Source organism: Actinocatenispora sera (assembly GCF_018324685.1).
GTDB lineage: Bacteria > Actinomycetota > Actinomycetes > Mycobacteriales > Micromonosporaceae > Actinocatenispora > Actinocatenispora sera.
Map to the genome: position 1 here is coordinate 5,233,649 of NZ_AP023354.1, position 115,343 is coordinate 5,348,991.

A 115,343-nucleotide genomic window follows, 5' to 3' on the forward strand; every position below is an offset into this window, starting at 1 on the left:
GTCGCCTCGGTCAACCGCCACGGCGCGTCCTCCTCAGTCAGCCAGCTGCGCAACGAGCTTCCCCAGATCGGTCCGCGTCTGCCCCGGCAGCCAGAGCGCCTCGAGTTGCACGCCCTCCGCCGCAAGCTCCCGCCAGATCGCGATCTCCTCGCCGGTGGCGTGCACCTCCTTGGTCAGCCGCCGACGCCCCGGACCGGTGTGCACGTTGCCGACGTTGACCTCGGTCATCGGCACACCCGCCCGCTTGAGGGTCTGGAGTTCACGGGGACCCTTGACCAGAACCATGGTAGGGATGCGCGAGGTCGACGCTGCGATCACCTTCGCCGCGTCGTCGATCGACAGCACATCGGCGACCACCCCGGTCGGTACGGCAAGCAACAACAGATCGCGTTGGGTCGGATTGGCGGCGGTGGCATCGTCGGCCACCAGAATCTGTTCGATGCCCAACGCCTGCGTCCAGCCGAAGACGACCTGACCGTGGATGAGACGGTCGTCGACCCGGATCACGGTGATGTCCATGTGACTAGCTCTCCTCACGCCGCACGACCCCGTGCAGAATCGTCGTTTCGATGTCGAGTGTCTCGGTGAGCACCAGCAGGTCGGCCCACTGGCCGGGGGCGATCCGGCCACGGTCGGTCAGCCCGAGCGAGTCGGCGGGGACGTGCGAACCGGCCGCGAGCGCCACCTCGACCGGCACCCCTTGATCGACCGCCAGCCGGACGCCGTCGAGCACGGTGCCGGTGCCGCCCGCCACGGCGCCGGCCAGCGTCGTCGCGGCTCCGCCCCTGATCACCACCGGGGTACCCTCCCACCGCCGGTGCGGGCCGTCCGCAAGCCCTGCCACGTCCGTACCGTCGGAGACGAACATGACCCGGCCGCGCAGGTCCGGTGCCCGCAGCAGGACGCCGACCAGCTCCGGCGCGACGTGTACCCCATCCGCGACCAGCTCCACCCGTACCCGCGGATCGGCGAGCAGCGCCGGCACCGGCCCCGGCTTGCGGTGGTGGACCGGGGGCATCCCGTTGAACAGGTGAGTGGCCCGCGTGACCCCCTCCGCCACCGCCTCGGCGGTGCGCGCGTAGCTCGCGTCGGTGTGCCCCGCCGCCACTCGTACCCCGGCGGCGACCAGCCGCTTGATCGCCTCGCTCGCCCCGTCCAGCTCCGGGGCGAGCGTACAGATGCGCAGGGCGGCACCGGCCGCCTCGAGCAGCGCATCCAGCCGCTCCGGTGTCGGCGCGACCAGATGCTCCAGCGGATGGACCCCGCGGCGCACCGGGCTCAGGAACGGGCCTTCGAGGTGGATGCCCAGCAGTTCCGCACCGGCCTTGACCGGGCCGACGAGCCCGGCGAGACCGGTGACCGCGCCGAGCAGCCGCCCGTACTCGACGGTGGCGGTTGCGGCGACGAACGACGTGGTGCCGTGCGCGAGCAGGGCGCGGCCGATCACGTCGACGGACCCTCGCGTCGCGCTCATGACGTGGTGGCCGAGCCGGCCGTGCACGTGCGTGTCGATCATCCCGGGTGCCACGATCCGCCCGGCAAGGTCGTACCGGATCCGGCCCGCCGTCGCCTCGGCGCCCTCGACGACCCGGGCGATCCGGCCGTCCTCGATCTCGATCGACGCGGGTTCGAGCCGGCCGTCGGAGCGCAGCACGCGCGCGCCGACCAGCACCACGCCATCCAGGTTCTGCACCGTCACCTCCCTTTCCCTACGCCTCAACCGAGCACGCCGAAGTAGCCCAGGACCAGGCCGACCACGAGCGTGCCGAGCAGCACCCAGACCGGGGAGACCCGGCGGCGCAGCAGGACGAACACGAGGAGGGTGACGGCCAGCGGCAGCATCGCCGGCAGTACCGCATCGAGCTGGTCCTGCAGCTTGATCTTCTGGTGACCGTTGGTGTAGGTCCACGGCGTCTGCACCTTGAGCAGCGTTGCCACCAGCCCACCCGCCACCGCCAACCCGACCATCGTCGCGCCGCGCCGGATCCGGTCGATCGTCTCCGGCGAGATCCGGTCGAAGAACCGCACCCCGGTGTGGTAGCCGGCGGACGTGGTCCAGAACCGGATGCCGAACTGGATGGCCAGCAGCCCGAAGAAGAAGATCAGGGCGCCGGCGACGTTGCCGGTGACGGCCATCGCCGCGCACACCGCGCCCAGGATCGGGCGCAGGGTGCCGAACACCAGCGAGTCGCCGATGCCGGCCAGCGGGGCCATCAGGCCGATCTTGACCGAACTGATCGTCTCGTCGTCGATGTTCTCCGCGCGGTTGGCGCGCTGCCTTTCCATCACGGCGGTCACGCCCGCGATCGGGCCGATCAGCCACGGGTGGGTGTTGAAGTAGACCAGGTGTCGCTGGTATGCGGCGGCCCGCTCCGCCTTGCCCGGGTACAGCTTGTCCAGCAGCGGGCGCATCATCCACCAGAAGCCGAGGTTCTGGTACCGCTCGTAGTTGAAGCCGGCCTGCACCAGCAGGCCACGGAAGGTGAGCCGGCGGATTTCCCGCCTGGTCTCGGCGGTGTCCGGCTCCGACGCCGGGGGGGCCTTGGTGTCGCTCATGGTTTCCTACCCTCCGCTCAGACGAGCCGTGTGGTGACCGGGGCCGGGGCACTGTCTGCGTCCTTCTCGGCCGGCGCGGCCGGCACGGCCGGTGCCGGTGGCGGTGCGGCGGCCGACGAGGAGAAACGGCGCATGATGACGGCGACCAGCGCCGTCGCGAGCATCGCGATGCCGATGACGCTGAAGTCGGTGTAGGCGGCGACCGCGAAGCCGACGAAGAACAGCGGGAAGAGCATCTTGTTGTAGAGCACCGAGAGCAGGATCGCGAAGCCCACCGCCGGCAGCAGCGCCGCCGCGGTGTTGAGTGCGGCCTGGACGTGCTCGTTCAGGCCGGACAGCAGCGACTGGATCGCGCTCCCACCGAACCGCAGCACCAGGAACGTCGGGATCGCGTACGCGAGGAAGTGCACCGCGTTTCCGGCCCAGACGACGGCCATGATCGATCTTCCGCGTGCCTCCGCAGCGGCCCGGTCGGCGCGGTGCACCAGGAACGAGCAGACCGTCTTCGCGAACAGTTCGAAGAACGTACCCACCACGGCGGCCGGGATGGCCGCCACCAGCGCCGCCTGCACTCCGTGCCCGCTGCCCACCGCGAGGGCGGTCCCGATCGCCGCGCCGATGGCGACGTTCGGCGGGACGGATCCGCCGATCGGCGACGCGCCGATGAAGACGAGTTCGAGCGAGCCGCCGACGATGATCCCGGTCTGCAGATCACCCAGGATCAGGCCGACGATCGGGCCCAGGACGATGGGACGTTCGAGGCCTGGATCGCCACCGATCCGGCGCGCGAGATAGGCCAGGGCGACCACGACTGCGATCAACGCGGCTTGGGCCAAGCTCATGCGGGCACACCTCCTTCACGAATCTGCGAACCCAGGTTCCGGATCCCGGCCTGGGCTGACACGACTACTCGGCGGGCGAGTTCGGCGGCCGGCGTGGTCTCGGCGCCGAACAGCGCATCGATCAGCATCGGCAGGTTGGCCCCGGTGACGACCTCGGCCCGGCCGGCCAGCGCCTCGCCGAGCGCGACGCGGGCCGGGGAACCGCCGGCGACATCCGCCAGCACCAGCACGCGCTCCGGGTCGGCGCCCGCGCCGCCCGCGGCGACGAGCGTGTCGAGGGCCGCGGACACCTGCGCGGTCAGTTCGTCGACGCCGGTACCGACGGGGAACGGTACGGCGACTGCTCGGCCGGCGGTACCGGTGAGCATCCTTGCGGTCTCTACGAGGGTCGTCGCGAAGTCGCCGTGCCCGACGACGAGGATCTGCGTCATGCGAAACGGTATACAGTATGCTGTCGACCACCACAAGCCCTGACCTTCGGTCCGGGCGGCGGATCCAACCCTGTTCGAGGAGGGAAATGCCCACCCAGCGCGCCGTAGTCCAGTCCCCCGACGGCCTGCACGCCCGGCCGGCCGCCGCGCTCGCGCAGCGCGTCGCCGCCGCCGGTTTCCCGGTATCTCTTGCCCGCGCCGGCGACGACGGCATGCCGGTCGACGCCGCCTCGATGCTCGCGATGATGGGGCTCGGGCTCAGCCGCGGCGACGTGGTCGTCCTCAGCAGCGACGCACCGGACAGCGCCGCACTGCTCGCCGAGCTCGGCGCCCTGATCGAGGCCACCGAATGAGCCCGACCCAGCACGACACCGCGGCGCCGCTGCGCGGCCTCGGGGTCGTGCCCGGTCTGGTGTCGGGGCAGGCGATCCGGATGAGCCCCGCGGTGTCCGAACCGCCCCGAACGCAGCTGCCGCCGGACACGTCGACCGACCCGGCAGCGGGCCGCATCGCCGAGGCCGCGGCCGAGGTGGGGCGCGAGCTGTCGGCGGCCGCCGACCGCACCAGCGGTACCAGCGCCGAGCTGTTGCGCACCACGGCGGTGATGGCGGCTGACCCCGCACTGGTCGCCGCCGCACAGGCGCTGGTCCGCAACGAGCGGCTGACCCCGGAGTCCGCCGTGTGGTCCGCCGGCACCGCGCTGGCCGACCAGCTCGCCGGGCTCGGCGGGGTACTCGCCGAACGCGCCCGCGACGTGCGCGACGTGCGGGACCGCATCGTCGCCGTCCTGCTCGGCCGGCCGGCGCCCGGGATCCCCGAACCCGATCACCCGTTCGTCCTCGTCGCGCACGACCTCGCCCCCGCCGACACCGCCCGGCTCGACGCCGGGCGGGTCCTCGCGCTGGTGCTCAGCGGCGGCGGCGCGACCTCGCACACCGCGATCCTCGCCCGGGCACTGGGCATCCCGACCGTGCTGGGCGTGGCCGGCGCCGACGACATTCCGACCGGCACCGCGCTGGTCGTCGACGCCGGCGCGGGCGCGGTGCACCTCGATCCGGGCCCCGAACTCGTGGCCCGGGCCGGGTCCGTGACGCGGCGGCGGCGTACGTTCTCGGGCCGGTGCACCACGCGCGACGGGCGGCCGGTCCCGTTGCTGGCCAACGTCGGCGCGCCGGGCGACGCCGCCGCCGCCGCGCAGGCGGGCGCCGAGGGCGTGGGCCTGTTCCGTACCGAGTTCTGCTTCCTCGACCGGACCGAGGCGCCCCGCCGCTCCGAACAGGTCGCGAGCTACCGCGAGGTGTTCGCCGCGTTCCCGGATCGCAAGGTCGTCGTGCGCACCCTGGATGCGGGCGCCGACAAGCCGCTGCCGTTCCTCGGCGTGCCGGACGAGCCGAACCCCGCGCTGGGCGTGCGCGGGCTGCGGGTCGCCACGTACGCGCCCGAGATCCTCGACGAGCAGCTCGCGGCGATCGCCGAGGCGGCCGCGGCGGAGCGGGCCGAGGTGTGGGTGATGGCGCCGATGGTGTCGACCGCCGCGGAGGCCGACACGTTCGTCGACCGCTGCGGCCGGTACGGGCTGACCTCGGCCGGGGTGATGATCGAGGTGCCGTCGGCGGCCATCCTCAGCCGGCACCTGCTGCGCACGGCCACGTTCGCGAGCATCGGCACCAACGACCTGACGCAGTACGCGATGGCGGCGGATCGGATGCTGCCGCAGCTCGCGTCGCTCGGCACCGCCTGGCAGCCCGCCGTACTGGCGCTCGTCGCGCAGACCTGCCAGGGCGCCGCGCCGCGGGGCCGCCCGGTCGGCGTGTGCGGGGAGGCGGCCGCTGATCCGGCGCTCGCGGCGGTGCTGGTCGGGCTCGGTGTCTCGTCGCTGTCGATGAGCGCGTCCGCGCTGGCCGACGTCGAGGCGGTACTCGCCCGCGTCGACCACGACGACTGTGTCCGGCTCGCCCAGCAGGCCCTGGACTCCGACGGCGCCGACCAGGCACGACAGGTCGTTCGGCGCAACCTGCCCGCGCTGTCCGAGCTCGGGCTCTAGGGCGTGTCTTCATGGCTCCGCCCGTGCGAGCCGGAGTCCGTTTGTTCGCTCGCAAGGCGGAGGTGCGGGTGCATACCGGTGTTGTATGCGCCCGTGCCGACAACGCGGCGAGCGGGCGAACGGGCCCGGCGCAGCCGGGTGGCCGGCTATGAAGACGCGCCCTAGCGTGGGCTCGTCGATACCCGCGGCGCCCGGTCGCGTTGCGGGCGGGCCACCGCCCGGCGTCCGGCGAGCCGCCGGTACCCGATCGCGGCCGCGGCGATCGCGACCGGCAACAGCACCAGCCACCCGGTGGCGAGAAGCACCACGGTGGTACCGGCCGCGCCGGCCGCGGCGCCCCGGCGCACCGCCGAGCGGCGCGGTAGCAGTACCACCGCGGCGGCGAGACCGGCGACGACCACCGCGGCGAGGCAGCTGCTGGTGGCCCGCAGCAACAGTTCCAGCGGCAGCCCGGCGACGGCGACGACCGCCAGCAGGGCCCCGGTCGGTACGGCGACCAGGGTCAGCGATCGCCGCGGTGTGCGAGCGAGCGCGCCCGGCAGCACGCGGCTCTCGGCGAGGGCGGTGCCGAGCCGCCCGGCGCTCGCAAGGTACGTGTTGATCGCGCCGAACGACAGCAGCACCGCGACCGCCGCGGTGACCGGTCCGGCAACGCTGCCCAGCCCCCGGGCCAGCAGATCGGCCAGCGGTACGGCGCTGCGGCCGCCGGCGGAGCCGAGCACCGCGACGGTGGCCGCCGCCACGCCCAGGTAGAGCGCGGAGACCACGATCAGCGTCACACCGGTGACCCGGGGCAGCGCCCGGCGCGGCTGCGCGAAGTCGGCGGACAGGTGGGTGCCCGCCTCCCACCCGGCGAAGCCGAAGTAGAGCGTGCTGGTGGCGGCGAGCACCGAGCCCGGGCCGTGCGGGGCGAACGGGACGAACCGCGCCGGGTGCGCCTGCGGTGCGGCGGCGACGATTCCGGCGACCAGCAACGCCACCAGCAGCCCGACCAGCGCCAGCTGGATGCGGCCGGTGGCGCGCAGCCCGGCGTGGTTCGCGGTCAACGCGGCGACAAGCAGCAGCGCGGCGACCGGTACCGTGCCGGCGCCGCCGGCCACGTAGCGGGCCCCGGCGAGCGCCCCGGCGACCACCCCGACGGGTACGGCGAGGTAGAACCACCAGCCGACCACGGCCCGAGCTGCGGACCCGATCGCGAGGCCCACGAAGCTCGCCACCCCGCCCCGTCCCGGGTGCCGCGCGCCGAGCGCCGCGAAGGCGGCCGCGACCGGTACCGACATCGCGCACAGCAACGCCCAGGACAGGACCGACGCCGGCCCGGCGGTACGGACGGCGAGCGCCGGCAGCGCCAGTACGCCGGGGCCGAGCACCGCGCCCACATACAGCGCTACGCCGGTACCGATACCGAGTCGTCGCTCGGGCATGGCCGCCTCCCAAATCCGAAAGTCGGACCGAACGCTAGCCAGATGCCCGGAACGAAAAGCCTCTCACCGAACTTCGTTCGGAAACGAGGGGATACTGAGCGACATGGACGAACTTGATTCGGCGCTGGTGCAGCTGGTGCAGCGCGATGCCCGGCAGACCAACCGCGAGCTGGCCCGCCAGCTCGGCATCGCACCGTCGACCTGCCTGGAGCGGGTTCGCTCGCTGGAGCGCCGCGGCGTGATCCGCGGCTACCACGCCGAGATCGACAACGCCGCGCTCAACCGGGGCGTGCAGGCGTTCGTCGCGGTACAGATCCGGCCGCTGAGCCGGACGGTCATCGACAGCTTCACCGAGTTCGTCGCCGGCCTGCCGCAGGTGGTGTCGGTTTTCGTCGTCGCGGGCGGGGACGACTTCCTCATCCACGTAACGGTGCAGGACCTCGATCACCTGCACGCGTTCCTGGTCGACCGGCTCAGCCGGCGCCGGGAGATCATCAGCTACCGCAGTTCGGTGATCTACCAGCAGACCCACAACACCGTGCTGGCCGCCCTCGACCGGCCGTGACGAGCCGAGCCGGAGCCGCCGCCGGAACCTTCGAACCCGCCACGGTTCAGCGGGGCAGGGCGAGCGGCTGGGTGGTGGCGTCGACCGGTGCCGGCAGGTCGCCGGGGACACCGAGGTAGCGGTGGATCGCCGCGGCGGCGGCCCGGCCCTCGGCGATCGCCCACACGATCAGCGCGGCGCCGCGGTGCGCGTCGCCGGCGGTGAACACGCCCTCGGCGTCGGTCTGCCAGTCGTCGCCGCAGTCCAGCGTGCCGCGCGGGGAGCGGGTCAGCCCGAGCCTGGACAGCAGCGGCGACGGTTCGGTGCCGGCGAAGCCGATCGCCAGCAGCACCAGGTCGGCGGGCAGTTCGCGCTCGCTGCCGGGTACCGGCGTGACGACCCGCCGGCCGTCCACCCGCGCCACGTCGACCTGGTGGATCCGGATGGCCCGGACCGTGCCGGTCCCGTCGTCGACGAACTCGTACGCGCCGGCGGCGAACTCGCGCGCGCCGCCCTCCTCGTGGGCCGGGTACATCCGCAGGATCGTCGGCCAGGTCGGCCACGGGTCGAGGGCACCGTCCCGGGCGGCCGGCGGCTGCGGGTACAGGTCGAGCTGGGTGACGCTCGCCGCGCCCTGCCGGTGTGCGACGCCCAGGCAGTCGGCCGCGGTGTCGCCGCCGCCGATGATCACCACGTGCTTGCCGGCCGCGGACAGTGTCGAGGTCCGCCCGCTGTGGACAGCGCGGTTGGCGGCGACCAGGTGCTCCATCGCCAGGTGCACGCCGCGCAGCTCGCGCCCGGGGGTGTCCACGTCGCGGCTGGCGAGCGCGCCGGTGGCGAGCAGCACCGCGTCGTACTCGGCGCGCAGGTCGGCGGCGCTCACGTCGACGCCCACCTCGCAGCCGGTCACGAACCGGACGCCTTCGGCCGTCAGCTGAGCCAGGCGCCGGTCGATGTGCTTCTTCTCCAGCTTGAAGTCGGGGATGCCGAAGCGCAGCAGGCCGCCGACGCGCTCGTCCCGCTCGTACACGACGACCTCGTGGCCGGCGCGGGCCAGCTGCTGCGCGGCGGCCAGCCCGGCCGGGCCGGAGCCGACGATCGCCACCCGCTTGCCGGACGGTTCCGGCGCCGGCTGCGGCGTCACCAGGCCCGTGTCGTACGCGCGGTCGATGATCTGGACCTCGATCTGCTTGATCGTGACCGGATCGTCGGCGATGCCGAGCACGCAGGCGGCCTCGCAGGGCGCGGGGCACAGCCTCCCGGTGAACTCGGGAAAGTTGTTCGTCGCGTGCAGCTGCTCGATCGCGGTGGCGTCGGCGCCGGTGCGGGTCGCCTCGTTCCACTCCGGGATCCGGTTGCCCAGCGGGCATCCGTTGTGGCAGAAGGGTACGCCGCAGTCCATGCACCGGGTCGCCTGGTCGCGAAGCGCGGCCGGGTCGTGGTTGGTGTACACCTCGTGCCAGTCGGCGATGCGCACCGGCACCGGCCGCTTGGCCGGCAGCGACCGGCCGTGCGCCAGGAATCCCCTCGGGTCAGGCATCGGACCTCCCTCCACCGGCGGCTGCTGGGACCGGCTTGCCGGCCACCGCCATCACCGCGGCGTCGACGTCGGCGCCGGACGCCTGCGCCTCCGCCATGATCCGGCGCACCCGCGCGAAGTCGCGGGGCAGCACCGTGGTGAACTGCTCGACCGCGCTGGGCCAGTCGGCGAGCAGCTCGGCGGCCCGGGCCGAGCCGGTCTGCGCGTGGTGCGCCTCGACCAGTTCGCGCAGCCGCTGCCGGTCCTCGGGCGCGAGCGGGCCGAGGTCGACCAGTTCCCGGTTGACCAGCCCGGCGTCCAGCCGGTACACGTACGCGGTGCCGCCGGACATGCCGGCGGCGAAGTTGCGCCCGGTGGGCCCGAGCACGGCGACGGTGCCGCCGGTCATGTACTCGCAGCCGTGGTCGCCGCAGCCGTCGACCACGGCGAGGGCACCGGAGTTGCGCACCGCGAACCGCTCCCCCACGATGCCGTCGGCGTACAGCTCGCCACCGGTCGCCCCGTACAGCACGGTGTTGCCGGCGATGATGTTGTCGGCGGCGGGGAACCTCGCGTGCTCGTCGGGCCGGATCACCAGCCGCCCGCCGGACAGCCCCTTGCCGACGTAGTCGTTCGCGTCGCCGTGCAACCGCAGGGTGATGCCCCGCGGCAGGAACGCGCCGAACGACTGGCCGGCGGTACCGGTGAAGGTGAAGCTGATGGAGTCGTCGGCGAGGCCCTGGCGGTGCCGGCGGGTCAGCTCGGAGCCGAGCATGGTGCCGACCGCGCGGTCGGTGTTGCGGATCGGCAGCGACGCGGTGACCGGCTCGCCGGTGTCCAGAGTGGACCGGGCCAGCTCGATCAGCTTGACGTCGAGCACCGACTCCAGGCCGTGCTCCTGGTCCCGGACGGCGCGGCGGGCGCCGGTGTCGGGGCCCGGCACGGTCAGGATCGGCGACAGGTCCAGCCCGGCCGCCTTCCAGTGCTCGACCGCCGGCGCGACATCCAGCAGCTCGACCTGCCCGATCGCCTCGTCGAGGGTGCGGAACCCCAACTGCGCCAGGTACTCGCGGACCTGTTCGGCGAGGAACCGGAAGAACGTCTCGACGAACTCCGGCTTGCCGGTGTAGCGGGCCCGCAGCGCCGGGTTCTGGGTGGCGATGCCGACCGGGCAGGTGTCGAGGTGGCAGACCCGCATCATCACGCAGCCCTGCACGATCAGCGGCGCGGTCGCGAAGCCGAACTCCTCGGCGCCCAGCAGCGCCGCGATCACCACGTCCCGGCCGGTCTTGAGCTGCCCGTCGACCTGCACCCGCACCCGGTCGCGCAAACCGTTGGCCAGCAGCGTCTGCTGCGCCTCGGCCAACCCCAGCTCCCAGGGCGCGCCGGCGTGCTTGAGCGAGTTGAGCGGCGAGGCGCCCGTCCCGCCGTCGTGGCCGGAGATCAGCACCACGTCGGCGTGCGCCTTCGCGACGCCGGCGGCGACGGTACCGACGCCGACCTCGCTGACCAGCTTGACGTGGACGCGGGCGGCCGGGTTGGCGTTCTTCAGATCGAAGATCAGCTGGGCCAGGTCCTCGATGGAGTAGATGTCGTGGTGCGGCGGCGGCGAGATCAGCCCGACGCCGGGCGTGGAGTGCCGGGTGCGGGCGACCCACGGGTACACCTTGTTGCCGGGCAGCTGGCCGCCCTCGCCGGGCTTCGCGCCCTGCGCCATCTTGATCTGGATGTCGTCGGCGTTGACCAGATACTCGCTGGTGACGCCGAACCGGCCGGACGCCACCTGCTTGACCGCGCTGCGCCGGGCCGGGTCGTACAGCCGGTCGACGTCCTCGCCGCCCTCGCCGGTGTTGGACCGGCCGCCGAGCCGGTTCATCGCGATGGCAAGGTCGGTGTGCGATTCGGCGGAGATCGAGCCGTAGCTCATCGCGCCGGTCGCGAACCGCTTGACGATCGCCTCGACGGGCTCCACTTCGGACAGTGGCACCGGGGTGCGGTCCTCGGTGCGCAGCCGGAACAGCCCGCGCAGCGAGCCCGACTCCGCGCTCAGTGCGTCCACAGTGGACGTGTACCGGCCGAAGATGTCGTACTGCCGCGACCGGGTCGAGTGCTGCAGCAGGAACACCGTCTCCGGGTTGAACAGGTGCACCTCGCCCTCGCGCCGCCACTGGTACTCGCCGCCCACGTCCAGCACCCGGTGCGTCGCCTCGGCCGGGTTCTTCGGGTACGCGCGGGCGTGCCTGTCGGCGACCTCGGCGGCGATCTGGGCCAGCCCGATGCCGCCGATCCGCGAGGTGGTACCGGTGAAGTAGCGGGCGACCAGCTCGTCGGACAGCCCGATCGCCTCGAACACCTGCGCACCGGTGTAGGAGGCGACCGTGGAGATGCCCATCTTCGACATGATCTTCAGGACACCCTTGCCGAGCGCCTTGGCGTACCGGCCGACCGCCTCGCGCGGCGCCAGGCCGGTGATGGTGCCGGCGGCGATCAGGTCCTCGACCGTCTCGAACGCCAGGTACGGGTTGACCGCGGCGGCGCCGTAGCCCAGCAGCAGCGCCACGTGGTGCACCTCCCGGCAGTCACCGGACTCCACGATCAGCGACACCTGGGTACGGGTCTGCTCGCGCACCAGGTGCTGGTGCACCGCGGCGGTCAGCAGCAGCGACGGGATCGGCGCGAGATCGGCGGTGGTGTCCCGGTCGGACAGCACCAGGATGCGCACCCCGTCCTCGATCGCCTCGGACACGTGCCGGCAGATCTGGGTGATCCGGGCCTTGATGCCCTCGCCGCCGTCGGCGACCCGGTACAGGCCGGAGACCCGGACCGCCTTGAAGCCCGGCATGTCGCCGTCCTCGTCGACCGACAGGATCTTCGCCAGCTCGTCGTTGTCGAGGACCGGGTGCGGCAGCACGATCTGCCGGCAGCTCGCGGGCGAGGCCTCCAGCAGGTTGTGCTCCGGGCCGATCGTGGTGGCGACGCTGGTGACCAGCTCCTCCCGGATCGCGTCCAGCGGCGGGTTCGTCACCTGCGCGAACAGCTGGGTGAAGTAGTCGTACAGCAGGCGGGAGCGCTTCGACAGCACGGCGATCGGGGTGTCGGTACCCATCGACCCGAGCGGCTCGGCGCCGGCCGTGGCCATCGGCCCGAGCAGGATCTTCAGCTCCTCGGCGGTGTAGCCGAACGTCTGCTGCCGGCGGGCCACGCTGTCGTGGGTGTAGACGATGTGCTCGCGGGCCGGCAGGTCGGCGAGCTGGATCAGCCCGGCGGCCAGCCACTCGTCGTAGGGGGCGGCGGCGGCCAGCTCGTCCTTGATCTCGTCGTCGTCGACGATCCGCCCGGCCTGCGTGTCGACCAGGAACATCCGGCCGGGCTTCAGCCGGCCCTTTGCCACCACGCTCGCCGGGTCCAGGTCCACCACGCCGGCCTCGGAGGCGAACACGACCGTACCGTCGTCGATGCGCCACCAGCGGGCCGGCCGCAGCCCGTTGCGGTCCAGTACCGCGCCGATCCGGGTGCCGTCGGTGAACGCCACGCACGCCGGGCCGTCCCACGGCTCCATCAGGCAGGCGTGGAACTGGTAGAACGCCCGGTGCGCCGGGTCCATCCGCGGGTCGTTCTCCCACGCCTCCGGAATCATCATCAGCACCGAGTGCGGCAGGCTGCGGCCGGTCAGCGCGAGCAGCTCCAGCACCTCGTCGAAACTCGCCGAGTCGGAGGCGCCCGGGGTGCACACCGGGAACAGCCGCCTGATCCTCCCGGGCAGCAGCGGTGCGGACAGCAGCGCCTCGCGCGCCGCCATCCAGTTCCGGTTGCCGCGGATGGTGTTGATCTCGCCGTTGTGGGCTACCAGCCGGAACGGCTGCGCCAGCGGCCAGGACGGGAAGGTGTTGGTGGAGAACCGGCTGTGCACCAGCGCGATCGCCGAGGTCATCCGCTCGTCGGACAGATCGGGGTAGAACGCGCCCAGCTGGCGCGGGGTCAGCATGCCCTTGTAGACCAGGGTGCGCGCGGACAGCGACGGGAAGTACGCGGCGATACCCCGCTCCCGGGTCTCCCGCTCGGTCTGGCGCCGCACGCAGTACGCGACCCGCTCCAGCGCCAGCCCGGACAGCGGGGCGGCGTCGGCGAGGTCGTGCGCGGCGAGGAAGACCTGCCGGATGCGCGGCATCGCGGCCCGCGCCGTCGCGCCCAGCCCGGCCGGGTCGGTCGGCACGTCCCGCCAGCCGAGCACCTCGGCGCCCTCGGCCAGCGCGTACTTGGCGAGGATTCGCTCGGCCTGCGCCGCGTGCGCCGCCTCGGCCGGCAGGAACACCAGGCCGGTGGCGTAGCGCGGGCTGCCGTCCGGGGCCGGCGCCGGCAGGTCCACCGGCGCCACCGCGCGGCAGAACTCGTCCGGTACGCCGATCAGCAGGCCGGCGCCGTCACCGGTGTTCGGTTCCGCCCCGGCCGCGCCCCGATGCTCCATCCGGATCAGCGCGGACAGCCCGCGCTCGATCGTGCGGTGCGAACGCCGGCCGTGCGCGTCGACGACGAACGCGACACCGCAGGCGTCGTGCTCGTACGCCGGGTCGTACAGCCCGGCGGAGGAGCGGTCCGGACCCGGGCCGATCGCGGGGACACCGGTGGCGGGCAGCGTCATCGGGCCTCCATGCTGGTAAGGACGCCGGCGCGATCTGCCGCCCGGCGGAAATGTGCATAAGGGGCGGGACGCCATCGGCCCGATGCTGACATTGGAGTGTACGAGACCACCGGCGTTGCGCCCGGGTCACCTCGTCGTGAACGACCTCACCACTCCGTCGTTTCCGACGGTATCAACCCGGCCGGTCGGACGAACGGTCGGCGGGCATATTTCACACGCGTTCGGCGTGCTCGCCCGTCAACTGGCCAGGCCCGGGATCTCCCCCGTAGTGTCGGCTCCCGTGACCGATTCCGACGCCCTGTTCGGCGCGCTCGAGACGTTCTGTGACGCGGTACCGCGGGACCGCTGCCGGGTCGAGCGTATCGCCGGTTTCGACCTGTTCGTCCGGGAAGGTGTCCCGGGGCACCCGTTCTACGCGCGACCGGCGCTCGGCGCGCCCGCCGGTACCGCCGCGGACATCGCCGCGGTGCGGGCCCGGCAGCGCGAGCTGGGCCTGCCGGAGGCGTTCGAGTGGGTGGACGAGACCACTCCGGGGCTGATCGAGCCGGCCCGCGCCGCCGGCCTCGCCGTGCAGCTGGCGCCGCTGATGGTGCTGACCACCGACGCTCCCCCGCCGGTACGGATACCGGTCGGCGCGACGCTGCGGCTGCTGGACCCCGACGACGAGACCTTCGCCGCCGACCTGGCCGCGAGCGCCGCGGTGGCCGACCTGGCGTTCGCCGACGGCGGAACCGCGGTCGGCGCCGCCGGGCCGGCCGAGCGCGACGAGACGACCGGCACCCTCGACGCCGACCGGGTCGCCGCCGAGGCCGAGCTGATCCGTACCGGCCGGCACGTCCGGGCGCTGGCGGAGAGCCCGCAGGGGTTGGAGGGCGCCGAGGCGCTGCGGGGCGTGGTCGCCGCCGGCAGCGCGGGCCGGGTCGGCCCGGTCGCCGAGGTCGTCGGCGTCGGCACGCTGCCGGTCGCCCGCCGTCGCGGGCTGGGTCTCGCGGTCACCGCGACCGTGGTGCGCGCGGTGCTCGCCGCCGGCGTGCGGGTGGTGTTCCTGTCCGCCGACAACGAGGACGTCGCCGCGCTGTACGCCCGGCTCGGCTTCACCCGGATCGGCACCTCCTGCATCGCCGAACCGGCCTGAGACCGCGCGCCGGGGCGGGCGTCGCCCGGCCCGGCCCGCGATCGGGTCGACACCGCGCCGGCCGCGCGCCTGCCAGCGCACCGTCGCGTATCGCGCAACGCCCTTCCCGCCGCCGGTCGGCCCGACCAGGCTGTGGCCGCACCAGGCTGGGCCGCCACGCCTCGTGGCGGCCGGGAAGGAGAAACCCAGATGCGACCACGGGTGAGAGCCCTGTTGACGGTGCCGCTGCTGGTGGCGGCGTTGGTGGCGGGCGGAACGGCACCGGCCGCCGCGCAGCCGCCGGCGGCCACCGGGTACGTGCCGACCACCGGCGCCGTGTTCAACGACCCGCTGGGTACCGCGGCACAGCAGAACGCCATCAAGGACCGCATCATCGCCACCATCGACGCCACCGCGCCCGGCGCGACGATCCGCTCGTCGATGTACGCGCTGACCGACCAGGACTACACCGACGCGCTGGTCGCCGCGCACGACCGGGGCGTGACGGTCCGCGTGGTGCTGGACGCGAAGTACACCAGCTCGGCGCCCAGCCAGAACCTGATCGCCGCGCTCGGCGACTACCCGTCCCCCGGCTCCTGGGTACGGGTCTGCATGACCGGCGGCGCCTGCATCGCGCACGACGGCGTCAACCCGATCAACCACAACAAGTTCTTCACGTTCTCCTCGGTGGGGCGGGTGCCGTACGTGGTGATCCAGGCGTCCGCCAACCAGACCGCGCTCAACGTGGAGAAGTACTTCAACAACGCCTACACGATCGTGCACAACAAGCCGCTGTACGACGCCTACAACCGCTACTTCGCGGATCTGGCCGCGATGGTGCAGGACAACAACTACTTCACCACCGGGCGGGCCGGCACGGAACGCTACTGGTTCCTGCCGCAGGAGACCGGTGACGTCGTGGTCGACATCCTGGATCGGGTGCGCTGCACCGGAAACCAGCACCGCGGTACGCCCGGCGACCACCGGTCGATCATCCGTGTGTCGGCGTTCGCGCTGCACCGGGCCGAGGTGGCAGACGCGCTGACCGGCCTCGCCGACGCCGGCTGCCGGGTCGACATCGTCTACACCGACAGCAACCAGGTGGCCAACCTGACCGGGCACGCCAACCTGACGTTGCGCCGGCTCAAGAACGCCGACGGCTACCTGGTGCACTCCAAGTACTTCCTGATCGAGGGCAACTACGACGGGCGGCCCGACCGGACGCTGACCTTCGCCGGGTCGGCGAACCTCGACTTCTCCTCGCTGCGGGAGAACGACGAGACGATCCTGGAGATCGACGGCGCGTCCGCGCACGACGCGTACCGGGGCAACTTCGACCGGCTCTGGCAGGTGTCGACCCCGACCGCCTGAGGCTCCACGCGGGCTGCCCGGTCGGTGCACCAGGCCGGGCAGCCCGGTCAGCGCACCCGGCCGGGCGGTTCGGTCAGTTCACCTGGTCGGGCAGCTCGGTGAGGATGCGTTCGAACAGCTTCTCGTCCAGCGCGAACGGCGAGTCGGGCACCGGCCAGTGCACCACGATCTCGTCGACGCCGAGCTGCGCGGCCGCGCCGGCCAGCTCGACCGCCTGGTCGAACGAACCGAGCGGCTCGCCGGGCAGAAAGCCGGTCAGCAGCACCCGGTGCAGCGTCGCCGGGTCGCGGCCGACCGCGGCGCAGGCGTCGGCCAGCCGGCGCAGCTGATCGCCGACCGCAACCATCGCCGCGGCCAGGTCGGCGGCCGGCCGCCCGGCCGGACCGGTGGTGATCCACCCGTCGCCGAGCTCGGCCGCGAGTCGAAGCCCCCGCGGACCGGTGCCGGCGAGGTAGCAGGGCAGCCGCGGCCGCTGCACACAGCCCGGGATCATCTTCGCCGCGTGCGCCGAGTAGTACCGCCCGGTCGAGGTGGTGTCCGGATTGCGCAGCAGGGTGTCGAGCAGCCGAACGAACTCCGCGTACCGGTCGGCGCGCTCGCCCGCCGACCAGGCCGGCCCGCCCAACACGGTCGCGTCGAACCCGGTCGCCGAGCCGGCACCGATGCCGGCGGTGATCCGGCCGGCGGACAGCTCGTCCAGCGTCATCAGATCCTTGGCCAGCGGGACCGGATCGCGGAAGTTCGGCGAGGTGACCATCGTGCCCAGCCGCAGCCGGTCGGTCACCAGCGCCGCGGCGGACAGCATCGGGACCGTCCCGTACCAGGGGCCGCCGGCGAACGAGCGCCAGGACAGGTGGTCGTAGCTGTAGCCGGCGTGCGCGCCGAGCCGCTCGGCACGCTGCCAGATCTCGCGTGCTTCGGGCCAGCGGTAGATGGGCAGGATCACGGTGCTCACCAACATGCCCGTACGGTACGCGGCGGCACCGACAACCCGAGCCATCGCCGGTACCTTCCGTGTCCACTGTGGAACGGTGCGTTGTCGGCGCGCTGGAGGTCGGACCGTACCCTGCACCGAGGGGCCCATGACGTCAAGGAGAAGTTGCATGCGCATCAGGTACGTTGCCGTGTCCGCCGCCGCCGTCGCGGTGCTGGGGCTCGCCGCGGGCTGCAACCCGGGTGGCTCGTCCGCCGCCGGCGACCGCGAGCACGCCGCCGCATCCCGTTCACCCAGCGCCACCGGCGCGACCGGCACCGGCACGGACCTGAAGATCGCGGTGCAGCAGGCGTACGGCAAGACCACCGACGCGAAGACCGCGAAGATCTCCGCCACCACCAAGATCACCGGCGGCTCGGCCGCCGGCACCACGACCATGTCCGGAGTGGTGCGGTTCGACCCGCCGGCCGAGCAGGTCACTGTGCAGACCGGCGGCCGGCAGATCGAGGCGATCATGGTCGACGGGTACGAGTACCTCAAGACCGGCTCGTCCTGGCGCAAGATCGACATCTCGTCGCTGACCGACGGCGCGCCGATGGACCCGACCCAGGCGTTGACCTACCTGCAGGGCGCGTCGTCCTCGGTGACCAAGCTCGGCACCAGGACCATCCGCGGCACCAAGGTCACCGGCTACAAGGCCACCGTCGATCTGAAGAAGGCGGCGGCGAAGCAGGGCGCCAAGGCGCAGGAGGCGCTGACGAAGCTGTCCGAGCACGGCGTCGACAGCATCCCGGTCGAGGTCTGGCTCGACCCCGCCGGCCGGGTGGTGCGCGAGCACAGCACCCTCACCATGACCGGCGTCGGCGACGGGTCGATGACGGTGGACAGCACCACCGACCTGTCCGACTACGGCACGCCGGTACACATCAGCGCGCCGGCGGGCGTCTGACCGCTGCGGCAAGCCCGGGGCCACCCGCGGCGACTACTTCCCGGAGTCGGACTTCTCGGCCGCGGCCTCCGCGTCAGGCTGCTCGGCCGCAGCCTCGGCGTCGGGGTGCTCGGTCGCCGGGTCGGCTTCGGACTGCTCGGTCGCCGGGTCGGCGTCGGACTGCTCGGCGGACGCGTCCGCGTCCGGCTGCTCGACGGCCGGGTCGGCGTCGGCCCGCTCGGTGGCCGGGGCCCCGGCACCGGCATCCGGATCCTCGGTGTCGGTGCCGCCCGGGTCCGGTGCCTTCGGTTCGGACCCGGCAGCGTCCGCATCGGCGTCCGCGGTGCCGGGTGCCGCGGTCCGGGCCGCAGCGCCGTCGCCGGTCGCGGACACCAGGGTCTCGGCGCCGGCGGCGGCGCCCTCCGGCACCACGGTGAGCTTGCCGTCGGCATCGGCCAGCACGTTGAGCCGCGGCCCGCGCACCAGCAGCACGTACAGCACGGCGGCGACGAAGACCAGGATGCTGACCCAGTCGTTGAGCCGCAGCCCGAAGAACGTGTTGGCATGGTCGATGCGCAGCGACTCCACCCAGAACCGCCCGAACACGTACAGCGCCACGTACAGTGCGAACGCCCGGCCCCGGCCGAACCGGAACTTGCGGTCCAGCAGCCACACGGCGAGCGCGACGAGCAGGTCCCAGATGCACTCGTACAGGAAGGTCGGGTGGTAGGTGGCGTACTGCTCGTAGCCGATGATCCGGTGCTCCGGGTCGATCTGCACCGCCCAGGGCAGGTTCGACGGGCGGCCGAACAGCTCCTGGTTGAACCAGTTGCCCCAGCGGCCGACCGCCTGCGCCACCGGCAGCCCGGGGGCCAGCGCGTCGGCCACGACCGACAACGGCAGGCCGCGGCGCCGGCAGGCGATCCAGGCGCCGAGCGCGCCACCGGCCACCGCGCCCCAGATGCCCAGGCCGCCGTCCCAGATCTTGAACGCGCCGACCCAGTCCTTGCCGGCCGCGAAGTACAGCTCGGGGTCGGTGATGACGTGGTAGACCCGGGCTCCGACGATGCCGAACGGCACCGCCCAGACCGCGATGTCCAGCACCGTCCACACCGGGGCGCCCCGCGCCCGCAGCCGGCGTTCGGTGATCACGCAGGCCAGCACGATGCCCACGACGATGCACAAGGCGTACGCCCGAAGCGGCAGCGGACCGAGATGCACCACCGACTGGGACGGGCTCGGAATGGAGGCAAGGTTCACAGTTGGCCAACGTACCGGGCGTGCGCAGCCCCGTCAGCACAGCCCTCCGCGCGGGCGATCACGTACCGGAACCGAGCGGTGACTGTGCATCGAAACTGGCCTACGATCGGCGAAATGGACTCCCTTACCTACGCGGTCGCGGCGGTCGTCACCGACCCGAACGGCCGCGTCCTGCTTTGCCAGCAGAGCCAGGGCCACCGGCTCTGGGGCCTGCCGCACGGACGCATCGAGCACTGTGAACACCCGGCGCACGCCGCCGTCCGCGACATCCGTACCCAGACCGGCCTGGAGATCGCCGTCGACGAGCTGATCGGGCTGTACCGGCTGACCGGCCCGGCCGATGCCGCCGAGCCGCTGCCGGACCTGCTGGTCCACGCCTTCCGGGCACATCCCGTCGGTGGTGAACCGTGCGTCAACGCGCCGGCGATGATCTGCCGCCTCGGCTGGTACGCGCCGAACGACGTGCCGACGCCGCACACCGCCACCGCCACCGCGGTACTGGCCGACCTCGCCGCCGGACGCCGGGGCGTGGTCACCGACGTGCACCGCAGCGTGCCGGCCGCCGGTACCGCCGTGCCGCTACCGGCCTGAACCGACGCCGGACAACCCGAAACCTGCCGGGAAGGACGCCGCCCAGGTCAGCGCTTGCGCACGCCCGCGGCGAGTTCGGTGGTCAGGGCGCCGAGCCGTCGACGGGCCGCGGCCGGGTCCGCTTCGTCCAGCAGGCAGCGCACCAGCGCACTGCCCACGATCACGCCGTCCGCGTACCCGGCGACCTCCGCCGCCTGCGCGCCGGTGCTGACGCCCAGGCCGACCCCGACCGGCACCGTGGTGGCCCGCCGTACCCGCTCCACCAGTGCCGGCGCTGCCTGGCCGGTCTGTTCGCGGGCCCCGGTCACGCCCATCACGCTGGCCGCGTAGACGAAGCCGCGGCACGCCGCCGTGGTGGTCGCGATCCGCTGCGCGGTCGAGCTCGGCGCCACCAGGAACACCCGGTCCAGGTCGTGCTCCTCGGCGGCGGCGACCCACTCGCCCGCCTCCTCCGGGATCAGGTCCGGGGTGATCAGCCCGGCGCCGCCGGCGGCGGCGAGGTCGCGCGCGAACGCCGGCACGCCGTACCGCTCGACCGGGTTCCAGTAGGTCATCACCAGCGCGGGTGCCCCGGCCGCGGCGACCGCCTCGACGGTGCGGAACACGTCCGCGACCCGGAACCCGCCGGCCAGCGCCCGCTCCGCGGCCCGCTGGATGACCGGCCCGTCCATCACCGGATCCGAGTAGGGCAGGCCGATCTCGATCACGTCGACACCCGAGTCGACCAGCACCCGGCAGCCCTCGATCGCCTCGGCCACCGTCGGGAACCCGGCCGGCAGGTAACCGACCAGCGCGGCCCGGCCCTGCTCGCGGGCCGAATCGAACGCCGACCCGGCACGCCGACCGACCACCGGCTCGGCCATCCGCGGCTCGCTCACGACCGGACCTCCGCCCCGTCCAACAGGCCGAACCAGGTGCCGGCCGTCTCCATGTCCTTGTCGCCGCGACCGGACAGGTTGACCAGGATCGTCGGCTCCCGGCCGAGCTCGGCGGCCAGCTGCGGAGCCACCCGCAGCGCACCGGCCAGCGCGTGCGCGCTCTCGATCGCCGGGATGATCCCCTCGGTACGGCACAGCAGCTGGAAGGCGGCCATCGCCTCGGCGTCGGTCACCGGCTGGTAGCTCGCCCGGCCGGTCTCCGCCAGCCACGCGTGCTCCGGCCCGACCGCCGGGTAGTCCAGGCCCGCCGAGATCGAGTGCGACTCCACCGTCTGCCCGTCGGCGTCCTGCAGCAGGAACGTCCGGGCACCGTGCAGCACCCCGACCGCGCCGCCGGTGATCGACGCCGCGTGCCGGCCGGTCTCGACACCGTCACCGCCGGCCTCGAACCCGTACAGCGCGACGTCGGTGTCCGGGACGAACGCGTGGAAGGCGCCGATCGCGTTCGAGCCGCCGCCGACGCAGGCGGCGACCGCATCCGGCAAGGTACCGGTCAGCTCCAGGGTCTGCGCCCGCGCCTCGTCACCGATGCCGCGGACGAACTCGCGTACCAGCACCGGGAACGGGTGCGGCCCGGCGGCCGTGCCGAGCAGGTAGTGGGTGGTGTCGACGTTGGCCACCCAGTCGCGCAGCGCCTCGTTGATCGCGTCCTTGAGCGTGCGGCTGCCGGTTTCGACCGGAACGACCTCGGCGCCGAGCATCCGCATCCGGGCCACGTTCAGCGCCTGCCGGCGGGTGTCCTCGGCGCCCATGTAGACCACGCAGTCGAGGTCGAGGTAGGCGCACGCGGTCGCGGTCGCGACCCCGTGCTGGCCGGCCCCGGTCTCCGCGATCACCCGCCGCTTGCCCATCCGCTTGACCAGCAACGCCTGGCCCAGCACGTTACGGATCTTGTGCGCGCCGGTGTGGTTGAGATCCTCGCGCTTGAGCAGGATCCGGGCACCGGCCTGCGCCGAGAGCCGGCGCGCGGCGTACAGCGGGCTGGGCAGGTTCGCGTACTCACGCAGCATCCGGTCGAACTCGGCGACGAACGAGGGATCGTCCATCGCCTTGGCGAGCTCGGCGCCCAGCTCGTCCAGCGCGGCGGTCAAGGCCTCCGGCATGAACCGGCCGCCGAACCGGCCGAAGTGCCCCGCGGCGTCCGGACCGTCGTGCGGGTCGTCCGCATGCCCGGACGCGCCGGGCGGGGACGTGTTCGGGTGGTGACCGGACTCGCCCGGTCCGTGCTGCGGTGCCATGGTCGCCACCGTCTCCTTTGCGATGCGCTACGAGCTCAGCGCGCCGGGCGCGGCGTCGCCGGGTGCGAACCGGCGGTGACCAGCTCGGCGACCGCGTCCCGCGGACTCTTCTGGGTGACCAGCCCCTCGCCGACCAGGACCGCGTCGGCGCCGGCCGAGGCGTACCGGATCAGGTCGTGGGTGCCGCGCACCCCGGACTCCGCCACCTTGACCACCGTCGACGGCAGCCCCGGCGCGATCCGCTCGAACACCGACGGATCGACCTCCAGGGTGCGCAGGTCGCGGGCGTTGACGCCGATCACCTTCGCGCCGGCCTCCAGCGCGCGGTCGGCCTCGGCCTCGTTGTGCACCTCGACCAGCGCGGTCATGCCCAGCGACTCGGTCCGCTCCAGCAGTCCGACCAGCGCGTTCTGCTCCAGTGCGGCGACGATCAGCAGGATCAGGTCGGCGCCGTGTGCCCGCGCCTCGTGCACCTGGTAGCTGGACACCACGAAGTCCTTGCGCAGGATCGGTACCTGGATCGCGGCCCGCACCGCGATCAGGTCCTCGATGCTGCCGCCGAAGAACCGCTTCTCGGTCAGCACGCTCACGCACCGGGCGCCGCCCGCCGCGTACTCCCCCGCCAGTTCGGCCGGGTCGGGGATCTCGGCGAGCTGCCCGCGAGACGGCGAGGACCGCTTCACCTCGGCGATCACCCCGACGCCCGGCGCGCGCAGCGAGGCGAACGCGTCCAGGGCCGGCGGGGCCGCGGCGGCGAGCTCTCTCACCTGCGCCAACGGGGTCTGCTGTTCACGCTCGGCGACGTCGGCGCGGACCGCGGCGAGGATCTCGGCCAGCACGTCGCCGGAGGGCGACGGGCCCGATGTCTGCGGCCGGCTCGCGTCTGCGTTCACCGCGGACTCCCCTCGTCGGCTGTAGTGCGGCATCCGCCCTGACCTGCCGCACCCAGCGGGACGGCGGGTACACCCGGCGGATCCTGGGCCGATGTTATGCGCCGCCATCGATGCTGGCCCAGCCGGGGTGTCAGCGGGTTCACACAGCGGTACGACCAGCGGGGACGCACGCGTACGCCCGGGTCGGCCGGCCGCCGGCGACGGGGCCCCGGGTCAGCGCACCGTCGGGTCGTGCCCGTCGTCGATCGCGTCCCAGATCTTCGCGGCGTCGTCGTCGGCGCCGACCCGGGCGGTCCGGCCGGCCGTCCGCTCGTACCGGGAGCCCATCGTGGGCCAGCCACGACCGCGCAGCACCGTGCCGAAGCCGACGGCGGCGACCAGCAGCCCGCCGACCAGCGCGGTGATCGCCCAGCCGGGGGTCACGGTGCCCGGGTCGTGCGCGGCGGCCGACAGCCCGTACCCGGCACCGGCGGCCACCCCGAACCCGGTCAGGATCAGGAGCACCCCGACCAGCAGCCGCCCGATCCGCCGGGTGGCGACGAGGGCACCCGCCCCGGCCAGCGAGATCAGCGCGAGAGTCGGGACGACCGGGGTGATCTCCGTGCCGGTCCGGCCGGTCTGCTGCAGGTGCAGCGGGCCCAGCGGCCGGCCGGCCTGCACCGACCAGTTCTTGGACGCCGCGTACAGCGCGATGCCGGCGCCGAGGGTGCAGGCGACGACGGCGAGCACCAGCTGCCCGCGGGTCGACGGACGCCGCGCCGCCGGCCGGGCCGGGCCCCCGGGCGTCGCGGCGCGACGGCCGGGTCCCCCGTCCGGTGCCGGGCGCTCCCGGCCGAGCACCGGACCGGCGACCTCCGGCACGCCGTCCGGATCATCCGGGACGTCCGTACCGGGCGTCACCGGCGCCCCGACGCCCTCGGCGTCTCCTGCGGACTTGGCGGTCTCAGCGCCCGCGTCGCCTTCTGCGGCCTTGGCGGTCTCGTCGCCCTCCGCGGCCTTGGCGGTCTGCGCGGCTCCTGGGTTCTGCGAGGTCTCGGCGGTCTCGGGGTGGGCGTCGTCGGGGTGGACGTCCGGGCGGCGGTCGGGCATCAGCGGGCCTGCCGCAGCGTCTCGGCGGAGGCGATCGCGGCCAGCACCGCCGCGGACTTGTTGCGGGTCTCGGTGTCCTCCGCGTCCGGATCGGAGTCGGCCACGATGCCGCCGCCGGCCTGCACGTACGCGTGGCCGTCCCGGATCAGCGCGGTGCGGATGGCGATCGCCATGTCCAGATCGCCGGCGAAGTCCAGATAGCCGACCGTCCCGCCGTACAGCCCGCGTCGCACCGGCTCCAGCTCCTCGATGATCTCCATCGCCCGTACCTTCGGTGCACCCGACAGCGTGCCGGCCGGGAACGTGGCCCGCAGCGCGTCGAACGCGGTACGGCCCTCGGCCAGCTCGCCGACCACGGTGGACACGATGTGCATGACGTGGCTGTACCGCTCGATGGTGAAGAACTCGGGCACCTCGACCGTGCCCGGCACGCACACCCGGCCGAGGTCGTTGCGGGCCAGGTCGACCAGCATCACGTGCTCGGCCCGTTCCTTCGGGTCGGTGAGCAGGTCCTCGGCCAGCCTCCGCTCCTCCTCCGGGGTGGCGCCACGCGGGCGGGTGCCGGCGATCGGGTGCATCAGGGCCCGGCGCCCGGTCACCTTGACGTGCACCTCGGGGCTCGAGCCGACGATGTCGAACGCCTCGTGCCCGCCGGCGCCGTCCACCCCACCGAACCGCAGCAGGTACATGTACGGCGACGGGTTGGTGGCCCGCAGGACCCGGTACACGTCGAGCGGGTCGGCGTTCGTGTCGGCCTCGAAGCGCTGCGACGGGACGATCTGGAAGCACTCGCCGGCCCGGATCGCCTCCTTCGCCGCCTCGACCGCCTTCTGGTACCCACCGGCCGGGGTGCGGCCCGCCAGGTGCACCGGCGGCACCTTCTCGACCGTCGAGACCATCGGTGGCGTGGGCCGGCTCAGCGCGGTGGTCATCGCGTCCAGCCGGCCGACCGCCTGGTGGTACTGCGCGGTCAGCTCGGCCGGCCCGGCGTCGGGCGGCAGCACCGCGTTCGCGATCAGCAGCACCGACCCGTCCACGTGGTCGAGCACGGCCAGGTCGGTGGCGAGCAGGAAGCCGAGGTCGGGGAAGCCGAGCTCGTCGGCGGCCAGTTCGGGCAGCTTCTCGAACCGGCGCACCACGTCGTAGCCGAAGAAACCGACCAGCCCGCCGGTCAGCGGCGGCAGCGCCGGCTCGCCGCCCACCGGCGGCGAGGACAGCGCGGCGACGGTGGCGGTCAGCGCCTCGATCGGGTCGCCGTCGGTCGGCACCCCGGCCGGCGGCTCACCCAGCCAGTGCGCCCGGCCGTTCCGGACGGTCAGCGCGGCGGCGCTGCGCACCCCGACGAACGAGTACCGCGACCAGGTGCCGGCCGCCTCCGCCGACTCCAGCAGGAACGTGCCGGGGCCGCCGGCGAGCTTGCGGTACACCCCGATCGGCGTCTCGCAGTCGGCCAGTAGCCGGCGGGTCACCGGGACCACCCGGCGCTGCGCGGCCAACTCGGCGAACGTGGCCTCGTCCGGGCTCACGGCTCCGGTCGTCACCGGATGCTCCCTTCCGCGGGATCGGTGTGCGTCCCGGCCTCGGCCGGCGACGCGGATTCGGACACTACGACATCGGACGGCACGACATCGGACGGCACGGCGTTGGCGGTCAGCGGCAGGTCGCGGCCGTCGAAGCAGGTACGGCTCCCGGTGTGGCAGGCGGCGCCGACCTGGTCGACCCGGACCAGCAGCGTGTCACCGTCGCAGTCCAGGGCGACCGACCGGACGTGCTGGACATTCCCGGAGGTGTCGCCCTTGACCCAGTATTCGCCCCGGCTGCGCGACCAGTAGGTCGCCCGGCCGGTGGTCAGGGTGCGATGCAGCGCCTCGTCGTCCATCCAGGCGAGCATCAGCACCTCACCGGTGTCGTACTGCTGGGCGACGGCCGGCACCAGGCCGTCCGGGCCGCGCTTGAGCCGGGCCGCGATCGCGGGGTCGAGACTGCTCACAGTCACCGATTGTCGCGCGCCGCGCCGCGGTAGCGCCGGGCGCCCCAGCGGGCCCGGTACGGCCGGACCCCGCTGGCCGGGTGCCACCCCGGCCGGCCGAGCAGATCCCGGCTGGCCCGGCGCAGCGTCTCGGCGGCGCCACGGCCGGCCAGCCCGGGCGCGCACCGCAGCTCGAAGCGGGTCTCGCCGGCGTCCACCCGCAGCCACCGGGCCCGGCCGTACGGGTCAGCGAACACGGTCACCGAGCGGATCCGGTCCAGCGGCGCCCGGCGGACCCGCCAGCGGCCGTCGGCGTCCAGGAAGCGCAGCTCGACCTCGTCGTCGGACAGCCGCAGCGCGACGTCGCGCATCCACCGGGCCCGCAGCATCCCGGCCGGCACCAGGACCACCACCACGGCGGCGATCAGCGCCACCAGCGGGGCACCCACGAACTCCCGGCGCAGCACCACGAACGCCACCAGCACCAGCACCCCGAGCAGGCCGCCGGCGGCACCGAGGCCGGCGGCGAGCCCGGCCACCGAGGCGCCGGGCAGCAGCACGGTGCGCAGCCGGTACTCGCGGGCGACGGCCGGCGCGTTGCGGGGCAGCCCGGTACCGCGCAGGCCGCGCCGGCGCAGCCGGTCGAACAGCCAGCCGGCGGTGTGCGCCAGCAGGTAGCCGAGCACCGCACCGGCGACCATCGGCACCGGCTGCGGCCCGTACGCAACGGGGTAGCCGGCCGCGCCGCCGGCGAGCAGCAGCGCCACCGTGGTCACCAGCCGGATCGGGGCGCTCGCCGCCGGCCGACCCCGTACGGCGAGCAGCAGCCATCCGGCCAGACACACCGCGGCGATCCCGACCGCAATCCCGACGCTTGCTGCTGGCATGGTCCGGGATGGTACGGGCAACGGCGCCGCGCCCGCCTCCCACCCGCGGCTCGAACCCGTACCGCCGCCGTCCGTCGCCGCCCGCCGGGGGTGCGGCGTCACTAGAGTGAGCGGGGTGACGGCATACGCGCACGGTGAGCGGCTGCAACTGGTGTCGCTGCTGCGGCAGGTCGGCCCGGACGCGCCCACCCTGTGCGCGGGGTGGGACGCCCGGGATCTGGTCGGGCACTTGCTGGCCCGCGAGCGGCGCCCCGACTCCGGCATCGGCCTGCTGATCCGGCCGCTCGCCGGCTGGTCCGAGCGGGTGCGCCGCGGCTACGCCGAACAGGACTGGGACGTCCTGCTCGAGCTCCTCGCCGCGCCGCCGTGGTGGAGCCCGGTGTCCAACCCGCTCACCGACGAGCTGGCCAACACGATGGAGCTGTTCCTGCACCACGAGGACGTTCGCCGGGCCCAGCCGGAATGGCAGCCACGCGACCTGCCGGTCGAGCTGAACGAGCTCCTCTGGCGCCGGCTGTCGATGCTCACCACCGTGTCCATGCGGCGGCTGCCGGTCCGGGTCACGCTGGCCGCGCCGGACTACGGCGAGCGCACCGTCGGCTCCGGCCCGCACGTGCGGCTGACCGGCCCACCCGGTGAGCTGCTGGTGTTCGCGTCCGGTCGGCAGGAGGCGGCCCGGCTGGCGACCGAGGGCCCGACCGAGTCGGTTCGGGCGCTGCGCGAGGCGCGCTTCGCCGTGTGAGCCCGCGCCGGGCCTCCCCGTCGCGGTGGCGCACCGCCGGGCCCCGGGTGGCGCGGGCGATCAGCGGGTCTGCTCCAGCCAGGAGGCGTGCAGCCGCGCGTACACCGAGCCGGGCACGGCGACCAGCTGCTCGTGCGGGCCGCGCTGCACGATCCGGCCGGCGTCGAACACCAGTACCTCGTCCGCGGCCTCGGCGGTGGACAGCCGGTGCGCGATCGTCACCGTCGTCCGCCCGCGGGTCACCGCGTCCAGCGCGCGCTGCAGCCGTACCTCGGTCGCCGGGTCCACCGCGCTGGTCGCCTCGTCCAGGATCAGCAGGTCGGGATCGGCCACGTACGCCCGGACCAGGGCGACCAGCTGCCGCTCCCCCACCGACAGGTGCTCGCCGCGCTCGCCGACCGGGGTGTCCAGGCCGGCCGGCAGCCCGGCCAGCCAGTCGGCCAGCCCCAGCTCGGCGAACGCCGCCGTCAGCTGCGCGGCCGACAGGTCGGGCCGCACGAACGTCGCGTTGCGAGCGACGGTGGTGTCGAACAGGAACCCGTCCTGCGGCACCATCACCACCCGCCGGCGCAGGTCGGCGAAGCCGACCCGGTCCAGCGCCACCCCGGACAGCAGGAGCCGGCCGCGGGTCGGGTCCATCAGCCGGGTCAGCAGCTTCGCGAAGGTCGTCTTGCCGCTGCCGGTCTCGCCGACCACCGCGACCGCCGTACCCGGGGTGATCGTGACGTCGACGTCCGACAGCGCCTCCGGGCCGCCGCCCGGGTAGGCGTACCCGACGTCGGCGAACCGCACCGCGAGCGGGCCGGCCGGCAGCGGCCGGGCCTGCTGACCCGGGTCGACGACCTCCGGCTCGGCGTCCAGGATGTCGAGCACCCGGCGCCAGCCGGCGACCGCGTTCTGCGCCTCGGTCAGCGTCTCGGTGAACATCTGGATCGGCTGCACGAACAGGCCGGCGAGGAACACGAAAGCGGTCAGCTCGCCGACGCTGAACCCGGCCCCGAGCCGGTGCGCGAGACCGGCACCGAGCACCACGCCACCGACCACGACCAGGGTGTTGGTCAGCCCCGACGCGCCCTCGCTCAGCGCCGACATCACCACGCTGCGCCGCTGCGCGCCGTACTGCGCGGACCGGTACCGCTCGATCGCGCCGGACAACCGGCCGGCGGTGCGGCCGGACACCCCGTAGGCGCGGATCACCGGCGCGCCGACGACGCTCTCCGCGACCGCCGCGTACAGCACCCCGACGCGCTCCCGCACCGCCCGGTAGGCCGTCTGCTGCCAGCGCTGCAGCCGCGGCATCACCAGCGCCAGCGGGACGAACACCACGAGCACCGCGACCGTCAGCGGCCAGGAGTACACGACCATCACGACGGTCGCGACCACCACCTGGCCGGCGTTGACCACCAGGCTCACGCCGCTGAACTGCAGGAACCGGGAGATCTGGTCGATGTCGGAGGTGACCCGGCTGACCAGCGCGCCGCGCCGCTCGTCCTGCTGGTGCAGCACCGACAGCGCGTGCACGTGCCCGAAAGTACGGATCCGCAGCCCGGACAGCGCGGTCTCGGTGCTGCGGTAGAGCCGGTAGTTCATCAGGTAGGCCGAACCGACCGCGAGCACCAGCAACGCCACCGTGAGCGCACCGACGACCCCGACGTAGCCGAGATTCGGACCGCCGTCGGCCCGGATGCCGTGGTCGAGGCCCTGCTGCACGGCGATCGGCACCGCGACCTTGCCCAGCGTCGAGGCCAACGCCAGGGCCAGGGTGCCGGGCAACCCGGCGCGCAGCTCCGGCGACAGCGACAGGCCGCGGCGCAGCGTGGCAAGGGTACCGTCGGGCGTCGCCGCTGCCCGCCGGTGCGGCGCGACCTCCACCCGCACGTCCGTGCTCATCCGGCCACCTCCTCCGCCATCTCGTCGCCGGCGTCCTCGTACGCGGTGACCAGTTCGGCGTAGCCCGGGACCGTGGCGAGCAGCTCGCGGTGCGGGCCGCGGGCGGCGACCCGGCCGTCGGCGAGGTACACCACCTCGTCGGCGAGCGCGATCGTGGCCCGCCGGTACGCGACGACCAGCACCGTGGTGTCGGTGCCGGTGGTGCGCAGGCCGGCGAGGATCGCCTGCTCGACGCGGGGATCGACGGCGCTGGTGGCGTCGTCGAGGATCAGCAGCCGGGGCCGGCCGGCCAGCCCGCGGGCCAGCGTGACGCGCTGCCGCTGACCGCCGGACAGGCTGGCGCCACGCTCCCCGACAGGGGTGTCCGCACTGTCCGGTAGGGCGGCGACGAACCGGTCGGCCTGCGCCAGCCGCAGCGCCGCAGCGGCGTCGTCGGCGCCGACGCCCGGACGGTCCAGCGCGACGTTGCCGTGCACCGTGTCGTCGAACACGAACGGCACCTGCGGCACCAGCGCGACCGTCGAGGCCAGCGCGGCGGCGGACAGATCGCGCACGTCCCGGCCGGCGAGCCGGACCGTACCGTCGGCCGGGTCGACCAGCCGGGCGGCGAGCTGCGTCAGCGTGGACTTGCCGGCGCCGGTGGCGCCGACCAGCGCGACGGTGCGCCCGGCCGGCACGGTGAAGCTCACGTCGGTCAGCACGTCGGCGCCGTCGCCGTAGCCGAACCGGACCCGGTCGAACTCCAGCTCCACCGCGCCGGTGCCGGGCAGCTCCGCCGTGCCGTGCGCCATCTCTCCCTCGGCCGCCAGGACACCGTCGACGCGATCGGCGCCGGCCACCGCGCGCGGCAGGTCGCCGAGCACCCAGCCGATCGCCCGCACCGGGAACGCCAGCACGCTGAACAGGAACGCCGCCGACACCAGCTGCGGCACGGTCAGGTCGCCGGCGGCCAGCCGGACCGACCCGACCACCAGCACCGCGAGCGTGCCGACGTTGGGCAGCGCGTCCATCAGCGGGTCGAACAGGCCGCGAATCCGGCCGGCCGCGATCGAGGCGTCCCGCAGCTGGTCGGAGACCACGGCGAACCGGGCGGTCTCGGCCGCCTCCCGGCCGGCGGTCTTGACCACCAGCGCGCCGTCGAAGCTCTCGTGCGCGACCGCGGCGACCTCGCCGCGCAGCCGCTGCGCCGCCGCCTGCAGCGGGGCGGACCGGCGCGAGTACACCACGTTGATCACGAACACGGTCGGGAACACCGCGACGCCGACCAGCGCCAGCACCCAGTCGGTGACCAGCAGCGCGACGATCGCGGTGACCAGCATCGTGACCGTACCCACGGCGAACGGAAACGGCGCGATCGGCATGAACGCGCTCTCCACGTCGTTGTTGGCGTTCGACAGCAGGGTGCCGGTCGGATGCCGCTGGTGCCAGGACATCGGCAGGTCGAGATAGCGCTGGGTGACGGCCCGGCGGTACCGCGCCTGCAGGCGGTACTGCATCGCGCCGGCGCCGAGCCGCCGCCCGAGGATCCCGACGATCTTGAGCACGCTGACGCCGAGGATCGCCGCGCCGCCGAGCGCCAGCGCGCCGGCCGGCACCCGCCCCGCTTCGATCGCCGGCACCGCGACGTCACCGACCACGGCCCCGATCACGTACGCGCTGGCCACGGTCATCACCGCGAACAGCACGCTGCCGAGGGCGCCGATCGCGAACGTCGCCGGCTCGTCCCGGATGGATCGGCCCAGCAGCCTGAGCCCGCGCAGCACGACCCCGCGGTCGTACCCGGTGTTGTATCCGGACACCGCCACACCCACCCCTTACCTTTCTCCGGGTACGACGATGCCGCATGGTGCCGACATTTCGGGGTGGGAGGCGATCTAGCTCACGTTCGGCCGGCCGGCGAGCACGCGGCCCGGTTCGCACCGCCGCGGGGAGGCGGTGCCGGAGTCAGGCGACGACGGCGGGGGTGGCCGGCCGGCCGGACGGCAGCGCGTCCAGGTCACCCCGGGCCGCCGCGATCCGGCGTACCGCCTCGACCAGCTCGTTCGCCGGCCGCGCGAACGGCAGCCGCAGGTAGCGCTCGAACGTGCCCTCGGTGCCGAACCGCGGGCCCGGCGCGAGCCGCACCCCGTACGCCTCGGCCGCGTTGGCCAGCGCGCTTGCCACCGGCTCGTCCAGCTCCACCCACAGGCACAGGCCGCCGTCCGGTACCCGGAAGCGGGCGCCGGGCAGGTGCTCGCGCACCGCGCCGACGAGCGCATCGCGCTGGGTGCGCAGCAGCTCCCGCCGGGCCGGCAGGGTCGTCGCGGCGCGGGCCAGCAGCGCCCGCGCGACGAGCTGGTCGAGCACCGCGCCGCCCATGTCGACCCCGGCGCGGACCGCGGCGAGCCGCTGGATCAGCGCCGGCGTGGCGCGGATCCAGCCGACCCGCAGCCCACCCCAGTACGACTTGGACATGCCGCCGACGGTGATCACCCGGCGGTGCCGGTCCAGCGCCGCCATCGGCGGCGGCGCCGGCCGGTCGGTGAGCGACAGCTCCGCGAACGTCTCGTCCGCGACCAGCAACCCGCCGCCCCGGTACGCCGCGGCGATCAGTGCGGCGCGCTGCGGCTCGGGCAGGACCGCACCGGTCGGGTTGTGGAAATCCGGAATCAGGTACGTCACCCGGTACCGGCCGGCCGCGATCGCCGGCAGGACCGGCTCCACGTCCCAGCCCTCGTCGGTGACCGCGACAGGATCGGCCCGCAGCCGCGCGGCGGCCAGCGCGGTCAGCGCGTTCGGATAGCTCGGCGACTCGACGAGGATCCGCTCTCCCGGCGCGGTCAGCAGCCGCAGCACCAGGTCGAGCCCCTGCTGAGCGCCGCTGGTGACGAGGATCTCGGCGGGTCCGGTCGGCACCCCGCGGGCGGTGAACCGGTCCGCGATCGCGGACCGCAGCTCGGGCAGCCCGGCCGGGTAGTAGCCGTGGCTGGTGGCGTATCCGGCCAGCTCGTCGGCCGCCTGCCGGGCGGCGGCGGTCAGCTCGGCCGGCGGCGGTGGGGCGGCGCAGCCCAGGTCGATCAGCGCCTCGTCATCCGGCGCCCACAGCCCGCTGGTGGACAGCCGCTGGCCCTCCGGCAGGGCCGTGTCGCTGCCCGCGCCGCGCCGGGATCGCAGGTACCCCTGGTCGCGCAGCAGCCGGTAGGCCGCGGTCACGGTGGTACGGCTGATCGCGAGCTCGGCCGCGAGCAGGCGTTCGGCGGGCAGCCGGACGCCGAGCGCGAGCCGCCCGTCCCGGATCAGGCCACGCACGGCCGCCGCGAGCGCCACGTAGTCGCTGCCGCCGGTGCGACGCCAGTCACCGAGCCGGCGGGCCAGCGCCGGCGCACCCACCCGGGCCACCGCTTCCATGCCACCACCTCAGCACGAGCAGGCCAGTTCCGCAAGATTGGCTCTACCTGCACCGGCAACTGGCCTGCATGGTGGGTAGCGTGCCCACCTCTGCCAGCCGCCCGCCCGGCGTTGACCGCCCGAACCACGCCGGCCCCGCCACGCCGGCCCGCCGGGTCGCCGCCCGCCTCACCGGCATCCGGCTGCCGCGCCGGCTGGTCCAGCTGTACGCGGGCCTGCTCTGCTACGGCGCCAGCTCGGCGCTAATGGTGCGGGCCCGGCTCGGCCTGGACCCGTGGGACGTGTTCCACCAGGGCCTCGCCCGCCGCCTCGGGCTGCCGATCGGGTGGCTCGTGATCGGCGTCGGCGTCCTCGTCCTGCTGCTGTGGATCCCGCTGCGGCAGAAACCCGGCCTCGGCACGATCAGCAACGCGGTCCTGATCGGGCTGGCGCTGGACGCCACCCTGCAGGTGGTACCGGCGCCCGACGCGCTCTGGCTGCGCTGGGTGCTGCTGCTGGCCGGCATCGCGCTCAACGGCGTGGCGACCGGAATGTACATCGGTGCCCGGTTCGGACCCGGTCCGCGGGACGGGCTGATGACCGGTCTCGCCGCCCGCGGCCACTCGGTCCGGGTGGTGCGCACCGCGATCGAACTCACGGTGCTCGCCGGCGGGTTCCTGCTCGGCGGGCAGGTCGGGTTCGGCACCCTGATCTACGCCGTGTCGATCGGCCCGCTGGCACACGTGATGATCCCGCTGTGGACCGTCCCGGCCCGAGACGCGAACCCGCCCGTCGGTACGGGCGTCGCCGCGATGGCGGACGGCCGCACCGCCGGATGACCCGTCGCCGGGCGGTCAGCGCACCGGCTGGCCGGCGGCGGCCAGCGCCCGTTCGACCTGGGCGATGTGGTCAGCGCACCGGCTGGCCGGCGGCGGCCAGCTCCCGTTTGACCTGGGCGATGCTGACCTCGCCGAAGTGGAAGATGCTCGCCGCGAGCACCGCGTCCGCGCCCGCCGCCACCGCCGGCGGGAAGTGCTCGACCGCACCGGCGCCGCCGCTCGCGACCACCGGAACGTCGACCACCGCCCGTACCGCGGTGATCATCTCCAGGTCGAAGCCGGTCTTGGTGCCGTCCGCGTCCATCGAGTTGAGCAGGATCTCGCCAGCGCCCAGATCGGCCGCCCGGACCGCCCAGTCGACCGCGTCCAGGTTGGTGCCGCGCCGGCCGCCGTGCGTGGTCACCTCGTACCCGCTCGGCGTCAGCCGGCTGCGCCGGGCGTCGACCGACAGCACCAGCACCTGCCGGCCGAACTGCTCGGTCACCTCACCGATGAGCTCCGGCCGGGCCACCGCGGCGGTGTTCACCCCGACCTTGTCCGCGCCGGCGCGCAGCAGCGCGTCCACGTCCTCCACCGAGCGCACCCCGCCACCGACCGTCAGCGGGATGAACACGCTCTCCGCGGTCCGCCGGACCACCTCGAACATCGTCGAGCGGTCCTCCACCGAGGCGGTCACGTCGAGGAACGTGATCTCGTCGGCACCCGCCGCGTCGTAGGCGGCGGCCAGCTCGACCGGGTCGCCGGCATCCCGCAGGTTGGCGAAGTTGACGCCCTTCACCACCCGGCCGTCCGCGACGTCCAGACAGGGGATCACCCGTACCGCGATGGTCACGTCAGCCCTCCTCGCCCAACCAGGCCTCCAGCTCGATCTCGACCAGCAGGTCGGGATCGATCAACCGGGCCACCTGCACCATGGTCGCCGCCGGCGGCGCGGCGCCGAACGCCGCGGCGTGGGCGGTGCCGACCGCGTCCGCGTGCGCATCGATGTCCACCACGTACATCCGGGTCCGGATCACCGACTCCGGACCGGCACCGAGCTTCGCCAGCGCGTCCAGCCCGATGGCGATCGCCGTCGCGGTCTGCGCGTACGGGTCGCCCCGGTGCGCCACTGCACCGTCCACTGTGGAGGTACAGCCGGCGGTGACGATCCGGTCGCCGGTGCGCACCGCCCGGCAGTAACCGTACCGCTGCTCCCACGGGCCGCCGGAGGAGACGCGGGTGGCGCTCACCGCGCCGCCTCGCGCAACACGGCGAGCGCCTCGGTGACCGTGAACGCCCCGGTGTAGAGCGCGGTACCGGCGATCGCACCCTCCACGCCGTCGCCGGCCAGCGCCGCCAGCGCGCGCAGATCGTCCAGTGTGGACACCCCGCCGGACGCGATCACCGGCGCGGTGGCGTGCGCGCAGACGTCGCGCAGCAGCTCCAGGTTCGGGCCGCGCAGCATGCCGTCGGAGTTGACGTCGGTGACCACGTAGCGGGAGCAGCCGGCCGCCTCCAGCCGGGCCAGCACGTCGTACAGCTCGCCACCGTCACGGGTCCAGCCGCGCGCGGCGAGCTTGGTCCCCCGCACGTCCAGACCGATCGCGACCCGGTCGCCGTACTCGCCGACCACCCGGTCGCACCAGTCCGGGTCCTCCAGCGCGGCCGTACCGATGTTCACCCGCGCCGCGCCGGTCGACAGCGCCCGGCGCAGCGACTCGTCGTCCCGGATCCCGCCGGACAGCTCGACCTGCACGTCCAGCGAGCCGATCACCCCGGCCAGCAGCTCGGCGTTGGAGCCCCGGCCGAACGCCGCGTCCAGGTCGACCAGATGGATCCAGCTCGCCCCCTGCTGCTGCCAGCGCAGCGCGGCCGCCCGCGGCTCCCCGAACACCCGCTCCGAACCCGCCTTGCCCTGGACCAGCTGGACGGCCCGGCCGTCCGCCACGTCCACCGCCGGCAGCAGCGTCAACATCGTGCAGCGTTTCCCCTCGTCAGATCCGTCCACAGTGGACGGCGTCACAGCCCGGACACCCAGTTCGCCAGCACCCTCGCACCGACGTCACCGGACTTCTCCGGATGGAACTGGGTCGCCGACAGCGCGCCGAGCGACACCGCGGCGACGAACACCTCGCCGTGCACGCTGGTCGCGATCCGCGCCCCGGCGGCCCGCAGCGACCGCGACGGCCGCGCCGCGTACGAGTGCACGAAGTAGCAGCGCGAGTCGGGGCCCAGGCCGGCGAACAGCGGGTCACCGGGCTGCCAGGTCACCGTGTTCCAGCCCATGTGCGGTACCCGCGGGGCCAGCAGCCGGGTCACCTCGCCGGGCAGCAGGCCCAGACCCTTGGTCAGGATGCCGTGCTCGCGGCCGGCGTCGAACAGGATCTGCAGCCCGACGCAGATGCCGAGCACCGGCCGGCCGGCGGCGACCCGGTCGGCCACCACCGCACGGCCACCGATGGCATCCAGCTGGTTCACGCAGTGCGTGTACGCCCCGACGCCCGGCACCACCAGGCCGTCGGCGTCGATGCCCTCGGCCGGATCGGTCGCGACCGTCACCTCGGCGCCCACCCGTTGCAGCGCACGGTGCACCGAGTGGATGTTGCCCGAGCCGTAGTCGAGGACCACCACCCGACGCGTCATTGGCTCCCTCTCTTCCGACCGGTGCGGCGCTTCAGAACGTGCCCTTGGGCAGCAGCCAGACGACCCCACCCAGCACCGCCACCGCCGCCAGCACCACGAAGCCCACCATGACCACCTTGGAGGCGCCCTGCTGCTTCATCGACCACGCGCCGCCGAGCAGGACCCCGCCCAGTGCGAACAGCGCGATGGGCAGAATGCTCTGCACTGCTGTCCCTCCCGCCCGCTCGTCGCGGGCCCCCTCGGCCCTTCGTGTTCCCGCCGCGCGGCCCGCGCCGCCGGCCGGATGACGTCCCGCCTGTATAGCAGGCCATGCATCTCGCCGGTGGTCCGGCCGCCGCGCGCCCGCGCACGGTGTGGCGGGCGCCACGTGCCGGAGCCCCCGCACACCGCCGCCTACAGCAGCCCCTTGGTGCTGGGCACGCCGCCGCCGCGCGGATCCGCGGTGACCGCCTGCCGCAGCGCCCGAGCCACCGCCTTGAACTGCGCCTCCACCACGTGGTGCGCGTCCGGCCGCTGTCCCGGCCGGGCCCCGCGCAGCACGTTGACGTGCAGCGTCATCTTCGCGTTGTTGCCGAACGACTCCCAGATGTGCCGGGTCATGCTGGTCGGGTACTGCGGCCCGATCATCGGCGCCAGGTCCACCGGCTCGTCGTGCACCACGTAGGCCCGGCCGGACAGGTCGACCACCGCCTGCACCAGCGCCTCGTCCAGCGGTACCACCGCGTCGCCGAACCGCTGGATGCCGGCCTTGTCGCCCAGCGCCGCCGCGAACGCCTGACCCAACGCGATCGCGGTGTCCTCCAGCGTATGGTGCGCGTCGATGTCCAGGTCGCCGACCGTGTGCACGACCAGCCCGAAGCCGCCGTGCTTGGCCAGCTGGTTGAGCATGTGGTCGAAGAACCCGACGCCGGTCGCGACGTCGGCGCCACCGGTGCCGTCCAGGTCGATCTCGACCAGCACCTTGGTCTCGCCGGTGGTGCGTTCCACCCGGGCGGTCCTCGTCATGCGCAGCTCCGCGGGTTCGCGTTCGGATCGGGAGTCGGGGTCGGCACGCCGGTCAGCCGCTCGGCGCGGCGGCACCCGCCGGATGCACCGAACGTAACGCAGCGAGAAAGGCGTCGGTCTCGGCGGGGGTGCCGGCGCTGACCCGCAACCAGCCAGCCAGCCGGACGTCGCGGACCAGCACCCCGTCGTCCAGCAGGGCGCGCCAGACGCGCCGCTGGTCGTCGTCGACGAAGCCGCCGAACAGGACGAAGTTCGCGTCGCTCGCCGCAACCCGGAACCCCATCGCGGCCAGCTCCGCCACGATCCGGTCCCGCTGGGTCTTCAGCGCGTCGACCGTGGCCAGCAGCGCGTCCGCGTGCGCCAGCGCCGCCCGGGCGACCGCCTGGGTCAGCGCCGACAGGTGGTACGGCAGCCGGACCAGTTGCAGCGCGTCCACCACCGCCGGCGCCGCGGCGAGATAACCCACCCGGGCACCGGCCAGCGCGAACGCCTTGCTCATGGTGCGCGTCACCACCAGCCGGGGGTACGCGTCCAGCAGCTCCAGCGCCGTCGGCGTGCCGGGCCGGGCGAACTCCGCGTACGCCTCGTCCACGATCACCATGCCCGGCGCCGCCGCGGCGATCGCGGCCAGCGCCTCCAGCGACACCGCGGTACCGGTCGGGTTGTTCGGCGAGCAGACGAACACCACCTCCGGCCGGCGCGCCTCGATCAGCGCGACCGCCGCGTCGGCGTCGATGGTGAAGTCGGCCGCGCGCGGCCCATCCAGCCAGGTGGTGCCGGTGGCGAGCGCGATCAGCGGGTGCATCGAGTACGCCGGGGTGAAACCCAGCGCGGTGCGCCCGGCGCCGCCGAACGCCTGCAACAGCTGCTGCAGCACCTCGTTGGAGCCGTTCGCCGCCCACACCTGGGCCGGCCCGACCTGCCGGCCGTGCCGGGCGCTCAGGTACGCCGCGAGGTCGGTGCGCAGCGCGACCGCGTCCCGGTCCGGGTACCGGTTGAGGTCGCGCAGCTGCGCGCCGATCGCCGCGGACATCGCCGCGACGACGTCGTCCGGTACCGGGTAGGAGTTCTCGTTGGTGTTGAGCCGGACCGGCACGTCCAGCTGCGGCGCCCCGTACGGCTCGAGGCCGCGCAGGTCGTCGCGCAGCGGCAGATCGGCCAGCGCGATCCCGGCCGCCGCACCGGTAGCGGGCACCTTGCCGTCGATCACACCACACCGCCGAACCGGGCGGTGACCGCCTGACCGTGCGCCGGCAGGTCCTCCGCCGCCGACAGCGCCACCACGTGCGGCGCCACCTCGCGCAACGCCTGCTGCGAGTAGTCGATCACGTGGATGCCGCGCAGGAACGTCTGCACCGACAGCCCGGACGAGTGCCGCGCGCAGCCGCCGGTGGGCAGCACGTGGTTGGAGCCGGCCGCGTAGTCGCCGAGCGAGACCGGAGAGTACGCCCCGACGAAGATCGCGCCGGCGCTGCGCACCCGAGCCGCGACCCGCGCCGCGTCCACGGTCTGGATCTCCAGGTGCTCGGCCGCGTAGGCGTCCACCACCCGCAGTCCGTGGTCCAGGTCGTCCACCAGCACCACACCGGACTGCTTGCCGGACAGCGCGGTCGCCACCCGCTCGTGGTGCCGGGTCGCCGGCACCTGCACCGCGAGCTGCTCCTCCACCGCCGCCAGCAGCGACTCGCTCGGGGTGACCAGCACGCTCGCCGCGGCCGGATCGTGCTCGGCCTGGCTGATCAGGTCGGCCGCCACGTGCACCGGGTCGGCGCTGTCGTCGGCGAGGATCGCAATCTCGGTGGTACCGGCCTCGGAGTCGATGCCGACCACGCCGCGCAGCATCCGCTTCGCCGCGGTGACGAAGATGTTGCCCGGCCCCGTCACCAGATCGACCGGCTCCAGCAGCCATCCGCTCGCCGGACCGGCATCCGGCTCCGCCGGGTCGACGGCGGTCTCGGCGCGCAGCCCGTACGCGAACGCGGCGACCGCCTGGGCGCCGCCCATCGCGTACACCTCGTCGACGCCGAGCAGGGCACAGGCGGCGAGGATGCCCGGGTGCGGCAGGCCGGTGTCGCGCTGCGGCGGTGAGGCCAGCGCGATCGAGCCGACGCCGGCCAGCTGCGCCGGCACCACGTTCATCACCACGCTGGACAGCAGCGGCGCGAGGCCACCCGGCACGTACAGCCCGACCCGGGACACCGGCACCCAGCGCTCGGTGACCGTGCCACCCGGAACGACCTGGGTGGTGACGTCGGTACGGCACTGGTCGGCGTGCACCGCGCGGGCCCGGTCGATCGAGGTCTGCAGGGCGGCACGGACCGCGTCGTCGAGCGTGTCGGCAGCCGCGGCGATGGCCTCGGTCGGGACCCGCAGCCGGCGCGGCCGGACCCGGTCGAACCGCTCCGTGGCCGCCAGCACCGCCGACGCGCCATGCTGATGCACCGCCTCGACGGTCGGCCGGATCTGTTCGATCGCGGCCGCCACGTCGAGCTGGGCGCGGGGCAGCACGTCGCGCGGGTCGGTGGTGGTACCGCGCAGGTCGACACGAGTCAGCACACCTCAAGTCTAGGCGTCCCGACCTGCGGGAACCGGTGGTGTAGGGCACCACGACCGGGGCCGGGCCGGGACGAGCACACCGCACCGCACCGCACCGGCATTCCGGCGTATCCGGGCCGGAAACCGGCCAGGAACGCAGCACGGGGTCATTCGGTTCGGGGGCCGGCAGCCCGTAGGCTCGGTACTGTGACCGACGCCATTCCGCTGTTCCCGCTGGGGACCGTGCTGTTCCCCGGGGTCGTGCTGCCGTTGCACATCTTCGAGCCGCGCTACCGGGCGCTGGTGGCGCACCTGATGCGGCGGGCCGGCGAGGACGACCGCGAGTTCGGCGTGGTGGCCATCCGGCGCGGCACCGAGACCGGCGACCACGACGACAGCACCCTCTACGAGATCGGCTGCAGCGCCCAGCTGCGTCAGGTCACCCGCCACCCCGACGGACGGTACGACGTGGTCGCGGTCGGCCGCCGCCGGTTCAGCCTGCTGGACGTCGACACCGAGTCCGCGCCGTACCTGCAGGCCTCGGTCGACTGGCTGCCGGAGCAGACCGATCCGGCGGACCTGCGCCGGGCCGAGGCGCTGGTGCCGAGCGTGCTTGCCGCGTTCCGCCGGTACCTGCGCGAGCTCGCCGACGTGGCCGGCCCGGACGCGGTGTCACCCGAGGCGGCCCAGGACCAGCTGCCGGACGACCCGGCCGTGCTGTCGCACCTGGTCGCGGCGAGCGCCTCGCTGACCGTGGCCGACCGGCAGGAGCTGCTCGCCGAGCCGGACGCGGCACACCGACTCCGCGGCGAGCTCGGGCTGCTGCGCCGGGAGACCAGCCTGGTCGCGGCCCTGTCGGCGGTGCCGGCCGCCCTCACCGACTTCCAGGTACCGGCCGGCGTCAACTGACCGGCCCACCCGATCGGCCGGCCCAGCGTCTCGGGGCGGCTGCGCTCAGGAGCGGCGGGGCGCGTCCGGCCAGTCGATCGGCGCCGACGGCGGAGGCTCCGCGGGTGCCGGCGGGAACGCGTCGGCCGGGCCACTGGGCGCGAACGGATCGGCCGGCCAGCCCGAACCGGCGGGCCCGGCCGGACCCGGAGGTTGCGCGATGCCGGACGATCGAGCCGGACCGGAGCCCGGCGGACCGCCGCTCGACGCCGGGCCGGCGGACGATGCCGGGCCGGCGGACGATGCCGGGCCGGCCGGCGGCGGCGGGACTGCGGGCGGCGGCGGGACTGCGGGCGGCGGCGAGCCGGCGGGCGGCGCGGGTGCACCGAACGCCGGCCGGCTCTCGCCGCCCGAGGACCCGGGCGCACCGAACGTGGGCCGGGCTTCGCCGCCTGGCGGCGCCGCAGCCGCACCGAATGTCGACGGGCCCCCACCACCCGAAGACCCGGGCGCACCGAGCGTCGGCGGGGTCTCGCCACCCGGGGGCGGCACCGGCAGGCCGGCCGGTGGTGCCGGCCAGCTGACGCCGGGCACGGTGTCGTCGGGTCGGGCCGGCGGGCCGGCCACCGATCCACCGGCGGGTGCGGCACCGCCGCCTGGCGCCGCACCGGCGCCCGGGCTGCTGGCGGGAGCACCGGAACCGACCCCGCCCGGCGTCGCGTCACCGGCCGGAGCGGACGGGTCGGCCGGCGGCGGACCCGGCTGGCCCTCGGGGCCGGGGGCCGGAGCGGAATCGGCCGGATCGGTGAGGCGGCGGGCCGGGATCAACGGCAGCCGGACCGGGTCGACCAGCTCCGGGACGGCCGGGGCGGCGGCGCGCCGGGCCCGCAACGCCGGGTACCGGGAGAATCCGGCCAGCACCGTGTAGGTGAGCACGGCGAACAGCGGGGCGAGCACGACGGCGCCGCGCGCGCCCAGCCGCAGCGGGTACGGGAACCGCCAGCCGGGCTGGGCGGCGCCGAGCAGTGCGTTGAAGTCGGCCAGCCCGACCCGGCTGCCGACCCAGGCGGTCAGCAGTGCACCGCCGGCGCCGCCGACCGCGAGCACGGCCAGCAGCAGCGGACCGCGGTAGCGGCGCAGCACCACCCAGCAGGCCACCGCGGCAACCAGGCCCGCGGCCGCGGTCAGCACCGCAAGCCAGCCGTCGGCGGCGGCGAACGTCTCGGTCTCCAGGTTGTACATCCCGCCCTGGTCGGTCATCACGACCTCGGCGCGCGGGGACAGCACCCACCAGAGCAGCCCGAGCGGCGCGCCGGCCGCCGCGACGCACACCGCCGCAACCACCAGTACGAGTGCCTCGGCCCACCGCGGCACGCCGGCTCGGCGCGGCATCGTCGTCTTCATCGCGGCGATTCTCCCAACCTCGAGCAAGTCGGCGGATCCGGGCCCGGCGCGGCCGGCTATTCAAGGCAGCCGGCGCCGAGCAGGCTCTTCAGCTCAGAGGTGAGGCCGGGACCGGGTGTGACCCGCAGCGTGTCGTCGAGGGCGAGCAGGTGGTTGCGCTCCCGGCCGACCAGCTTGACCCGCACCGCGGTCTCTCCCCGGTTGTTCAGCAGGGTCCGCTTGAGCTCACCGACCAAATCGGGGTCGACCCGCTCGGCCTGGATGGCGACCGTGACCGCCGGCTCGGCGGCCAGGTCGGCGTCGGTGATCTCCAGCGTGCGCAGGTCCATCGCGACGACGCTGATCTCCTGGTCGCGCCGGTTGACCCGGCCCTTCACCGCGATCGTCAGATCGGGTGCCAGGTACTGCCCGACCAGCTCGTAGGTCTTGGGGAAGAACAGCACCTCGATGCCGGCGTCGAGGTCCTCGACGGTCGCCTTCGCCCACGCGTTGCCCTGCTTGGTGACCCGGCGCTCCAGCGCGGAGATGATCCCGGCGATGGTCACCGACGTGCCGTCGGCGACGTCACCGGAAACCAGGTCGGCGATGCGCTGCTCGCTGTTCTTGCGCAGCACCCGTTCGGCGCCGTCGAGCGGGTGACCCGACACGTACAGCCCGAGCATCTCGCGCTCGAACTCCAGCGCGGTCTTGCGCGGCCAGTCTTCGCCGGTGAGGTCGACGTCCATGCCCACGACGGTGTCCGGGGCGGTGTCGGTCATCCCGCCGAACAGGTCGAACTGGCCCTCCGCCTCGCGCCGCTTGACCCCGGTCATCGCCTCGACCATGGTCTCGTGCTGCTCCAGCATCGGCCGCCGCGGATGTCCCAGCGAGTCGAACGCACCCGCCTTGATCAGCGACTCGATCACCCGCTTGTTGCAGACCGGCAGCTCGATCTTGGACATGAAGTCGGTGAACGAGGTGTAGGCACCCTTCTGCTTGCGGGTGTTGATGATGCTGGTGACGACGTTCGCGCCGACGTTGCGCACCGCGCCCAGGCCGAACCGGATGTCGGCGCCGACCGCAGTGAAGTTCAGGTCGGAGTCGTTGACGTCCGGCGGCAGCACCTTGATGCCCATCTTGCGGCACTCGGCGAGGTAGACCGCCATCTTGTCCTTCGAGTCGCCGACCGAGGTCAGCAGCGCCGCCATGTACTCGGCGGGATAGTTCGCCTTCAGGTATGCGGTCCAGAACGAGACGATCCCGTAGCCCGCGGTGTGTGACTTGTTGAATGCGTACCCAGCAAACGGCAGCAGAATGTCCCACAAGGTCTGAATCGCGTCGTCGGAGTAGCCCTGGTCGCGCATGCCCGCCTGGAACCCGACGAACTCCTTGTCCAGGATCTCCTTCTTCTTTTTGCCCATCGCCCGGCGGAGCAGGTCCGCCTTGCCCAGCGAGTACCCGGCGACCTTCCGGGCGATCGCCATGACCTGCTCCTGGTAAACGATCAAGCCGTAGGTCTCGTCCAGGATCTCGGCCAGATCGTCGGCCAGTTCGGGGTGGATCGGCACGACCGGCTTGCGGTTGTTCTTACGGTCGGCGTAGTCGATGTGGGCGTTCGCCGCCATCGGACCCGGCCGGTACAGCGCCAGCACGGCCGCGATGTCCTCGAACTTGGTCGGTGCCATCGCCTTGAGCAACGAGCGCATGGGGCCGCCATCGAGCTGGAACACCCCGAGCGTGTCGCCTCGCGCCAACAACTCGAATGTTCTGTCGTCGGCCAGCTCGAGGCTGGCGACGTCGATGTCGATGCTGCGGTTCGCCTTGATGTTGGCGATCGCGTCCCCGATGACCGTCAGGTTGCGCAGGCCCAGGAAGTCCATTTTCAACAGGCCCATCGCTTCACACGACGGGTAGTCGAAGCCGGTGATGATCGCGCCGTCCTGCGGACGCGCCCACACCGGGATCACGTCCATGACCGGGGTGGACGACATGATGACCGCGCAGGCGTGCACACCGGCCTGCCGAATCAGACCCTCCAGACCACGCGCGGTCTCGAAGATCTTGCCGACCTGCGGGTCGGTCTCGATCAGCGTCCGGACCTCGGACGCCTCGGCGTAGCGCTCGTGTTTCGGGTCGACGATGCCGGACAACGGAATGTCCTTCGCCATGATCGGCGGCGGCAACGCCTTGGAGATCTTGTCGGCGATTGAGAACCCGGGCTGTCCGAAATGGATTCGCGCCGCGTCTTTGATCGCCGCCTTAGTCTTGATCGTCCCGAAGGTGATGACCTGACAGACGTTGTCGGTGCCGTACTTGGCGGTGGCGTAGTCGAGCATCTCACCGCGCCGCCGGTCATCGAAGTCAAGATCGATGTCGGGCATCGAGATGCGCTCGATGTTGAGGAAACGCTCGAACAGCAGGCTGTGCTCGATCGGGTCGAGTTCGGTGATCCCGGTTGCCCAGGCGACGATCGATCCTGTCGCGGAACCACGCCCCGGCCCGACGATGATCCCGGACTCCTTGGCATGCCGCACCAGGTCGGCCACCACGAGGAAGTATGCCGGGAAGCCCATCTGGTTGATGACGCCGAGCTCCATCTCGGCCCGGGCCCGATAGTGGTCCGGGATCCCGCCCGGGAGCCGCTTCGCCAAGCCCTCGAACACGTCATGACGCAGCCAGGACTCCTGGGTCTCGCCGGCCGGCACGTCGAACACCGGCATCCGGTCGTGGTGGGCGAAGACCTCGTCGTACGAGCCGACGCGCTCGGCGATCAGCAGCGTGTTGTCGCAGGCGCCGGGCAGCTGGGAGTCCCACAGCTCGCGCATCTGCGCCGGCGACTTGATGTAGTAGCCGCCGCCGTCGAGCTTGAACCGGTTCGGGTCGTCCAGGGTGCTGCCGGACTGCACGCACAGCAGCGCCTCGTGCGCCTTCGCGTCCTCGGCGGCCACGTAGTGCGAGTCGTTGGTGATCACCGGCCGCAGGTCGAACCGCTTGCCGATGTCGAGCAGCCCGGTGCGGACCCGCTTCTCGATGTCGAGCCCGTGGTCCATCAGCTCCAGGAAGAAGTTCTCCCGGCCGAACAGCTCCAGGTAGCGCTCGGCCGCCGCGTACGCCTCCTGCTCCTGGCCCAGCCGCAGCCGGGTCTGGATCTCCCCGGACGGGCAGCCGGTGGTGGCGATGATGCCCTCGGTGTGCCCCGAGATCAGCTCGGTGTCCATCCGCGGCTTGTAGTAGTAACCCTCGATCGAGGCCCTGCTGGACAGCGTGAACAGGTTGCGCAGCCCGGTGGCGTTCTCCGCCCACATCGTCATGTGCGTGTACGCACCACCGCCGGAGACGTCGTCACCGCGCTGGTCCGGCCGGCCCCACCGGACCGGCTGCTTGTACGCCCGGTCGCCGGGCGCCAGGTAGGCCTCGATGCCGAGGATCGGCTTGACGCCGGTCTTCTTCGCCTCCTGGTAGAACGCGTACGCCCCGTACATGTTGCCGTGGTCGGTCATCGCGATCGAGTCCATGCCCTGCCGCTGGACCTCGGCCAACAACGGCTTCAGGCGGGCCGCGCCATCCAACATCGAGTATTCGGTGTGCACGTGCAGATGCGCGAACCCGGACGCCGACATGGCGCGCCTCGCCCCCCTCGTATTCACCTGGACAGCCACGCGCGGAGCACCGGGTGACGGTGACCGCGACCGCGCCGGGAGATGTTGGCCGCACCCCCGGCATCCCACCACGCTAGGGGTGGGGTCTGACAGAAAACCTATCGCTCCGCCGGCGGACCGCGCCGGCCGGCACGCCCGGGTACCGCCGGGCGTGGCCGGCGCCACCCGCGGTCACCGATCCGGCCCGAAACCCTCGCTGATCGCGACCCCGGCGTACAGCCAGGCCATCCGGGTGGCCGGGGCCAGCTTCGAGTACTCGATGGTCGAGCCCGGCTCCAGCGACACGTCGTAGGGCACGACGATCGAGGTGCGGGTGCGCGAGCCGAAGTGCTTGAGCAGGTCGGCGGTGAGCGGCAGCGGGTTCGGCGTCGGGCAGCTGATCACCGTGGTCGCCTGCGCCACCAACTCGCCCATCCCCTGCTCCTCCAGCAGGTCGAGCATCCAGTCGGCGGTGAACGCCGCGTCCTCGCGCGGCACCGTGGTCACCACCAGCTGGTCGGCGGCGCGCAGCACCGTCTGCCAGTTCGGCGACTCGACGTTGTTGCCGGTGTCCACGCAGATCACGTCGTGGGTGCCGGCGAGCAGGGTGAGCACCCGGCGCACCGTGGCCGGGTCCAGCCGGCGGGCGATGCGCGGGTCCTCGTCGCCGGCCAGCACGTCGAACGAGCCGTCCTTGGTGTGCCGCAGGTAGTCGTCCAGCACCTCGGCGAGAATCCCCGGGCCGGTCTCGATCCGGTCCAGGTCGTCGACCAAATGCCGGATGGTGCGGGCGTGCCGGGCGGTGCCGGCGCGCAGCCCGAGCGTGCCGCGCAGTTCGTTGTCGTCCCAGGCCAGAACGCCGCCGTTGCGGGCGCTGCCCAGCGTCGCCGCGGTCAGCACGGTCGCCGTGGTCTTGTGCACGCCGCCCTTCGGATTGACGAACGCCACCACCCGGGACCGCCCGAAGTTGCGCCGCAGCGCCGTGAGCAGGCCGTCCACCGAGCCCGTCGCGTACGCCTCCGGGCGGTGCCCGCCGACCTGGACGGGCACCGGTGCGGCGCGCCGGCCGGCTCGCGTGTCGGGCGCCGGCGAAGGCCGCGGGACCAGCGGTGGGGCGGCACCGACCCGGGCCCGACCGACGCCGGCCTGCCCGCGACCCGACTGCTCCGGTACGGCGTCCACACCGATCTCTCCGTCCCGCGGTCGGCCGCGGCCCAGCAGGTTACGCCACCGCGACCCCGAGTCACCGGAGCGGTACGCTCCGGCTCCGGACTGATCCACGCTCGCCTCCCGCCCGACGCCTCACCCACCAACAGGCTACGGAGCCGCCCGAAGATTGCCAGCCCCGCGACCGGCATCGATCTGTTCAACGAACGAGACCGTGTCATCGCGGGCGCCGACGTCACCCTTCGCCGCGCAGCACCGCCAGAGCGTGCGCGAGATCCTCCGGGTACTCGCTGACGAACCGCACCCGGTCACCCGAGCCGGGATGGTCGAACGCCAGCTCACGAGCGTGCAGCCACTGCCGGGACAGGCCGAGCCGCTTCGCCAGGGACGGGTCCGCCCCGTAAGTCAGATCACCGGCGCACGGATGCCGCAGTGCCGAGAAGTGCACCCGGATCTGGTGCGTGCGGCCGGTCTCCAGCCGGACGTCGACCAGGCTCGCCGCCGGAAAAGCCTCCAGCGTGTCGTAGTGCGTCACGCTCGGCTTGCCACCGGACACCACGGCGAACCTGTAGTCGTGGTGCGGGTGCCGGTCGATCGGCGCGTCCACCGTGCCGCGCAGCGGGTCGAGCTGACCCTGCACCACCGCGTGGTAGCGCTTCTCCACCGTGCGCACCTTGAACGCCCGCTTCAGGATCCGGTACGCCCGCTCGCTCTTGGCCACCACCATCAGCCCGGAGGTACCCACGTCGAGCCGGTGCACGATGCCCTGCCGCTCGGCCGCGCCGCTGGTGGCGACGGTCTGGCCCATCGCCGCGAGGCCGCCGAGCACGGTGGGACCGGTCCAGCCGGGGCTGCCGTGGGCGGCCACCCCGACCGGCTTGTCCACCACCACGATGTCGTCGTCGGAGTGCACGATGCGCAGCCCGTCGACCGGGCGCGCCACGATGCTCGGCGCCCCCTCCGGCGCCGGCAGCGTCACCTCCAGGTACGCACCCGCAGCGACCCGGTCCGATTTGGCCGGTGCGGCCCCGTCGAGGACCACGTCACCGGCCGCCACCAGGTCCGCGGCCACGGTGCGGGACAGCCCGAACAGCCGGGCCAGCGCCTGGTCGACCCGCATCCCCGCCAGCCCGTCCGGTACCGGCAGGGCGCGATGCTCCCCGGCCGGCGCCACCGGAGTGGCGTCGTCGAAACGCGCACCCGTCATGACGACCGGTCCGTCCGGCCCGCGGGCTCGGTGTCGGCCGGCACGATGCCGGCCTGCTTGGTGTCGGCCGGCACGATGCCGGTCTGCTCGGTGCCAGCCCGATCGGTGCCGGCCTTGTCCGTGGTGGCCTGATCGTTGCCGGGCTGGTCCGTGGTGGCCTGATCGGTGCCGCCGGTCTGCACGTCGTCGACCGCCTTGGCGTCGTCGGTACCGCGACCCGCGCGCGTACCGTCCATCCGGCGGCCGGTCAGTTCGAGCAGCACGGCGATGATCACGCCCACCACGAGGCACGAGTCGGCCGCGTTGAAGATCGGCCAGGGGTGCCCGTCCGGGCTGAAGACGCTGATGAAGTCGACCACGCCACCGCGCAGCGGGCCGGGCGCCCGGAACAGCCGATCGGTCAGGTTGCCCGCCGCGCCGCCGAGCACCAGCCCGAGCGCCACTGCCCACTGCCACGATCGCAGTCGCCGGGCGAATCGGATGATCACGATGATGACCACCACCGCGACCGCCGCGAGGATCGCGGTGTAGCCGGTGCCGCCGATGTTGAAGGCGGCACCCTGGTTTCTGGTCAGCGACAGGTAGACCGCGCCGCCGAGCAGCCGGACCGGATCGCCGGGGCGCAGGTTCGCCACGACGACGACCTTGGTGATGATGTCGACCACCAGCGCCGCCACCGCGATTGCGGCCAGCAACCCGACGACCCGCCGGGAGGCGGAACCGTGCGACGGCCGCGCGTGATCATCGCCGGACGAGATCCGGTCGGTGCTGTCCTCGCTCAGCGCCGTTCCTCCAACTGCTTGCATGCCACGCAGAGCGTCGCCGACGGGAACGCGGCGAGTCGCCCGGCGGGAATCGGGTTCCCGCACCGCTCACAGTATCCGTAGTGGCCGTCGTCGAGCCGCTCCAGGGCACGCTCGACCTGTGTCACCCGGTCGCGGATGCCGTTGGCCAGCGAGATCTCCTGCTCGCGTTCGAACGTCTTCGTCCCGGTGTCGGCCTGGTCGTCGCCGGCCGAGTCGGTCAACCGGTCGCGCTGAAGGTCGGTCAGCTGCGCCATGGTCTTCTCGTACTCGGTGTGCAGTTCGATGAGCCGCTCGTTGAGCGCCACCCGAATCGTCTCGGTTTCCGCCGCGCTGCGGGTCTTGCGCGCCGCGCGCTTGGCGGCGGGCTTGGCCGTGTCGGCGGCAGATGCCGACGACCTGCGGGCGGCCGGCTTCTTCGCCGCGGTCGACCGACTCGACCCGTTCTTGGCCGAACCGCTGGTGACCGAGCCGTCCTGGGAACCGGCGGGGGCCGCGGCGGCCCGGCCGGACCCGGTGCGACCGCCGCTCGCGCGCTTCGGGTCGGTAGCGGAAGATGTGGTCGTCCGGCGTGCCGTGCCCGTGCTCTTGGTGCCCGACTTGGTGGTCATCGTCGCCCCCTTGGCCGCGCTCTCGCGGCGGTCGTGGTGATGTCACCGACCTCGCCGACGCAGCGGCGCCGGGCGTCGAGACAGATGACTGACCGGCCGGTGGCCGGTCTCGGTGTGGAAGACGAACGGCACCGGGCCTGCCCGGCGGATCGCCACCGGTCGGTGGCCCGATTCGGTCAGCCTGAAGTCGCCTCGGTCACCGACCGGAACACGACGTCGCCTGGCCATTTCGGCTCCCACATGCAAAACGGGCGCGGCACGTCGGGCCCTCGGCCCAACGCGACGCGCGTGGAACCACCAAGGATACGGAGTAGTTGGGCGTCCGACAAACATCCGCGAATATCCGACTGTCAGCGAATGATTGCCCTCAGTGAGCGTTATGCTGGCCCGTTTCGCCGGCGCGCCTGCGCCGCGGAGAGTGGCGCCGGGTGCGATAGCCGGAGGCTCGCCCGCCTGCGCGCCCTGTCCGCGCGGCTGGCGGTCGGTGCGAGCAGCCGCCGGATCGGCGCGGACCGGGTCAGGGCAGGTCGGGCGTGCCGCCCAGCAGCACGGTGTCCGGCTGGCACCAGCCGCACGGCCCGAAGCCGAGCTCGACGGCCTCCGCCACCGGCAGCGGTTCCGCCTCCTTGTCCAGCAGATGCGGACACCCGGTGACGTGGTAGCGGGGCCTGCCGTCCACCACGAGCACCTCGGCCGGCAACCGAGCGATCAGCTCCGCATCCGACCGCGGTGTGCGCTGTTCCGGCGGCTCGTCCAGCGGATCGTCTGCCGGCTTGTCGGCCTCGTCGCGCGGCCAGGCGTCGCCGCGAGGCGCCGCCGCGTCCTCCCGGTCCGGTCCCTGTACCGGTGCGGCCACGGGGCGCTCCAGCGGCCAGGGCGGCCGGTCGTCGCCGGCCCCGGCCGAGGCCGGCTCGTGCCGTCGCGGCAGGTCCAGCCGGTCGGTAGGCGCGGCACCCGAGTGGGCGACCACCGACGGGCGGTCGGCGGCCGGCTGCCGCTCGTCGTCCTCGTCCGCCGGCGCCGGGCCATCATCCTCGGCGCGGTCCGCGTGCGTGCGCCGGGCACCCAGGTACAGCGCCACGGCCGCGAGCAGGCTGACCGCGATCGACACCACCAGCAGCAGGTCGAGGCCACGGAGCAACCCGAGCACCAGCAGCACCGCTGCAATCAGGATCAGCAGCAAGCTGGCAATGATCACGGGTCACCTCGGCCGCGTGGTATCCGGTTCGGGAGGAACAGGATCCTACCGGCTGTTGCCGTCGGCGTTGGGCAGACCCAGCCCGTTCCGGCCGGAGTTGTACGAACCGCCCAGGCTCGCCGCGGCCAGACCGGAACCGTTGGTGGACACCTGGCGGTTGTTGCCGCTGGCGCCGCCCTCGCCACGACTCAGCTCGTCCTCGATGCCCTGACCGCGTGCGCCCAGGTCGCGCAGCTGGCTCTCCAGGTATGCCTTGAGCCGGGTGCGGTACTGCCGCTCGAAGGCCTTCAGCTCCTCGATGTGCTTCTGCAGCGCGGCCCGCTTGACCTCGAGGCCGCCCATGGCCTCCTGGTGCCGCTGCCGCGCGTCGCGCTCCAACGACTCGGCCTTGGTGCGGGCCTTCTGCGTGACGTCCTCGGCCTTCGCCCGGGCGTCGGACAGCAGCTTGTCGGCCTCCCGACGCGCGTCCGAGACGTGGTCGTCGGCGGTGCGCTGGGCCATCATCAGCACCCGCAGCGCCTGCTGCTCGCCGCCGTCGCCGCCGGCCGCCGCGGCCTGGACCGCCGGCACGGCGCCGCCCTGGGCGTGCATCGCCTCGAGCTCGGCCTGCGCGTTGCGGACCGCCTGCTCGGCGTTCGCCTTCTCCGCCTCCAGCTGCTCCAGCTGGCCCTTCAGGTCCGCGTTCTCCGCCACGAGGTGCTCGGGCGCGCCACCAGCGACGACCGGCGCAGGCGCGGCACCGTGCTGCAGCCGCTCGACCTGGGCACGGAGCTCGTTGTTGTCTTCCACGAGGCGGACGAGTTCACGCTCGACCTCGTCGAGGAAGGCATCCACCTCGTCCTCGTCGTACCCCCGTTTGCCGATGGGGGGCTTTTTGAACGCGACGTTGTGCACGTCGGCCGGGGTCAGCGGCATCGAAACTCCTCGGTTCAGCTTGCGACCGCGTGGCTCGCTGTCGATAGGACCGGGACCGGGCCGTCTCGATCCGGCCGATCGCTCGACCGTGCCAGGCGCCGCCGGACCGCGGGACGATCAGCCCGGCGGGCTAACCACGAAACAACCACGGCAGCACGACTCTCAACAGCACGTACACGATAACCAGCAGTATCAGGAAAGCCAGGTCCAGGCTCACGGTACCAATCCGGAGCGGCGGAATGACCCTCCTTAGGGCTTTCAGGGGAGGATCAGTGACGCTCCACACGACCTCCATCGCGGCGGCCGCACCCCTCCGAGGTTGCCATCTGCGCGCAAACTGCATCACGAAGCTGAGCACGAGCCGCGCCATCAGAAACAGCAGGAAAAAGTAAACGACCAGGTAGAGGACCTGGAAGAGGACCGACACGAGCGATGGACTCCCGGTTCAGCTCTGGTTGAAGAACCCGCCCTCGGCGATCTTGGCCTTGTCCTCGGCGGTGACCGTGACGTTGGCCGGTGAGAGCAGGAACACGCGATTGGTCACCCGTTCGATCGTACCGCGCAACCCGAAGATCAAACCGGCGGCGAAATCGACGAGGCGCATGGCATCCGCTTCGTCCATTTCCGACAGATTCATGATCACCGGAGTGTTGTCCCGGAAATGCTCACCGATGGTGCGGGCCTCACTGTAGGTAGTGGGATGCACCGTGGTGATCCGGTAGCTGTCGGCGCTGTCGTCGGACACCACCGCACGCTCCCGCAGTTGTACCTGCGGCGCCAGCGCCAGGTTGTCCTGAGTGAGCGGGGTCACCGAACCGCGGCCGATGGTGCGCACTCCGGGCCGCTCCGCCAGCCGCTCGGAGGTCGTCGTCGCCAGCCGCGGCCGGGCGGGCTCGGGCTCGAACTCCTCCTCGGCGAAGTCGGCGTCGTCGAAGTCCCGGTCGTCCACCTCGCGACCGGTGTCGCGGGTCGGTCGGCGGCTCTCGTAGCGACCGGTGTCGTAGCGCGCGGCGCTCTCCTGGCGGCCGGTCGACTGGTAGCCGTCGGAGCCGTCGTAGCGGTCGTCGTCGGCCTCGTAGCTGTCGTCGTCGTCCTCGACCAGGCCGAGCCAGACGCCGGCCTTGCGCAACCTACCCATCGGGCACCTCCTCCCGTGACACCGTCCTGCCACGTCGCACGCCCCACCCATCGGGACGTTCCCCCGCGATGCGCCGCCTGCGAAACGGACGAGATCGGTGAGCGTGAATAACAGCGATGTAGTTCTGCTCGAACTCAGGCTAACCCAGCTTGGCGCGTCGGCCGAGCAATCCGCTGCCGACACGCACATGTGTCGCTCCGTGCCGGATCGCCGCCTCCAGGTCACCGGTCATGCCGGCGGACAGCATCGACGCGTCCGGGTCGCGCTCCCGTAGCCACGCCGCACGCTCGGCGAGTCGGCCGAACGCCACGTCCGGGTCGCCGCCGAGCGGCGCGACCGCCATCAGCCCCCGCAACCGCAACCGCGGGGCCGCCCCCAGCACCGCGTCGACCAGCGCCGGCAGCGCGGCGGGGGACACCCCGCCGCGCCCTGGCGCATCGTCCAGCGACACCTGGATCAGTACGTCCAGCGGGCGGTCCCGGTGCGCCGCGACCGCCGCGGCGAGCGCGGTCACCAGCGCCGGCCGGTCGACCGACTGGACCACGTCGGCGTACCGCACGACCGAGCGTGCCTTGTTGCGCTGCAGCTGGCCGACGAAGTGCCAGCGCACGTCGACCCCGGCGGCGGCGAGTTCGGCGGCCTTGGCGGCAGCCTCGCCGTCCCGGTTCTCCGCCACCACGCGCTGCCCCAGCTCGGCCAGCAGCCGGACGTCGGAGGCCGGGAACGTCTTGGTGACCGCGATCAGCGACACCTCACGCGGTGACCGGCCCGCGGCCAGGCACGCGTCGGCGATACGCCGACGCACCGAGGCGAGGTTTCCGACCAGCTCGGTGCGTCGGTCGATCGGCTCCGACGACGGGTTCACGCGCCGTTCTTGAGGAAGTCCGGCACGTCGACGTCGTCGAACAGTACCTTGCGCGGCGGCCGCTCGGCCGGGGTTGGCTGCTGCGGCGGCCGGGTGCCGGTGCTTCCTCCGGTGGTCACCGGCGAGGTCGGCGCCGGGGTGCTGGTCGCCGGCGGCACCTCGGCGGTGGGCGGCTTGCGGCCGACCTCCGCCTGCGGCTTGTACGCCGGTGAGCCACCGTCGAAGCCCGCCGCGATCACCGTGATGCGCACCTCGTCGCCCAGCGCGTCGTCGATGACCGCACCGAAGATGATGTTCGCGTCCGGATGTGCCGCGTCCGTGACCAGCTGCGCCGCGTCGTTGATCTCGAACAGGCCCAGATCGGAACCGCCGGCGATGGACAGCAGCACGCCGCGGGCACCGTCCATGCTCTGCTCCAGCAGCGGGCTCGAGATCGCGCCCTGTGCCGCCTCGACGGCCCGGTCGTCGCCGCGCGCGCTGCCGATGCCCATCAGCGCCGAGCCGGCGTTGGACATCACGCTCTTGACGTCGGCGAAGTCGAGGTTGATCAGGCCCGGCGTGGTGATCAGGTCAGTGATGCCCTGGACACCGGACAGCAGCACCTGGTCGGCCTGGCGGAACGCGTCCATCATGCTCATCGTCCGGTCGCCGAGCTGCAGCAGCCGGTCGTTCGGGATGACGATCAGGGTGTCGCACTCGTTGCGCAGCTCGTCGATGCCGGTCTCGGCCTGCACCTGCCGCCGCTTGCCTTCGAACGAGAACGGGCGGGTGACCACGCCGATGGTCAGCGCACCGAGCTTGCGCGCGATGTTCGCGACCACGGGGGACGCGCCGGTTCCCGTACCGCCGCCCTCACCGCAGGTCACGAAGACCATGTCGGCGCCCTTGAGCACCTCTTCGATCTCGTCCCGGTGGTCCTCGGCGGCCTTGCGGCCCACGTCGGGGTTGGCGCCGGCGCCGAGGCCGCGGGTCAGCTCCCGACCCACGTCCAGCTTGACGTCCGCGTCGGACATCAGCAGCGCCTGGGCGTCGGTGTTGATCGCGATGAACTCGACGCCCTTGAGTCCGACCTCGATCATTCGGTTGACGGCGTTGACGCCGCCGCCACCGCAGCCGACGACCTTGATGACCGCCAGGTAGTTGTGCGGAGGTGTCATCGGTCCGCCTTCCCTTCGCTGTGCTGCTCCCCGCCATGGGCCGGGTCAACCCTCACCCTCAACTAGAGGGTTATAGTTATGTCAACCTCGACCCTGTTCCGGAACGTACGGGCCGGTTGGGCGATCTCCAAGTATCCAGCACGGCGTGTCGGCCACGTTTGCCGGTTCGGCGACCGACCCGACCCGGTCAGCCGGCGAACATCGACCTGGCCGAAAGTCCATAGTGGACAACGTCAGGCCCCGGTGCTGCCGTCCAGCAGTTCCCGCACGACGTCCAGGTGGCCGTTGTGACGGGCGGTCTCCTCGATCTGGTGCAGGTAGATCCAGCGCAGTGTCATCGGCCGGCCACCGGGCTCGACCTGGCGCCGGGCCACGAACGACAGGTCCAGCCCCGCCGCCAGCTCCCGCGAGCGGGCGCACTGCGCGTCGTACCGGTCGAGCAGGTCGGCGAGCGACATGCCCTCCGGGACGACCCAGTCGGCGTCCGGATCGTCGTCGTCGGCGGCGATCCGCGGCCCGTCGTGCAACACCGCCTCGAACCAGTACTGCTCGTTGTCGGTGAGGTGCGCGACCAGCCCGGCCGGCGACAGCAGCGGCGAGGTGCGCACCGGCGCCTGCCGGGCGAACATCTCGTCCAGGCCGGCGCACTTGAGCCGCACCGTGGCGCGGTGGTAGTCGAGCCACTGCTCCAGCGCCGACCGGTCACCGGCATCGGTCACCGGATCTGCTCGCTCCATTGTGGACACCTCCGGAACACAGACGCTACCAGTCGCAACCGGTGCGGCCCAGCGAGATACCGGCGCGGCACCGTCAGCGGACGACCACCAGGTCCGGGGCGCTGACGTCGATGACGGTGCCGTCCTTGCCCAGCAGCGCGGTCGCCGCGGCCGCCTTGCGGGCGCCGCTGGACGAGTCACCCCACACGACCGTACGGCCGTGCGCGAGCACCAGCCGGATCCGGGTCGGCCGCGGCACCTCCACCCGGACCAGCTGGGCGCGCAGCCGCGGGGTGAGCTGGCGCAGCACCTGCAGGCCGGCCAGCGTCGGCACGTCGTGCGGGCCGGGGTGCGACACCACCAGCGTGGGCAGCCGGCCGGGTGCCGCCGGCACCGTCCGGAACACCACGCCGGAGCCGTCGACCAGCCGGACCGAGGACCCGTCCGGTACCGCGGCGGCGGGGGTGCGTTCGGTGACCGTCACCACAACGGTGTGCGGCCAGTCCCGGGTCACCTCGACCTTCGCCACCGGCGCGAGCCGGCGCACCCGGGCCCCGACCGCGGCGAGATCGACGCCGGGCAACGGAACACCGGACGGAACCGCCGCGGTGCGGGCCACCGTCCGTGCCGGCACGACGTGCGCACCGCGGACGGTCACGTCCCGGACCGCGAACGTCTGGGTGTGGTAGACGACGACGTAGCCGGCCACCACCACGGCGACCGCGGCACCGGCCACCGACAGGGTCAGCGCGGTGCGACGCCGGTTGCGCCGGGACCGGGCGACCAGCCGGCGCAGCAACGCCGACAGCGCCTGCCGGCGGGCCTGCACCAGCCGCCACCGGCCCGGGGCCCGGGTGTCGCGCGCCGCGCCCGCCATCAGCCCGCGGCGTCCGCCGAGCCGGACCGCTCCGCCAGCGCCGCGAGCAACTCGTCGCCCATCATCGAGATCGGCGGGGCGCCCATCGTCACCACCAGATCGCCCGGCCGCGACCGGCGCAGCACCTCGGCCGCGACGTCCGACCAGGACGGCACGAACACCTTGTGCCCGTCGGGCAGCGGTACCGCGTCGGTCAGCGGCCGGCCGCCCTCGCCGGGGCCGCGGGTCTCCCCCGGCCCGAACACCTCCATCACGATCGCCTCGTCGGCGATCGCCAGGGCCTGCGCGATCTCGGCCTGCAGCTCGCGGGTGCGGTACAGCCGCAGCGGCTGGAACACCACGACCAGCCGGCCGTCGCCGGTGACCTCGCGCAGCGTGGACAGCGCGGCGGTCATCGACACCGGGTGGTACGCGTACTCGTCGTAGACCCGGACGCCGTCGGCGGTGCCCTTGTGCTCGAACCGGCGGCGTACCCCCGGGAACGCGGCCAGCGCCTCGGCGACCGCGGCGAACTCGACGTCCAGCTTGACCGCGGTCAGCAGCGCGGCCGCGCTGTTGAGCCCCAGGTGTCGACCGGGCGTCGGCAGGGTGACCTCGCCGAGCTCGACGCCGTCGAGTACCGCGGTGTAGCGCACGCCGCCGATCGCGGAGGTCAGGTCGGCCAGGCGCAGGTCGGCGTCCGCGGACTCGCCGTAGGTGTAGACGGTGCGACCCTCGCCGCGCATCCGGTCGGCCAGCTGCCGGCTGCCCTCGTCGTCCGCGCAGGCGACCAGGAACCCGTCCGGGGTGATGCCGCGGCAGAACTCGGCGAACCCGTCCTGCAGCCCGGCCAGGTCGCCGTAGGTGTTGAGGTGGTCGCCGCGCACGTTCGTGACGATCGCCGCGTGCGGCCGGTACCGCAGTAAGGAGCGGTCCGACTCGTCGGCCTCGATGACGAAGAACTCGCCGGAGCCGTGGTGCGCGTTCGAACCGGCCTCGGAGATCTCGCCGCCGATCACGAACGAGGGATCCAACCCGCAGTGCTGCAGCACCAGGGTCACCATCGAGGTGGTCGTCGTCTTGCCCTGGGTGCCGGCTACCGCGATGCCCGTGCGCCCCACCATCGCGGCGGCCAGCGCCTCGGAACGGTGCAGTACCCGCAGGCCGCGGCGGCGCGCCTCGGCCAGCTCGACGTGGTCGGCCGGGATGGCGGTGGAATAGACGACGGTGTCGATGCCGTCCAGGTTCGCCTCGCTGTGCGTGTCGTGGATGACGCCGCCGAGCGCGCGCAGCCCGGCGAGCGTCGGCCACTCGCGCAGCTCGCTACCGGTGGTCGGGATGCCGCGGGACAGCAGCAGCCGGGCCAGCCCGCTCATGCCCACCCCACCGATGCCGATCAGGTGCACCCGGCCGAGATCCTCGGCGCTCGGCGGCACGGCCGCGGTCCCGACCGCCTCCGCCGGGGGTGTCGCCTCGGTCTGCTCGGTGCTCACTGGCCCGCCCCCTTCGCTACCGCCTCCAGCGTGAACGCCCGGAGTGCCTCGTCGCCGTCGCGCCGACCGTAACCGGCGGCGGCGGTGCTCATGGCCGCGATCCGGGCCGGGTCGCGCAGCAGTGGCAGCAGGTTCGTCTCGATCCACTGCGCGGTCAGGTCGGCGTTGTCGACGATCATGCCGCCACCCGCCTCGACCACCGGCAGCGCGTTGCGCCGCTGCTCACCGTTGCCGTACGGCAGGGGTACGTAGATGGCCGGGACGCCGAGCGCGGTGGCCTCGGCGACGGTCATCGCGCCGCCCCGGGACAACAGCAGGTCGGCCGCGGCGTACCCGAGTTCCATCTCGGACAGGAACGGCAACGTCACGTACGGCGCGGGCAGGTCGGTGGGGATCTCCACCGGCTCGTTGCGGGCGCCGATGATGTGCAGCACCTGGCAGCCGGCGGCGGTGATCGCCTTCGCCGCCCCGGCCATCGCCAGGTTGATCGCGCGGGCGCCCTGCGAACCGCCGTACACGAAGAGGGTGGGACGGTCCGGGTCGAGACCGAAGTGCGCGCACGCCTCGGCCCGGCGCGCGGCGCGGTCCAGTGCGGTCAGCGAGCGGCGCAGCGGGACGCCGACGACCCGGGCGTCGGCCAGCGACGGGACCAGCTGCGGCTGGTGCTCGAAACCGACCGCGACGTGGTCGGTGAACCGCATGCCGAGCTTGTTGGCCACCCCCGGCGGCACGTTCACCTCGTGAATGACGATCGGCGTCTTGCGCCGCCAGGCGGCCAGGTAGCCGGGAACCGCCACGTATCCCCCGAAGCCGACCACCGCGTCGGCGGCGACCTCGTCGAGCACCGCGCGGCAGGCCCGCATCGACCGGATCATCCGCGGCCCGGTCTTGACCAGGTCGACGTTGACCGACCGGGGCAGCTGGTAGGCCGGCACCTGGCGCAGGTCGTAGCCGGCGGCCGGGATGATCTCGTTCTCCAGGCCCTTGGCGCTGCCCAGGCAGGTGATCCGGATGTCCGGATCGTGCCGGCGCAGGCAGTCGGCGAACGCGAGCAACGGGTAGATGTGGCCGCCGGTGCCACCACCGGCGAGTACCACGGAGCGCAGGTCGGTCAACGTCTTTCCTTGCCGGTCGTCGTGCGGGAACCGGCCCGGGGGCCGGGTCGGCGGCGTCGTGTCTCGGTCCTGGACGATCCTGCCGTACGCCCGCGAGCGGCGCGCACGCCGGGTTTGCCCCCCGCCGGGCGAGACCGCGCGGACGGGGTCGTCGGCCGGGTGGAACCCGGCAGCGGCGGCAGCGGCACCCAGAGTAGCCGGACCAGCCGGCTCGGCGCCCGGGCGTGCAGCGCCCGCGCCGCGTCCGGCTCGGTCCGGGCGAACGCGGCGAGCATGCCGATCGCGGTCAGCGTCACCACCAGTGCGGTACCGCCGGCGGAGATGAACGGCAACGGCACCCCGGTGATCGGCAGCAGGCCGACCACCGCGCCGATGTTGATCACCGCCTGGCCGGCCAGCCACAGGGTGCAGGCGGCCGCCACCGTGCGCCGGAACGGGTCGTCCACCCGGCGGGCGATCCGCAGCCCCGCATAGGCCAGCACCGCGAACAGCGCGAGCACCACGACGCAGCCGACCACGCCCAGCTCCTCGCCGATGATGGCGAAGATGAAGTCGTTGTGCGCCTCCGGCAGCCAGTCCCACTTCTGCCGTCCCTGGCCGAGCCCGAGGCCGAACCAGCCGCCGTCGGCCAGCGCGTACATGCCCTGGGTGGACTGCCAGCACGGGCCCTGGATGCTGTCCGCCGAGGTGCAGCCGGTCGCCTTCGCCGCGTGGGTGAACGACAGGATGCGCTCCAGCCGGTAGCTCTGCTCGGCGATCAGCACCACCACACCGGCCAGCGCCACCCCGAACAGCCCGGCGAACACGCGGAACCGCACGCCGGTGACCCACAGCAGGCCGAGGAACACCAGCAGCATGCACAGCATCGTGCCCAGGTCGTTCATCCCGACCAGCAGGAACAGCAGCGCCGTGACCGGGAACAGCGGCATCGCGAGCCGCTTCCACTTCCTCACCGAGTCGCCGCGGCGTACCAGCAGGTCGGCGCCCCACCAGACCAGCGCGAGCTTGCCCAGCTCGGCCGGCTGGAACTGGATCGACCCGATCGTGATCCAGTTCAGGTTGGTGCCGACCGGACCGATCCGGCCCGCCGGGAACAGCACCAGTACCAGCGCGAACAGCAGGCACACGATCATCAACGGCAGCCCGAGGAACCGGTAGGTGCGGGTCGGCAGCCGCTGCGCGACCCAGAACGCGAGCACGCCGACCGCCGCCCACAGCCCCTGCTGCTGCACCCCGGCGTACGCGCTCTGCTGCGAGTCGAACGACGGCACGCTGGTGGCCGAGAAGACCATCACCAGCCCGATCACCAGCAGCAGGCCGGCGCTCGCCACGAGCAGGTAGTACGAGGCGAGCGGCCGGCCGAGCAGCCCGTGCAGCGCCGCGAACGGTTCGCCGACCAGCCGGCCGAACGCCGAGTCCGCGGGCCGGGCCGGCGCGGGCTTGCGGCGTGCGGGCGGCGCATCGGTCACCGAACCGGTCACTGGCACTCCCGTCCGCCGCGGCGCCGGCGCCTCGGCTCAGGCCACCGGCAGAGCGGCCACCGCCGCGGCGAACCGGTCCCCGCGCTGCGCGTAGCTGTCGAACATGTCGTACGAGGCGGCGGCCGGTGCCAGCAGCACCGTGTCACCGGGACCGGCCAGCCGGGCCGCCGCGGCGACCACGTCCGCCATCGCCCCATCATCGGACCTGGACACCTCGATCACCGGGATTGCCGGCGCGTGTCGGCGCAACGCGGCAGTGATCTGCGCCCGGTCGGCACCGAGCAGGACCGCGCCGGCCAGCCGGTCGGCGACCCGGGACACCAGCTCGTCCGGGTCGACGCCCTTCAGCTGGCCGCCGGCGATCCACACCAGCCGCGGGTAGGACAGCAGCGACGCCAGGGCCGCGTGCGGGTTGGTCGCCTTCGAGTCGTCCACGTACGTCACGCCGGCGACCTGCGCGACCCGCTGGTTGCGGTGCGGCTGCGGTACGTAGCCGGCCAGGCCGGCGGCGACCGCCTCCGGGCCCACCCCGTACGCCCGGGCGAGGGCGGCCGCGGCCAGCGCGTTCGCCACGTTGTGCGCGCCCGCGGGCCGCATCTGGTCGGCCGCCACCAGCTCCACCGGCTCGGTACCGAAGGCAGCGCCGGTGGACTCCCCGCGGCCGAAGGCGTGGTCGACGAGCATCCCGTCGACCACGCCGAGCTGGCCCGGCGCCGGCTCGCCCAGGGTGAACGACACCTGCCGGCCCGGTACCGCGGACAGCAGCGCCGCCACCGCCGGGTCGTCGGCGTTGCCGATCGCGGTACCGCCGGCCGCCGCGCCGCGCCACACCGCAGTCTTGGCGCTCGCGTACGCATCCCGGTCGCCGTGCCAGTCGAGGTGGTCGTCGGCCAGGTTGAGGTATGCCCCGGCGAGCGGCGCCAGCCGCTGCGACCAGTACAGCTGGTAGCTGGACAGCTCCACCGCGAGCACCTGGCAGTCGTTCGCCCGTACCGCGTCGATCAGCGGGTCGCCGATGTTGCCCACCGCCCGGGCCGACAGCCCGGCGGCCGACAGGATCGACGCGAGCATCGTCACCGCGGTGGTCTTGCCGTTGGTCCCGGTCAGCGCCAGCCAGTCGGCGGCGCCGGCCGGGCGCAGCCGCCAGGCCAGCTCGGGCTCGCAGTACACGTCCAGGCCGGCCGCGAGCGCGGCGACCACCAGCGGATGGTGCGGCGCGAACACCGGCGAGACCACCAGGTCACTGGCCCCGGCGAGCAGCGCGGTCGGCGGCTCCGGCGCCACCTGCGTGTCGATGCCGGCCGCGGCCAGCTCGGCCAGCCCGGCACTCGCCGAGCGGTCCAGCACCGTCACCACGGCACCGGCATCGACCAGGGCGCGCGCGCACGCCTTGCCGCTGACCCCGGCGCCGGCGACCAGCACCCGGCGCCCCTCGTACCCGGTCACACGTTGCTGCCTATCGCCGACGCGGTGAAGTCCGCATAGAAGATCGCCAGCCCGGCGGTGATCCCGATGCCGGAGATGATCCAGAACCGGACGGTGATGTTGACCTCGCTCCACCCGGCCAGCTCGAAGTGGTGGTGGATCGGTGCCATCCGGAACACGCGTCTGCCGGTACTGCGGAACGAGACGACCTGGATGATCAGCGAGACGGTCTCGATGACGAACAGCGCGCCCAGGATGAACAGCAGCAGGATCGTCTTGGTGGAGATGGCGAGGCCGCCGATCAACCCGCCGAGACCGAGCGCGCCGGAGTCGCCCATGAAGATCCGGGCCGGCGACGCGTTCCACCACAGGAACCCGAACAGCGCCCCGGCCGCGGCCCCGGCTATCAGCGCCGCGTCCAGCGGATCTCGTACGTTGTAACAGAAGTGGGTCAGCGGGTGGGTGTCGGAACACCAGTGCCGGTACTGCCAGAACGAGATCACCGTGTACGCCAGCAGCACCATCACCGAGGTCCCGGTGGCGAGGCCGTCCAACCCGTCGGTGAGGTTGACCCCGTTGGAGGCCGCCAGCACCACGAAGATGAACAGCACCACGGCGCCGACCCGGGTGATGTCCAGCCAGGGGATCTCCCGCACGAACGAGATGTACGAGCTGCCCACGGTCGGGTTGTGGATTCCGTTCGGCGAGATCGCGTCGGGGTTGAAGTACATCGCGATGACGCCGAAGATCGCGCCGACCACGGCCTGCCCGAGCAGCTTTCCCCTGGCCGACAGCCCGGCGCTGTTCTTCTTGCGTACCTTCAGGAAGTCGTCGATGAAGCCGACCGCGCCCATGCACACGAACAGCCCGAGCAGCACGATCGCGGTGACCGTGGGCTTGTGCGGCCGGCCCGGCAGGGTCAGCAGCGTCAGGTGGCCCACCAGGTAGGCCACCACGGTGGCCAGGATGAAGACCACCCCGCCCATCGTCGGCGTGCCCTTCTTGGCCAGGTGGGTCTGCGGACCGATCTCGCGGATCGGCTGGTCGGCCTTGAGCCGGCTGAAGTAGCGGATCGCCAGCGGCGTACCGAACAAGGTGAGTACGAACGCCACGAGGGGTGCGACGATGACCGATCTCATGCCGGCGCCTCCCGGTCGCCGAGCGCGCTGTCGGCGGTCTCCCGCAGCGCGTCGGCGACGTGCCAGGTCCGGTAGCGCGAGCCCTTCACCAGCACCACGTCACCTGGCCGCACCTCGTCGGCCAACAGCGCGATCGCTGCCTGTTGGTCAGGCACCTGCACCGACTGTCCCTCCCACCCGGAGTCTGCGGCGCGCGCCCGCGCGCCCTGATCGATGCCGGCCGCCGCCGGTTCCACGGCGACCACGCGGTCCACCCCGAGCTCGGCGGCCAACCGGCCGACCTGCTCGTGCTGGGTCTGTTCGAACCGGCCCAGCTCAGCCATGTAGCCCAACACCGCCCAGGTACGGCGGCCGGCCCCGATCGTGGCCAGCGTCCGCAACGCGGCGGTCATCGAAGCGAGGTTCGCGTTGTACGAGTCGTCGATGACGGTCACGCCGTCGGAGCGGGTGAACACATCCATCCGGCGCGGCGAGGCCGGCCGCAACCCGCCCAGCGCGGACCCGACCTCCGCCAGCGGCATCCCGCACGCCAGCGCCGCCGCGGCGGTCGCGAGCGCGTTGGAGACCTGGTGCGCGCCGTACAGGCCGAGCTGCACCGGGACCGACTCGCCGCCGGCGTGCAGCGTGAACGACGGCCGGCCGGCCCCGTCGAGCGCCACGTCGGTGGCGCGCACGTCGGCGTCGGGCGCGGTACCGAACAGCACCACCCGCGCCCGGGTACGCTGCGCCATCGCCCGCACCCGCTTGTCGTCGGCGTTGAGCACCGCCGTCCCGTCCGCCGGCAGCGCCTCGACCAGCTCGCCCTTCGCGGTCGCGATCGCCTCCACCGAGCCGAACTCGCCCAGGTGTGCGCTGCCGACGTTGAGCACCACGCCGATCCTCGGCGGTGCGATCTCGCACAGGTACGCCACGTGGCCGATGCCGCGGGCGCTGCACTCCAGCACCAGGTAGCGGGTGTCGCGGTCGGCCTGCAGCACCGTGTACGGGTGGCCGAGCTCGTTGTTGAGGGTGCCGACCGGCGCGACGGTGTCGCCCAACCGGGCGGTCAGCGCGGCGATCATGTCCTTGGTGGAGGTCTTGCCGGACGAGCCGGTCACCCCGACCACGGTGGTGTCGGGCAACCGGTCGACCACCGCCCGGGCGATCCGACCCAGCGCCACCAGCGTGTCGGCCACCAGCACCGTCGGCACCCCGGTACGTTCCTCGGCCACCGCCGCCACCGCACCCGCGCCGACCGCGGCGGTCGCGAACCGGTGGCCGTCTTCGCTCTCCCCGCGCAGCGCCACGAACAGGCCGCCGGCGGTGACCGCACGCGAGTCGTACTCGACCCCGGCGGTGACGGTCGCCGTCGGATCGGCACCGTCGACCAGCGCCCCGCCGGTGGCCACGGCCACGTCGGCGAGCGAGAGCTCGATCATGCGTCCTCCTCGAACCGGGCCCGCAGCGCGGCCGCCAGCACCACCCGGTCGTCGAACGGGTGCACCTGGCCCGCCACCTCCTGTCCCTGTTCGTGTCCCTTGCCGAGCACCGCGACGATATCGCCCGGCCGGGCGGCCGCCACCGCGGCGGCGATCGCCGCGGTCCGGTCGCCGCCGTCGGTCCAGTGCGCGCCCGCCACCGCGGCCGCACCGGCCACGACCTGCGCCCGGATCGCCGCCGGGTCCTCGCTGCGCGGGTTGTCGTCGGTGACGATCACCTCGTCGGCCCCGCGCGCGGCGGCCTCACCCATCATCGGTCGCTTCCCGGCATCCCGGTCGCCACCGGCGCCGACCACGCAGATCACCCGGGCCCCGGTCGGCGCGGCCGCCTCGCGCAGGGCGCCGAGCGCCGCGGCGACCGCGTTCGGGGTGTGCGCGAAGTCGACCACACCCACCACCGGCCCGGGCGCGGTCACCCGCTCCATCCGGCCCGGCACCCCACCGCAGGCGGCCACCCCGGCGACCGCGGTGGCCGGCTCGACCCCGGTCGCGGCTGCCACCGCGATCGCGAGCAGCGCGTTCGCCACGTTGTACCGGCCGGGCAGCAGCACGCTCGCGTCCCGTCGCACCCGGTCCGGGCCGGTCACCACGAACCGCTGACCGTAGCCGTCCCGGACCAGGGAGTCGGCCTGCCAGTCGGCCGCCGGCCGGCCCTGCGCCGACACCGACACGGTGCGGCCGGGATGCGCCAGCTTGGCCACCGCCGGGTCGTCGACGTTGAGCACCTCGACCCCGGCACGGCCGTCGAACAGGCTCGCCTTGGCCGCGAAGTAGTCCTCCACGGTGCCGTGGAAGTCCAGGTGGTCGATGCCGAAGTTGGTGAACGCGCCGACCGCGAACCGGGTGCCGGCGACCCGCCCCAGCGCCAGCGCGTGGCTGGACACCTCCATCACCATGGTGTCCAACCCGCGCTCCAGCGCCACCGCGAACAGCGCCTGCAGGTCGGTCGCCTCCGGCGTGGTCCGGGCACTCGCCAGTCGCTCGTCACCCAGCCGCGTCTCGACCGTGCCGATCAACCCGGTGCGCCGGCCCGCCGCGGTCAGCGCCGACTCGACCAGGTACGCCGTCGACGACTTGCCGTTGGTACCGGTGATGCCGAGCACCGCGAGCCGCTCGCTGGGACGGCCGTACACCTCGGCGGCGAGCTCGCCCAGCCGCGCCCGCGGATCGTCGACCACCAGCGCCGGTACCCCGGCCGCGGTTGCGGCGGGCACGCCGGCGGCGTCGGTGAACACGGCGACCGCGCCGGCCGCCACCGCCTCGGCCACGAACTCCGCGCCGTGTCGGCGCGAGCCCGGCAACGCCGCGTACAGGTCGCCGGGAACCACCTCGCCGCTGGCGTGCGTGACGCCGCTGATCACCGGGTCCCCGGCGCCCTCGACGGACACCGCGCCCGGGTGGGTGGCGGGACCGCCGGTGGGCACGCGGCCGTCCCCGGCCGGCGGCTCGGCACCGAGGCGTGCGGCGAGCATCGCGAGCCGGGTCGCGGGAACGGTCCGTGGTCGCGGAAAGCCTGGCACGAGGCATGACCCTACCCGGACACGGCGCCGCGCATGGCGTGGGTACGACCCGCCCGGCGCGCCGAGACCGCCTGATGTGTCGGGATCCTGCCCAGCGTGACCCGTCTGGTACCCAGCGGATCCCGACGCTCGCGCTGCGCCGTTGCTCCCGTGCGCTGCGCCCGCACCGCACTGCGCTCCGCTCATCCGGCGGCTACTTGTGATAGAGCGTGAAGGACGGGGTCTTCGCGTCGGTCGGGGGCACCTTCTCGTGGCCCAGCGTGAAGCGCATCAGATCCTGGAACACCGGGCCCATGTTCGCGCCCTCGCCGGTGCCGCTGGTGTGCGCGACCACCGCCACCACGTAGCGCGGATGATCGGCCGGTGCCATGCCGATGAACGACTCGATGTTGCCCTTCTGGTACGAGCCGTTCACCACCCGCTGGCCGGTGCCGGTCTTCGCCGCGATCTGGTACCCGTCGACCGCACCGGACAGGCCGGTCGCACCCGGCGCGGTGGTCACCGCCACCATGGCCTTGCGCTCCGCCGCCGCGATCGACGGGGACAGCACCCGGTGCTTCGCCACGCCCGGGGTCGACTTCGTCCCGTCGGGCGACACCGTGTCCGCGATCAGGTGCGGCTGCACGTACTCACCGTCGTTGGCGATCGCGCCGTATGCGGCGGCGAGCTGGATCGGGGTGACCGCGATGCCCAGGCCGATCGGGATCGAGCCGTGGTCGGAGCCCTGCCAGTCCTTCGCCGGCCGGACGATCCCGCCCGCCTCGCCCGGCACCCCCTCACCGGTCTCGTTGCCCAGCCCGAACCTGCGCTGGTACTCGTACAGCCGCTGCGCGCCGAGCTTGTTCGCGATCTTGATGGTGCCCACGTTCGACGAGTACGCGAAGATGCCCGGCAGCGTGATGTCCACGTCGTCGAGCGGCGTGGTGTCGGCGTAGGTGGTGTCGGCCACCGTGATCGTCGGCCCGACGTGCACGGTCGAGGACGGCGTGATCACCCGGCACTGCAGCGCCGCACCCAGCGTGATCGCCTTCTCCACCGAGCCCGGCTCCACCACCGCCTGGCTGGCGTAGTCGGTGCGCTGCGCCTTCGTCGAGTCGGCGAAGTTCGCCGCGTCGTAGGTGGGATAGCTGGCCTGGGCCAGCACCTCACCGGTCTTGACGTCCAGCACCACCGCCGCACCCATGTCGGACTGCAGCGGATGCAGCTTGCGGTACAGCGCCCGCTGCGCCTCGAACTGGATGTCGCGATCCAGCGTCAACCGCACCGAGCCGCCCGGCTTCGGCGCCACCTCCCGGTGGAACCCGTCCGGGATCTCCTCGCCGGTACGGCTCGCCTCGTACTGCCGCTTGCCGTCCACGCCGCGCAACAGCCCGTTGTACTTCGACTCCAGGCCGGTGAGGCCGGACAGGTCCCACCCGGTGACCCCGATGATGTTCGCCGCGAGGTCGTGCCCGGGTACGTCCCGGCGTTCGTCGGCGCGGACCCCGATGCCCGGGATGTCCATCGCCTCGACCTGGTCGCCGATGCCGATGTCGACCCCGCGAGCCAGGTAGACGAACCGGTTGGGTGATCCGTTCGGCAGCTTCTGCTTGCGCATGTCCTTCTCGAGGGTGGATCGCGGCACCCCGAGCACCCCGGACAACCGATCGGCGGTCTTCGCCGCGTCCTTGATCATCGTCGGGTCGGCGAACACGTACCGCGCCTCCACCGAGTGCGCGAACACCTGCCCGTTGCGGTCCACGATCGAACCGCGCGCCGCCGGCAGCGGGACGGTCTGCAGTCGCTGGTGCAGCGCCCGCTCCGCCAGCGCCGGCGCGTCGGTGAGCTGCAGCTGCACCAGCCGGCCGCCGATCACGGTGAACAGCACCAGCACGACCACGGTGCCGAACCGCAGTCGCCGGCCCGGGCTGCCCAGCCGGGCCACCCGGCGCCGGATCGGCCGCCGCTTCGCCGGCCGGGACCGGGTCGGCCGGCCCTTGCCCCCGTCGACTCCGCCCCCAGGAGCCGGCCCGGACGCCGCCGCGTCGCCCGCCGGTGCCGGCCCTTCCCCCGGCGCCGGCACGCCCGGCCCGGCCCGCCTTGCCCGCCCTGGCGGCATCGCGAGCCTTCCCCGTACCGCGAGACCTGGCGCTGCCGCGGGTTCCGTCGCCACCGCGCGCGTCGCGCCCGGTGCGAGCCTTCGCCGTACTGCGGGCGTCGGCATCGCTGCGAGTCTTGGCGTTCCGGCGGCGGTTGGCGTTGCTGCGGGGATCGGCGTTGCTGCGGGGGTTGGCGTTGTCGCGAGTTCGCGCATCGTCGTCGCGGTCGGACCTGCCCCGGCCGGCGCCACCCGCGCCGGCGCGCACCGAACCGGTGCGCCCGGCCGGCCGCGCCGAACCGCCGTCGCGGTGATCGCCACGGCCGGCCGTACCGGCCCGACCGGCGCTCTTCGGCGCCTTGCCGCGACCGGAGCCATCGGTGCGATTCGTGCCGGCCCCCCGCCCGGCGGCGGAACCGGAGTCGGTGGACTCCCGCTGCGCGCGTTCCCGCCGCTCCTGCGACCGGCGGGCCTGGTCGGCCCGCCGGCTCGCGTCGGCCGGGTCCGCCGACTCCCGGACCGTGCGGCCACGCGGTCGGTACCGCCGGGCGTCGCCGAGACCGCCGGTGTCGCGGCGCAGCGGGACCACCACGTCGTCCGGGTCGTCGTCGCTCCGGCCGCCCCGGCGTGGGTCGGGCCCGGGTCCGCGTCGCGTCGCCATCGTGTCCTCTCGGGGCAGGGTCCTCTCGGGGCCGGGTGCTGCGGCGGCGGTGCGCCGGTCGGGTGCTACTGGCCGGCGTGCGCGGGCACCGGCTGCGGCACGCCGATCACCTTGCCGTCCGGCAGCCGGATGAAGGCGGTCTGGCCGGCCGGCACCAACCCCATCCGGGTCGCCGCCGCCTGCAGGTTGCCCGGCGACTCCAGGTCGGCCAGCTGCTGGTTCAGCTGCTGTTCCTGATCGTCCAGAGTGGACTGCTGGGTACGCAGCTGCTGCACCCGCAGCGACGTGGTGTTGATCGCGGTGTTGAGCACCAGCAGGCCCACGATGCCCGCCGCCACCAGCCCGAGCACCAACAGGACGAACGGGGTACGCGGCAGCGCCACCGCCGCCGGCGGTGCGCTGCGCCGGCGCGACGGCGACGTGGCGGCGGCACCGGCGCCGCGCGGCTGCGCCACCCGCCGGGTCTTCTCGGCCGGACGGGCGGCCGCGGGCCGCGCAGTATCGCGCCGGGCGGCGCCCCGCCGGCCGGGCGCTTCGACGGTGCGGTTCACCGCGTCGCCCTTCCGGGTGGTCGCGGCGCCGCGACGCCGCTGCGGTGCGACCGTGCCGCCGACCCGGCGCTCGTCACCGCGCCGGGCGCTGCCTCGCCCGGACCGCTGCTCGCCGGGCACCCGGGTGGGCTCGACGTGGCGCACCTCGTCCCGGCCGCGCACCGGCTCGGCCCGGCTCCGCCCGCCACGGCCGGCCGGGTCGCGACGGGCGTTGTTACGACGTGCGTTCGGGTCGACGCCGGCGCCGGTGCGGCCGGTCCGGGTGGGCCGTCCGGTACGGCTGCGGGACGGGCGACCGCCGATGCTGCGCACCGGATCGTCGTAGCCGGGCTGGTCGTAGCGTCGCTCGTCATCGCGTACCGGTTCGGCGGTCATGTTCCCTCCCTCGTCGCCGAGTCACCGGGGCGGCCGCCCCGGATCCGTTCCGCGGCACGTAATCGTGCCGATGTCGCTCGCGGGTTCGCCGCGATCTCCGCCTCGTCCGGCTCCACCGCACCGCGGGTGAGCAGCCGGAACCTCGGCTGCAGCGGCTCGGGCACCACCGGCAGGTCGGGCGGCGCGCTGCTGCGCGACCAGGCGGCCAGCTCGCGCTTGACGATCCGGTCCTCCAGCGAGTGGTACGACAGCACCACCAGCCGGCCGCCCACCCGCAACGCCGACAGCGCCGCCGGAAGCGCCGCCCGCAACGCGTCCAGTTCGCCGTTGACGGCGATCCGCAGCGCCTGGAACGTGCGCTTGGCCGGGTGGCCGCCGGTGCGCCGGGCCGGCGCCGGGATCGAGTCGCGGACCAGCTCGGCGAGCGTCACGCTGTCCTCGATCGGCGCTTCGGCGCGACGGCGCACGATCGCCGCGGCGATCCGGGACGCGAACCGCTCGTCGCCGTAGTCACGCAGGATCCGGGCCAGCTCGCCGGCGGTCGCGGTGTTGATCAGCTCGGCCGCGGTGTCACCGGTGGTCTGGTCCATCCGCATGTCCAGCGGCGCCGGCCGAGAGTAGGAGAAGCCCCGCTCGTCGGAGTCCAGTTGCAGCGACGACACGCCCAGGTCGAACAGCACACCGTCCACCGTGGACAGCCCCAGGTCGACAAGCGCGTCACCGATCCGGTCGTACACCGCGTGCACCAGTTGGAGCCGGTCGGCGAACCGGGCCAGCCGCTGTTCGCTGCGGCGCACCGCCTCGGTGTCGCGGTCGAACCCGACCAGCGTCAACGTCGGGAACGTCTCGAGGAAGAGCTCGGCGTGCCCGCCGAGCCCGAGGGTCGCGTCGACCAGCACCGGGGCGGGCCCGGACAGCGCCGGGGTGAGCAGGTCCAGACTCCGCTGGGCGAAGACGGGGACGTGGGTACCGGCCGGCACCGGCACACCCGGCGTCGCCGGCCGGCGGCGCCCCGGCGCGACACGGCGTCGCTCGTCCCCCATGACGACCCCCTCGTGAGCGACAGAATCGGTGGCTTCACCACACACACTCGGCCCGGCCGGCCCCGAGGCCCGGTCACCCGGTCCCCGCGACCGGACGGGCCTCACCCCCCGCGGCGAACTCCACTGCCCGTGCCCTCAGGTCCCCATCCGCTCGATGCACCTGGCACCGGGGAAGTAGCGCCAGGTACGACGGAGCGGCTGGAGACCTCACGGCACGACAACTGTCCACTCACCGCGCGCTGCGACACACGCCGCGCGCACCGGTCAGAAACCGGGCAGCACCCCCTCCTCGATGTCGGCGAACGACTCCTCGCTCTCGGCGAGATAGCCCTGCCACGCCTCGCTGTCCCACACCTCGACCCGACTGGAGGCGCCGATCACCGCCAGCTCCCGGCGCAGCCCCGCGTAGTCGCGCAGGGCCGGCGGAACGGTGATCCGGCCCTGCTTGTCCGGCACCTGGTCGAACGCGCTGGCGAAGAACACCCGGCTGTACGCCCGGGCTGCCTTGTGCGTGACCGGCGCCTGCTGCAACTGCTCGGCGAGCCGACGGAACTCGGCCATGGGGAACACGTACAGGCAGCGTTCCTGCCCCTTCGTGATCACCAGGCCCTCCGCAAGCTCGTCGCGAAACTTCGCCGGAAGAATCAGCCGACCCTTGTCGTCCAGGCGCGGGGTATGGGTGCCAAGGAACATGGCCGCCCCTTCCCCCGGAACTGGCGCGTGGCCCGGCGGATCCACCGAGACCGCAGCGATGTCGCGAACGACAACGAGAGGACTCAGCCGGCTCCCCCAACGCGCCCCACTGTACTCCACTTCCCCCACCGTCAATCGACAACTGGCCGATACCGGTCCACCGAAGTCGGTGAATGCGCTGGTCAGGCCGGCGGGTGCCGGGTGGAACGGGGTACCCCTCTCCGGCGGACGCCGATCCGGTCAGTCGGCGGGAAACCAGTCCAAACATCCGCTCGGATCGGCCCGGTGTCCGGCGAGCCGGGCCGCCGGTGGAGCGAAGTGGAGTACCACGCGGCCGAGCCGAGGTCAATCTGTCGCCGCCGACAGCTTCGAGGTCGGCGGCGCGGTTCGGGGCGGCGCGCGAGACGCGCCGCCGCCTGTGCCAAACTTCCAGTGGCGGTCCGGCGCGCGGGGACGACCAGGCGCCGCCGATCGCCGGTCGGCGATGCGGACGGGCCAGCCGACCCCTGGTCAGCGCCGGTGCCGATGCGCCGGTCCCGACACACCCGAGGAGCTTCCGTGGTGCGCGCCCAGCTCGCGACGGCCCTGGTACGAACCGCGGCCCGATTGTCCCGGATGACCGGGCGCGGCGACGGCTCGGTGATCGGCGGCCGGATCGGTCTCGCGGTCGAACCGCGACTGCTCACCGTGCTCGCCCGCGGCCGGCAGGTCGCCCTGGTTTCCGGTACCAACGGAAAAACCACCACCACCCGGCTGCTGACCGCGGCGCTGGGCACCCTCGGCCCGGTCGCGTCCAACAGCTACGGGGCGAACATGCCGACCGGGCACACCACCGCGCTGGCCCAGTCCCCCAACGCCCAGCACGCCGTGCTCGAGGTCGACGAGCACTACCTGCGCACGGTGCTCGCCGAGACCCGGCCGCGGGTGGTGGCACTGCTCAACCTCAGTCGTGACCAGCTCGACCGGGCGATGGAGGTCGGCATGCTCGCCGACCGGTGGCGCGAGGTACTCGGCGCGCTGGGCCAGCAGGCGGCCACCCCCGGCGCCGAGCCGACCCAGGTGGTGGCGAACTGCGACGATCCGCTGGTCACCTGGGCGGCCAGCGCGGCGCCGCAGGTGGTCTGGGTGGCGGCCGGCCAGCGCTGGCAGGAGGACTCCTGGGTCTGCCCGCAGTGCGGCGCGCACCTCAAGCGCGAGGGCGTCGACTGGGCCTGCCCCGGTTGCGACCTGCGCCGGCCACAGCCGTCCTGGTGGCTGGCCGACGACGACACCGTGGCCGGCCCGGACGGCATCCGGCAGCCGGTCACGCTGCAACTGCCCGGGCGGGTCAACCGGGCCAACGCGGTCACCGCGCTGGCGGCCGCGGCGCTGTTCGGGGTGCGACCGGCCGACGCGGCACCACGGTTGGCCGAGGTCGCCTCGATCGCCGGGCGCTACGCCACGGTCGAGCGGGACGGCCGCAGCATCCGGTTGCTGCTGGCCAAGAACCCGGCCGGCTGGCTGGAGGCGTTCGACATGGTCGACCGGATCTCGCCGGCCGGCGCCCCGCCACCGCCGGTGCTGCTGTCGATCAACGCCCGGGTGGTCGACGGCCTGGACACCTCCTGGCTCTACGACGTGGACTACGCGTCGCTGCGCGGGCACCGGGTGCTCGTCACCGGCGACCGGCGGTACGACCTCGCGGTCCGGCTGGAGGTCAACGAGGTGCCGTTCGAGGTGGTGGACGCGTTCACCGACGCGCTCGCGGCGGTACCGCCGGGCCGGCTCGAAGTGATCGCCAACTACACCGCATTCCAGGACATCCGAGCGGAGCTGGGCCGTGCCAACTGACCCCGCAGCAAGCGGACTGCCGATCGATCCCGCCGCCGCGCGCAGCGACAGCCACCTGCGGATCGTGTGGGTCTATCCCGATCTGCTGTCGACCTACGGCGACCGGGGCAACCTGCTGATCCTGGCGCGCCGGGCGCAGGCCCGCGGCATCGACGTGGAGACCATCCCGATCGCCTACGACGAGCCGATCCCGCGCAGCGGCGACATCTACCTGGTCGGCGGCGGCGAGGACCGGCCGCAGACCCTTGCCGCGCAACGGATGCGGGCCGACGGTGGGCTGCGGGCGGCGGTCTTGGCCGGCGCCGCGGTGCTTGCCGTGTGCGCCGGCATCCAGCTGATCGGCGAGTACTTCCACATCGACGGCAACCGGATCGCCGGCGCCGAGCTGCTCGACCTGCGCAGCGACCGTGGCGAGTCCCGGGCGGTCGGCGAGCTGGTCGGCGAGGTCGACCCGCGGCTGGGCCTGCCGCTGCTGACCGGCTTCGAGAACCACGGCGGCCGCTGCCACCTCGGCCCGGCCGCGAACCCGTTGGCGAAGGTGCTCGTCGGTACCGGCAACGACGGCAAGACCGAGGGCGCCTGGGCCGGCCGGGTGATCGGCACGTACCTGCACGGCCCGGCGCTGTCGCGCAACCCGGCGCTGGCCGACCTGGTGCTGTCCTGGGCGCTGGACGTGCCGCTGATGGCGCTGCCGCCGATCGACGACAGCTGGCCGGAGAAGCTGCGCGCCGAGCGGCTCGCCGCGGTCATGCCCCGCTGACCGGCCCGCACGAACCGCGTCGAGCGTCCGGGCGCTGCCCGCCCGCGGCCGTGGCCGCAGCGGTCAGTGCTCGTCGCGGACCGCGGTGCGGTACAGGGCGAGCACGCCGGCGCCGAAGTACGGGCTGTAGGAGACGTCCGGGGTGGCGCCGCCGGCCTGGTAGCCGCCGATCACGCCGATCACGGTGCCGGTGTGCGTCTCGCGGTTCAGGTCGGTGACCCACGGGCTGCCGCTGGTACCACCCGGGAAGCCGGCGCACTCGATCCGCAGCTGCCCGGCGGAGAACTTCGTGGTCTCGTTGCCGCAGGTGATCGGCTGTTCGGTGGACGCAGGGTATCCGGTGATCTGCACCCGCAGCCGGTAGCCGCGGTCGTAGCCGAGCGTGTTGCCGCCGAACACGTCGCCGACCCGCCGGCCGTGCACCGTGGCCACGTCGGCGAACGCCACGTCGTAGTCCGGGTCGGAGTGCTGCACCCACCGCCTGTCGACGACCACGTGCGTGATCGACCATTCCCCGTACGGGGCGTCGCCGTCCCGGTAGCCCGGCACGAACACCAGGTCGGTGCTCTCGTGCCCGCCCCGGCCGGCGTGCACGCAGTGTGCGGCGGTGAGGATCACCGAATCGCCGGGACTGTCGACGATGCTCGCCGTGCAGAAGTGGCCGCCGGCGCCGTTGTCGGAGAACACCGCGCCGACCCGGGCCGCGCCGAGGGTGGGACGCGCGGTGTGCTGGACGCCCGGCGTGCCGAACGGGCTCGCCGAGCGCATCCGTGGCCCCGACCACGGTCCGCCCGCCGCAGCCGACGGCCGCGGCGGGTGGTGGCTGCCGCAGGCGACGGCAAGGCCGCCAAGCAACACTGCCAGTACGGCGATCATGACGCCGCATCGTCGAACCAGCACTCCGCCAGACTACGACCGGCCGCCTCAGCCGAACGGAAGAAGCCGGCCAGCGGACGGCGAAGCACCACCCGGTGCCTCGCCGACCCGCATCACACCACCACGCTCACCATCCGGCCCGGTACCACGATGACCTTGCGCGGGGTACGGCCGGCCAGCGCCGCGGCGACCTTCTCGTCGGCCAGCGCGGCCGCCTCCACCGCGTCCGCAGCGGCGTCCGGTGACACCTCGATGCGACCGCGTACCTTGCCGTTGATCTGGACCGGGTAGACGACCGACGGGGCGGTCAGCCACCGCGGGTCGGCGACCGGGAACGGCTGGTACGCCAGCGACTGCTCGTGTCCCAGCAGCTGCCACAGCTGCTCGGCGACGTGCGGTGCGAACGGCGCGACCATCAGCACCAGCGGCTCCGCGATCTCGCGCGGTGCACCGTCGGCCGAGATCTGCACCAGCTTGTTGGTCAGCTCGATCAGCTTCGCGATCGCGGTGTTGAACCGCAGCTCCGCGGTCTCGGTGGTGACCCCGTCGATGGTGCGGTGCAGCAGCCGGCGAGTGTCGTCGTCGATCGCGATGTCGGCGACCCGCGGCCGCCCGGTCTGCTCGTCGACCAGCGAGCGCCAGACCCGCTGCAGGAACCGGAACGAGCCGACCACCGCGCGGGTCTCCCACGGCCGGGACGCCTCCAGCGGCCCCATCGACATCTCGTACACCCGGAACGTGTCGGCGCCGTAGGCATCGCACATCTCGTCCGGGGTGACCACGTTCTTCAGCGACTTGCCCATCTTGCCGTACTCGCGGTCGACCGGCCGGCCCTCGTGGAAGTAGCCGTCGTCGGTGGCCACCACCTGCTCGGCGGGCACGTAGAAGCCGCGCTCGTCGGTGTACGCGTACGCCTGCACGTAGCCCTGGTTGATCAGCCGGCGGAACGGCTCGGAGCTGTCCACGTACCCCAGATCGTGCAGCACCTTGTGCCAGAACCGCGCGTACAGCAGGTGCAACACGGCATGTTCGACCCCGCCGACGTACAGATCGACGCCGCCCGGGTCGGTCGCGTCCCGCGGCCCCATCCAGTACTTCTCGTTCGCCGGGTCGACCGGCGCGTCGGCGTTGTCCGGGTCCAGGTAGCGCAGCTCGTACCAGCAGGAGCCGGCCCAGTTGGGCATCGTGTTGGTCTCCCGGCGGTACCGCTTCGGCCCGTCACCCAGATCCAGCGTGACGTGCACCCAGTCGGTCGCCTTCGCCAGCGGCGGGGCGGGCGACGAGTCGGCGTCGTCGGCATCGAAGGTCACCGGAGAGAAGTCGTCCACCTCCGGCAGCTCGACCGGCAGCAGCTCGGCCGGCAGCGGGTGCGCCAGGCCCTGCTCGTCGTAGACCACCGGGAACGGCTCACCCCAGTACCGCTGCCGGCTGAACAGCCAGTCGCGCAGCTTGTAGGTGGTGGTCGCCTCGCCGTGACCGTGCGCGGCCAGCCAGTCGGCGATCCGCTTCTTCGCCGCCGGCACGGCCAGGCCGTCCAGGCTCACCCCGTCGCCGGTCGAGTTGACCACCGCCGCGGTACCGGAGACGAACGCGTCGTCCCAGCTCGCCGGGTCGTCGCCGCGGCCATCGTCGGGGGCGACCACGCAGCGCATCGGCAGCCCGTACGCCCGGGCGAAGGCGAAGTCGCGGTGGTCGTGCGCCGGTACCGCCATGATCGCGCCGGTGCCGTAGCCGGCCAGCACGTAGTCGGCGATGAAGATCGGGATCCGGGCGCCGTCGACCGGGTTGATCGCGTACGCGCCGGTGAACACCCCGGTCTTGTCCTTGTTCTCCTGGCGCTCCAGCTCCGACTTGGTCGCCGCCACCCGCCGGTACTCGGCGACCGCGGTGGCCGGGTCGGCGGCGCCGCCGGTCCAGGCCGCCGGCGTGTTCGCCGGCCAGCTCGCCGGGGTGATCGCGGTGACCACGTCGTGCTCCGGCGCCAGCACCATGTAGGTCGCGCCGAACAGGGTGTCCGGCCGGGTGGTGAACACGGTGATCGACTCGGCGTGCTCGGCCACGTCGAAGCTGACCCGGGCGCCGTGCGAGCGGCCGATCCAGTTGCGCTGCATCATCTTGACCGGCTCCGGCCACTCCAGCGTGTCCAGGTCGTCCAGCAGCCGGTCCGCGTAGGCGGTGATGCGCATCATCCACTGCGCCAGGTCGCGCCGGAACACCGGGAAGTTGCCCCGCTCGGACCGGCCGTCCGGGGTGACCTCCTCGTTGGCCAGCACGGTGCCCAGCCCCGGGCACCAGTTCACGGGTGCCTCCGACCGGTAGGCCAGCCGGTAGGTGTCCAGGACCGCGGCGCGCTCGGCCTCGGACAGCTGGGCCCACGGCCGACCGTCCGGCGTCGGCCGGGCGTCGCTGGCGAACTGCTCGACCAGCTCGTCGATCGGCCGGGCGCGGTGCTGCTCGGTGTCGTACCAGGAGTTGTAGATCTGCAGGAAGATCCACTGGGTCCAGCGGACGAACTCCGGGTCGGTGGTGGCGAACGAGCGCCGGTCGTCGTAGGCCAGCCCCAGCCGGCGCATCTGCGCCCGGTACCGGTCGATGTTCTCCTCGGTGGTCTTGCGCGGGTGCTGGCCGGTCTGCACCGCGTACTGCTCGGCGGGCAGGCCGAACGCGTCGAACCCCATTGCGTGCAGCACGTTGAACCCGGCCATCCGCTGGAACCGGGTCAGGCAGTCGGTGGCGATGTAGCCGAGCGGGTGGCCGACGTGCAGCCCGGCACCCGACGGGTACGGGAACATGTCGATCACGTACTTCTTGGGCCGCTCCAGCCGCTGTGCCTCGGCACTGCCCGGCGCGGGCGCCAGCGGGCCGACCGGGTTCGGCGCCCGGAACGTGCCCTGCTCCTCCCACCGGTCCTGCCAGCGGCGCTCGATGTCGGCCGCCAGCGCCGCGGTGTAGCGGTACGGCGGGGCGTCCGCGCCGGAGCCCGCGGCACCACCGGCCTGTTGCGCACTGTCGGTCATCGCAATCCACCACCGCTATCTGTCGTCACGCCTGAAATGTCGCGGAGCCTGCGCACCGGCGCTCTGCGGTCGGTGCACGAAAAAACCCCTCACGCAGGAGGGGTTTGCCGTGCCGTGTCACCGGCGCTCCCGCACCGGCGGCCGATCAGCACGGCCCGGTAAGAAGCAGGCCAGCCGCCATCATGTCGGGCAGTCTACCTCCCCGGCGCCGCGGCCCGGCACCCTGTTGCCGCCCCGGGGAGCCATCCGCACATCCCGGACGATCGGCGGTACCGGGAACGGGGCGGCGCGGTCAGGATGGCGAACGGGGCGCCCGCCGCCGGGACGGCGAACGGGATGGTCGGTACCACGATGGCGAACAGTGACGGAAGCGTTGTCGAAAGATGATCAGCCGGGAGACCGGCGGTACCCGTATAGCCTGAGAGGATGCACTCGGGCAGCCCGTCGTCACCGGGCTGCGACGCGCACACCGTCGCCGGACGGTACGCGTCGGTGACAGCGCCCGGACGCGTGCGCGCCGCGAACGCGTGCGGCGGACAAGGAGGAGGCCGGTGACCGCCCAACACACGCTCGACGAGCTTGGTGCCCCGATGCCCGCGGAGCAGCTTCGGGAGACCGCCGAGGCCATCGTCGACAACATCGAGCGGGTCATCGAGGGCAAACCGGCCATCGTCCGGTTGGCCCTCGCGGTGCTGCTCGCCGAGGGGCACCTGCTCATCGAGGACGTGCCCGGCGTCGGCAAGACCAAGCTGGCCAAGGCGCTCGCCCGCTCGATCGACTGCTCGGTGCGGCGCATCCAGTTCACGCCGGACCTGCTGCCGTCCGACGTCACCGGCGTCAGCGTCTACAACCAGGAGACCCGCGACTTCGAGTTCAAGCCCGGGGCCGTGTTCGCCAACCTGGTCGTCGGCGACGAGATCAACCGGGCGTCCCCGAAGACGCAGTCGGCGCTGCTGGAGTGCATGGAGGAACGTCAGGTCACCGTGGACGGGACCACGTTCCGGCTGCAGCGGCCGTTCATGGTCATCGCCACCCAGAACCCGATCGAGATGGAGGGCACCTACCCGCTGCCGGAGGCGCAGCGGGACAGGTTCACCGCCCGGATCGCGATGGGGTACCCGAGCGCGGACGCCGAGTTGACCATGCTCGACCTGCACGGCGCCGGCGACCCGCTGGACGAGCTGTCCCCGGTGTCGGACGCCGACACCATCCGGCGGCTGATCGCCACGGTGCGGCGGGTGCACGTCTCCGAGGCGCTCAAGCAGTACGCGGTGGACATCGTCGCCACCACCCGGCAATCGCCGGACCTGCGGCTGGGGGCGAGCCCGCGGGCCGGGTTGCAGCTGCTGCGCACCGCGCGCGCGGTCGCCGCGCTGGAGGGCCGCGACTACGTCACGCCGGACGACCTGCAGGCCCTGGTGGTGCCGGTGCTCGCGCACCGGGTGATCCCCACCCCGGAGGCGCAGCTGGCCCGGCGTACCACCGACGCGATCGTCGCCGACCTGGTGCGCCGCATTCCGGTGCCCGGCGCCCGGGCGGGCGACCGTCGCGGCGACTGGCAGGGCTAACCCGGGGAGGCGGCCGGTGAGATCGGCGTTACGCGGACTGACCACGAGGGGGCGGTGCTTCCTTGCCGCCGCGGTGGCCGCGGCACTGTCCGCGCTGCTGCTGGGCGAGTCCGATCTGCTCCGGGTCGCGGTGCTGCTCGCGGCCGTGCCGGTCCTGTCGGCCGCCGCCGTCGCCCGGACCCGCTACCAGCTGCGCTGCTCGCGCGTGCTGCAGCCGCAGCGGGTCTCCGTCGGCGGTACCGCACGGGTGGTGTTGCGGCTGGTCAACACGTCCCGGCTGCCCACCGGCACGCTGCTGCTGGAAGACCGCCTGCCGTACGCGCTGGGCAGCCGGCCGCGGCTGGTGCTGGAGCGGCTGGCGGGGCACAAGGCCAGCTCGGTGGCCTACACGGTGCGCGCCGACGTGCGCGGCAAGTACGAGGTGGGCCCGCTGGTGGTGCGGCTGACCGACCCGTTCGGGCTGTGCGAGCTGACCCGGGCATTCCCGAACGTGGACACGCTGCGGGTGGCGCCACGGGTGGTGCCGCTGTCTCCGGTACGGCTGACCGGCGAGTACACCGGGGCCGGCGAGAGCCACGCCCGGTCGGTGGCGGTACACGGCGAGGACGATGCGGCGACCCGCGAGTACCGCTACGGTGACGATCTGCGCCGGGTGCACTGGCGGTCCACCGCGAAGGCGGGCGAGCTGATGGTGCGCCGCGAGGAGCAGCCGTGGGAGAGCCGGGCGACCGTCCTGCTGGACACCCGGGTGCGGGCGCACCGCGGCGAGGGGCCGACGGCGAGCTTCGAGTGGGCGGTGTCGGCGGCGGCGAGCACCGCGGTGCACCTGCGGCACTGCGGGTACCGGATGCGGCTGGTCACCGAGACCGGCACCGACCTGGACTCCGGTACCGGTGAGTCCGGCGGCAGCATCGGGCTGCTGCTCGACCATCTGGCCGAGGTGAAGCTGTCCCAGCGCGGCGACCTGACCCAGGTGGTGCACCACGTGCGCGCCCGGGAGGACGGCGGGCTGGTCGTCGCGATGCTCGGCATGATGCGACCGGAGGAGGCCGAGGCGGTCGCCGCGCTGCGCACCTCCGGCACCACCTGCGTCGGCTTCCTGCTGGACGCCGCCGGCTGGCTGCGGTTGCCGGCCGAGCAGCGCGCCGCGCAGGACAAGGCGTACCAGACGAGTGCCCTGACGCTGTTGCGGGCCGGCTGGCGGGTGATCGGGGTGCCGCACGGCAGCTCGTTCGCGACGCTGTGGCCACAGGCGGGGCACGGCTCCCGCGGCGTCGCGGTGCGGGCGAGTCTGGCCGACACCGTCACCGGGACCGTGCGATGACCGCCGGGTCCGGTCCGGCCCGACCGCGCCGAGGCCAGGAAGCGAACCCGACGCGCCGTGACCCGGGACGGACGATGACACCGCGACCGGAGGTCCGCCGATGACACCGCGACCGGAGGTCCGCCGATGACACCGCGACCGGAGGTCCGCCGATGACACCGCGACCGGAGGTCCGCCGATGACACCGCGACCGGAGGTCCGCCGATGACACCGCGACCGGAGGTCCGCCGATGACACCGCGACCGGAGGTCCGCCGATGACACCGCGACCGGAGGTCCGCCGATGACACAACGGCGCGCGGTGGCGCTGGTGGCCGGCGCGGCGACGCTGCTGTCCACCACGGTGCTGTCCACCATCTTCGACCTGTACAGCTGGGTGCTGTACTCGTTCCTGTCGATCGCGGTCGTGGTGATCGTGTCGATCTGCGCGCGGGCGGTGCGGATCCCGGTGTGGGGGCAGGGGCTGGCCGCGCTCGCGGCGCTGCTTCTGCTGGTGACCTGGACCTTCCCGTCCGGCCACGAGTTCCTCCGGGTGTTTCCCAGCGCCAGCACGTTCCGGCACTTCGACGCGCTGCTGACGCAAGCCGGGCAGGATGTGCAGCGGCTCGCGGTGCCGGTGCCGGAGCGGGTGTCGCTGGACTTCCTGGTCGCGGTCGGGGTCGGCCTGGTCGCGATCGCCGTCGACGTGCTCGCGGTCGGCATGCGGCATCCGGCGCTCGCCGGCCTGCCGCTGCTCGCGCTGTACTCGGTGCCGGTGGCGGTGCATCCGGACAGCGTGTCCTGGATCCCGTTCGTGCTCAGCGCCGCCGGCTACCTGTGGCTGCTGATGACCGACCACATCGACCGGGTGCGCCGGTGGGGCCGGCGGTTCACCGGCGACGGGCGCGACATCGACACCTGGGAGCCGTCCCCGCTGGCCGCCGCGGGACGGCGGGTCGGGTTCGCGGCGCTGGTGCTCGCGGTGGTGATCCCGCTGCTCGTACCGGGGCTGACGACCGGCGTGCTGGACCGGATCGCGGCCTACAACTCCGGTACCGGTCCCGGCACGGGCGGCACGACCCAGCTCGGGACCAGCATCAACCCGATCTCGACGCTGCGCGGCAGCCTGCGGCTGGGTACCCCGGTCAACCTGTTCCAGTTGCACACCAGCGACCCGGATCCGGGCTACCTGCGCACGGCGGTGGCCGACCAGATCACCGACAACGGGTTCAAGCCGCGGTCGGCCCGGCGGGCGCAGCCACTGGCGCGCGGGCTGGTCGAGCCGACCAACGGCAAGCCGTCGTCGCTGAAGTACCAGCGTTACCAGGCCCAGCTGACCGGGCAGCGGCTGGACGACCGGTACCTACCGCTGTTCGCCAACCCGACGACGGTGCAGGCGCCCGGCGGGGCGAACTGGCGCTACGACACCGACACCGGAGTGGTGGCGGCAGACCGGCCGGCGACCGCCGGGCGCAGCTGGAGCACCAACTACGACACCTTCGACTACCAGGCCAAGGACCTGCGGGCGGCACCGGAGCTGTCCAGTGGCGACCCGGCGGTGAAGTACAACACCGAGGTGCGGCACATCCCGCAGATCACCGACCAGGTCGACAGGCTGGTCCGCGGCAAGGCCACGGAGTACGACCGGGTTCGGGCGATCCTCGACTTCTTCTCGCCGAAGAACCACTTCAAGTACAGCCTGCAGACCAAGGCGGGTACCAGCGGCAGCGCCATCGTCGACTTCCTCAAGGGCCGGCAGGGCTACTGCGAGCAGTACGCCTCGGCGATGGCGTGGATGACCCGCGAGGCCGGGATCCCGGCCCGAGTCGTGGTCGGGTACACCCACGGCACCCGGCTGGGCAACGGGCAGACCTGGCAGATCACCAGCCACGAGGCGCACGCCTGGGTGGAGGTCTGGTTCCCCACCTTCGGCTGGGTGCCGTTCGACCCGACCCCGTCCACCGACGTGTCCGGCTCCGCGGTGTTCGGCTGGGCGCCGAACCCGAGCGAGCCGGACCCGTCCAGCAGCGGCGGCGGCTCCGCCAGCCAGTCCGGGCGCAAGGAGACCGGTTCGCCGGCCGACGCCGGTCAGCACGGCGGGGCCGGTGTCAACCGCGCCGACGGCGGCTCCGGCAACGGCTCGACCGTCTGGCTGTACTGGGTCCTCGGCGCGGTGGTGCTGGTCGGCCTGCTCGCCATCCCGGCGGCCCGCCGCGGGGTGCTGCGCGGTCGCCGGTCCCGGGCCGAAGGCCGCGTTCTCGCGGTGTCGAGCGCGACCGACGGCGATCCACCGGACCTGCGCGTCGACGGCGGCGACGACGCGCGGACCGCGGCCGGCCGGCGGGCCGCCCACGCGGCCTGGGACGAGCTGGTCGACACGATGGTCGATCTGCGTTACGAGGTACCGGCGTCGGAGACTCCGCGTGCCCTGGCGGCGCGGCTGGTACACGACGAGTCGTTGCCGGCCGGCCCGGCCGGCGCGGTGCAACGGCTGGCGCTCGCCGAGGAGCGGGCCCGCTATGCCCGGACGCCGGCGGACGCGGCCGGGCTGCGGGACGCGTCCCGGCAGGCCCGCGCCGGCCTGGCCGAGCGGGTACCACGGCTGCGCCGGTGGGGTGCGGCGATCCTGCCGCGTTCGGTGCTGCACCGCTGGCGGCGCGCCGTCTCCGACACGGTCGGTGCGATCACCGCCCGGATCACCGGTTGGCAGCAGGCGGCATACCGGCTGGTACCCCGGCCGCTGCGGAACCGCCGCGCCGACCGCACCGGCTGAACCGCTCCCGGGTCGGCACAGCTCGCCCCGGGGCCGGCCCGGCCTGTTCGGGTCGACCCGGGGCCGGCTCGACCCGGGGACGGCCGATCACGAAGACGGTTCGGACGCCGGCCAGGCAGGCCCGATCGGCCGGGGCGGGCGGCGGGCAGACGCCGAACGGGCCGGCGATGCCGACCCGTTCGCGGTTGTCCGTACGGCAGCTGCCGCGGTGACGCCGGAAGCGTCAGCGGTGGCCCTCCGGGCGGTTGCGCCAGCGGTCTTCGAGCCGGTCCAGCCACGACCCGCCGCGCCGCAGTGACGTGGTCGAGCGGCGGGGCCGGCGGCTCGAACCACCGACGACGCGCAGGTGGCCGCGGCGGCTCCCGGTGCGCCGGCGCGACTGCAGCGCGAACGCCGGGCCCGCCAGCATGATCACGAAACCGATCACGCCGAGCAGCGTGCTGTGCAGCATCGCGCCGGCGACCAGCACTCCCAACCCCACGACGAGGATGATCCCGGCGACCACCAAGCGACGGCGCGCGTGATGTCGCGGGTCGTTCGCGCGCACGGCCGAAGCGAACTTGGGGTCGTCAGCCAGCGACCGCTCGATCTCCTCGAACAGTCGCTGCTCGTGCTCCGAGAGCGGCACGGCACTCCTCCCGGTCGACGCGGCCGGCGAAGCCGGCGGACCGAGCAGCCAGGGTCATGGCTGCCTACCGGCCAGTCTACGAGCGGGTCACCTCCGCGGGAAGCGGGAGTCGACCCTCGTTCAGCGGATGCCCCCATGCTCTCACCGGCACCGCTCGCTCGCCCACTTTCCCGGCTCAACTGGGTGATTCATCCCGGTATCTGGCCTCAGCGGCGCGCTGCCCGGGTGACAGCAGCGACGCCGGCCGCACCGCGGCGGCACCGAATCGCTCCGTGGCGGCGTCGACGGCGCGCTCCGCGTCGCGCCAGCCGTGCTCGCGCTCGCCCAGCACCAGCTGCCGCGGCGCCGCCTCGTCCTGCAGCCCTTCCAGCCGCAGCCCGATCAGTCGGACCTGCTCCCGGGTGCCGAGCGCGTCGAACAGCGACCAGCCGGTCTCGAACATCTCCCGCGCCACGTCGGTGGGGTCGGGCAGGGTGCGCGAGCGGGTGATGGTGCGAAAGTCGGCGAACCGCACCTTGATGCTGACCGTACGGCCGGTGACGCCGGCGCGGCGGGCGCGGGTGGCGCAGCGCCCGGCCAGCTCCAGCAGCACCCGCCGGATCTTCTCCGGGTCGGCGATGTCGGTCTCGAACGTGGTCTCGGCCCCGACCGACTTCTCCGGAGTGTGCGGGGTGACCGCGCGCGGATCGCGCCCCCAGGCCAACTCGTACAGATGGCTGCCCACCGCGGGGCCCAGCGCGCTCACCAGCGTCTCGGGCCGGCTGTGCGCGATGTCGGCGACGGTGGTCACGCCGAGCCGGCGCAGCGCCTGCTCGGTGCGCTCCCCCACCCCCCACAGCGCCCCCACCGGCAGCCGGTGCAGGTAGGCGACGACCCGGTCGGCCGGCACCACCAGCAACCCGTCCGGTTTGGCGCGCGAGGACGCCAGTTTCGCGACGAACTTGGTCGGCGCGACCCCCACCGAGCACGTCAGGCCGAGCTCGCCGACGACCCGGGCACGGATCTGCCGCGCCACCTGCGCCGGGCTGCCGAGCAGCCGCCGGGCGCCGGACACGTCGAGAAACGCCTCGTCCAGCGACAGCGGTTCGACCAGCGGGGTGGTCTGCGCGAAGATCTTCATCACCGCATCGGAGGCGGCCCGGTAGGCGGCGAAGTCGGGCGGCAGGAAGATCGCCGCCGGACACAGCCGCCGGGCCCGGGCGGTCGGCATGGCCGAGTGCACGCCGAACCGGCGCGCCTCGTAGCTCGCCGAGCTGACCACCCCGCGGCCGGCCACCCCGCCGACCACGACCGGCCGGCCGCGCAGCTCGGGGCAGCGGTGCACCTCCACGGACGCGAAGAACGCGTCCATGTCCACGTGCAGGATCGGGCAGCCGGTGTCGTCGGCGTCCGGACCGAACCCGTCCGCCCCGCCCGGCCCCTCCCCCGGCTGCAACTGGTTGCGACCCATCGATGCTCCCCCGTGCCCGCTTCCCGGCCCCGCACCACCGCCGATGCGGTCCCGACCGTACCGGCCGGGTCCGACAGGACCGGCCGGGTCCGACAGGACCGGCGCGGCCTGACAGGACCGGCGGGGTCCGACAGGACGGGCGGGGTGGACGGTCAGTTGCCGGGGCGGACGAGCAGGAGCGGGACGGCCATCTCCGCGGCGGTCAGCGAACCGTGGTAGCCGAGGAAGCTCGACTCGGTCGGTTCCGCCCGGGTACGGACCAGCACCGACCGACCGCGGCAGACGGCGACCACGTCGCCGATGCGCTCGGCGGCGGCCGGCGTGGTCGGGCCGTACCAGCCCGCGGCGATCGCCTCGTCCCGCGAGACGACCTCGGCACGCCCGGCGAGCAGCTCGCGCCAGGCGGCCAGGACGTCGGCGGCGGCGCCGGGCTCGGTGTGCACGTACCGGGCGCGGCCCTCCCCGGCGATCACCCGGGTACCGCGGAGCAGGTCCGGGTCGGTGTCCAGGTCGATCCGGTCCGCGTCGCCGACCCGGACCATGCCGTGGTCGGCGGTCACCACCAGCGCGGCGTCGGCCGGCAGCACCGCGGCGATGCCGGCGACGACCTCGTCGACGGCGGCGACCGCGGCCAGCCACGGCGCCGACCCCGGGCCGGACAGGTGGCCGGCGTGGTCGATCTCCGGCCGGTACACGAAGATCACGCCGCGGTCGGCGGCCGCCAGCGCGCTGGTCACCGCCGCGACGAACTGGTCGGTGCCGCGGGCGCTCAGGTAGTCGGCGCCCCGGTACGCGGCGTCGGTGAGGCCGCTGGTCGCGAACGACGGCGAGCCGACCACCCAGCCTGGTATGCCGGCGGCGCGGCCGCGGTCGAAGCAGCTGGCCAGCGGCTGCCAGCGGCGCGGGTCGACATCGGCGTCCCAGCGGATGTGGGTGAACAGCCGGTCGGTGCCGGGCAGCCGCACCGTGAAGCCGATCACGCCGTGCCGGCCGGGCGGCGCGCCGACCCCCAGCGACACCAGGCCGGTCGGCGTCGTGGACGGGAAACCGCAGGTCAGCGGGGGCAGCGCGGTGGCGGCGGCGAGCGTCGGCGCGACCGGCGCGGCGAGCGGCAACAGGTGCGCGCCGAGGCCGTCGGCCAGCAGTACCACGATCCGGCGGATCCCCGGCAGCACCGCGGACAACCCGAGCGGGTCGACCGCGCCGTCCCCTTCGCCGCCGCCGGCACCGCCGGCGCTTCCGTCGCGGCAGGCCCCGCCGCCGGCGACCGTCGCGTACGCCGAGCCGAGCAGGTCGGTGAGGCTGCGCTCGCCGTACCGCGGGGTGACGAAGGGGCCCGGGTCAGTGGGTGTCGGCATGGCCGGCCGGGCGGCGGGCGAGCAGGTGCAGCTGGGTGGCGATCTCCCGGTACGGCGCCTGCCCGGCGACCGCGAGCTCGAAGGCGGCGAGCGCCTCGGTGGCGCCCGGCTCGGCGTCCAGCAGCGCGCCCGGCACCAGATCTGCGACCACCCGCACGCCGTGTACCCGCTCGACGACCAGGCCGGCGCCGGACAGCAGCGCGGTCGCCGACGCGGTGTCGAACCGGCGCTGCAGGGTGTCTCGGACGCCGGTGCTGCCGTCCGGGTCGCGCAGCAGCGCGGCCGCCGCGGCGAGGTGACCGCCGACCGCGCGGGACAGCACCGCGGCGGCCCGGTTCGCGACCAGCACGCTGACTGCCCCGCCCGGCCGCAGCGCCCCGGCGAGCGCGGCGGCGACCCACTCGGGCGCGTCCACCACCTCCAGCAGGCTGTGGCACAGCACCAGGTCGACGCTGCCGGCCGCCACCAGCGACGGCAGGTCACCGGCGTCGCCCTGCAGCCCGGTGATCCGGTCCGCGACGCCCGCGTCGGCGGCCCGGCGGCTCAGCGCGGCGAGCGCGTCGGGGCTCGCGTCGACGATGGTGACGTGGTGGCCGGCCGCCGCGAGCGGCACCGCGAACCCGCCGGTACCGCCGCCGACGTCGACCACCGACAGCGGCTCGCCGTCCCGGGCGGCCAACTCGGCGCGCAGCACCTGCCACACCACCGCCGTGCGTGGCGTCGACTGCACCCGGCTGCGTTCCACGGTCACTGGCCCTCCCGATCGTTCTCGGAGACTGTGCGGAACCTCATGATCGGCTCGCCCGATCGAAGGTCTCCCGACAGCCTCTCGGGCGGCGGCCGCGCAGATCCGAGGCGCGCGACGCCGGCCCCGTGCTGTTCGAGCCTACCGGTGCGGCAGGTCGGACCCGGACCGACACGGCCGCGGCACCACCGGCACCGCGGACACCGCCAGCACCGCCACCACCGCGGGCACCCCGCCAACACACGCGGCAACGCCAGCACGGCGGGCACCGCCAGCACCGCCACCACCGCGGGCACCCCGCCAACACACGCGGCAACGCCAGCACGGCGGGCACCGCCAGCACCGCCACCACCGCGGGCACCGCCAACACACGCGGGAACCGCCAACGCGGCGGGCACCGCGGGCAGAGGGCGTACGGACCGGACGAACGAGCCAACGTGACACGAGACGATGGTCATCGATACGTTGTTCGCATTCGCTGCGCGGCCGGAGCGGTCCGGACGGTTCTCGTACGGGCCCCGCGCGTGGCGACGGGAGTCTCGGAGGACGCGATGGTGCGACGCAGGAGCGTGCTCACCGCGGCGGTCGGTGCCGGCGTGGCCGCCGGGCTGGCCGCGACGCCCGCGGCGGCGGAGGCGGCACCGTCGTTCGCGGCGGCCGACGCGGCGCTGCGCCGGCTGCTCGGCTCCCGGTACGCCGACCAGATCGAGCTGCGCCGCCTCGCCGGCAGCGCCGACCGGTACCGGGTGGACGGGGCCGACGGGCACCTGGTGGTCGCGGCGACCAGCGGCGCGACCGCGCTCGCCGGCGTGCGGCGCTACCTCGGCACGCTGTCCGCGGGAATCTGGTGGACGGCCGACAACCTGGCGCTGCCGCGCCGGCTGCCGGCGCCGGTCGGCGCGATCGAGGCGACCGCGATGGTGCCGCACCGGTTCGCCGGCAACGACACGTACGAGGGGTACACCGATCCGGACGCCGGGTTCGCGGCCTGGCGGCGCGACCTGGACGTGCTCGCCGCGCACGGCTTCAACGAGGTACTGGTCGGGCTCGGCACCGACGCGGTCTACCTGGAGACGCTGCAGGCGTTCGGCTACTCCGCGACCGAGGTGCTGGACTGGATCCCCGGCCCGGCGCACCAGCCGTGGTGGCTGTTGCAGAACATGTCCGGCTTCGCCGGCCCGATGTCGCAGGGCCTGGTGCGGCGGCGGGCGGCGCTTGCTGCCCAGGTGCTCGACCACGTCCGGTCGCTCGGCATGACGCCGGTGCTGCCCGGCTACTTCGGCACGGTGCCGCCGGACTTCGCCGCCCGCAACCCGGCTGCCCGGGTGGTACCGCAGGGGCGGTGGTGCGGCTTCGACCGGCCCGGCTGGCTGGACCCGCGCGGCGACGTCTTCGCCGACGTCGCGGCGGCGTTCTACGCCAACCAGACCCGCCGCTTCGGCGCCACCTCGATGTACAAGATGGATCTGCTGCACGAGGGCGGCAGTGCCGGCGACGTGCCTGTCGGGGCCGCGTCGGCGGCGGTGGAGCGGGCGCTGCGGCGGGCGCATCCGGGCGCGACCTGGGTGATCCTGGGCTGGCAGAACAACCCGCTGGCGGCCACGGTCGCCGCGGTGGACCGGTCGAAGATGCTGATCGTGGACGGGCTCGCGGAGCGGTCCGGCGCCGTCGACCGGGAGACGGACTGGTCGAACACGCCGTACGCGTTCGGCACCATCTACAACTACGGCGGCAAGTCGACGCTGGGCGGCGCCGCGGCGACCTGGGTGGACAAGTACCACCGCTGGCGCGGCAAGCCGAACGGCGCGCTGGCCGGCATCGCGCTGATGCCGGAGGCCAACCGCACCTCGGATGCGAACCTCGACCTGTTCGGCGCCCTGGGCTGGTGCACCGGCCGGATCGATCTGTCGAGGTACTACGCCGACTACGCGCGGCGCCGCTACGGTGCCGCCGACCGGCACGCCGAGGCGGCCTGGGCCGCGCTGCGCGACACCGCGTACGCGATCCCCGGGGACAGCGCCGAGCCGCAGGACGGCCTGTTCGGCGCGCAGCCGAGCCTGACCGCCACCTCCGGCGCGGCCTGGTCGCCGGGCACCGTCGAGTACGACCCGACCGCGTTCGACGCGGCGCTGCCGGCGCTGCTGCGAGTCGCACCGCGGCTGCGCACCGGGGCGGCGTACCGGGCGGACCTGGTCGACGTGGCCCGGCAGACCATCGACAACCACGGGCGGGCGCTGCTCCCGCAGCTGTACCAGGCGTACGCCGACGCCGACCTGGTGGTGTTCGACCAGCTCGCCGCGGCCTGGCTGGCGCTGCTGGACCTGCTCGGCGACCTGGTGTCGACGCGGCCGGAGCTGCTGCTCGGGCCGCGGCTGGCGAGCGCCCGGGCGGCCGGCGGTGATCGGGCCGAGGCGGACCGGCTGGAGTTCGACCAGCGCAGCCTGCTCACCGTGTGGGGCGACCGGGCCGCGTCGGTCGGCGGCGGCCTGCGCGACTACGCCAACCGGGAGTGGGACGGGCTGGTGCGCGACGTGTACCGGCCGCGGTGGGCGCGCTACCTGGCCGCGGTGCGTACCGCGATCGTCACCGACACCCCGATCGCCGGGCACGACTGGTTCGCCGACGCCGACCGCTGGGCCCGGCAGCACAACCGGTACCGGCAGCACCCGGTCGGCGACGAGTACCGGCAGGCGCTGCGCACCCACCGGGCCCTCACCGGGCCACGCCACATCCACGTCCAGCTGCGCGCCGGCTGACGGGTGCCCGCGGCGGGTCAGGCGGCGGGTCAGGCGGCGGCGGTGGCCGGGGCCGGTAGCAGGGCGCGGACACCGCGGGCGGCGACCCGGCCGGCCCGGTTCGCGCCGATGGTCGACGCGGACGGACCGTACCCGACCAGGAACAGCCGGGGTTCGGCCACCGCCCGGGTGTTCTCGACCCGGATGCCGCCGCCCGGCTCGCGCAGCCGCAGCGGGGCGAGGTGGCTCAGCACCGGTCGGAAGCCGGTGCACCACAAGATCACGTCGGTGGCGAGCTCGCGGCGCCCCTCGACCGGCTCATCCCAGGCGATTCCGGTCGGGGTGATCCGGTCGAACATCGGCAGCCGGTGCAGGGCGCCGCGCCGCATCGCGGCCCGGACCCGCTCGTCGGGTACCAGCCCGGTCGCCGACACGACACTGCCCGGCGGCAGCCCGGCCCGTACCCGGCGGTCCACCTCGGCGACCGCGGCCCGGCCGAGGTCCTCACCGAACGGCTCGTCGCGAAACACCGGCGGGCGGCGGGTCACCCAGGTCGTACTGGTGACCAGGGAGATCTCGGCGAGCAGCTGGGTCGCCGACGCGCCGCCGCCGACCACCACCACGTGCCGGCCGGCGAACTCGTCGGCGCTGCGGTAGTCGGCGGTGTGCAGCTGCCGGCCGGTGAAGCTCGCCCGGCCCGGGTAGGCCGGCCAGTACGGCCGCTCCCAGGTACCCGTGGCGTTCACCACGGCGCGCGCCGCCCAGCCGCCCGCGGACGTGTCGACCAGCAGCCGGTCGTTGCCGCGGCGCACCGAGCGCACGTCGACCGGCCGGCGCACCGGCAGCTCGAAGCGGCGCTCGTAGGCGCCGAAGTAGCCGGCCACCACGCGGGAGGCGGGCGTGTCGGGGTCGGCGGGCGGCAGCGGCATGCCGGGCAGGTCGTGGATGCGGTGGGTGCGGCCGAGCACCAGCGAGTCCCACCGGTACCGCCAGGCGCCGCCCGGCCCGTCGGCGTGGTCGAGCAGCACGAACCCGACCCCGTCGCGGCGCAGGTGGTAGGCGGTCGAGAGGCCGGCCTGGCCGGCGCCGATCACCACCGCGTCGATCTCTCGGTAGCTCACACCGGCAGCAACGCGCGGCGGGCCGGCGCCCTTCCGTACCGCCGGGTCTGGTCGGCCACAGCCGCTCGACCGGCCCGCCAGCCAAGCCGACCCGACCGGCCCGCCGGCCACAGCCGACCCGGATCGGCCGCCGGCCAAGTCGACCCGACCGGCCGCTGGGCACGACCACCCGGACGGCCCGCCGGTCGCGCTCGGGGCACGACCGCCTCGACAGCGGCCACCACCCCGCGCTCGGCCGGCCGATCGTGCCAGTCCGGGCGGTCATGGGCAACCGGGTATCGCGTTGCGAGCGACACAGTGCGTGACGGATTGACTGTGGCCAGAGATCTCGGTACGAAGAGGACGCGCGTGATGAGGATCATGGGTGGTGCGGACCGGACGGCGCGGGTCCGCGGGCCCGGTCGTGCGCAGGGGTGGTGCGTGGCGGTCGACCCGCACGCAGAGGGCGAAGGAGTGGCCGTGGCGACGACACGAGCCCTGCCGGGGCCGAGGGGCAGCGCGCTGGCCGGCAACGAACGCGCCTACCAGCACGACCGGATCGGCTTCCTGCAACGCTGCCAGCAGCAGTACGGCGACGTGTTCCGGCTCGACGCCGGCACCGTGGTGGTGTGCGACCCGGACCGGGCGCGGCGGATCCTGGTCGACCCGCAGCACCGGTTCCGGGCCGAGGGGATGCTGCTGTCCGGCGCCAGGCCGGGCGGCCGGGCACCGCTCGCCGACTGGCCGGCGGCCCGCGACGCGGCCGCCCGGGAGCTGACCACGCCGATGCTCGCCGCGCACGCCGGCCGGCTGGTCGAAACGTTCCCGCACGCGCTCGCCACGCTCGCCGAGCGCACCCTGCCCGGGGTGTCGGCACTGCAACGGCTGTCCGCGATCGCGGTCGCCGACTTCTGCCTGGGCCGGCCCGGCTGGCCGGACGCCGAGCTGTCCGGCGCGATCGCCGAGTCGGCGCTGGCACTGGTCGCGGTGCTCGACTCGGGCCTGCAGCTGCCGCGCTGGATACCGGACCCGCGGCGGCGCCGGCTGCGCGCGGCCGATCGGTCGCTGTCCGCGGCGCTGACCCGCGCGGTGACCGAACGGCTCGACCAGCCGCCGCCGGAGTCGCCCGGTGACCTGCTCGACCAGGTACGCGCCTCCGACGCCGGCCGCACCGCCACCAGCCGAGCGCTGCTGACCACGCTGGCCGGCATGCACGCGGTACCGGGAACCGCGCTGTGCTGGCTGGTCGCCACGCTCGCCGAACACCCGGAGACCTGCCAGCGGATCCGGTGCGAGGCGGTCGACGGGCTGGCCGAGGTGGCCGAGACCGCGCAACCGGACCGGCTCGCCTACACCGCCGCGACGGTACGGGAGGTGCTGCGGCTCTACCCGCCGACCTGGCTGGTGTCGCGGCAGGTGGCCGAGCCGGTGGAGGTGGCGGGCTGGCGGCTGGAGCCGGGCGAGCAGGTACTGATCAGCCCGTACCTGATGCATCGCGACCCGCGCCGCTGGGACGAGCCGGACCGGTTTCGCCCGGAGCGGTTCCTCGCGCTCGGCGCGCACGGTCACGCATACCTGCCGTTCGGCGCCGGACCGGGCAGCCGCCTGAGCGCCCGGCTGGGCATGCTGCAGCTGACCCTGCTCACCGCGCTGATCGCCCGCGACTACACCCCGGCGGTACGGCCGCTGCCGGTGGCGCCGCGGTTCGCCACCCTGCTGATCCCCACCGAGCTGCGCTTCCGGCTGCTCCCACCGGACCCCGAAGAGTCCACAGTGGACAACTAGCCGGCGCGGGTCAGGACGTCGCGGACAGCTCCTCCTGGTGTTCGGCCGCCCACCCGGCGAGCTGGGCCAGTGGCCCGCCGGCGAAGGACTCCCCCAGCGCGGTGAGCTGGTAGCGGGCCGCGTCCCGTCGCGAGTCGTTCGCCACCCGCGCCACCAGGCCGCGGGAGGTCAGCCGCCGGAGGGACTCGGTCAGCGCCTTGTCGCTGACCCCGGCGATGCGCTCCAGCAGGGCGCTGCGCCGGGTCGGTCCCCGGCGCAGCGCGGACAGGACCACCGGGTCCCACGTGTGGTCGATGAGTTCGACCGCGGCTCGTACCTGGCAGTCCGAGACGAAGGTCTCGCAGCCGTTCTGGTTCACCGTTCCAGGCTACGACCGCGTTCCTACCGATTGGTAGGAACGCCGCTCCTAGCGTTGCCGGGACACCGCACGAGACGAAGGAGATCGACGTGCAGATCGGAATGTTGGGGACCGGGAACCTTGCGGTCGCACTGAGTCGGGCGTGGTCGACCGCCGGGCACTCGATCGTGGTCACCGGCCGGGACCCGGGCCGGGTGGTGGCCGCCGCGGAGCAGATCGGGACGACCGCGACATCGGCCCTTCCGGGACGGTTCGCCACCCGGGTCGATGTCGTCGTCGTGGCGATCGCCTGGGACGGGCTGGAGCCGGCGCTGCGGCTCGTCGGCGGCCCCGAGGGGGCGCTGGCGGGCAAGACGGTCGTCGACTGCACCAATCCGGTGGACTACGCGACCGGACGCCTGCTTCCGGAGACCGGCTCGGCCGCCGAACTCGTCGCCCGGGTCGCGGCCGGCGCCCACGTGGTGAAGGCGCTGCACCTGTTCGCCGGGGCGTCGTGGCCCTTCACCGGCGAGGCCGACGCGTCCCCGATCGTCGCGCTCTGCGGCGACGACGCCGAGCCGCTCGACCGGGTCGCCTCGCTGGTCGCGGACCTGGGCGCGCGATCCGCGGCGCTCGGCGGGCTCGCCGCCGCCCGGCAGGTCGAGGAGGCCGCCGGCTTCGTGACGCGGGTCGTCGCCGCCGGCGCCAACCCGCGCTGGGCGGTTCCGGACGTGGACCCGGCCCTCCTCCGCGCGGCAGCCGCCGACCGCTGACCGTGCCGGTGGCGGCCGCCGCCCGGGACCGTGCCGGCGGCAGGTGGCGGCCGCCGCCGACCGCCGGCCCCGGCACCGGGGCCGGCGGCGTCAGCGGAAGTCGCGGGAGGCGGTGCGGACCGACAGCGACAGCGGCGCGATCCGCTCGGCAACCAGGTTCGTCACCCCGTCGGCGCGCTCCAGCCGGCCCCGGACCAGCATCGCCGGCGCCGTGTGCGCGGTCCGCCGGTGCGCCCGCCACACCCCCGGCGAGCAGATCACGTTGAGCATGCCGGTCTCGTCCTCCAGGTTGACGAACGTGACCCCGCCGGCGGTCGCCGGCCGCTGCCGGTGCGTGACCACCCCGCCGACGGTGACCCGGTCACCGTCGGCGACGCCGGCCAGCTCACCGATGCGCTTCGCACCGGCGGCGTCCAGCCGGTCCCGGGCGAACTCGGCCGGATGGCTGTCGGTGGACAGCCCGATCGCCCACACGTCGGCGGCGATCCGCTCCACCGCGTCCATCCCGGGCAGGGTCGGCGCGGTGGCGCCGCTGCCGGTACCGGGCAGGGTGTCGGGCCGCTCGGTGGCGGCGGCACCGGCCGCCCACAGCGCCTGCCGCCGGGTCAGCCCGATCCCGCCGAACGCGCCGGCGGTGGCCAGTGCCTCCAGCGCCGCCGTACCCAGCCCGGTACGCCGGGCCAGGTCGATCAGGTCCCGGTACGGTCCGTGCTCGTCCCGCTCCGCCACCACCGCCTCCGCCACCTCGTCGGAGATGCCGCGCACCGCCGACAACCCCAGCCGTACCGCCGGGCCGGCCACACCCCACTGCCGTTTCGGCGCATCGGTCGGCGCGGGGCCGGCGTACTGCCGGCCGGCGGCCGGGTCGGCGCGCTGGCCGGCCAGCGTCGCGCCGGTACCGGAGGAGTTGATGTCCGGCCGCAGGATCGCCACGCCGTGCCGGCGCGCGTCGGCGACCAGCGTCTGCGGCGAGTAGAACCCCATCGGCTGGGCGTTGAGCAGCGCGGCGCAGAACGCGGCCGGGTAGTACCGCTTCAGGTAGGCGCTGGCGTAGACCAGGAACGCGAAGCTGATCGCGTGGCTCTCCGGGAAGCCGAAGTTGGCGAACGCGGACAGCTTGGTGAAGATCTCGTCGGCCAGCTCGCCGGTGATGCCGTTGCCGGCCATCCCCTCGTACAGCCGCTGGCGCAGCTGCTCCATCCGCTCGGTGGAGCGCTTCGAGCCCATCGCCCGGCGCAGCTGGTCGGCCTCGGCCGGACCGAAGTCGGCCACGTCCATCGCCAGCTGCATCAGCTGCTCCTGGAACAGCGGTACGCCCAGGGTCTTGCCCAGGGCCCGCCGCATCAACGGATGCGGGATCGTCGCCGGCTGCCGGCCGTTCTTGCGGTCCAGGTAGGGGTGCACCGAGCCGCCCTGGATCGGGCCGGGCCGGATCAGCGCCACCTCCACCACCAGGTCGTAGAAGCACTCCGGCTTCAACCGGGGCAGCGTCGCCATCTGTGCCCGCGACTCGACCTGGAACACCCCGACCGAGTCGGCCTCGCACAGCATCCGGTAGACCTCCTCGTCCTCGATCGGCAGCTCGTGCAGCGAGTACCGCCGGCCGTGGTGCTCGCCGACCAGCCGCAGCGCCTCGCCCAGCGCCGTGAGCATGCCGAGCCCGAGCAGGTCGAACTTGACCAGGCCGATCGACGCGCATCCCTCCTTGTCCCACTGCAGCACCGTGCGGCCCGGCATCCGGGCGTGCTCGACCGGGCACACCTCGCTGACCGGGTTGTGGCAGATCACCATCCCGCCGGAGTGGATGCCCAGGTGCCGGGGGAAACCGAGCATCCGGTCGGCCAGCTCGATCACCTGGCCCGGTATCCCGTCACCGTCCACCGTGGATGCGTGGCCGTCCAGGTTCCTGCTCCAGGCGTCCTGCTGGCCCGGCGAGTAGCCGAGCGCACGGGCCGCGTCCCGTACCGCCATCCGCGGCCGGTAGCTGATCACGTTCGCCACCTGCGCGGCGTGCCGGCGACCGTGCTTGGCGTAGACGTACTGGATGACCTCCTCGCGCCGGTCCGACGCGATGTCGATGTCGATGTCCGGCGGCCCGTCCCGCTCCGGCGCGAGGAACCGCTCGAACAGCAGGTCGTAGGCGATCGGGTCGGCGGCGGTGATGCCCAGCGCGTAGCAGACCGCCGAGTTGGCCGCCGATCCCCGCCCCTGGCACAGGATGCCGTGCTCGGTGCAGAACCGCACGATGTCCCACACCACCAGGAAGTACCCGGGAAAGCCGAGCTCGTCGATGATGGCCAGCTCGTGCTCGATCTGCCGGTACGCACCCGGATGCTGCTCGGGTTCGCCGTAGTGCTCGGCCGCGCCGGCGTAGGTGAGCCGGCGCAGGTAGGCCATCTCCGAGTCGACGCCGGCCGGCAGGTCGAAGTCGGGCAGCCGGGGCGCCACCAGCCGCAGGTCGAACGCGCAGTCCGCGGCGATGTCCACAGTGGACTCCACCGCGCCGGGCCAGGAGCGGAACCGGGCCGCCATCTCCGCGCCGCTGCGCAGGAACGCCGAGCCGGCCGGGGGCAGCCAGCCGGCCAGCTCGTCCAGCGAGCAGCGGGCCCGTACCGCCGCGAGCGCCGCCGCCAGCCGGCCGCCCGCCGGCCGGGCGTAGTGCACGTTGCCCGTCGCCACCACCGGCAGCCGGTGCCGCCGCGCCAGTTCCGCGAGGATCTCGTTGCGGTCGTCGTCGTCCGGCCGGTCGTGGTCGGTCAGCTCCACCGCCACCCGGTCGGCGCCGAACATCTCGACCAGCTCGCGCAGCCGCGCCGCCGCGGCCGCACGCCCGTCCGCCATCGCCGCCCCCGGGCCGGCCGCGGCGAGCGCCGCCGGTACCGCGCCCTTGCGGCAGCCGGTCAGCACCCACCAGTGGCCCCGGCCCAGCTCCGCCAGCTGCGCCGGGTCGTACACCGGGCGGCCCTTCCGGCCGCCGCGCAGGTGCGCCTCGCTGATCGCGGTGGACAGCCGCCGGTAACCCTCCGCGCTCCGGGCCAGCACCAGCAGGTGCTCGCCGGCCGGGTCCTGGTTCGGGCCGGACGCCACCGGCGCCGCGGCCAGGGTCAGCTCGGCACCGAACACCGTGGCGAGCCCGTGGTCGCGGGCCGCCTCGGCGAACTCGACCACACCGTAGAACCCGTCGTGGTCGGTGACCGCGAGACCGGCGAGCCCCAGCCGGGCCGCCTGCCCGGCCAGCTGTCCGGGCGGGCTCGCCCCGTCCAGGAAGCTGTAGTTGGTGTGGCAGTGCAGCTCCGCGTACGGCACCGGCCGGACCCGCCCGGCGCGCCGAAACGCCGCCGGTGGCGTCGCCCGCCCCCCGTCCGGCACAGCGGGACCGAGCGCTCCGACGACGGAGTGGGCAGGGCCGGTGCCGGGCAGCGACCGCAGTCGGCGGTCGCGGCGGCGAGCGCCGCCTGCTGGCCGCCGGTCGCCCTCCAGGCGGCTGCCGCCCGGCGCCTGGGGGTCGCCCTCCGAACGGTCGGCACCCGACGTCCAGGCGTCGTCCCCTGGCCGGGAGTCGTCATCCGGTCGAGAGCCGTCCTCTGGCCAGGGGTACTCCTCCGGTCGGGAGCCGTCCTCTGACCGGGGACAGTCCTCCGGTGGGGGGTCGGCCGGGGACGGCTGGCCGGTCAGGCGGCGGTGGTACTCGGCCCACGAGATCGGCGGATTGTGCCACCCCATCAGCAAACCTCGTTCCCGGCGCACGCCCCTTGGTCCACTGTGGACAGATGATCAGTCATAGCTCGCCTCCACCCGCCAGTGCCCGTCCGAACGAGCCAGCAGCAGGGCCCGGCCGTCCGCCAGCGACACCTGGATGCGGGCCAGTCGCTGCGCCTCCCCGGGCTGCCACCAGCGCTCCTCCGCCGGCCACGGCCCGGCCCAGGACAGCACCGCCGCCGGCGCACCGGTGCCGACCGCCACCGTCGCCGGCGACGCGGTGATCTGGTGCCGGCCGGTCACCCCGACCGGCACTCCGTCGGCGGCCAGCACGGTGGCGCCGGCCACCGCGACGTCCGCCGGCGCCGGCGTCGGCAGCCGCCCGGGCCACGGCGCCGGTGGCAACGCCGGTACCCGCTCGTCGCCGAACGGCACCTGCCGCGGCAGCTCGGTCGGCGACCGGCCACCGCCGAGCACCGCGGCCAGCACCCCGGCCGGCCCCAGCAACCCCTGTACGTGCGTGATCGACCGGCGCGCGTCGGCGCCCTCGTCGCCCGGCTCGCCCCACAGCCGGCGCTGGAAGCCGGCGTGTTCGGCCAGCCCGTCCGGGACCAGGCACAGCGTCGTGACACCGGCGGTCGGCCGGTCCGCGCGGGTCAGCCACCCCTCCAGCTGCCAGCGGAGACGGTCGGCGAGCTCCCCCGGCCCGAGCAGACCGTCGTGCCGCCAGGTGCGTTCCAGCTGCTCACCGTTGCCGGTACCGGCGATGATGGTCAGCCGGGTGGCACCCAGGCCGTGCGCGGCCAGCCGCTCGTGCAACCGCTCGGCCAGCGACCGGGCCAGGAACGCGGCGGTGTCCACCCGTGCCACCGGGTCGTCGAACTCCTCGCGTACCGACAGCTCCGGCGGCACCGACCGCGGCGCGAGCAGCCGCTGCTCCCGGCCGCTGGCGAGCCGGTGCGCCACCGCCGCATCGAAGCCGAACCGGGCCAGCACGTCCCCGGCCGGCAGCGCGGCGAACGCCCCGAGAGTGCGGATGCCGAGCCGGCGCAGCAGCCCCACCAGTTCCGGCCGGGCCAGCACCCGCACGTCCAGCTCGGCCAGGAACGCGGGCGTGTCCCCCGGCTCGACCAGCACGCCGGCCCGGGCGGCCAGCGTCGCCGCGAACACCCCGTCCGCGATGCCGACCTGGGCCTCCGCCTCGCAGCTGGTGGCGACGTGATCGACCAGTCGCTCCGCCGCGGTCGCCTCGCCACCGAAATAGCCGGCCGGACCCCGGGCGGCGAGCGCGGCCACGCCGGGCCGTACCACCTCGACGCCGGCGGCGAGCTCGGCGACCGCATCGGCCACCGGCTCGAACACCCGCACGTCGCGTACCGGGTCGTGCGGTACCACGATCAGCTCCGGGCAGCAGGCCTGAGCGTCGCGCCGCCGCTGGCCGCGCCGGACCCCCTCGGCGCGGGCCAGCTGCGAGCAGGCGATCACGGTACCGGCGTCGACGACCGCCACCGGCCGGTGTTCGGCCAGCTCGATCCCGGCATCGCGGTGGTCGGTGAAGGCGGCGGCGACCGGCCAGTCCGGACACCAGAGCACCAGCGTGCGGATCGGATCCACGTCAGCCCACCGCCTCGGTGCCGGTAGGCGTCCCGGCACCGGCCGTCACGCTGATACCGGCCGTCGCGCCGGCACCGGCCGTCACGCTGATACCGGCCGTCGCGCCGATACCGGCCGTCGCGCTGGTGTCCGTGGTGGCGTTCGCTACCACGGACACCGGCGCGACCGCGGCCGCGCCGAGCCGGCCCGCCGGCAGCAGCAGCCGGGCCGAGCGCGGCCGGGTCGCGGCACCCCGGCCGGTAGCCTGCACCGTCAGGGCGCGCCGCCGGAGCCGGCCATGCCCGTCGGACAGCCCTTCCCAGACCGGATCGGTGCAGCGCAGCGACACGTCGGCGGCCGGCCAGTCGCCGTGCACCACCAGCACGGCGCCGCGCTGCCGGGCCCGGGCCGCGAGCCGACGTGCCTGCCCCGCCGCCACCGCCCCGGCCGGCCGCGCCACCACCAGCCCGAACCCGTCCAGCAACGCACCGACCACCGGCCACCAGTGGTGTCCGGGGTTCGGCACCAGGGCGAGGCGTTCGGGGGCCACCCCGAACTCGGCGGCGCTGGCCACGCCGACGTTCGGCAGCCCCACCATGGCGCACCACTCGCCCTGCTGGGACGCCGCGCCCAGCAGCGCGAACATCAGGGAGGTGCCACCGACCGCGGCGGCCACCGACAGCACGCTGCCGCGCCGCAGCCCGCCGTCGGGCAGCAGCGGCCGCAGTGGCGGGTACACCGGAAGGACCCGACCGATGCGGTGGTGGATCGTGGCGGCCGAACGAACGGCGCCGGAGCGCAGCAGCTGCGCCGGCGCGGGCCTGCCTACCGCACCGCCGGCGGGCCGGACGGCCTCGCCCTTCATCTGTTTCCCCCGTTACGTGCTACCCGCGGTCCTGCTCACCGTGCGGCACTGGCGATCCGTCGTCCCGAACCCGGTCGCACCGAAGCCGTCATGTCAGGTCGAGCAGGGACGATCGACCGCGGAACCGCGGCCCGGCACTGCGACCGAACGGCAGCGCCACCCGACGGCCGGCGCCACCCCGACAGGCCGCACCACCCCAAGCAGCCGGCGCCACCCGACAGGCAGCGCGACCCGACGGGCGGCCCGACCGGACGGGCGGCTCGACCCAACGGGCGCGGCGCGACCGGACGGGCGGCCCGGCCGGACGGCTACGGATGAGACCGGCGGCGCGGCACGACCCGAGCCCCCACACGGGATCGACCGACGCTTCCCCACCGGCACCGTCCTGGTTTCCGGGCAGGCCACCGGTGGTGGCCCGTCCCGGGCGAGGCGGTGCCGGTCAGCGACCGGAAGAAGGCCGTGCCGCCGGTGGTCAGCTCGCCCTGGCGGTGATCAGCGGCTGGTGCGGCAGACCGAGCGACAGCTCGACCACCGCGACGAACCGTTCGGCGTCGGCGCGCAGATCGTCGGCCTCGACCGCGCTGACCACCCGCAGGATCCCCGCCTCGGCGGCGGATCTCTTGGCGGCACCGGCGGCGAACCGGTCCGCCCACTGCGACAGCTCCGGCGCCACGGCCGAGAGCAGTGCCCACACATTGGTGGGCCGGCGGCGCCGGGCGGGGGTGGGTCTGGCCCGGGACACCAGCACGGCCGCGGCGGCGCGCAGCGCGGCGAGATGGGCGGTGGCGTATCGCTGTCCGTCGGAGCGGGTCTCCGCCGCCTCGATCAGCCCGCGCCGGGCCAGCGCCAGCAACTCATGGGCGGACCGGTGCGGCATCACGTGGGCGGGGATCGTCGGCAGCTCCGCGGTGGCGCGCTCCGCAACGATCGGCGCCACGGAACCGGGCTTGTGCATTCTTGCCATGTCGGTTGTTCCCCTTCGCTCGCGATCGGTCCGGCAGTGAGCCGGCCGCCGACGCAGCCGGCGGAACCGGCTCGACGACGCAGCCGGCAAAACCGGCCGAGCCGGCGCAGCCGACCCGAGCCGGCCGCGACAGCGCTGCATGCCGCGGTGGCGGACCACCGACCCGAGCCGCAGGGGAAGTGCGGCGCCGGGCACCGGCCGGGCGGGCGGGATGCTTCCCCTCACCTCGCCCGGCCGACCGGCCGGCCACGGGCCCCGCCCACCCACCTGGGGGTCTGGTCGGCAGGCAGGACGGAGACCGCGCCTCTCGGATCGGTGCCGCGATTCACCTCACCGAGAGCGTTCGAACACCTGTTCGAACACCGCTCCAGTAAAGCGCGTTTGTCGGCGGAGCGCAACAACCGGCCCCCTCCTCGCGGCGGGTCACGACTCGTCGTCTGGAAGATCCGTTTCCGACACCTGATGTGGCTAGCCTTGTTCGGACACATCGGCCGTTCGGAGGAGGTACCGCCCATGACCACGCCCCGGCCCGCCCGGTCCAGCACCGACACCACCGGCGAGCCGGCCGGGGACATTGCCGGCGAGCCGGCCGGGGACATTGCCGGCGAGCCGGCCGGGGACATTGCCGGCGAGCCGGATGGGGCTGCAGCCGGCGGGGTGGGAGCCGGGGGCGATTGTCCGCACGTGCCGGAGATCCCGTTTCCGGGCAGCTTCCGGTTCGATCCCGATCCGGTCTGGGGGCGGCTGCGCGAGCAGCAGCCGATCACCCGGGTACGCACCATCGCCGGTTCGGTGGTCTGGCTGGTCACCCGGTACGACGACGTGCGTACGGTGCTCACCGATCCGCGCTTCTCCCGGGCCGGCACGGTGGCGCCGGGGGCGCCGCGGGTGGCGGTGTCCTCGCCGCTGCCCGGCACGCTGCCGACCACCGATCCGCCGGAGCACACCCGGCTGCGCGGCCTGGTGTCGGGGGTGTTCTCCCGCCGGCGGATCGAGCAACGCCGGGACTGGATCGCCGGCCTGGCCGGAGAGCTGGTGGACCGGATGGTCGCCGCCGGCGCGCCGGGTGACCTGCGGGCGGCGCTCGCCCTGCCGCTGCCGATCCAGGTGATCTGCGAGCTGCTGGGCGTGCCGTACGACGATCGGGACCGGTTCCGGGCGTGGACGGAGCTGGCGTACAGCCTGGTCCCGGCGGAGGCCCAGCGGGTGCGGGCGGCGATGGCCGCGCTGACCGACTACCTGGCCGAGCTGGTGGCGGACAACCCGGGTGTCGGCGACGACATCCTGACCGAGCTGGCCGGCGACGACGCGCTCGGTACCGACGAGCTGGTCGCGTTCGGGATGAACCTGCTGGTCGCCGGGCACGAGACGACGGCGAACCAGATCGCGAGCTTCGTCGCCACCCTGCTGCGCGAGCCGGCGCACTGGGACCGGCTGGTCGCCGAACCCGAGCTGGTCGAGACCGCGGTGGAGGAGCTGTTGCGGCACACCCGGCTCAGCGAGGTCGGCCAGCTGCGCGTGGCCACCACCGACGTACCGCTGGCCGGGGTCACGGTGCGCGCCGGGGACGGGGTGATGGCCGCGATCGCCGCCGCCAACCGGGATCCGCGCGCGTTCGACCGGCCGGACGAGGTGGTACTGGACCGCGAGCCGGGCCGGCATCTCGCGTTCGGCATCGGCCCGCACTTCTGTCTCGGCGCGCACCTGGCCCGGGTGGAGCTGCAGGAGGCGCTGCGGGCGTTGACGGCGCGCTGCCCGCGGCTGCGGCTGGCCGTACCGGCGGAGCAGCTGCGCTGGCGGCACGTCCTGGTCAGCGGCGTCGAAGCCCTCCCGGTGACCTGGTGAGCCGGCGGCATCGCCGCCGGCTCACCCCGGGTCAGCGGGCCAGCCAGGCGCTGAACGCGTCCACCGTGTACGGCCGGCCGAGGAACCGTTCGACCAGCACCGCGGCGTCGTCGCTGCCGCCGGCGGCGAGCACCTGGTCGCGGTAGCGGCCGGCCACCTCGGCGTCGAACAGGTTGCCCGGATCGAACGCGGAGAACATGTCCTTCGCGATCACCAGCGACCACATGTACGTGTAGTACGCGGACGTGTAGCCGACCAGGTGACCGAACCCGGCGTGGAAGTGGGTGCCGTCGATCGGATCGAACGCATCGACGCGCCGCTGCAACTGCTGGCTGAACGCGGTGATGTCGTCGACCCTCTCGTGGTGCAGCAGGTACGACAGCGAGGAGTAGAACATCTGGGTGCGGGCGAAGTACCCCTTGCCGAAGTCGTTGGCCTGCCGCATCCGGGCGACCAGCTCGGCCGGGATCGACTCGCCGGTCTCGTCCCGGGCGAAGCTGCCCAGCACCTGCGGGTCCCAGGCCCACTCCTCCAGCATCTGCGAGGGCGCCTCGACGAAGTCCCACTCGGTGGCCACGCCGGAGAACCGGCCCCAGTCGTGCCGGCCGGCCAGCACGTGGTGCACCAGGTGACCGAACTCGTGGAACAGCGTCACCACCTGGGAGTGCTCCATCAGCCCGCGGGGGAAGTTGCACAGCAGCACGCCTTCCGGCAGCTGCCGGCCGGCGATCCCGGACACCAGCGGGAACATCGCCGCGTGCGAGAACTTGCCGGGCCGCGGGTGCAGGTCGAGGTGGATGCGGCCGAGCAGCCGCTCGTCGGCGTACACGTCGTAGCTGGTCACGTCGGCGTGCCAGCCGCCCGCGCCGGTCACCTCCCGGTACCGCAGGCCGAACAGCCGGCCGGTGACGGCGAGCAGTCCGTCGCGGACCGCCGGGAAGTCGAAGTAGCGGCGCACCTTCGTGGCGTCCACGTCGAACCGCTCGCGCCGCACCACCTCGGCGTAGTACGCGTTGTCGGCCGCGTCGATGCCGGTCGCCGCCGGGTCGTCGGCCCGCAACCGGTCCAGCAGTACCTGCCGGTCGCGGTCGGCGGGGCCCTGCGCCTCGGCGACGATCCGGTCGATGAACCCGGCGATCGCGGAGCCGGAGCCGACCATCTTGACCTCGGCGTCGTAGTCGGCCCAGTCGGCGTAGCCGAGCAGCCGGGCCTGCTCGGCCCGCACCGCGAGCAGCTCGGTCAGCACCGCGTCGTTGGCCGGCCAGGCCCGGTTGAGGAACTCGACGGTCAGTGCCCGGCGCGCGGCGGCGTCGGTCGCGAAGGTCTTGAACGGCTGGTAGTCCGGGTACTCGGTGGTGATGGTGACCAGGCCGTCGGCGTCGGCGGGGTGCGCGGCACGGTAGTCGGCGGGCAGCCCGGCCAGCCGTTCCGGCGCGATCCGGATCGAACGCACGTCGTCCCGGATGTTCTTGTCGAACCGCTGGCCCAGCTGCACCTGGCGCTCGGCGAGCGCGCGCAGCCGGTCGCGTACCTCCTCGGGCTGGTCGACGCCGGCCCGGCGGAAGTCGCGCAGGCTGCGCTCCAGCACCCGCCGGCCGGCGGCGTCCAGCGCGTCGGCGTCGACGCCCGCGAGCACCCGGTACAGCCGGGGATCCAGGCCGATCTCGGTGGCGAGCCGGTCGGCATCCTGCTGGCAGGTCTCCGCGACGGTGCGGACCGCCTCGTCCGGGTGTGTCTGCGCGAGCAGTTCGCCGAGCTGAGCCACGTTGTCGATGGCGGTGCCGATGTCGTTCCACCGCGCCATGACCTCGGCCGGATCGTCGGTTGCCGGGCCGGTACCGGCGGCGCGCTCGGCCAGCTGCTCGACGCCGGCGCGCGCCGCGGCCAGGTTGTCGGCGGCCCGGCGCTGCACGAACGCGGTCCAGTCGGCGTCCGGTACCGGCAGCGGCAACGGGTCTGGTGTCGTCGTGGTCTGCATTCGAGCACGGTAGCGTGCCGGCCGCCGGCGATCCGGATGTGTGCTCGCACCGCGTTTCGGGACGGACACCGGGCGCCGCTGCTGCCAGAATGGGCCGGTACTGCCGCCACGAGGGCAGGGGACGCGATGCGGCTGAAGGTGGAGCCCAATTCGGCGCTGCCGCCGTACGAGCAGTTGCGCCGGCAGGTCGCGCAGCTGGCCGGCAGCGGTGAGCTGCCCGCCGGCACCAGGCTGCCGACGGTGCGCGCGCTCGCCGGCGAGCTGGGGCTGGCCGCGAACACGGTGGCCCGCGCCTACCGGGAGCTGGAGACCTCGGGCATCGTCGAGACGCGCGGCCGGGGCGGCACCTACGTCGCCGCCGGCGGCAACCACACCGCGCAGCGGGCCCGCGAGCTGGCCGACGCCTACGCGGTGCAGACCAGCCGGCTCGGGCTGACCGCCGAGCAGTCCCTGCGGTACGTGCGGGCCGCGCTCGGATTGATCGACGTGCAGGCCGATCGGCACGCCGAGTGAGGCGCGCGGCAGCGGTCCGTGGTTGACCCCGCCAAGGTACCGTCAGCACACAGCCGCGCCGGCGGCACACCGCGATCCACCGGAAGGAACGGCCTGCCGCCATGACCCTCGTGCACTGGGCGCCGGAGGACCTGCTCGCCCGCATCGACGACGTCCTCACGGTGTACGCGGAGGCCATGGACTACCCACCGGACCTGGTGGCGGCTCGGCGCGGTTTCGTCGCCGCGCACACCCACTACCGCGGCTTCCGGGCGGTGGCCAGCCTGGACAACGACGACCGGCTGCTGGGGTTCGGGTACGGCTACCGGTCCGGGACCGGGCAGTGGTGGCACGAGCAGGTCGCCTCGGGGCTGCCGGCGGAGGCGGCGAAGTTCTGGCTGACGGACTGCTTCGAGCTGGTCGAGCTGCACGTCCGGCCGGACGCGCAGGGCCACGGCCGGGGGTACGCGCAGCTGACCGCGCTGCTCGACGGCGCCACCGAGGCGACGGTGCTGCTGTCCACGCCGGAGGCACCGTACGAGTCGTCCCGGGCCTGGCGGCTCTACCGGCGCACCGGATTCGTCGACGTGCTGCGCCACTTCCGGTTCCCGGGCGACGAACGACCGTTCGCGGTGCTGGGCCGCCGGCTGCCGCTGGAGGTGTGAATCTGACCGTTCCCTCCGACCGGAGCCGTCCTCGACGGTAAGAACAGCCCCATGGCAGATGCATGCGGTGGTCGGCGCCGACCCGGAACGGGTGGGTGAGCGGGGATGGGGCGCTGGTTCCACGACTCGATCGTCGAAACCGGGCGACTGCCGCTGTTCTGCTTCTTCTGCGGTTTCGTGGTCGGATTCCTGTTCATCCGGTTCAGCGTGCGGATGATCCGGGCCCAGGTGCGGTGGTGGCCGGGCAACGTGACGCCCGGCGGTACGCACATCCACCACGCCGTGTTCGGAGTGGTGTTCATGCTGCTGGGCGGCGTCATCGGGCTGGCGCTGCCGGACAACCTGGTCGGCTGGCGGGCCGGGTTCGCGGCGCTGTTCGGGATCGGTGCGGCGCTGGTGCTCGACGAGTTCGCGCTGATCCTGCACCTGGACGACGTGTACTGGGCGAAGGCCGGCCGGACCTCCATCGACGCGGTGTTCGCCGCGATCGCGGTGACCGGCCTGATCCTGTTGCGGGTCACCCCGATCGGGGTCAGTGACGTCAGCGACGCCCGCGCCCTGTACCCGGGCCTCGGCGGCTGGCTGATCGGCGCCGGCTACACCCTGTTCAACCTGGCGCTGGTGGTGATCACCCTGCTCAAGGGCAAGATCTGGACCGGCCTGGTGGGTATCTTCATCCCGCTGCTGACGATCATCGGGGCGATCCGGCTCAGCCGCCCGGACGCACCGTGGGCCCGCTGGCGGTACGGCAAGCGGCCGCGCAAGCAGCGGCGGGCCCGGCGCCGGGAGGAACGCATCCGCAAGCCGCTGATCCGGGCCAAGATCGCGGTCCAGGAGTTCGTCAGCGGCAAGCCCGACGCGGACCCGCCCGAGCCCGAACCGGCCGCCGAACCCGCTGCCGAACCCGCTGCCGAGGCGGCGCCGCCGCCCGGCGCGGAGGCCGAGCCGGAGCGGCCGCACGACCGCTGACCCGGCCGAGACCGAGCCGGAGCGGCCACACGACCTGACCCGGCCGAGGCCGAGCCGGAGCGGACGTCAGGTGCCGGCCGGCGCCGCCAGCGCGTCGGCCAGCCCGGCGCCGAGCAGGGCGAAGGCACGGTCGGCGGCCTGCACCGCGACCGGGTACCGGTCGTCCGCGCTGGTTCCGGCGACCACCGCCCGGTGGTTGCGCTCGGCGAGGGTCAGCTGCACCGCGTTGATCGCGGCGGCGGCGATCGCGGCGGTGACCTCCTCGACCCCGGCGGTACGCACCAGCGCATCGGCCAGCGCCCGCTCGCTGCGCGCGGCGTACCGCAGCAGGTGCGCGGCGAGGCTCGGGGTGCCGTAGATGATCTCGCGCAACCGCACCGAGTCCGGCTCGTCGCACAGCCCGGTGACCGGGTCGCGGGCGTCCAGCAGCGCCCGGTGGTGTGCGTGCAGCGCGGCCAGCGGCGGCCGGTCGCCGCGCTGCGCCACCACCCGGGCCGCCTCCTCCCGATGGTCGTCGATCCGGTCGAGGACCAGGTCCTCCTTGGTCGGGAAGTACGCGAACAGGGTCGGCTTGGAGATCTCGGCGGCGGCGGCGATGTCGGCGACCGACACCTTGTCGAAGCCGCGGTCGAGGATCAGCGCGATCGCGGCGTCCGAGATCGCCTGCCGGGTGCGCCGCTTCTTGCGCGCTCGCAGCCCCTCGGTGTCCGTGTCCATGGCGCGATCATATCCCGTACGTGACTGAGGAAGAAAACTACCTTGGACAAAAATTTGACTTGGTAAAGTCAATGAGTCACGATGGGACTCGCGGTCGCAGGGGCCGCAGCCGAAACGTGGGGGACGCGCGACATGATCGATATCGAGGGCAACGACGCCGAGGTGGTCGTGGTGGGGGCCGGGCCCACCGGGCTGATGCTCGCCGGCGAGCTGGGCCGTGCCGGGGTGCGCACCCTGGTGCTCGACGCCGCCACCGAACGCAGCCGGCAGTCCCGCGCCGGCTCCATCCAGCCGCGTACCGCCGAGGTGCTCGACGCGCGCGGGCTGCTCGAACCGCTGCTGGCCGGCCGGCCGCCCGCCGGCACCGTCGGCGGACACCTCGCCGGCCTGCCGGTGCCGCTGGACTACCGGCCCTGGCAGACCCGGCGGCCGCACCCGGTGACGGTGCCGCAGTACGTCCTGGAGGTGTTCCTGGCCGAGCGGCTCGCGGCGCTGCCGACGGTGCGGCTGCGCACCGGTTGCGCGCTCGCCGACCTCGCGGCCGACGACGCCGGGGTCACTGCCGTGCTGTCCGACGGCACCCGGCTCCGCGCCGCGTACCTGGTGGGCTGCGACGGCGGGCACAGCCGGGTCCGGGCCGCGACCGGCGTCGCGTTCCCGGGCCGCTCCGGGCGGTACGGGATGGTCGCGAGCGACATCACGCTGACCGGCCCGGACCTCGCCGGGCTGCCCCACCGGCTGGAGCACTTCAGCCAGGCGGTCCGCGCCAGCGGCGAGCAGCAGGCGCTGCTGTCGCCGCTGGCCGACGGGGTCTGGCGGTTCATGTTCGGCGGCCCGGACCAGCAGGGGGTGTCCCGGGACGCGCCGGTCACCGAGGCCGAGATCGCGAAAGCGCTGCAGATCGCCTGCGGCGACGGGTTGACCCTGACCGGGGTGCGCTACGCGTCGCGGTTCTCCGACGCCTCCCGCCAGGTCGACCGGTACCGGCTGGGCCGGGTGCTGCTCGCCGGCGACGCCGCGCACATCCACCTGCCCGCCGGCGGTCAGGGCATCAACCTCGGCATCCAGGACGCGATGAACCTCGGCTGGAAGCTCGCCGCCCACCTGCGCGGCGACGGCACGGGCGCGTTGCTGGACAGCTACCACGACGAACGCCATCCGGTGGCCGCCCGGGTACTCGCCAACACCCGCGCCCAGGGCGTCCTGATGAACCCGGCCGACCCGGACGTCGCCGACGTCCGGGACCTGCTCACCGACCTGCTGCGGCTGCCCGCCGCGAACCGGCGGGTGGCCGGGATGATCTCCGGCCTGGACGTCCGGTACGGGCCGGTCGACGCCGCCGAACCGCTGCTCGGCGCCCGGCTGCCGGACGTGGCGCTGCACACCGGCACCGGGCCGACCCGGGTGGCCGAGCTGCTGCGCCGCGGCCGGGGGCTGCTGCTGGAGTTCGGCGAACCGGGTCGGGTGCCCGCCGGCTGGGTCGACCGCGTCGACACCGTCGCCGCGCTCCCCCGACCCGACGACGGGTTGTCCGGCGACCCGGTCGAGCTCCCCGGCGCGGCCCTGGTCCGGCCGGACGGGCACGTCTGCTGGACCGACCGCACCAGCGCCGACCGGAGCGACGCGCTGACCCGCTGGTTCGGCCCCGCCCGCTGACCGTCACCGGACGGCCCACCCGGGCCCCGTCGCCGGCCGGTCAGCCCAGGTCGCGGCCGACCGCGGCGAACAGCTGAATGAACCCAACGACGCCGAGCAGCAGCCAGATCGAGACCGCCACGGTGCCGGCGCCGGCGGCGAGGGTGTCCGACAGCCCGCCGGACACCCCGACCAGCGCCAGCCCGAGCGCGCTGACCAGTACCCGGACCGGCCGCTCGGCGAGGCTCGTGCCGGCGTGACCGGACAGCCCGGCGGCGGTGGCGCGGGCCCGCAGGTACTCGTGCAGCAGGGCCAGGCAGGCGGTCAGCGCGACCAGCCAGCCGGGCACCCCGGCCAGCCAGAACGCCACCAGCCAGGCGGTCTCGCCGAGCCGGTCGAGGACCGCGTCGTACACGTAGCCGAACCGGGTGACGCGGCGCGCCACCACGGCGACCGCGCCGTCCAGGCTGTCCAGTACGCCGGCGAGCGCGACCAGGCCGCCGGCCACCACCGGCCACCGGCCGTGCTGTGCCGCCACCGCCGGGACGAACAGGCAGCAGACCAGGCCGACCACCGTCACCGTGGCGGGACTGACGCCGACCCGGGCAAGCCCGCGGGCCGAGTGGTAGGTGAGGTAGAACCAGCCGCGCACCGGGAACGCGGCGGCCTGCGGGTCGTAGCCGCCGTGCAGCGCCTTCCACCGGGTCGCGTAGCCGACCCAGTCGGTCTGGACTCCCCCGCCGGCCACCATCGCGGCCGCTACCGGTCCATCGCCATCAGCCGCCGGCGGCGACGGTCGGCAGCGCCAGGTTGTGCCACACCTCGCGGGTCGCGGTGGACCGGTTCAGCGTGTAGAAGTGGATGCCCGGCGCGCCGCCGGCGAGCAGCCGCTCGCACAGCCGGCTGGCCTGCTCGACCCCCAGCTGCCGCACCGCCTCCGGGTCGTCGGCGACCCGCTCGAACTCGGCCGCGAGGGCCGGCGGGAACGGCGCACCGGACATCTGCTCGGAACGCTCCACCGTGCTCATCCGGGTCACCGGCATGATGCCGGCGAGGATCGGCACGTCGCAACCGGCCGCGGCGACCCGGTCGCGCAGCCGGAAGTAGTCGTCGGCGTCGAAGAACATCTGGGTGATCGCGAAGTCGGCACCGGCCCGGCACTTGTCGATGAAGTACTCGGTGTCGCTGGCCACGTCCGGCGAGCGTGGGTGCCGGTACGGGAAGGCGGCCACGCCGACCGAGAAGTCACCGGCCTCGCGGATCAGCCGGACCAGGTCGGCCGCGTAGTCGACGCCCTGCGGATGCCGGACCCACTCCCCCATCGGGTCGCCCGGCGGGTCGCCGCGCAGCGCGAGCAGGTTGCGCACCCCGGCCTCGGCCAGCCGGCCGACCAGGTTGCGCAGCTCGGCGACGGAGTGGTTGACCGCCGTCAGGTGCGCCATCGGGGTCAGCGTCGTCTCGGTGGCGATGCGTTCGGTGATCTCCACGGTGCGGCCACGGGTCGACCCGCCAGCGCCGTAGGTGACCGACACGAACGACGGGTGCAGCGGCTCCAGCTCGCGGATCGCCTGCCAGAGCAGCTCGTTGCCGCGTTCGGTCTTGGGCGGGAAGAACTCGAACGAGAACGTCGGTGCCGCCACACGCACCAACCGCCCGATGGCGGGATCGCCACCGGGCATCACCGAAGGGGTACCGAGTGCCACCTGGTCACTGTACCGGCCGGCGTACCCGCCGCGCGGCCGTTGCCGTCGGACATGTCGCCGACGCCGGCGCGCACCGCTCGATCGGAGCGGGACGGTCAGGCGGCGCACCGGCTCGATCACGTCGTCGGGCCGGCCGGCGACCGCGGGCCGGTCCCGGTCGGGATACCGTGCACCCAGGCGACCGCCGGTTGCGGCCGCCGTACCAGCAACCGGCGGCTCGGGCCGCCGACGATCGGGGAGCAGCCCAGGTGCCCACGGTGCCCGCCACCACCTCGGCCGCGCTGCGCGCACGCATCGAGGCGGCGCTGCGCGACTTCCTCGCCGCCCAACGCGGGCGCCTCACCACGATCGATCCGCAGCTCGACGACATCTGCGCGGCGGTCGAGGCGTTCGTGCTCGGCGGCGGCAAGCGGCTGCGGCCCACCTTCGCGTACTGGGGCTACCGCGGTGCCGGCGGCGCCGACGACGGCGCGGCGGTCACCGCGTTCGCGTCGCTGGAGCTGCTGCAGGCGTGCGCGCTGATGCACGACGACGTGATGGACTCCTCCGACACCCGGCGCGGCGAGCCGGCCGTGCACCGCCGGTTCGCCACGCTGCACGCCGAGCGCGGGTGGTCCGGTGCGGCGGAAGGTTTCGGTACCGCGGCCGCGATCCTGCTCGGCGATCTGTGCCTGGGCTGGTCGGCCGAGATGTACGACGGGTCCGGGGTGCCGGCGCCGCGGCTGGCCGCCGGCCGCGAGGCGTACCACCTGATGCGTACCGAGGTGATGGCCGGGCAGTACCTGGACGTGCTGGCGCAGGCGGACGTGGCGCACTCGTCCCGGGACCGTGCCGAGCGGGTCGCGCGGTACAAGTCGGCGAAGTACACGGTGGAGCGGCCGCTGCTGCTCGGTGGCCGGCTGGCCGGTGCCGGGTCCGCCACGCTCGCCGCGTACTCGGCGTACGGGCTGCCGCTGGGTGCGGCGTTCCAGCTGCGCGACGACGTGCTCGGGGTGTTCGGCGATCCCGCGCGGACGGGCAAGCCGGCCGGCGACGACCTGCGCGAGGGCAAGCGCACCTACCTGGTGGCCGCCGCGTACGAGGCGACCACCCCGGCCGGCCGCGCGGTGCTCGACGCCCGGCTCGGTGCCGCCGACCTGGACGCCGACGGGGTGGCGCAGCTGCGCGCGCTGATCGTCGAGACCGGTGCGCTGGCCGACACCGAACGCCGCATCGATCAACTCACCGCGGCGGCCCTGGGCTCTCTCGCCGACGCGCCGATCGCGCCGTACCCGGCCGGAGTGCTCGCCGATCTCGCCACCGCCGCCACCGCCCGTACCCGCTGACCCCGGCCACACACGGCCGACCGCCGGTCCGCGCCGCCACCATCCACATCGTGCATCGACCGCTCCCGCCCCGGACAACGCCGAGCGGCCCGCCGGCCGGACGGTGCCCACCCGGCGAGCGCCGCGGGTGAGCGGTGGGCTCAGTCGGCCGCGGCGGCGCGGCGGGCCCGCAGCGCCCGGACCCGGCCGCGGCTGGCGCAGGACGGGGCCGGGCACCACCGGCGGCGCCCGACCGGATCGGCGAACACCGCCTGGCAGTCGTGTTCGGCGCAGATCGACAAGGCGTGCCGGGCCGGACCGGTGAGCTGGTCGGCGGCCTGGTGGGCGATCCGGGCCAGCGCCTCGGTGGTACTGGCCGGCGGCTGCCGGCGCAGCCGGTCGGCCAGGTCCAGCCGGACCCGGTCGGGGTGGCGGTGCAGGAACTCGGCCAGCTCGTCGACCGCCTCGGGGGCCGGTGCGGTGCCGCGCACGGTGGCCAGCGCCAGCGTCCGCAACGTCTCCCGGAGCCGGCATGCCCGGTCGAGGTCTCGCTCGGTGGGCGGCCGGGCCGGGGTCAGTTCGGTACGCGCGAGCCAGTCGGCCAGCCGCGCCACGCTGTCGAGCCGCTCGACGGGGTGTGCGCCGAACGTCTGCCCCGTCGTTGCCAGCAGGTCCAGCCAGGTCGCTCCCCAGCCGAACCGGAACTCCCGCCGATCCGCCACGCCGCCAGCGTAACGCATCAGCCATTACCTGCTAGCGTGTAACGCATCAGACGTTACAAGGAGGAACGATGGCAGCCAGCTTGCGTCCCGCGATGATCGACCGGGACCGGGGACACCGCCTGTGGGAGGTGCTCCAGGACCCGCCGACCCAGCAGGCGGTGCGCGGACTCGACGACCTGGTCCCCGGCTTCGCCGACTGGATCGTCACCAGCCTGTTCGGCGGCACGTACCAGCGAAGCGAGCTGAGCCTGCGCGACCGGCAGCTGATCAACCTCGCCGCGCTGGCCACGCTCGGCGACGTCGACCCGCAGCTGGCCGGGCACGTCCGGACCGGGCTGCGGGTGGGGCTGACCCGGGAACAGATCGTCGAGGTCTTCGTGCACCTCGCGCCCTACATCGGGGTGCCGCGCGCGCTGGCCGCGCTGCGCGTCGTCGGCGCCACCCTCGCCTCGGACGCCGTACCGGCGCGGGACGGCGACCGGTGACCACGGTGCGTACGGTGCTCGGCGACGTCGATCCGGCCCGGCTCGGCACCTGCGACGCGCACGACCACCTGTTCTTCCACAGCCCCGCGCTGCCCGGCCAGGAACTGACCGATCCGGCCGCCGCCGCGGCCGAGCTGCGCGCGTTCGCCGCGGCCGGCGGCGGCTCGGTCGTCCAGTGGTCACCGGTGGGTACCGGCCGCCGGGCCGACGCGCTGATCCGGCTTTCCCGCCGGACCGGGGTGCAGGTGATCGCCGCGACCGGGCTGCACCAGGCCGCGCACACCGACCCCGCCGTGCTCGACCGGGTACGCGGCCGATTGACCGAACTGTTCGTCGCCGAGCTGACCGAGGGCATCCGCGCCGGCGACGACCCGGACGCTGCGCCGCTGCCGGCTCGGGCCGGGTTGATCAAGGTGGCCGGTGACTTCCACGCGCTGGCCGCGCACGCCCGGGCCTCGATGACCGCCGCCGCCGAGGCGCACCACGCCACCGGTGCCCCGATCGCGGTGCACCACGAGGCCGGTACCGCCGCGCCGGAGGTGCTCGACCTGCTGTGCGGGCGGCTGGGCGTACCGGCCGACCGGGTCGTGCTCGGCCACCTCAACCGCTGTCCGGACCTGCGGATGCAGCGCGACGTGGCCGCCTCCGGGGCGTATCTCGCGTTCGACGGGCCCTCCCGGGCCCAGCAGGCCACCGACTGGCGGCTGCTGGACACGCTGACCGAGCTCGCCGCCGCCGGCCACGCCCGGCAGCTACTGGTGGGCGGCGACACCACCACCGCGGCGGCGCGGGCCAGCACCGGCGGCGGGCCGGGCATGCCCTTCCTGCTGCGGGTGTTGCGGCCGCGCATCGAGCACGCGCTCGGCG

The 115,343-nt window shown here is 73.9% G+C and carries 94 protein-coding genes and 4 pseudogenes (2 of these 98 running past the window's edge); 27 read left to right on the forward strand and 71 right to left on the reverse strand.

The genetic code is table 11. The features are described 5' to 3' along the window. The 6 genes in view from Asera_RS24720 to Asera_RS24745 are tightly spaced (at most 23 nt apart) and all read right to left on the reverse strand, a layout consistent with a single transcriptional unit that may run on beyond the window. A protein-coding gene (locus tag Asera_RS24720) for a GntR family transcriptional regulator (protein ID WP_211255580.1) crosses the window boundary here: on the reverse strand, nucleotides 1-21 show its 5' portion. Its footprint begins 666 nt before the window's first position; the window shows 21 of its 687 coding nt (coding positions 1-21); the start codon lies at nucleotides 19-21; its stop codon lies off the left edge, out of view. 12 nt (nucleotides 22-33) lie between these two features. Next, a complete protein-coding gene (locus tag Asera_RS24725) occupies nucleotides 34-519 on the reverse strand; it encodes a PTS sugar transporter subunit IIB (protein ID WP_030446253.1) in 486 nt (161 codons plus the stop codon). Nucleotides 520-523: 4 nt separating this feature from the next. Continuing rightward, nucleotides 524-1,693, reverse strand: coding sequence for an N-acetylglucosamine-6-phosphate deacetylase (gene nagA, locus Asera_RS24730; protein ID WP_169745836.1), 1,170 nt, complete (start codon nucleotides 1,691-1,693; stop codon nucleotides 524-526). 23 nt (nucleotides 1,694-1,716) lie between these two features. Beyond that, nucleotides 1,717-2,556 (reverse strand): PTS system mannose/fructose/sorbose family transporter subunit IID, encoded by an 840-nt coding sequence (locus Asera_RS24735; protein ID WP_051802233.1) that lies wholly within the window; start codon nucleotides 2,554-2,556, stop codon nucleotides 1,717-1,719. Nucleotides 2,557-2,573: 17 nt separating this feature from the next. Continuing rightward, on the reverse strand, nucleotides 2,574-3,398 hold the full coding sequence (locus Asera_RS24740; RefSeq protein ID WP_084131522.1) for a PTS sugar transporter subunit IIC: 825 nt from the start codon (nucleotides 3,396-3,398) through the stop codon (nucleotides 2,574-2,576). Then, nucleotides 3,395-3,829 (reverse strand): PTS sugar transporter subunit IIA, encoded by a 435-nt coding sequence (locus Asera_RS24745; RefSeq protein ID WP_030446257.1) that lies wholly within the window; start codon nucleotides 3,827-3,829, stop codon nucleotides 3,395-3,397. The genes Asera_RS24740 and Asera_RS24745 overlap by 4 nt, the downstream gene beginning before the upstream one ends. Nucleotides 3,830-3,915: 86 nt before the next feature. Here Asera_RS24745 and Asera_RS24750 point away from each other — a divergent pair, with 86 nt between their 5' ends. Next, nucleotides 3,916-4,182, forward strand: a complete 267-nt coding sequence (locus Asera_RS24750) for an HPr family phosphocarrier protein (protein WP_030446258.1) — start codon at nucleotides 3,916-3,918, stop codon at nucleotides 4,180-4,182. Then, nucleotides 4,179-5,873, forward strand: coding sequence for a phosphoenolpyruvate--protein phosphotransferase (gene ptsP / locus Asera_RS24755; RefSeq protein WP_030446259.1), 1,695 nt, complete (start codon nucleotides 4,179-4,181; stop codon nucleotides 5,871-5,873). The genes Asera_RS24750 and ptsP overlap by 4 nt, the downstream gene beginning before the upstream one ends. 161 nt (nucleotides 5,874-6,034) lie before the next feature. Here ptsP and Asera_RS24760 read toward each other — a convergent pair whose 3' ends face one another. Beyond that, a complete protein-coding gene (locus Asera_RS24760; protein WP_212804726.1) occupies nucleotides 6,035-7,297 on the reverse strand; it encodes an APC family permease in 1,263 nt (420 codons plus the stop codon). A 103-nt stretch (nucleotides 7,298-7,400) separates the two neighbouring features. On the opposite strand from Asera_RS24760, the gene Asera_RS24765 reads away from it, so the two are divergent. After that, a complete protein-coding gene (locus Asera_RS24765; RefSeq protein WP_030446261.1) occupies nucleotides 7,401-7,862 on the forward strand; it encodes an Lrp/AsnC family transcriptional regulator in 462 nt (153 codons plus the stop codon). Nucleotides 7,863-7,908: 46 nt separating this feature from the next. Here Asera_RS24765 and Asera_RS24770 read toward each other — a convergent pair whose 3' ends face one another. Together Asera_RS24770 and gltB are read right to left on the reverse strand one after the other, a co-directional pair. Beyond that, nucleotides 7,909-9,381, reverse strand: a complete 1,473-nt coding sequence (locus tag Asera_RS24770; protein ID WP_030446262.1) for a glutamate synthase subunit beta — start codon at nucleotides 9,379-9,381, stop codon at nucleotides 7,909-7,911. Then, entirely contained in the window at nucleotides 9,374-13,999 is a 4,626-nt protein-coding gene (gene gltB / locus Asera_RS24775) for a glutamate synthase large subunit (protein ID WP_051802235.1), read from the reverse strand. Before gltB ends, Asera_RS24770 begins: the two co-directional genes overlap by 8 nt. A gap of 280 nt (nucleotides 14,000-14,279) precedes the next feature. Here gltB and Asera_RS24780 point away from each other — a divergent pair, with 280 nt between their 5' ends. Both Asera_RS24780 and Asera_RS24785 read left to right on the forward strand, forming a co-directional pair. Beyond that, nucleotides 14,280-15,134, forward strand: a complete 855-nt coding sequence (locus Asera_RS24780) for a GNAT family N-acetyltransferase (protein WP_035296664.1) — start codon at nucleotides 14,280-14,282, stop codon at nucleotides 15,132-15,134. 189 nt (nucleotides 15,135-15,323) lie between these two features. After that, the gene (locus Asera_RS24785; RefSeq protein WP_084131528.1) at nucleotides 15,324-16,484 is read left to right on the forward strand and encodes a phospholipase D-like domain-containing protein; all 1,161 of its coding nucleotides are present in this window, start codon (nucleotides 15,324-15,326) and stop codon (nucleotides 16,482-16,484) included. Between the two features lie 73 nt (nucleotides 16,485-16,557). Here the strand turns inward: Asera_RS24785 and Asera_RS24790 are convergent, their stop codons facing one another. Beyond that, complete coding sequence (locus Asera_RS24790; protein ID WP_030446266.1) at nucleotides 16,558-17,445, reverse strand: LLM class flavin-dependent oxidoreductase; 888 nt, start codon at nucleotides 17,443-17,445, stop codon at nucleotides 16,558-16,560. Between the two features lie 142 nt (nucleotides 17,446-17,587). Here Asera_RS24790 and Asera_RS24795 point away from each other — a divergent pair, with 142 nt between their 5' ends. Next, entirely contained in the window at nucleotides 17,588-18,367 is a 780-nt protein-coding gene (locus tag Asera_RS24795) for an SCO4651 family lipoprotein (protein ID WP_030446267.1), read from the forward strand. Nucleotides 18,368-18,400: 33 nt separating this feature from the next. Here Asera_RS24795 and lgt read toward each other — a convergent pair whose 3' ends face one another. Continuing rightward, entirely contained in the window at nucleotides 18,401-19,606 is a 1,206-nt protein-coding gene (gene lgt, locus Asera_RS24800) for a prolipoprotein diacylglyceryl transferase (RefSeq protein ID WP_084131530.1), read from the reverse strand. A 114-nt stretch (nucleotides 19,607-19,720) separates the two neighbouring features. On the opposite strand from lgt, the gene Asera_RS24805 reads away from it, so the two are divergent. Further along, complete coding sequence (locus tag Asera_RS24805) at nucleotides 19,721-20,197, forward strand: NUDIX hydrolase (protein WP_051802237.1); 477 nt, start codon at nucleotides 19,721-19,723, stop codon at nucleotides 20,195-20,197. Nucleotides 20,198-20,244: 47 nt separating this feature from the next. On the opposite strand, the gene trpA is transcribed toward Asera_RS24805, so the two are convergent. From trpA to Asera_RS24840, 7 genes and pseudogenes are all read right to left on the reverse strand, one after another. Continuing rightward, a complete protein-coding gene (gene trpA / locus Asera_RS24810) occupies nucleotides 20,245-21,060 on the reverse strand; it encodes a tryptophan synthase subunit alpha (RefSeq protein WP_030446270.1) in 816 nt (271 codons plus the stop codon). Between the two features lie 11 nt (nucleotides 21,061-21,071). Then, nucleotides 21,072-22,373, reverse strand: a complete 1,302-nt coding sequence (trpB, locus tag Asera_RS24815; RefSeq protein ID WP_084131532.1) for a tryptophan synthase subunit beta — start codon at nucleotides 22,371-22,373, stop codon at nucleotides 21,072-21,074. Nucleotides 22,374-22,408: 35 nt separating this feature from the next. Continuing rightward, nucleotides 22,409-23,212: an indole-3-glycerol phosphate synthase TrpC gene (trpC, locus tag Asera_RS24820; protein WP_030446272.1), complete on the reverse strand. Its 804-nt coding sequence runs from the start codon at nucleotides 23,210-23,212 to the stop codon at nucleotides 22,409-22,411. A gap of 267 nt (nucleotides 23,213-23,479) precedes the next feature. Continuing rightward, on the reverse strand, nucleotides 23,480-24,355 hold the full coding sequence (locus Asera_RS24825) for a Trp biosynthesis-associated membrane protein (RefSeq protein WP_051802238.1): 876 nt from the start codon (nucleotides 24,353-24,355) through the stop codon (nucleotides 23,480-23,482). After that, entirely contained in the window at nucleotides 24,355-25,896 is a 1,542-nt protein-coding gene (locus tag Asera_RS24830) for an anthranilate synthase component I (RefSeq protein ID WP_030446274.1), read from the reverse strand. The genes Asera_RS24825 and Asera_RS24830 overlap by 1 nt, the downstream gene beginning before the upstream one ends. Before the next feature lie 98 nt (nucleotides 25,897-25,994). Then, nucleotides 25,995-26,432: pseudogene (gene hisI / locus Asera_RS24835) on the reverse strand (phosphoribosyl-AMP cyclohydrolase); the annotation flags it as partial. Further along, a complete protein-coding gene (locus tag Asera_RS24840) occupies nucleotides 26,348-27,211 on the reverse strand; it encodes a hypothetical protein (protein WP_157034811.1) in 864 nt (287 codons plus the stop codon). The gene Asera_RS24840 and the pseudogene hisI, both read right to left, overlap by 85 nt. 115 nt (nucleotides 27,212-27,326) lie before the next feature. On the opposite strand from Asera_RS24840, the gene Asera_RS24845 reads away from it, so the two are divergent. Beyond that, complete coding sequence (locus tag Asera_RS24845) at nucleotides 27,327-27,953, forward strand: TIGR03085 family metal-binding protein (RefSeq protein WP_030446277.1); 627 nt, start codon at nucleotides 27,327-27,329, stop codon at nucleotides 27,951-27,953. A gap of 60 nt (nucleotides 27,954-28,013) precedes the next feature. On the opposite strand, the gene Asera_RS24850 is transcribed toward Asera_RS24845, so the two are convergent. From Asera_RS24850 to yczR, 3 genes are all read right to left on the reverse strand, one after another. Then, nucleotides 28,014-29,843 carry an ABC transporter ATP-binding protein gene (locus Asera_RS24850; protein ID WP_051802239.1) on the reverse strand — a complete coding sequence of 610 codons (1,830 nt, stop codon included), beginning with the start codon at nucleotides 29,841-29,843 and terminating at the stop codon, nucleotides 28,014-28,016. Then, a complete protein-coding gene (locus Asera_RS24855) occupies nucleotides 29,840-31,642 on the reverse strand; it encodes an ABC transporter ATP-binding protein (RefSeq protein ID WP_030446279.1) in 1,803 nt (600 codons plus the stop codon). The genes Asera_RS24850 and Asera_RS24855 overlap by 4 nt, the downstream gene beginning before the upstream one ends. 145 nt (nucleotides 31,643-31,787) lie before the next feature. Next, nucleotides 31,788-33,230, reverse strand: coding sequence for a MocR-like transcription factor YczR (yczR, locus tag Asera_RS24860; protein WP_030446280.1), 1,443 nt, complete (start codon nucleotides 33,228-33,230; stop codon nucleotides 31,788-31,790). A gap of 176 nt (nucleotides 33,231-33,406) precedes the next feature. On the opposite strand from yczR, the gene yczE reads away from it, so the two are divergent. Then, nucleotides 33,407-34,048 (forward strand): membrane protein YczE, encoded by a 642-nt coding sequence (gene yczE / locus Asera_RS24865; RefSeq protein WP_051802272.1) that lies wholly within the window; start codon nucleotides 33,407-33,409, stop codon nucleotides 34,046-34,048. 70 nt (nucleotides 34,049-34,118) lie between these two features. Here the strand turns inward: yczE and hisF are convergent, their stop codons facing one another. The 8 genes from hisF to hisD all read right to left on the reverse strand — a co-directional run bounded on the left by hisF (nucleotide 34,119) and on the right by hisD (nucleotide 40,231). Further along, on the reverse strand, nucleotides 34,119-34,880 hold the full coding sequence (hisF, locus tag Asera_RS24870; protein WP_030446282.1) for an imidazole glycerol phosphate synthase subunit HisF: 762 nt from the start codon (nucleotides 34,878-34,880) through the stop codon (nucleotides 34,119-34,121). A 1-nt stretch (nucleotide 34,881) separates the two neighbouring features. Beyond that, entirely contained in the window at nucleotides 34,882-35,277 is a 396-nt protein-coding gene (locus Asera_RS24875; RefSeq protein ID WP_030446283.1) for a Rid family hydrolase, read from the reverse strand. After that, complete coding sequence (gene priA / locus Asera_RS24880) at nucleotides 35,274-36,002, reverse strand: bifunctional 1-(5-phosphoribosyl)-5-((5-phosphoribosylamino)methylideneamino)imidazole-4-carboxamide isomerase/phosphoribosylanthranilate isomerase PriA (protein WP_030446284.1); 729 nt, start codon at nucleotides 36,000-36,002, stop codon at nucleotides 35,274-35,276. The genes Asera_RS24875 and priA overlap by 4 nt, the downstream gene beginning before the upstream one ends. A gap of 44 nt (nucleotides 36,003-36,046) precedes the next feature. Next, the gene (gene hisH, locus Asera_RS24885) at nucleotides 36,047-36,670 is read right to left on the reverse strand and encodes an imidazole glycerol phosphate synthase subunit HisH (protein ID WP_030446285.1); all 624 of its coding nucleotides are present in this window, start codon (nucleotides 36,668-36,670) and stop codon (nucleotides 36,047-36,049) included. 31 nt (nucleotides 36,671-36,701) lie between these two features. Further along, on the reverse strand, nucleotides 36,702-36,875 hold the full coding sequence (locus Asera_RS24890) for a hypothetical protein (RefSeq protein ID WP_157034812.1): 174 nt from the start codon (nucleotides 36,873-36,875) through the stop codon (nucleotides 36,702-36,704). A gap of 188 nt (nucleotides 36,876-37,063) precedes the next feature. Further along, nucleotides 37,064-37,675 carry an imidazoleglycerol-phosphate dehydratase HisB gene (gene hisB / locus Asera_RS24895; RefSeq protein ID WP_030446286.1) on the reverse strand — a complete coding sequence of 204 codons (612 nt, stop codon included), beginning with the start codon at nucleotides 37,673-37,675 and terminating at the stop codon, nucleotides 37,064-37,066. 52 nt (nucleotides 37,676-37,727) lie between these two features. After that, nucleotides 37,728-38,843: a histidinol-phosphate transaminase gene (locus Asera_RS24900; protein WP_030446287.1), complete on the reverse strand. Its 1,116-nt coding sequence runs from the start codon at nucleotides 38,841-38,843 to the stop codon at nucleotides 37,728-37,730. Between the two features lie 38 nt (nucleotides 38,844-38,881). Then, nucleotides 38,882-40,231: a histidinol dehydrogenase gene (gene hisD / locus Asera_RS24905; RefSeq protein WP_030446288.1), complete on the reverse strand. Its 1,350-nt coding sequence runs from the start codon at nucleotides 40,229-40,231 to the stop codon at nucleotides 38,882-38,884. 186 nt (nucleotides 40,232-40,417) lie between these two features. On the opposite strand from hisD, the gene Asera_RS24910 reads away from it, so the two are divergent. Then, complete coding sequence (locus tag Asera_RS24910; RefSeq protein ID WP_030446289.1) at nucleotides 40,418-41,119, forward strand: LON peptidase substrate-binding domain-containing protein; 702 nt, start codon at nucleotides 40,418-40,420, stop codon at nucleotides 41,117-41,119. Nucleotides 41,120-41,164: 45 nt separating this feature from the next. Here Asera_RS24910 and Asera_RS24915 read toward each other — a convergent pair whose 3' ends face one another. The 6 genes and pseudogenes from Asera_RS24915 to Asera_RS33295 form a co-directional block, all read right to left on the reverse strand. Beyond that, nucleotides 41,165-42,502 (reverse strand): DUF2567 domain-containing protein, encoded by a 1,338-nt coding sequence (locus tag Asera_RS24915; RefSeq protein WP_051802240.1) that lies wholly within the window; start codon nucleotides 42,500-42,502, stop codon nucleotides 41,165-41,167. A gap of 56 nt (nucleotides 42,503-42,558) precedes the next feature. Beyond that, a complete protein-coding gene (gene dnaE, locus Asera_RS24920) occupies nucleotides 42,559-46,101 on the reverse strand; it encodes a DNA polymerase III subunit alpha (RefSeq protein WP_030446291.1) in 3,543 nt (1,180 codons plus the stop codon). A 210-nt stretch (nucleotides 46,102-46,311) separates the two neighbouring features. Next, nucleotides 46,312-47,295: pseudogene (locus Asera_RS24925) on the reverse strand (MinD/ParA family ATP-binding protein); the annotation flags it as partial. Between the two features lie 226 nt (nucleotides 47,296-47,521). Beyond that, a complete protein-coding gene (locus Asera_RS24930) occupies nucleotides 47,522-48,493 on the reverse strand; it encodes an RluA family pseudouridine synthase (RefSeq protein WP_051802241.1) in 972 nt (323 codons plus the stop codon). Between the two features lie 212 nt (nucleotides 48,494-48,705). After that, nucleotides 48,706-49,299, reverse strand: a pseudogene (gene lspA, locus Asera_RS24935) (signal peptidase II); the annotation flags it as partial. Beyond that, nucleotides 49,272-49,688, reverse strand: a pseudogene (locus tag Asera_RS33295) (TraR/DksA family transcriptional regulator); the annotation flags it as partial. The pseudogenes Asera_RS33295 and lspA, both read right to left, overlap by 28 nt. On the opposite strand from Asera_RS33295, the gene Asera_RS33300 reads away from it, so the two are divergent. Next, entirely contained in the window at nucleotides 49,582-49,947 is a 366-nt protein-coding gene (locus tag Asera_RS33300; RefSeq protein WP_244844263.1) for a hypothetical protein, read from the forward strand. The pseudogene Asera_RS33295 and the gene Asera_RS33300 overlap by 107 nt on opposite strands. 477 nt (nucleotides 49,948-50,424) lie before the next feature. Here the strand turns inward: Asera_RS33300 and Asera_RS24945 are convergent, their stop codons facing one another. The 19 genes from Asera_RS24945 to mraZ all read right to left on the reverse strand — a co-directional run bounded on the left by Asera_RS24945 (nucleotide 50,425) and on the right by mraZ (nucleotide 71,803). After that, the gene (locus Asera_RS24945; protein WP_030446296.1) at nucleotides 50,425-51,105 is read right to left on the reverse strand and encodes a hypothetical protein; all 681 of its coding nucleotides are present in this window, start codon (nucleotides 51,103-51,105) and stop codon (nucleotides 50,425-50,427) included. Between the two features lie 45 nt (nucleotides 51,106-51,150). Further along, nucleotides 51,151-52,020 carry a DivIVA domain-containing protein gene (locus Asera_RS24950; RefSeq protein WP_030446297.1) on the reverse strand — a complete coding sequence of 290 codons (870 nt, stop codon included), beginning with the start codon at nucleotides 52,018-52,020 and terminating at the stop codon, nucleotides 51,151-51,153. A 130-nt stretch (nucleotides 52,021-52,150) separates the two neighbouring features. Next, nucleotides 52,151-52,447, reverse strand: coding sequence for a YggT family protein (locus Asera_RS24955; RefSeq protein WP_030446298.1), 297 nt, complete (start codon nucleotides 52,445-52,447; stop codon nucleotides 52,151-52,153). Between the two features lie 18 nt (nucleotides 52,448-52,465). Continuing rightward, nucleotides 52,466-53,158, reverse strand: a complete 693-nt coding sequence (locus tag Asera_RS24960; protein ID WP_030446299.1) for a cell division protein SepF — start codon at nucleotides 53,156-53,158, stop codon at nucleotides 52,466-52,468. Nucleotides 53,159-53,297: 139 nt separating this feature from the next. Next, nucleotides 53,298-54,023 (reverse strand): YggS family pyridoxal phosphate-dependent enzyme, encoded by a 726-nt coding sequence (locus tag Asera_RS24965; protein WP_030446300.1) that lies wholly within the window; start codon nucleotides 54,021-54,023, stop codon nucleotides 53,298-53,300. Further along, the gene (gene ftsZ / locus Asera_RS24970) at nucleotides 54,020-55,180 is read right to left on the reverse strand and encodes a cell division protein FtsZ (protein ID WP_030446301.1); all 1,161 of its coding nucleotides are present in this window, start codon (nucleotides 55,178-55,180) and stop codon (nucleotides 54,020-54,022) included. Before ftsZ ends, Asera_RS24965 begins: the two co-directional genes overlap by 4 nt. 233 nt (nucleotides 55,181-55,413) lie before the next feature. Then, nucleotides 55,414-55,917 carry a DinB family protein gene (locus Asera_RS24975; protein WP_030446302.1) on the reverse strand — a complete coding sequence of 168 codons (504 nt, stop codon included), beginning with the start codon at nucleotides 55,915-55,917 and terminating at the stop codon, nucleotides 55,414-55,416. 73 nt (nucleotides 55,918-55,990) lie between these two features. Then, entirely contained in the window at nucleotides 55,991-56,773 is a 783-nt protein-coding gene (locus Asera_RS24980; protein WP_030446303.1) for a cell division protein FtsQ/DivIB, read from the reverse strand. Beyond that, nucleotides 56,773-58,188 carry a UDP-N-acetylmuramate--L-alanine ligase gene (murC, locus tag Asera_RS24985; protein ID WP_030446304.1) on the reverse strand — a complete coding sequence of 472 codons (1,416 nt, stop codon included), beginning with the start codon at nucleotides 58,186-58,188 and terminating at the stop codon, nucleotides 56,773-56,775. The genes Asera_RS24980 and murC overlap by 1 nt, the downstream gene beginning before the upstream one ends. Before the next feature lie 53 nt (nucleotides 58,189-58,241). Further along, nucleotides 58,242-59,360 carry an undecaprenyldiphospho-muramoylpentapeptide beta-N-acetylglucosaminyltransferase gene (gene murG, locus Asera_RS24990; RefSeq protein ID WP_030446305.1) on the reverse strand — a complete coding sequence of 373 codons (1,119 nt, stop codon included), beginning with the start codon at nucleotides 59,358-59,360 and terminating at the stop codon, nucleotides 58,242-58,244. Then, nucleotides 59,357-60,760: a putative lipid II flippase FtsW gene (gene ftsW / locus Asera_RS24995; protein ID WP_244844223.1), complete on the reverse strand. Its 1,404-nt coding sequence runs from the start codon at nucleotides 60,758-60,760 to the stop codon at nucleotides 59,357-59,359. The genes murG and ftsW overlap by 4 nt, the downstream gene beginning before the upstream one ends. Nucleotides 60,761-60,877: 117 nt before the next feature. Further along, on the reverse strand, nucleotides 60,878-62,287 hold the full coding sequence (gene murD, locus Asera_RS25000) for a UDP-N-acetylmuramoyl-L-alanine--D-glutamate ligase (protein WP_030446307.1): 1,410 nt from the start codon (nucleotides 62,285-62,287) through the stop codon (nucleotides 60,878-60,880). Continuing rightward, nucleotides 62,284-63,405, reverse strand: a complete 1,122-nt coding sequence (gene mraY, locus Asera_RS25005; RefSeq protein ID WP_030446308.1) for a phospho-N-acetylmuramoyl-pentapeptide-transferase — start codon at nucleotides 63,403-63,405, stop codon at nucleotides 62,284-62,286. The genes murD and mraY overlap by 4 nt, the downstream gene beginning before the upstream one ends. Further along, nucleotides 63,402-64,823 (reverse strand): UDP-N-acetylmuramoyl-tripeptide--D-alanyl-D-alanine ligase, encoded by a 1,422-nt coding sequence (locus tag Asera_RS25010; RefSeq protein ID WP_030446309.1) that lies wholly within the window; start codon nucleotides 64,821-64,823, stop codon nucleotides 63,402-63,404. The genes mraY and Asera_RS25010 overlap by 4 nt, the downstream gene beginning before the upstream one ends. After that, nucleotides 64,820-66,403 (reverse strand): UDP-N-acetylmuramoyl-L-alanyl-D-glutamate--2,6-diaminopimelate ligase, encoded by a 1,584-nt coding sequence (locus Asera_RS25015; RefSeq protein ID WP_030446310.1) that lies wholly within the window; start codon nucleotides 66,401-66,403, stop codon nucleotides 64,820-64,822. The genes Asera_RS25010 and Asera_RS25015 overlap by 4 nt, the downstream gene beginning before the upstream one ends. Before the next feature lie 193 nt (nucleotides 66,404-66,596). After that, nucleotides 66,597-68,501, reverse strand: coding sequence for a peptidoglycan D,D-transpeptidase FtsI family protein (locus Asera_RS25020; protein WP_212804727.1), 1,905 nt, complete (start codon nucleotides 68,499-68,501; stop codon nucleotides 66,597-66,599). Between the two features lie 705 nt (nucleotides 68,502-69,206). Continuing rightward, nucleotides 69,207-70,067, reverse strand: a complete 861-nt coding sequence (ftsL, locus tag Asera_RS25025; protein ID WP_244844017.1) for a cell division protein FtsL — start codon at nucleotides 70,065-70,067, stop codon at nucleotides 69,207-69,209. Beyond that, nucleotides 70,064-71,110: a 16S rRNA (cytosine(1402)-N(4))-methyltransferase RsmH gene (gene rsmH / locus Asera_RS25030; RefSeq protein WP_084131545.1), complete on the reverse strand. Its 1,047-nt coding sequence runs from the start codon at nucleotides 71,108-71,110 to the stop codon at nucleotides 70,064-70,066. The genes ftsL and rsmH overlap by 4 nt, the downstream gene beginning before the upstream one ends. A gap of 264 nt (nucleotides 71,111-71,374) precedes the next feature. After that, nucleotides 71,375-71,803 (reverse strand): division/cell wall cluster transcriptional repressor MraZ, encoded by a 429-nt coding sequence (mraZ, locus tag Asera_RS25035; RefSeq protein ID WP_030446314.1) that lies wholly within the window; start codon nucleotides 71,801-71,803, stop codon nucleotides 71,375-71,377. Nucleotides 71,804-72,418: 615 nt separating this feature from the next. Between mraZ and Asera_RS25040 the strand changes: the two genes are divergently transcribed. Both Asera_RS25040 and Asera_RS25045 read left to right on the forward strand, forming a co-directional pair. Further along, nucleotides 72,419-73,633 (forward strand): MurT ligase domain-containing protein, encoded by a 1,215-nt coding sequence (locus Asera_RS25040; RefSeq protein ID WP_244844225.1) that lies wholly within the window; start codon nucleotides 72,419-72,421, stop codon nucleotides 73,631-73,633. Further along, on the forward strand, nucleotides 73,623-74,393 hold the full coding sequence (locus Asera_RS25045; RefSeq protein ID WP_425305953.1) for a type 1 glutamine amidotransferase: 771 nt from the start codon (nucleotides 73,623-73,625) through the stop codon (nucleotides 74,391-74,393). The genes Asera_RS25040 and Asera_RS25045 overlap by 11 nt, the downstream gene beginning before the upstream one ends. A 63-nt stretch (nucleotides 74,394-74,456) precedes the next feature. On the opposite strand, the gene Asera_RS25050 is transcribed toward Asera_RS25045, so the two are convergent. Further along, nucleotides 74,457-75,269 (reverse strand): trypsin-like serine peptidase, encoded by an 813-nt coding sequence (locus Asera_RS25050; protein WP_051802242.1) that lies wholly within the window; start codon nucleotides 75,267-75,269, stop codon nucleotides 74,457-74,459. A 113-nt stretch (nucleotides 75,270-75,382) separates the two neighbouring features. Continuing rightward, a complete protein-coding gene (gene leuS / locus Asera_RS25055; RefSeq protein WP_030446318.1) occupies nucleotides 75,383-78,286 on the reverse strand; it encodes a leucine--tRNA ligase in 2,904 nt (967 codons plus the stop codon). A gap of 590 nt (nucleotides 78,287-78,876) precedes the next feature. Here leuS and Asera_RS25060 point away from each other — a divergent pair. From Asera_RS25060 to Asera_RS25070, 3 genes are all read left to right on the forward strand, one after another. After that, nucleotides 78,877-79,854: an AAA family ATPase gene (locus Asera_RS25060; RefSeq protein ID WP_051802243.1), complete on the forward strand. Its 978-nt coding sequence runs from the start codon at nucleotides 78,877-78,879 to the stop codon at nucleotides 79,852-79,854. 16 nt (nucleotides 79,855-79,870) lie between these two features. Beyond that, on the forward strand, nucleotides 79,871-81,178 hold the full coding sequence (locus Asera_RS25065; protein ID WP_030446320.1) for a DUF58 domain-containing protein: 1,308 nt from the start codon (nucleotides 79,871-79,873) through the stop codon (nucleotides 81,176-81,178). Between the two features lie 282 nt (nucleotides 81,179-81,460). Beyond that, on the forward strand, nucleotides 81,461-83,929 hold the full coding sequence (locus Asera_RS25070) for a transglutaminase TgpA family protein (RefSeq protein ID WP_212804728.1): 2,469 nt from the start codon (nucleotides 81,461-81,463) through the stop codon (nucleotides 83,927-83,929). Nucleotides 83,930-84,152: 223 nt separating this feature from the next. Here Asera_RS25070 and Asera_RS25075 read toward each other — a convergent pair whose 3' ends face one another. The 4 genes from Asera_RS25075 to Asera_RS25090 form a co-directional block, all read right to left on the reverse strand. Then, nucleotides 84,153-84,557, reverse strand: a complete 405-nt coding sequence (locus tag Asera_RS25075; protein ID WP_030446322.1) for a DUF3040 domain-containing protein — start codon at nucleotides 84,555-84,557, stop codon at nucleotides 84,153-84,155. Nucleotides 84,558-84,732: 175 nt separating this feature from the next. Further along, nucleotides 84,733-86,007 (reverse strand): DNA polymerase IV, encoded by a 1,275-nt coding sequence (locus Asera_RS25080; RefSeq protein ID WP_030446323.1) that lies wholly within the window; start codon nucleotides 86,005-86,007, stop codon nucleotides 84,733-84,735. 152 nt (nucleotides 86,008-86,159) lie between these two features. Continuing rightward, nucleotides 86,160-87,365, reverse strand: a complete 1,206-nt coding sequence (locus tag Asera_RS25085; RefSeq protein ID WP_035296672.1) for an alkaline phosphatase family protein — start codon at nucleotides 87,363-87,365, stop codon at nucleotides 86,160-86,162. Beyond that, complete coding sequence (locus Asera_RS25090; protein WP_425305954.1) at nucleotides 87,349-88,116, reverse strand: methyltransferase domain-containing protein; 768 nt, start codon at nucleotides 88,114-88,116, stop codon at nucleotides 87,349-87,351. The genes Asera_RS25085 and Asera_RS25090 overlap by 17 nt, the downstream gene beginning before the upstream one ends. A 545-nt stretch (nucleotides 88,117-88,661) precedes the next feature. Between Asera_RS25090 and Asera_RS25095 the strand changes: the two genes are divergently transcribed. After that, a complete protein-coding gene (locus Asera_RS25095; RefSeq protein WP_051802276.1) occupies nucleotides 88,662-90,866 on the forward strand; it encodes an alpha-N-acetylglucosaminidase in 2,205 nt (734 codons plus the stop codon). Nucleotides 90,867-90,895: 29 nt separating this feature from the next. Here Asera_RS25095 and Asera_RS25100 read toward each other — a convergent pair whose 3' ends face one another. After that, a complete protein-coding gene (locus Asera_RS25100; protein WP_030446327.1) occupies nucleotides 90,896-91,966 on the reverse strand; it encodes an NAD(P)-binding domain-containing protein in 1,071 nt (356 codons plus the stop codon). 459 nt (nucleotides 91,967-92,425) lie between these two features. Between Asera_RS25100 and Asera_RS25105 the strand changes: the two genes are divergently transcribed. Then, nucleotides 92,426-93,730, forward strand: a complete 1,305-nt coding sequence (locus tag Asera_RS25105) for a cytochrome P450 (RefSeq protein ID WP_169745838.1) — start codon at nucleotides 92,426-92,428, stop codon at nucleotides 93,728-93,730. Nucleotides 93,731-93,740: 10 nt separating this feature from the next. On the opposite strand, the gene Asera_RS25110 is transcribed toward Asera_RS25105, so the two are convergent. Beyond that, complete coding sequence (locus tag Asera_RS25110; protein ID WP_030446329.1) at nucleotides 93,741-94,088, reverse strand: winged helix-turn-helix transcriptional regulator; 348 nt, start codon at nucleotides 94,086-94,088, stop codon at nucleotides 93,741-93,743. 89 nt (nucleotides 94,089-94,177) lie between these two features. Here Asera_RS25110 and Asera_RS25115 point away from each other — a divergent pair, with 89 nt between their 5' ends. Then, complete coding sequence (locus Asera_RS25115) at nucleotides 94,178-94,840, forward strand: NADPH-dependent F420 reductase (RefSeq protein ID WP_030446330.1); 663 nt, start codon at nucleotides 94,178-94,180, stop codon at nucleotides 94,838-94,840. A 90-nt stretch (nucleotides 94,841-94,930) separates the two neighbouring features. Here the strand turns inward: Asera_RS25115 and Asera_RS25120 are convergent, their stop codons facing one another. The 4 genes from Asera_RS25120 to Asera_RS25135 all read right to left on the reverse strand — a co-directional run bounded on the left by Asera_RS25120 (nucleotide 94,931) and on the right by Asera_RS25135 (nucleotide 101,961). Next, entirely contained in the window at nucleotides 94,931-98,320 is a 3,390-nt protein-coding gene (locus Asera_RS25120; RefSeq protein WP_425305990.1) for an error-prone DNA polymerase, read from the reverse strand. Between the two features lie 294 nt (nucleotides 98,321-98,614). Continuing rightward, the gene (locus Asera_RS25125) at nucleotides 98,615-100,153 is read right to left on the reverse strand and encodes a DNA polymerase Y family protein (RefSeq protein WP_030446332.1); all 1,539 of its coding nucleotides are present in this window, start codon (nucleotides 100,151-100,153) and stop codon (nucleotides 98,615-98,617) included. A gap of 1 nt (nucleotide 100,154) precedes the next feature. After that, nucleotides 100,155-100,997, reverse strand: a complete 843-nt coding sequence (locus tag Asera_RS25130) for a hypothetical protein (protein WP_084131552.1) — start codon at nucleotides 100,995-100,997, stop codon at nucleotides 100,155-100,157. Nucleotides 100,998-101,469: 472 nt separating this feature from the next. Next, a complete protein-coding gene (locus tag Asera_RS25135; protein ID WP_425305955.1) occupies nucleotides 101,470-101,961 on the reverse strand; it encodes an SAV_6107 family HEPN domain-containing protein in 492 nt (163 codons plus the stop codon). A gap of 513 nt (nucleotides 101,962-102,474) precedes the next feature. Between Asera_RS25135 and Asera_RS25140 the strand changes: the two genes are divergently transcribed. After that, the gene (locus Asera_RS25140) at nucleotides 102,475-103,806 is read left to right on the forward strand and encodes a cytochrome P450 (RefSeq protein ID WP_084131555.1); all 1,332 of its coding nucleotides are present in this window, start codon (nucleotides 102,475-102,477) and stop codon (nucleotides 103,804-103,806) included. 31 nt (nucleotides 103,807-103,837) lie between these two features. Here the strand turns inward: Asera_RS25140 and Asera_RS25145 are convergent, their stop codons facing one another. Continuing rightward, nucleotides 103,838-105,784: a M3 family metallopeptidase gene (locus Asera_RS25145; RefSeq protein WP_030446336.1), complete on the reverse strand. Its 1,947-nt coding sequence runs from the start codon at nucleotides 105,782-105,784 to the stop codon at nucleotides 103,838-103,840. A 126-nt stretch (nucleotides 105,785-105,910) separates the two neighbouring features. Between Asera_RS25145 and Asera_RS25150 the strand changes: the two genes are divergently transcribed. From Asera_RS25150 to Asera_RS25160, 3 genes are all read left to right on the forward strand, one after another. Beyond that, nucleotides 105,911-106,297, forward strand: a complete 387-nt coding sequence (locus Asera_RS25150) for a GntR family transcriptional regulator (RefSeq protein ID WP_035296675.1) — start codon at nucleotides 105,911-105,913, stop codon at nucleotides 106,295-106,297. 101 nt (nucleotides 106,298-106,398) lie between these two features. Further along, a complete protein-coding gene (locus Asera_RS25155; protein WP_030446338.1) occupies nucleotides 106,399-106,941 on the forward strand; it encodes a GNAT family N-acetyltransferase in 543 nt (180 codons plus the stop codon). Nucleotides 106,942-107,046: 105 nt separating this feature from the next. Then, the gene (locus Asera_RS25160) at nucleotides 107,047-107,910 is read left to right on the forward strand and encodes a hypothetical protein (RefSeq protein ID WP_051802247.1); all 864 of its coding nucleotides are present in this window, start codon (nucleotides 107,047-107,049) and stop codon (nucleotides 107,908-107,910) included. Between the two features lie 66 nt (nucleotides 107,911-107,976). Here Asera_RS25160 and Asera_RS25165 read toward each other — a convergent pair whose 3' ends face one another. Continuing rightward, nucleotides 107,977-108,627, reverse strand: coding sequence for a TetR family transcriptional regulator (locus Asera_RS25165; protein ID WP_030446340.1), 651 nt, complete (start codon nucleotides 108,625-108,627; stop codon nucleotides 107,977-107,979). 132 nt (nucleotides 108,628-108,759) lie between these two features. On the opposite strand from Asera_RS25165, the gene Asera_RS25170 reads away from it, so the two are divergent. After that, nucleotides 108,760-110,283, forward strand: a complete 1,524-nt coding sequence (locus tag Asera_RS25170) for an FAD-dependent monooxygenase (RefSeq protein ID WP_030446341.1) — start codon at nucleotides 108,760-108,762, stop codon at nucleotides 110,281-110,283. A 40-nt stretch (nucleotides 110,284-110,323) separates the two neighbouring features. Here the strand turns inward: Asera_RS25170 and Asera_RS25175 are convergent, their stop codons facing one another. Both Asera_RS25175 and metF read right to left on the reverse strand, forming a co-directional pair. Then, the gene (locus Asera_RS25175; RefSeq protein ID WP_030446342.1) at nucleotides 110,324-111,013 is read right to left on the reverse strand and encodes a CDP-alcohol phosphatidyltransferase family protein; all 690 of its coding nucleotides are present in this window, start codon (nucleotides 111,011-111,013) and stop codon (nucleotides 110,324-110,326) included. A 25-nt stretch (nucleotides 111,014-111,038) separates the two neighbouring features. Beyond that, on the reverse strand, nucleotides 111,039-111,965 hold the full coding sequence (metF, locus tag Asera_RS25180) for a methylenetetrahydrofolate reductase [NAD(P)H] (protein WP_030446343.1): 927 nt from the start codon (nucleotides 111,963-111,965) through the stop codon (nucleotides 111,039-111,041). A 248-nt stretch (nucleotides 111,966-112,213) separates the two neighbouring features. On the opposite strand from metF, the gene Asera_RS25185 reads away from it, so the two are divergent. Continuing rightward, entirely contained in the window at nucleotides 112,214-113,290 is a 1,077-nt protein-coding gene (locus Asera_RS25185; RefSeq protein ID WP_035296678.1) for a polyprenyl synthetase family protein, read from the forward strand. Nucleotides 113,291-113,430: 140 nt separating this feature from the next. On the opposite strand, the gene Asera_RS25190 is transcribed toward Asera_RS25185, so the two are convergent. After that, entirely contained in the window at nucleotides 113,431-113,991 is a 561-nt protein-coding gene (locus Asera_RS25190) for a CGNR zinc finger domain-containing protein (RefSeq protein WP_211255581.1), read from the reverse strand. Between the two features lie 68 nt (nucleotides 113,992-114,059). Here Asera_RS25190 and Asera_RS25195 point away from each other — a divergent pair, with 68 nt between their 5' ends. Both Asera_RS25195 and Asera_RS25200 read left to right on the forward strand, forming a co-directional pair. Continuing rightward, the gene (locus tag Asera_RS25195) at nucleotides 114,060-114,476 is read left to right on the forward strand and encodes a carboxymuconolactone decarboxylase family protein (protein ID WP_051802248.1); all 417 of its coding nucleotides are present in this window, start codon (nucleotides 114,060-114,062) and stop codon (nucleotides 114,474-114,476) included. After that, nucleotides 114,473-115,343 carry the 5' portion of a phosphotriesterase family protein gene (locus Asera_RS25200; protein WP_030446347.1) on the forward strand. It continues 68 nt past the right edge of the window, so only the first 871 of its 939 coding nucleotides appear in the window; the start codon lies at nucleotides 114,473-114,475; its stop codon lies beyond the right edge, outside the window. The genes Asera_RS25195 and Asera_RS25200 overlap by 4 nt, the downstream gene beginning before the upstream one ends.

Coding starts and splice junctions, on each gene's coding strand:
- leuS (WP_030446318.1), bottom strand. CDS start 78,286: ATGACCGACAGTGCGCAACAGGCCGGTGGTGCCGCGGGCTCCGGCGCG.
- hisB (WP_030446286.1), bottom strand. CDS start 37,675: ATGACGAGGACCGCCCGGGTGGAACGCACCACCGGCGAGACCAAGGTG.
- Asera_RS24950 (WP_030446297.1), bottom strand. CDS start 52,020: ATGCCGCTGACCCCGGCCGACGTGCACAACGTCGCGTTCAAAAAGCCC.
- priA (WP_030446284.1), bottom strand. CDS start 36,002: ATGTTGACGCTGCTGCCGGCGGTGGACGTGGCGGACGGCCGGGCCGTC.
- Asera_RS25165 (WP_030446340.1), bottom strand. CDS start 108,627: ATGGACACGGACACCGAGGGGCTGCGAGCGCGCAAGAAGCGGCGCACC.
- Asera_RS33300 (WP_244844263.1), top strand. CDS start 49,582: ATGAGCCGCTCGTTGAGCGCCACCCGAATCGTCTCGGTTTCCGCCGCG.
- Asera_RS24725 (WP_030446253.1), bottom strand. CDS start 519: ATGGACATCACCGTGATCCGGGTCGACGACCGTCTCATCCACGGTCAG.
- Asera_RS25040 (WP_244844225.1), top strand. CDS start 72,419: ATGACCGGGCGCGGCGACGGCTCGGTGATCGGCGGCCGGATCGGTCTC.
- Asera_RS25070 (WP_212804728.1), top strand. CDS start 81,461: ATGACACAACGGCGCGCGGTGGCGCTGGTGGCCGGCGCGGCGACGCTG.
- ptsP (WP_030446259.1), top strand. CDS start 4,179: ATGAGCCCGACCCAGCACGACACCGCGGCGCCGCTGCGCGGCCTCGGG.
- Asera_RS24915 (WP_051802240.1), bottom strand. CDS start 42,502: ATGAAGACGACGATGCCGCGCCGAGCCGGCGTGCCGCGGTGGGCCGAG.
- rsmH (WP_084131545.1), bottom strand. CDS start 71,110: ATGGGGGACGAGCGACGCCGTGTCGCGCCGGGGCGCCGCCGGCCGGCG.
- Asera_RS25050 (WP_051802242.1), bottom strand. CDS start 75,269: ATGATCGCCGTACTGGCAGTGTTGCTTGGCGGCCTTGCCGTCGCCTGC.
- dnaE (WP_030446291.1), bottom strand. CDS start 46,101: ATGTCGGCGTCCGGGTTCGCGCATCTGCACGTGCACACCGAATACTCG.
- Asera_RS24740 (WP_084131522.1), bottom strand. CDS start 3,398: ATGAGCTTGGCCCAAGCCGCGTTGATCGCAGTCGTGGTCGCCCTGGCC.
- Asera_RS24975 (WP_030446302.1), bottom strand. CDS start 55,917: ATGGAGCGAGCAGATCCGGTGACCGATGCCGGTGACCGGTCGGCGCTG.
- Asera_RS25095 (WP_051802276.1), top strand. CDS start 88,662: ATGGTGCGACGCAGGAGCGTGCTCACCGCGGCGGTCGGTGCCGGCGTG.
- Asera_RS25145 (WP_030446336.1), bottom strand. CDS start 105,784: ATGCAGACCACGACGACACCAGACCCGTTGCCGCTGCCGGTACCGGAC.
- Asera_RS25080 (WP_030446323.1), bottom strand. CDS start 86,007: ATGGGTCGCAACCAGTTGCAGCCGGGGGAGGGGCCGGGCGGGGCGGAC.
- gltB (WP_051802235.1), bottom strand. CDS start 13,999: ATGACGCTGCCCGCCACCGGTGTCCCCGCGATCGGCCCGGGTCCGGAC.
- Asera_RS24785 (WP_084131528.1), top strand. CDS start 15,324: ATGCGACCACGGGTGAGAGCCCTGTTGACGGTGCCGCTGCTGGTGGCG.
- Asera_RS24760 (WP_212804726.1), bottom strand. CDS start 7,297: ATGCCCGAGCGACGACTCGGTATCGGTACCGGCGTAGCGCTGTATGTG.
- Asera_RS24735 (WP_051802233.1), bottom strand. CDS start 2,556: ATGAGCGACACCAAGGCCCCCCCGGCGTCGGAGCCGGACACCGCCGAG.
- Asera_RS25010 (WP_030446309.1), bottom strand. CDS start 64,823: ATGATCGAGCTCTCGCTCGCCGACGTGGCCGTGGCCACCGGCGGGGCG.
- Asera_RS25160 (WP_051802247.1), top strand. CDS start 107,047: ATGGGGCGCTGGTTCCACGACTCGATCGTCGAAACCGGGCGACTGCCG.
- Asera_RS24745 (WP_030446257.1), bottom strand. CDS start 3,829: ATGACGCAGATCCTCGTCGTCGGGCACGGCGACTTCGCGACGACCCTC.
- Asera_RS24770 (WP_030446262.1), bottom strand. CDS start 9,381: ATGCCTGACCCGAGGGGATTCCTGGCGCACGGCCGGTCGCTGCCGGCC.
- Asera_RS25155 (WP_030446338.1), top strand. CDS start 106,399: ATGACCCTCGTGCACTGGGCGCCGGAGGACCTGCTCGCCCGCATCGAC.
- Asera_RS25170 (WP_030446341.1), top strand. CDS start 108,760: ATGATCGATATCGAGGGCAACGACGCCGAGGTGGTCGTGGTGGGGGCC.
- Asera_RS24795 (WP_030446267.1), top strand. CDS start 17,588: ATGCGCATCAGGTACGTTGCCGTGTCCGCCGCCGCCGTCGCGGTGCTG.
- Asera_RS25175 (WP_030446342.1), bottom strand. CDS start 111,013: ATGGTGGCCGGCGGGGGAGTCCAGACCGACTGGGTCGGCTACGCGACC.
- Asera_RS24840 (WP_157034811.1), bottom strand. CDS start 27,211: ATGCCAGCAGCAAGCGTCGGGATTGCGGTCGGGATCGCCGCGGTGTGT.
- yczR (WP_030446280.1), bottom strand. CDS start 33,230: ATGGAAGCGGTGGCCCGGGTGGGTGCGCCGGCGCTGGCCCGCCGGCTC.
- Asera_RS24750 (WP_030446258.1), top strand. CDS start 3,916: ATGCCCACCCAGCGCGCCGTAGTCCAGTCCCCCGACGGCCTGCACGCC.
- mraY (WP_030446308.1), bottom strand. CDS start 63,405: ATGAGATCGGTCATCGTCGCACCCCTCGTGGCGTTCGTACTCACCTTG.
- trpA (WP_030446270.1), bottom strand. CDS start 21,060: ATGGCCGAGCCGGTGGTCGGTCGGCGTGCCGGGTCGGCGTTCGATTCG.
- Asera_RS25060 (WP_051802243.1), top strand. CDS start 78,877: ATGCCCGCGGAGCAGCTTCGGGAGACCGCCGAGGCCATCGTCGACAAC.
- Asera_RS24825 (WP_051802238.1), bottom strand. CDS start 24,355: ATGCCCGACCGCCGCCCGGACGTCCACCCCGACGACGCCCACCCCGAG.
- Asera_RS25020 (WP_212804727.1), bottom strand. CDS start 68,501: ATGCCGCCAGGGCGGGCAAGGCGGGCCGGGCCGGGCGTGCCGGCGCCG.
- Asera_RS25195 (WP_051802248.1), top strand. CDS start 114,060: ATGGCAGCCAGCTTGCGTCCCGCGATGATCGACCGGGACCGGGGACAC.
- Asera_RS25130 (WP_084131552.1), bottom strand. CDS start 100,997: ATGAAGGGCGAGGCCGTCCGGCCCGCCGGCGGTGCGGTAGGCAGGCCC.
- Asera_RS24805 (WP_051802237.1), top strand. CDS start 19,721: ATGGACTCCCTTACCTACGCGGTCGCGGCGGTCGTCACCGACCCGAAC.
- ftsL (WP_244844017.1), bottom strand. CDS start 70,067: ATGACCGCCGAACCGGTACGCGATGACGAGCGACGCTACGACCAGCCC.
- Asera_RS25135 (WP_425305955.1), bottom strand. CDS start 101,961: ATGGCAAGAATGCACAAGCCCGGTTCCGTGGCGCCGATCGTTGCGGAG.
- Asera_RS24980 (WP_030446303.1), bottom strand. CDS start 56,773: ATGGCGGGCGCGGCGCGCGACACCCGGGCCCCGGGCCGGTGGCGGCTG.
- Asera_RS25150 (WP_035296675.1), top strand. CDS start 105,911: ATGCGGCTGAAGGTGGAGCCCAATTCGGCGCTGCCGCCGTACGAGCAG.
- Asera_RS24850 (WP_051802239.1), bottom strand. CDS start 29,843: ATGAGCACGGACGTGCGGGTGGAGGTCGCGCCGCACCGGCGGGCAGCG.
- trpB (WP_084131532.1), bottom strand. CDS start 22,373: ATGGCACCGCAGCACGGACCGGGCGAGTCCGGTCACCACCCGAACACG.
- hisH (WP_030446285.1), bottom strand. CDS start 36,670: ATGACGCGTCGGGTGGTGGTCCTCGACTACGGCTCGGGCAACATCCAC.
- Asera_RS25085 (WP_035296672.1), bottom strand. CDS start 87,365: ATGCCGACACCCACTGACCCGGGCCCCTTCGTCACCCCGCGGTACGGC.
- Asera_RS24960 (WP_030446299.1), bottom strand. CDS start 53,158: ATGGGTAGGTTGCGCAAGGCCGGCGTCTGGCTCGGCCTGGTCGAGGAC.
- mraZ (WP_030446314.1), bottom strand. CDS start 71,803: ATGTTCCTTGGCACCCATACCCCGCGCCTGGACGACAAGGGTCGGCTG.
- Asera_RS24790 (WP_030446266.1), bottom strand. CDS start 17,445: ATGTTGGTGAGCACCGTGATCCTGCCCATCTACCGCTGGCCCGAAGCA.
- ftsZ (WP_030446301.1), bottom strand. CDS start 55,180: ATGACACCTCCGCACAACTACCTGGCGGTCATCAAGGTCGTCGGCTGC.
- Asera_RS25140 (WP_084131555.1), top strand. CDS start 102,475: ATGACCACGCCCCGGCCCGCCCGGTCCAGCACCGACACCACCGGCGAG.
- Asera_RS24765 (WP_030446261.1), top strand. CDS start 7,401: ATGGACGAACTTGATTCGGCGCTGGTGCAGCTGGTGCAGCGCGATGCC.
- Asera_RS24930 (WP_051802241.1), bottom strand. CDS start 48,493: ATGACGGGTGCGCGTTTCGACGACGCCACTCCGGTGGCGCCGGCCGGG.